This is a genomic window from Catenulispora sp. GP43, from assembly GCF_041260665.1.
GTDB lineage: Bacteria > Actinomycetota > Actinomycetes > Streptomycetales > Catenulisporaceae > Catenulispora.
On record NZ_JBGCCT010000009.1, the window covers coordinates 227,819 to 339,180 of the forward strand.

The following is a 111,362-nucleotide window of genomic DNA, read 5'->3' on the forward strand; positions in this document are numbered from 1 at the left end:
ACGACGACTGGTGCGGCGACATATAAGGCGGCTGCGCGGCGCCGGACGGTGACTGGGGCGTCCCCCATGGTGTGTTGTTGTCGGGCGAGCTCATGGTCGGTCATCGTATCTTCGCCCGCACCGGGACCGGTCCCCGCCCCGGCAAAGCGCGGGTAAAACAACCCTCGCGGCACGCCGACTGGCCACGAACCTCGACAAACGTGTTGTGGCCGGGCACCGCCGGGCGGGATCATCGAGGGCATGACGCTGCCCCGCCAGCGCCCTCAGGGGCCTGCCACGCGCCCGGCTCCCGACCCCGACGGACACCCGCCGGCCTCGGCATCCGACAGGCGCACCGAGACCGACACCGCAAGCGACCCCTCGAGCGACCCCTCGAGCGATCCCGGAGACCGGCTGCCGTTCCGGGTCACCATCGACGACTCCGACACCCCGTACGACGTGGTGGACGCGCTGCTGCTGACCCCGTTCACCACCGGCGTGCAGCCGCACGCCCGGCACGCCCGCCTGGACGCGCTGCGCGAGGACGCGACCCTGGTCCCGGCCGAGGGCCGGGTCCTGCGCTCGGTCGTGGAGGACAAGCGGGAGTCCTGCCTGACCGCCGGCGCGGGCTGGACGGCGCGCTCGGTGCGCTGGTCCAGCGGCGGCGGCGAGGTCACCGTGGTCGCCGAGACCCCGGAGCTGGCGGCCAAGATCCTGGAGCAGGCCACCGACGGCGTGGCCGCCGAGGAGGAGCCGGAGGAGGAGAAGGTCTCCGTCGGCTTCTGGTACGCGGCCCCGCAGCGCGGCCCGTATCGCACGGTCCGCACCATCACGGCCGAGCCGTGGGAGGCCGTCCGCAACAACTACGCGGCCTCGGCCGCAACCGCCATGGACAAGCTGATGGCGGTCCGCCGCACCGAGGCCGCCGGCCGCATGATCCTGCTGCACGGCGCCCCCGGCACCGGCAAGACCACCGCGCTGCGCACCCTGGCCCGCGAGTGGCGCGACTGGTGCCAGGTCGACTACGTCCTGGACCCCGACGCCCTGTTCTCCTCCCCCGGCTACCTCATGGAAGTCGCGATGGGCGTGGAGTACCACGGCCACGGCGACGACGAGGAGAACCGCCGCCGCTGGCGCCTGCTGCTGCTGGAGGACTGCGACGAGCTGATCCGCGGCGAGGCCAAGGCCACCAGCGGCCAGGCCCTGTCCCGGCTGCTGAACCTCACCGACGGCCTGCTCGGCCAGGGCCGCGACGTCCTGGTCGCGATCACCACCAACGAGAACCTGGCCAGCCTGCACCCGGCGGTCATAAGGCCCGGGCGCTGCCTGGCGCAGATCGAGGTCGGCCCGCTCCCCCGCGCCGAGGCCCTGGCCTGGCTGGACCGCGAGGGCGCCGACCCGTCGCGGGTCGCGGCCGCGCGCCTCGGGCGCGGCGCCGCGGGCTCCGGCGGCCCGATCGGCGGGGTGACGCTGGCCGAGCTGATCGCGGCCCGGGACGGGAACGAGCCGGTCGCCTCGGCGGGCGACGACAGCGGGACGGGGCTGTATCTGTAGGTAGGTCTGTGGGGGGGTGGCGGCGGCCTTAGTTCCCGGCTGACTGGAAGGGGAACGTGCGCCCCACGAACACCTGGCCGTTGTAGCCGTAGTGCTGCTCCAGCAGGGGAACGACCGTGCCCGGATCCGAGGCGAAGATGGTGATCGTGCCGTTCGACTGGAGCGAGGTGGCGAACACCACGCCCTGGTTCTTCCAGTAGTCGGTGTCCTGCTCCAGCCGGTGGCCCAGGAACCACTGTTCGGAGGCGTCCAGAACCGTGTCCTGGAACACCACCTTGAACGGCGCGGCGGCGCTAATCGCGGCAGCCGCCAGCGACGAGTCGGTGTAGGGCTTGCGGTACACGACGATCGGGCTCGCGTCATAGACGGACGCGGCGTCGAACCCGCCGTTGGTGTAGTCCTGGCCGGTCAAGCCGACTCCCATGAAGGAGTTCTGGTGGCTGGACTGCAGCGCGTTCTGAACGCGGTCGACAGCCTTCTCCTTCGGTGCGTTCCACCAACTGGGGTCCGTCACCGGGGTGGCTGACCGAGACAGTGTCGCCGGCGGTGGCATCAGCGGTGTCGGCGGCGGCGTGAGGGGCGCCCCCGTCGAGGCCGAAGGCGAAGACGTCGCCGTGGGGGCCGAAGGGGCCGCGGTCGTGGACGCGGCGTAGGCACCCGGAGCGATCCTGGCGTCGGCGACCCCTGATACGTGACCGCCTCCCCACCCGGCCAGCGGCACGACGGCCAGCGCCGCGACGGCGATCACCGCCACCGCGCCGGCGCCGGCCAGCGCCCTCGCCACGGCCCGGCGCCGTGCGGCGCCGGCCATCGCGCGGTCGCCGAGCGCCGGCGTGACGGAGAAGTCGGGTATGGCCGCCATGAGGAGTTCGCGGACCCGTTCGTCGAGGCCGTCGAAGTCCTCGAGGTCGTCGAGGTCCTCGAGGTCCTCGATCTCGCCCCGCCCGTCTCTTGCGCCCGCGACACCGCGGCCGCCGTCCAAGCGCTCGTCGAAGCCGCCTTCGTGCGTCATACCGAGACCTCCTGGGCTCGCTGGGTTCGGGTGAGCCGGGTGCGCAGGGCGGCGAGCGCCTTCGAGCTCTGGCTCTTCACGGTCCCCGTGCTGCATCCCAACTGCGCCGCCGTCTCGGCCTCGGACATGTCGAGGTAGTAGCGCAGCAGCACGACCGCGCGCTGCCGCGGCGGCAGCGCGCGCAGCGCGGCGCCGAGCACCGAGCGGTCGTCCACGGCGTCGAAGGCCGATCCCCCGAGTCCCCACGCGCCGTCGCGCGGCGGCTCCCAGCCCGGCGCGTGCCCCGAGGGCACCTCGCCGTGCCACTTGCGCCGCCACCACGAGGTCGCGGTGGTGATCATCGTCCTGCGCAGGTAGGGCTCCAGCGCGCCGTCGCAGGCCAGCCGCTCCCAGCGCGGCAGCACCTTCACCAGCGCGGTCTGCAGCAGGTCCTCGGCCAGGTGCACGTCACCGGTCAGGACCCAGGCGGCGCGCAGGAGAGGAGCCTGGCGCGCCGCCAGGAACTCCCTGAAACCTTCCGGTTCTCGCACCTTGTTCCCCCGTCGCCGCCAGGCCAGGACGACGCCCGAGCGGGCGCCCTCCCTCCTGACGCGACGGGGGGCCGATGAGGTTGCCGCGGACTTTCAGGGTTCGTGCCGGACGAAGTTCGGCCGGACGTCCGCCTCGTCGTAGTACCGGTGGAACACCGCCGTGGCACCGCCGGACAGCGGCGGCACGATCCACGACCACTCCGCCGGACACACCCTTCCGGCGCGCTCCTCCTTGGCCACGTGTTTCAGGAACCTGTGCGCCTCGGTGTGGTGGTCGGCGATGGTGACGCCGGCCTGTTCGTAGGAGTGCAGGACCGCGACGTTCAGCTCGACCAGGGCCTGGTCGCGCCACAGCGTGCGGTCGGTCGTGGTGTCCAGGCCGAGGTTCGCCGCGATCGTCGGGAGCAGGTCGTAGCGGTCGGCGTCGGCGAGGTTCCGGGAGCCGATCTCGGTGCCCATGTACCAGCCGTTGAACGGCGCGCAGGGATAGTGCAGGCCGCCGACCTCCAGGCACATGTCGCTGATCACCGGGACCGCGTGCCAGCGCAGGGCCAGGTCGGCGAACCAGGGGTGCCGGGGGTGGGACAGCGGGACTTCCAGGACGCAGTCCTGCGGCAGCACATGGACATAGGGCCGGTATCCGGGGGCCTCGATGACCAGCGGGAGGACGTCGAAGGCCGTGCCGTGGCCGTACCAGCCGAGGGTGCGCACGGTGTCGGTCAGCGCGATGTTGCGCGGATCGCCCACCACCCCGCCGTCCTCGACCCGGTATCCGGCGTAGCGGACGAACTGTTCGTTGTGGATGCGCGGGCCGGGAAGCCCGGGGCGATCCGGGGCGAAGACGGTGATGGTCGGGCGGATCCGGCCTTCGTTCGTGGCCTCGCGCAGATGCCTGACACACTCCGCCGCGATCCGCACCGGCCGGTCGGTCCGGCGGTGGTCGCGCAGTTTCAGCGACTGCCAATACAGGCGGCCGATGCAGCGGGAGGAGTTGCGCCAGGCGACGCGGGCGCCGTATTCGAGTTCGGCGAAGGTGTGGTCGTAGCTGCCGTCGGCGGCGATCGCGGCGGCCACGGCGCGGCGGCGGCCGGGCAGTTCGGCGGTGCGGCCGAGCTCGGTGTAGCACTGGTGCAGGAAGCGATCCGCTTCCTCGGAGAGTTCTTCGACACTGGACAGGCTGGCGCGACTGGATAATCGTTCGGCGGGGCGCTTCTGGCGTATCGCGTGACGGAACACGGGAATCCCCTACGCTCGACGGGCGAATGCAGAGCGTCATCGTATGTCTACAACTGGTGTTCGTACTACCGATTGTGAGGATCCCGTCCCGATGTGCACTTACCAGACCTTCAAGCTGGCCGTGGCCGGCAGCGCCAAGGGCACCCCGAACTGGATCCGCGTCACCGAGGCCAGCGTCTACTACGACCATCCGGTGCACGCCACCGACGAGCACACGCTGAACATCGACCTGCGCAATCCCGAGCGCGGGCCGTCTGCGCGCATCGCCGTGGAGCTGACCGCGCAGGCGGCCTACGACCTGGCGCAAGCCATTCTCACGGCGTTGGAGAGCGTGCCGGAGGGGATGCTCCCGCCAGGACTACTCATCGGCACATCGCGGGTCTAACGTCGTAGACATGGCCACCGACGACGCACAGACCGATACCGGGAGTGTCTACGACTATGTCGTCGTCGGAGCCGGCTCAGCCGGATCCGCGGTGGCCGCGCGCCTGTCGGAGGACCCGGGCTGCCGGGTGGCGCTGCTGGAGGCGGGACCGGCGGACCGCAACCCGCTGATCCACATCCCGGCCGCGTTCTCCGAGCTCTTCGAGAGCAAGGTCGACTGGGCCTACCGCACCGTCAACCAGCCCAAGCTCGGCGGGCGCCGGATCTACTGGCCGCGCGGCCGGATGCTCGGCGGGTCCTCGTCGATCAACGCCATGATGTGGGTGCCCGGCCACCCGGCGGACTACGAGGAGTGGGCCGCGGCCGCGGGCCCGGCCTGGGGCCCGGACGAGTTCGGGGCCGCGCTGCGCCGCGTCGAGGCCTTCACCGCCGCCCCGGACGGCGCCGAGCACGGCGCGACGGGCCCGGTGCGCGTCGAGGACCTGCGCTCGCCGCATCCGCTGACGGCCCGCTTCCTGGAGGCGTGCGCGGCCTTGGGCGTCCCGGGCACGCAGACCGCCGTGACCCAGCACGAGGGCCGCCGCTGGTCGGCCGCCGACGCCTACCTCAAGCCCGCGCGCTCGCGCCCCAACCTGGTCGTGCACACCGGCGCGCTGGCCACCCGGGTGCTGTTCCACGACCGCCGCGCGACCGGCGTGCGCTACCTGGACGGCCGCCGCATCGCCTCGGTGGCGGCCCGCCGGGAGGTGATCCTGTGCGGCGGCACGGTGAACACCCCGCAGTTGCTGATGCTCTCCGGCGTCGGCCCCGCCGACCACCTGAAGCGGCGCGGCGTCAAGATCGTGGCCGACCTCCCGGAGGTCGGCCGCAACCTTCGCGACCACCTGGCCGCCGGCATAGTGGTAAAGGCGAAGAACACCAAGACCCTGATCAGCGGCCGCACCCCGGCCGGCTTCGCGCGCTACCTGGCCAAGCACGAGGGTCTGCTGTCGTCGAACGTCGGCGAGGCGTACCTGTACACCACCAGCGCCGAGGACCTGGACCTGCCGGACATCGAGGTGGTCTTCGCCCCGGTGGCCTTCCTCGACGAGGGTCTCACCCGCCCGAAGGAACACGGCTTCACGATCAGCGCGGTCCTGCAGAAACCCGCCTCGCACGGCACGATCACCCTGTCCACCCTGGATCCCACCGCCGCCCCCACCATCGACCCGGCCTATCTGACCGACCCGGAGGGTCTGGACTACGCGACGCTGACCCGCGGCGTCGCCCTCTGCGAGAAGATCGCGGCCGCGCCGCAACTGGCGCGCTACAACGACGGCTACATGCTGCTGCCCGACCTGTCCGGCGAGGAACTGTACGAGGCCTCGATCCGCCGCTACGCCCAGACGCTGTACCACCCGGTCGGCACCTGCCGCATGGGCTCCGACCCCGACTCGGTGGTGGACCCGGAACTGCGGGTCCGCGGCACCGAGGGGCTGCGGGTGGCCGACGCCTCGGTGATGCCGGCGATCATCCGGGGTCACACGAACGCGCCGGCGATCGTGATCGGGGAGAAGGCCGCGGAGTTGGTGAAGGACGCGGAGCGGACGGCGCGGAGGGGGTGACGGCCGTCCCGACCTGCGACGGTCGGGGCCGGAACCGTCCTCGGGTGGCGGCCTCAACCGACCTGCCCGAGGCTGGGACGTGGGCCGCGGCGGCGCGTGACCGCCGGGCGGGCGCGGCCCGAGTGTCAGGAGCTCGCGACATGGCCGGTTTCGACATCACCGCGCTGCTGAACCAGCTCATGGGCAAGCAGCAGCAACAGCAGGCGCAGCCTACGCAGCAGGGCCAGACAGGTGAGCAGGCCCCGGTGCCGGCGAACGCCATGGGCGCGGCGCCCAGCGGCGGCGGGGCCGGCGGGCTCGGGAACCTGCTCAGCAGCGGCATGATCCAGAAGCTCGCGCCGATGATCGGCGGACTGCTCGCCGGCGGTGGTCTGTCGAAGCTCATGGAGGGCCTCAAGGGGGCCGGGGCCGGTTCGCAGGCGAGGTCGTGGGTCAGCGCCGACCAGCCGAACCAGCCGGTCAGCGGGGAGCAGATCACGCAGGCGCTCGGGCCGGAGCAGATCTCGCAGGTCGCCAACACCCTCGGCATGACCAACGAGCAGGCCGCGCAGACCATGGCGACCGCGCTTCCCCAGGTCGTCGACGCGATGACGCCCGAAGGCCACCTGCCGGAGGGTGCCGTGGCCGGCGCTTCCGGCGCCGCGGGCCCGGCCTCGTCACCAGCCCAGAACACGCAGGCCCAGAACCGCCCGGAGGCCGGTGGGACCTCTGGCGGAATGCCGCAAGGGGGTTGATCGGCCCCGGTGGGTGATCGCTACCATGCAGGCATGCGCGACATCGCAGTGTTCAGCGGAAGCGCCCATCCGACCCTGGCCGCGGAGATCTGCGCGCACCTGGAGACGCCGCTGAGCCCGGTGCGGGTCAGCCGCTTCGCCAACGACTGCCTGGAGGTCCAGCTCCAGGCCAACTGCCGCGAGCGTGACGTGTTCCTGGTCCAGCCGCTGGTCGCGCCGGTCCAGGAACACCTCGTCGAGCTGCTGCTCATGTGCGACGCGGCGCGCGGCGCCTCGGCGGCCAGGATCACCGCCGTGGTGCCGCACTATTCGTACGCGCGCAGCGACAAGAAGGACGCCCCGCGGATCTCGATAGGCGGCCGGCTGGTGGCCGACCTGATGGTGGCCGCCGGCGCCGACCGGGTGCTGGCGATGACGCTGCACTCCCCGCAGGTGCACGGCTTCTTCTCGGTCCCGGTCGACCACCTCAACGCGTTGCGCGAGCTGGCCAAGCACTTCCGCGGCTCGGACCTGTCCAACACCACCGTGGTCTCCCCCGACCTGGGCAACGCCAAGGAGGCCGCGGCCTTCGCGCGCCTGCTCGGCGTCCCGGTCGCGGCCGGCGCCAAGCAGCGCTTCGCCGGCGATACCGTGGCGATCAGCTCGGTGATCGGCGACGTGGGCGGACGCGACGTGATCGTGCTCGACGACGAGATCGCCAAGGGCAGCACCGTCATGGAGCTGCTGGAGCGCCTGCGCGAACTCGGCGCCCGCGGCGTGCGCGTGGCGTGCACGCACGGCCTGTTCGCCGCCGGCGCCCTCAAGCGCCTGTCGGACCAGCCGGAGGTCGAGGAGATCGTGTGCACCAACACGGTCCCGATCCCGCCGACCGAGCTGACCGACTCCGGCAAGCTCACCGTGCTCTCCATCGCCCCGGCGCTGGCCGAGGCGATGCGGCGGATCCACAACGGCGAGTCGGTGAGCGCCCTGTTCGAAGGGCTCTGATTCATTCATAGAGCCCTGAGGAAGCCGGACCCGCGCTTCAGCCCGGGCGTTCCTCGGCCGGGGTGCTCCTCAGCCCAGGTGCTCCTGGTAGAACTCGAAGATCCGGTCCCAGGCGTCCATCGCCGCCTCCGGCCGGTAGGCGACCCGGTTCACGTTGAAGAACGCGTGCCCGGCCCCCTCGTAGGTCTTGAAGTCGTACGTCTTCCCGAGCTTGTCCAGCGCCGCCGCCAGACGCTCTGTCTCCTCCGGCGAGGGATGCGTGTCGTCGGCGCCGAAGTTGCCGAGCAGCGGGCACGACAGGTCCGGCAGCCGGTCCCCGACCGAGGTGGCGCGCAGGCCGACCGAGGCCGGGCTGTCCGACATCACGAACGCGCCGTAGTTGTCGACCGCCGCCTGCAGGTCCAGGCCGCACGCCGCGAGCAGGGCCTGACGGCCGCCCGAGCAGTACCCGATGACACCGACCTTGCCGTTGGCCGTGTCCAGCGCCCGCAGGTACTCCGCCGCCGTGCCGATGTCGGCGATCAGCCGCTCGTCCGGGACGCCGCCGTCGGCGCGGACCGCGGCCGCCGCGTCCTCGTGCGAGATGCCCGGGCCGCCCTCGCGGCTGTACAGGTTCGGGACGACCGCGTTGTAGCCGTGGACGGCGAAGGTGCGCGCGAACTCGCGCGTGGCCTCGTCATAGCCCGGCAGGTGGTGGATCAGCACCACGCCGCCGCGCGGCCCGCCGTCCTGCGGCACCGCCAGGTAGGCCTCGATCTCGGCACCGTCGGACGCGGGGTAGTGGACGGTCCCGGCCTGGATGGCATTGGTCATCGCGATCTGCATGCCGGACATGCTGCCACGCTCACCTCGGGGACAGGACGTAGGCGCGGACCGAAACCGTTGCCGCACCGCCCGATCGGACCTCCTCGGCCCGCTCGTGCCAGGCGTTCGGGCCCATGCCGATGAGACGCGACACCTCATCGGCGGACAGGGACAGCACCGTCTTGCAAGGATGCTCCGACTCGACCTCGAACCGGTCCGCGAACTGCTCGCGCAACCGCTGCGGCTTGCGGTCGTCGACGGCCATCAGACCGTACTCGGCGATCAGCTCCCTGAGATGGTCCGGCTCGGGCACGACGACAATCGCCCGGCCGCTGGGGCGCAGCACACGCCGCATCTCGCGCGGATTGCGCGGCGCGAAGACGTTGAGGAGCACCGAGGCGGCACGGCCGCGGACCGGAAGCCCGGCCCACGCGTCGGCGACGACGGCCCCGATGCGGGGATGGGCCTTGGCAGCCAACCGCGCGGCGTGCTTGGAGACGTCCAGCGCGATGCCGGGCCGATCGACCCGGTCCAGGACGCGCGCCAGGTAGTAACCGGTGCCCGCGCCGAGGTCGAGCACGCAGCTGTCGTCGTCAGCCGCACCGTCGGCGGCGTCGGCAGCCAGATCGGCGATCAGATCCGCGATCCCGTCATAGTGCCCCGCCCCGAGGAACGCGGCGCGCTCGGCCACCATCTCCGCGGTGTCGGCGGTACCCGGCACCCCGCCCCCGGCCAGCAGCGAGACGTAGCCGGGCCGCGCCACGTCGAAAGCGTGCCCTTCCTCACACAACAACCGCACGCCCGAAGACTCCTCGACGATCAAGGCGGTGGCACAATGCGGGCAGGACAACCAGTCGACGATGTCGGAGATCACTCTAGAATTCTGCCAGCGGCGCGTAGCGCCTCCTTAACGGGCGGCGGTGGGCGACGGGTGGGCGTGACGTAATCGCGGCCTGGAAAGGGAACAAGCGGAGGCGCCCTCCTCGTTGATACACTTTAACGCGATACAACGCGTCTTCGGGCCGCAGCCGAGAGGGATGAGCCATGGCCATGAGAACGACGATCAGCCACGACGGTGACCGCGCACCGTCGGCCAAGCCGTTGATCCTGCTCACCACGATCGCGGTACTGCTCCTGGTAGCCGTGCCGATCTCGATCCTGGTCGCGCTGTTCATGATCGTGTTCGGGCACGTGACCGGCGGCTTCGCCGTGATCGGCGTCACGGTCGTGGCCGCGGTCGTCGCGGTGGTGGCGGCCGGGGCCAGCGGCGTCCGGCACCTGCAGAAGGTGGTCGAGCGCAAGTCGTTCCGGGTGGTGCAGCTGGGACAGCGCGACTACCACTACGAGGGCGACAGCTGCGGGCACGACCACTCGAACGACGAGATCCGCATCATCTGAGCCCCCGGCGGGGGCCCGCCGCAGCGAAGCGCCTGGACGCGCCGTTCCCTCAGGCGGTCCAGGTCTCGCGCACCCAGGCGTGCCGCGGATCGTCGCTGAACGCCATCGAGCGCGCCGGCCCGCGGTCCCGGCCGGCCAGCACGTTCAGGTAGTACAGGTCGTAGCCGGGCATGGCCATCGACGGGCCGTGGTAGCCGTGCGGGATGAGCACCACGTCCCCGGCCCCGACCTCGCGCAGCACATCGATCTCGCCGGCCGCCGAGGAGTACACCCGCTGGTATCCCGGCCCGCCCTCGTAGTAGTAGATCTCCTCTTTGGCGCGCTCCCCGTCCTCGACGTCCTCGTCGTGCTTGTGCGGCGGCCAGGACGACCAGTTCCCGCCCGGGGTGATCACCTCCACGGCCAGCAGCCGGTCGGTCTCGAAGGCCTCCGGCGCGCAGAAGTTGTGCAGCGTGCGCGCGGCCGATCCGGCCCCCCGCTGCTCCACCGGCACCGCCTCGCGCGGACCGTACCGGAACGGCAGGTCGGCCTCGGCCCGCGCGGTCGGGATCGCCACCCGGCACGGTCCGCCCACCGCGGTCAGGCGGACCATGCTGGTGCGCGGGACGTAGGCGAAGTCGCTGGGGCCGGCGAAGACGTCCTCGCGCCCGCGCAGCAGGAACTCCTCCGATCCGCACCGCACACTGCACGAACCGGACAGCGGCAGGACTAACGCCTCGTCTCCTGAGGAAAAGAACTGATATGAACCGACGAACTCCGCGGTCTTCAGTCCCGCGAAGCTCCAACCTGCCGATTCGGGTGTGATGTCGACCTGTGCCATACCGCCTCCCGCTTGCTGCATAGCAGTACGGTGTTCGCCGGTCAACCTGTTGTCCGGACAAAGTGACCGCAGCATACTGACCCCCATGGGGATCCGACCGCGGATCGAGGTGGACCGCTCCTCCCCGATCCCGCTCTACTTCCAGGTCGCCGAACAGATCGCCGAGGCGATCCGCACCGGCGAGCTGGCTCCGGGCGACCAGCTGGACTCCGAGGTGCAGATCGCCGAGTCGCTGGGGCTGTCCCGGCCCACGATCCGGCAGGCGATCGGGCACCTCGTGGACCGCGGCATGATCGTGCGGCGGCGCGGCGTGGGCACGCAGATCCTGCCGATGCCGGTGCGCCGCGAGATGGAGCTCACCAGCCTGCACGACGACCTGGCCCGCAGCGGCCGGACACCGGCCACCGACGTGCTGCTGCTGGCCCACGTCCCGGCCGAGCCGGAGGCCGCCGCGGCGCTCGGGCTGGCCGCCGGCACGCCGGTGACCAAGGTGGTGCGGCTGCGCCGCTCGCTGGGCGAGCCGCTGGCGGTGATGCGCAACTGGCTGCCCGAGCCGGTGCCGCCGCTGACCGCGGAGCTGCTGGAGAACCGGGGCCTGTACGAAGTGCTGCGCAAGGCGGGCATCCGCATCTGCGTGGCCCGGCAGCGGATCGGGGCCTGCACGGCCGACGCCGAACAGGCGGCCCTGCTCGAGGAACGGCGCGGCGCGGCCCTGCTGACCATGGAGCGCACGGCGTTCGACGACAGCGGGCGGGCGGTCGAGTTCGGCAGCCACATCTACCGCGCGTCCCGGTACAGCCTGGAAGTCACAGTCACCGAGCACTGACGCACACCCGCGGAGGCACCGATGGGAGCACAATCCGCACACTCCAGACAACTCCGAGCCCTGATCGCGATCGGCGCCGCGGCGGCCTTGGCGGCCGGCTGCTCCAGTTCGTCGTCGAGCCCCAGACCGGCGGACGTCAACTCCTCGAACCAGCCGAAGAACCCCACCCTCGTGATCACCGCCAACGACATCGCCGGCGGCAAGAACAGCAACGAGGCCAAGTGGATCCAGGGCACCCTGATCCCGGACTTCGTGAAGGCCGAGGCGGCCAAGGGGATCACCGCGCACGTCACCTTCCGGCCCAACGGCGTCGACGACGACGCCTACAAGTCCAAGCTCGCCCTGGACCTGCAGTCCGGCACCGGCGACGACGTCTTCTCGCTGGACGGCATCTGGGTCGGCGAGTTCGCCGACGCCGGGTATCTCAAGCCCCTGAACCAGGTGGCCGGAACCCAGGTCGACAGCTGGGACGGCTGGTCCCAGATCTCGCAGTCGGTCCAGGCCCTCGGCGAGTACCAGGGCCAGCGCTACGGCGTCCCGAACGGCACCGACGCGCGCGTCATCTTCTACAACAAGAAGCTCTTCGCGCAGGCCGGACTGCCCACCGACTGGCAGCCCGCCGGCTGGCAGGACATCTACGACGCGGCCGCCAAGCTCAAGGCCCTGCCCGGGGTCACCCCGGTGCAGTGGGACGGCGGCGTCCCGATGGGCGAGGCCACCACGATGCAGGGCTTCCTGCCGCTGCTGGCCGGAGCCGGCGGCACGCTGTGGACCAACGGGAAGTGGATGAAGGCGGGCACGGCCTTCACCACCGCGCTCGGCTTCTACCAGAAGATCTACGGCGGCGGCTTCGGCGACCCGGTGCTGCAGGAGGACGCCAAGGGCCGCGACAAGTCGTTCACCGAGTTCGCGGCCGACAAGATCGGCATCTACGCCGAGTCCGACTACATGTGGCGCTCGGTACTGAATCCCACCGGCGGCACCGCGCCGATGGCGGATCGCGACACCGACGTCGGCTACGCGCTGATCCCGTCGGAGAACGCCGGCTCGGGCGTCAAGGGCCAGAGCTTCGTGTCCTACTCCGGCGGCTCCGACTGGTCGATCAACCCCAAGACCAAGTATCCGCAGGCGGCCTGGGACTTCCTGGCGTTCCTGAACTCCAAGGCCGAGACCATCTCCCGGATCGGCGGGGCGCCGCTGCTCACCGCGCGCGATGACGTCAACCAGCAGGTGCTGGCCAACGACCCGATGCTCCAGTTCGCCACCAGCAAGGTGCTGCCGGTGACCAGCTTCCGGCCCTCGCAGGCGGCGTACAACGACGTTTCGAGCCTGGTCCAGAAGGCGGTCGCGGACGTGGTCGGCGGCAAGAGCCCGGCGGAGGCCGCGGCGGCCTACGAGAAGGCGTTGGAGGGCCTCGTTGGCGCGAGCAGCGTCGCGGCCGGGAGCTGAGGATCCGGCGGGGCTCGGCAGGGCCGGCGCGGCGGCGATCGCCGCACCCGCCCTGCTCGTCGTCGCCGCGTTCCTGGTCTTCCCCGCCCTGTGGACCCTGTATCTGGGCACGACCGACTACCGGCTCACCGGCTTCGCCGCGCGGCATCCGCGCAGCGTGGGCCTGCAGAACTACACGAACGTCGTCCAGGACCCGGACTTCCGCCACTCGCTGTGGCTGACCTTCCAGTACGTCCTGTTCTCGGCCGTGATCGGCCAGGCGCTGCTGGGCTTCGCCATCGCCTGGATGCTGCGCGACGCCAGGGGCCGGCTCAAGCGGCTCATCGAGGCGCTGGTGCTGCTGGCCTGGATCCTGCCGAGCTCGGTGGTGGCGTTCCTGTGGGTGGCGATGCTGGACCGCGACGCCGGGACGCTGAACGCCCTCCTGCACACCCCGGGCACGGCGTGGGCCATCGAGCACCCGATGGCCGTCATCATCGTGTTCAACATCTGGCGCGGCACCGCGTTCTCGATGCTGCTGTACAGCGCGGCGCTCACCGGCGTCCCGCCCTCGCAGCTGGCGACGGCCCGGATGTTCGGCGCGAACTCCTGGCAGCAGCTGCGCGACGTGGTCTTCCCGCACATCCGCGGCCACATCCTGACCAACCTGCTGCTGATCTCGCTGTGGACGTTCAACGACTTCACGCCGTACCAGATCACCGCCGGCGGCCCGAACGGCAAGTCGGAGATCCTGCCGGTGTACATCTACCAGACCGCCCTGTTCGACGGGCAGATGGGCCTGGGGGCCGCGATCTCGCTGCTGATGCTCGTCATCAACCTCGTCGTGGCGCTGGTGTACCTGCGACTGCTGCGCGAGCGGCGCCGGGAGCGTGCCGTATGAGGGAGCGCACCCCTGGCGAGGTGGTGGCGAAAATCGCCCGCTACACGTTCTTGTCGGTGCTGCTGGGCTTCTTCGCGCTGCCCATGCTGTGGTTGGCCTCGGCGCCCTTCAACGCGCACCCCACATTGGACGTGAGCATAAGCTCGTTTACTCTTCACAACTTCTCGGTCCTGCTGAAGGATCCCTATGCGCTGCCGTCGCTGTGGAACTCTCTACTGCTGGCAGGGGGTACGGCTCTGCTGACAGTGGGGTTCGCAGCGGCGGCGGCGTACGCCCTGAGCCGGGTGCGAGTCCCGGGCCGCGACGGCATCCTCTACGCCCTGCTCCTGCTGTCCTCGATCGTGACCGGCACGGCCGCGATGGTGCCGCTGTTCCAGCTGGCGTTCAAACTGCACCTGATCGACTCCCGCCTCGGGGTGATCCTGGTGTTCACCGGCGGCCTGCTCCCGGCGGCGATCTTCATCCTGAAGGACTTCACCGACAACACGCCGAAGTCGTACGAGGAGTCGGCGCGGGTGTTCGGGGCGTCGCCGTTCCAGATCATGCGGCACATCGTGCTCCCGATGATCCGCCCCGGGCTGGCCACGGTGACGGTCTGGGCCGTGGTGAACGTCTGGAGCAGCTTCCTGATCCCGTACATCCTGGTCCGGAACCCGGACAAGTACCCGGCCTCGGTGGTGCTCTACACGTTCTACACCGAGGGCGGCCAGCCGGACCTGGCGCTGATCTCGGCCTTCTCTCTGCTTTACTCGATCCCGGTGATCCTTTTGTACCTGTTCGTCAGTCATCGCTACGGGTTCCGCTTCCACGGCGGGATCAAGCGGTAGAGGAGCGCTTCGTGGCAGGGGTTTCATAAATGGCACAGCTTCGCACCATCGACCTGACGAAGACCTTCGCCGACGCCGGCGGCGGCGTCACCGCGCTGGACGCGCTGAACCTGACGATCCAGGACGGAGAGTTCTTCGCGCTGCTGGGCCCCTCCGGCTGCGGGAAGACCACCCTGCTGCGGACCCTGGCCGGGCTGGAGACGCCGGACAGCGGCGCGGTGCACATCGGCGAGGCCGACGTGACCCGCACGCCGCCGGGCAAACGCGGGGTGGCCATGGTGTTCCAGGACTACGCGCTCTTCCCGCACATGACCGTCACGGAGAACATCGCCTATCCGCTGCGCGTCCGCGGCGTCCCGAAAGCCCGGCAACGCGAGGCCGTGCTGGCCGCCGCCTCCGAACTGGGCCTCACCGGCACCGAGACCACCGCCGGTCTGCTGGAGCGCCGACCGGGTGCTCTGTCCGGCGGACAGCAGCAGAGAGTGGCCCTGGCCCGCGCCACGGCGGCTGAGCCGTCCGTTTTTCTCTTTGACGAACCCTTGTCGAACCTTGATGCTCGTCTCAGGCTGGAGGCGCGGACGTTCCTCAAGCGACTGCAACGCGAGCTCGCCACCACCACGGTCTTCGTCACCCACGACCAGGCCGAGGCGCTGGCGCTCGCGGACCGCATCGCAGTCATGCAGTCCGGCCGTATCCGCCAACTCGGGACTCCTCGCGAGGTGTACCGCAGGCCGGCGAACACGTTTGTGGCTTCTTTCATCGGCTCCACGCCGATGAACCTGCTGGAGGGGGTTGTCCGTGACGGACGCGTTCTGGTCGCAGATTCCGAGATCGCGATGCCTGACGGGGCCGGGGAGCGCCTGGCCGAACGCACCGCGGTGGTCCTTGGCGCGCGCCCGGAGTACTTCCGCGTATCGGCGGATCCGCGCGACGGGGCGTTTCGGGGCACGGTAGAGGTCGCCGAGAACCTCGGCAGCTCGCTGCTGCTCACGCTGGACGTCGCCGGGACCGCGGTGCAGGTCGTGGTGGCCGAGGAGGACGAGCCGGAACCCCAAGCCACTGTGTGGGCGTTGCCCCGCAGAGACCGGACCCTGCTGTACGCGGATGGGGAGTTGGTGGGCTGATGCGGCTGGACGGCGTGTGGTGGCTGGAGGACCGGCTGCGGCAGCAGCTGCGGCCGGTCCCGTTCGAGGTGCCGCCGGGCGTCTCGCGGATCGGGGTCCGGCTGGACTACGACCGGTCCGCCGGCGCCGTCCTGGATCTCGGCTGTGCCGGCCCGGAGGGCTTCCGCGGCTGGTCCGGCGGGGCGCGGCAGGAGTTCGCGGTCGGGGCCCGGCATTCGACGCCGGGCTATCTGGCCGGCGAGATCCTGCCCGGGGTGTGGCACGTGTGGCTGGGGCTGCACCGGGTCCCGCCGGAAGGCGTCCGGTACTCGCTGGAGATCACGTTCTCCGACAAGGCGGAGCAGGCCGACCGGCAGCTCGGCCACCACCATGTCAGGGCCCTGCAACGGCCGCCGGCCCGGGAACTGCCGGCCGTCGACGGCATGCACTGGTATGCCGGGGACCTGCACGCGCACACCGAGCACAGCGACGGCACGCTGACCATCGACGCGCTGGCCCGGCTCGCGGCCGAGACCGGTCTGGAGTTCCTGGCCGTCACCGACCACAACACGATCAGCCATTACCCGTTCCTGGAGAAGGCTTCCGGGGCTGCCGGCGTCACGCTGATCCCGGGGCAGGAGGTCACGACCGATCTGGGCCACGCGAACGTGTGGGGCTCCGAGGAGTGGATCGACTTCCGGCGCCCGGCCTCGCAGTGGATGAAGCAGGCCGAGAAGGCCGGCGCGCTGTTCTCGGTGAACCATCCGCTGGCCGGGGACTGCGCGTGGCGGCACCAGCTGACCACGCAGCCCTCGATCGCGGAGATCTGGCACTGGTCCTGGTTCGACCGGACCTGGGGCTGGCCGCTGGCCTGGATGAAGCGGCATCCGGCGGCGATCATCCCGGTCGGCGGCAGCGACTTCCACGAGCCCGGCGGCACGCCGGCCTCGCTCGGCGCGCCGATCACCTGGGTGCTGGCCGAGGAGTGCTCGAGCCCCGCGATCCTGGCCGGCATCGCCGCGGGCCGCACCGCCCTGTCCGCCGACCGCACCGGACCGCTGGTGCTGCGCTGCGGCGACGAGATCACGACGCTGGACGCCGACGGCCTGATCCTGGTGCGCCCGGACGAGACCCGGGTCGTGGTGCGCGCCGACGCCTCGGGCCGGCAGTCGTTCCCGGCGCGGCAGTCGGGCATGTACCGGCTGGAGACCTGGCGCAACGAGGTGGTGGCATTGTGCGCGTGACCGAAGCCGGGCCGCGGCCGCGGACCTGGCCGGTGAAGGTGGCGACCGCGCCGGTGAACTTCGGGATCTACTCCGCCGCCGACCCGGTCATCAGCGCGCGCGAGTACGCCCGAATAGCGGCAGACTGCGGATACGAGGGCACCGATCTGGGACCGCACGGCTACCTGGACGAAGTCCTGGCCGGCCCCGACTCCGCCCCGGCGCTGGCCGGAGGCTGGCACGACCTGAGGTTCGGGCAGCACGAGGGCTTCGCGGACGACCTGTCAGCCCTCGAAGACACCGCACGGCTGCTGCGCGCCCGCAACCGGTACCCGGACATGAGCAGCTTCGCGCCGAAGCCGACGCTGGCCTGCCCGCCGTCCGGTCCGCTGGACGCCGCCGGCTGGGGCCTGCTGGTCCGGCAGGCTTACCGCGCCGCCTCCCGCTGCCGCGAGCACGGTCTGGAGCCGGTGTTCCACCACCACCTGGACACCAGCATCGAGACCCCGGACGACATCGACCGGCTGCTGGAGCTGACGGAGCTGGAGCTGTGCCTGGACACCGGGCACCTGCTGGCCGCCGGCGGCGATCCGCTGGCGACCCTGGCCCGGTGGGGGCATCGCGTGCGGCACGTCCACGTGAAGGACGCACTGGCCGACGGCACCTTCTGCCGCCTCGGCGAGGGGCGTCTGGACCTGGCGGCGTTCCTGGACGCGCTGCGGGCGCTGGCGTACGAGGGGTGGATCGTGGTCGAGCAGGACGTGCCGGACAGCGGGCAGGACCTGGGGCGGATCATCGGGGACATGCGGCACAACCGGGCGGTGCTGGCGGGGTTGGGGGTGTGATGGCGGACGACTCCGACACCCCGGCCGTCCGGGTCGCCGTCGTCGGCCTCGGACACGTGGCGCGGCACGTCCATCTGCCGCTGCTGGCGAAGCTGGACCGGCATTTCACCGTCACCGCCGTCTGCGACTCCCAGCCCGGCTACGCGGCCGACATCGCCCGACAGCTGCGCGTCCCGGGTTCCGGCGTCTTCGCCGACACCCGCAGCTTGTTCGGCTGCGGCGAGTTCGACGCGGTGCTGCTGCTGACCTCCGGCTCGCACGCGGCGCTGGCCGTCGAGGCGCTCAAGCGCGGCTATCCCGTCTTCTGCGAGAAGCCCCTCGCGCACTCCCTCGACGAGGCCGCCCTCGTCGCCTCGGCCGGCGACCGGCTGATGCTCGGCTACATGAAGCAGTACGACCCCGCCGTGACCGCGGCACTCGGTGCGCTCGACGCCTCGACGGTCCGGCACATCGATGTCAGCGTCCTGCATCCGCCCGAGCGCTTCCCGGCGACGGACTGGGCTCCGGTTCCCGCGCCGGCGCCGAAGCACACCGGGGCCCGCGCGCATTGGGAGTACCGCGCGGTGCTCGACAGCGCGTGCCACGACGTGGCGCTGATCCGGCTGCTGGCCGGGGTCGGCGAACTCGAGGTCGACACGGCCGCCTCCTGGGGCGCCCGGGACGGCGAGCCGGGCTCGCTGGAGTTCTCCGGCCCGCTCCCCCACGGCCGCTACACGGTCCGCTGGCACTTCCTGCCCGACTATCCCGAATACGAGGAACACGTCCGCGTGCACACCGAAGCCGGCACCCACGACCTGTCCTTCACCAACCCCTACTTCTTCGGCGCCGACTCGGGTTTCGAGCGCGAACTGATGGCGTTCCACGAACTGGTCACCGCCGGCGCTCCGGCGCTGAGCGGGGCCGCGGAGGGCGCGGCGGACATCCGCACAGCGCTGAACGTGCTGCACGCCCTGGGCAAGACCGCATGAACGAGCTGGTCGTCGTCCCGCACACGCACTGGGACCGCGAGTGGTACCAGCCCTTCCAGCGCTTCCGCCTCCGTCTGGTGACGGTCCTGGACCGGGTGCTGGCCCAGCTCGCCGCCGACCCGCGCGCCCGCTTCACCCTCGACGGCCAGACCGCCGCGATCGACGACTACCTGGAGATCCGCCCCGATCAGGAAGCGCTGGTGCTCGACCTGGCCGGCCGCGGGCAGCTGGCGCTGGGACCCTGGCGCGTGCTGGCGGACTCGTTCCTGTGCTCGGGCGAGAACCTGATCCGCAACCTGGAGATCGGATCGCGGCGTGCCGACGAGCTCGGCGGCGCGATGCTCGTCGGGTACCTGCCGGACCAGTTCGGGCACGCGGCGCAGCTGCCCCAGATCTTGCGCCTGGCTGGGATCGGGCACGCGTGTGTGTGGCGCGGGGTCCCCGAAGCGGTGCACACGACGGAATTCTGGTGGGAGGCGCCGGACGGCACCGCGCTGCGCACCCGCTACCTCCCGGAGGGCGGGTACGGCGGCGCGGCCGGGGTCTTCGGCGAGCCCGACGCGGCGGTGGTGCGGCGGCGGGCCGAGGAGCATGTACGGGCGCTGCGACGCTGGCAGCCCGACGGGCCGATGCTCGGCATGTACGGGACGGACCACTCGGCGCCGGTGGACGGTCTCGCCGATCTGGTCGAAGGCGCGTCCGGGGAGCCGCTCCGGGTCCGGCTCGACACCCTCGCAGGGTTCTTCGACGCCCTGGATCCCCCGGCCCCCGGTGCCGTCACCGTCCACGGCGAGCTCCGCTCCCACTCCCGGGCCAACATCCTGCCCGGCGTCCTGTCCTCCCGCGTCGGCCTCAAGCAGGCCCTGAGTCGCGCCGAGCGCCTCGTCGAGCGGTACGCCGAGCCGGTCGCCGCGCTCTACGGCACGCGCTCGGCGTACCAGCCCTTCCTGGATCTGGCCTGGCGGCGCCTGGTCGACTCCTCCTGCCACGACAGCGTCACCGGATGCGGCGTCGACGCCACCGCCGACCAGGTCGCCGCGCGCATCGCCGAGGCCGGCGATCTCGGGCACGGCGTCGTCGACCTCGTCCTGGGACCGATCGCGGAAACCGTTCCGGACGGCGGGCACCTGCTGTTCAACCCGTCCCCGCAGCGTCGCCGGGAGGTCGTGACCCTCGACCTGCCGGCCGGCCACGCCCCGCGCACCGCCTCGGGCAAAGTGGTCCCGCACCAGATCCTCGACACCGTCGAGGAGACCATCGCCGACGAGCTCGTCCCGGCCGCCGCCCTCGACCTCTTCCTGCGCAAGATCCACGGCCGCGAGCTCTATGGCCGCCAGATCGCCGCCTGGTACGTCGATCCCGGCACGGCGACGATCGGCTTCGAGCTGGCCCCGACCTCCCGGCTGGTCTTCGACGTCGCCGAGGTGCGCGCGGCTGCGGCGGGCGTGGCGGGCACGGCCGTCGAGGCGTGGCGGGTCGAGGTCCGGGTACGGCCGCGCGCCACGGTCGCCGCCCTCGTCGAGGTCGGCCCGCTCGCGCTCGCGGCGGTCACCGCGGTCGCCGCCGAGAGCCCGCCGGCCCCGGCGCTGAAGAACATAGCGGCCGGCCGCCGTGCCCTGTCCGATCTCGACAACGGCCTGATGCACGTCGCGCTGCGCTCCGACGGCCTCCTGGACATCCTCGCCGCCGACGGCTCGCACGCCGCGGGCCTCGGCGTGATCGTGGACGGCGGCGACCTCGGCGACGAGTACAACTACGCGCCGCCGGAACACGACCGGCTCGTGAGCTCGCCGGACGAGATCTGGAACCGGGTGCGCTGGAGCGGTCCTTTCACGGGGTCGCTGGAATCAGTGCGCTGGTTCAACTGGCCGACCCACGGCGTTCCGATGTCGGCGCCCGAGGCCGGGGTGAGCGGCATCCGCGCCGCGACCGTCCGCACCACCGAGGTCAGCACCCGCATCGAGCTGCGGCACGGCGAACCCTTCGTCCGGCTGGCCATCGCCTTCGACAACCAATGCGACGACCACCGTGTCCGCCTGCACCTGCCGCTCCCCCGCCCGGCCACGCGCTCCCACGCGGAGGGCCAGTTCGCGGTCGTGGAACGGCCGCCGCACGCCGAGGGCGGCTTCGGCGAGCGGCCCGTGCCGACCTTCCCGGCGTACGGCTGGGTCGCGGCCGGTGGCCTGGCCGTGCTGCTGGACCACGTCAGCGAATACGAGCTCGTGGACGACGGCCGCACCCTGGCGCTCACCCTGCTGCGGTCGGTCGGCCTGCTCTCGCGCGACGACAACGCCTGGCGGGCGGAGCCGGCCGGCCCGCACCTGGCCACGCCCGGCGCGCAGTGCCGCGGGCCGCGCACGGTGGAGCTGGGCCTGTACCTCTACGCCGGGGAGTGGCACGAATCAGGGCTCCTCGACGCCGCCGAGCGCTATCGCCACCCGCTGACCACAGTCGCCGGCCGGAGCCCGGACCCCTGCGGCGTCCCGGTGGTCCCGGCCGGCGGCGTCGAGGTCGGCGGGCACGGCGTGGTGCTGAGCAGCTGCCGTGACGTCGGCGGCGAGGGGCCCGAGCTGCGCCTGACGGCCCTCACTCCGGAACCCACCACGGCGACCGTCCGCACCGCGTACGCGGACACAGCCCACAGCATGGAAATGCGCCCCTGGCAGGTCGCTACGACCGTCGCCAGGGGCGCATCAGGGGATCGGGAGGAACGTTCGCCCTAGAGGACTATCGGCTGGCCGCCCAGTGGCCGTTCGACTGCCGGTACTCGGGTTGTTTGCGGTACTTGCGGAACAGCTGTTCCTTGGAGTGGCGGATCGCGTGGGCGACACGGGTGTGGAAGTAGAGGAGCTTCCCCTGCCCGCGTGCACCGAGTCCGTGCTGCCCCTTGGCCGGGCTGTTCTTCGCCATGCGTTTTCAACTCCTTGCCTGCCGGAGCCGCAGGAGACGGCCTCCGTGACCTCACGCTAAGCCGGGGCACCACGCAGGGCCACCGGAGCGCGCGCCAGCAGGCCCGGCGGGCGGAGGGGGTGTCGCACAACGCGAGCGCGCCGCCGGCCCGGCAGCGGCGCGCGAGGCGGTCCGGTCCACAGCGGCCCACAGCGGCCCACAAGGGGCCACGGCGGTCCACACAGCGGTTTACGGCGGTCCGGCCGGCCGCCTGGCACCTGCCCGACGGGCAGGCGGCGGCCGGACCGCCGTGGCATCAGCAGTCGGCGCGCAGCAGCATCGCCTCGTCCGGGTAGCACCAGGCCCAGACCTCGCCGGGCTCCAGGGAGCGGATCAGCGGATGTCCGGTGGCACGCCAATGCGCGGTGGCGTGCCGGTTCTGGGAGTTGTCGCAGCAACCCACATGGCCGCAGACGAGGCATTCGCGCAGGTGCAGCCAGCGGCCGCCGGTCGCACGGCACTCCCGGCACTCGTCCGCGGAGTCCGGTTCGGCCTCGCGGAGCTGGTGCAGGTGGTCGCAGCGCCCGCCGTTCGCGGGGACATACACGGGGATGGGCATGAGGTGGCTCCTCGCGTGTCTGATTCGTCACGCCGCGCCCCTTGTGACCGGGTGCACAGACGCTTGGCGCGGAGCGTAACGGCTGGAGATGACCTGCCATAGGACGCGCGGGAAACAGTGGATCCGGTTAGGCTGGCGTACTCCGCCGGGGCGACCCTTACGGCGGGACCGCCGCAGACCTCCGCCAAAGCTCTACCATGGAGTGATGCGGAATGTGGACCCGGGGTATGACGCGTACGCGACCCGTACCCTGGCAGACTTGCCTGTCATGGGGGTGAACTCGTGACGACGACACAGCCGCTGGAAAGTACCACCGAGGCTACGGAACGCACCGGGGACGTCGGATCGACGGCGACGGCGTCAGCGCCCGGCGCCCGGCGCCGCAGCTGGATCCCCGGGCCGCTCCTGCCGCAGAAGTACCGCCCGACCAACCGGCCGAAGCTGTGGCTGGAGATCGCGTTCATCGCGCTGGGCTACTACCTCTACACGCTGACCCGGCTGGCCGCCCCGTCCCACGCGAGCGCGGCCCAACAGCGCGGCCACGACATCCTGCACCTGGAGCACTACCTCGGCCTGAACTTCGAGCACACCTTCAACCACTGGGTGTACAGCGTGCGCTGGCTGGCGTTCTCGATGAACGTCTACTACGCCACCCTGCACTTCATCATGCCGATCGTGGTACTGGTCTGGGTGTACTTCAAGTTCCCCGACCGCTACCGCGCGGTCCGGACCGTGATGATCGCCATGACGCTGATCGCGTTGTTCGGCTTCTACTTCTACTCCCTCGCCCCGCCGCGCCTCCTGCACGGCGGCGACTTCGTCGACACGTTCAAGCTCCTGAACCCCTGGGGCCAGACGGCGACGACCTCCGACGGCGTCGCGGGCCTGGGCTCCTCGACGAACGAGTACGCGGCCATGCCCAGCCTGCACATCGGCTGGTCGACGTGGTGCGCTCTGGTCATCGCGCACCTGGCCCGCCGCAGGTGGGTCAAGGCCCTCGGCATCGCCTACCCCTTCTGCACCTTCGCCGTCATCATCGGCACAGCCAACCACTACGTCATGGACGCGGTCTTCGGCCTGGTGACCCTGGCCCTGGGCTTCCTGGTCCAGCGCCTCATCCAGGGCCGCAAGGTCTTCGCCCCGGCACCGGTGCCGGCCGGCGGGGCACCGCTGCCCCGCCAGCCCGACGGCTCGGCGGGCGCCCCGGAACCGGACGATGGCGTGTCGGCGGAACTGGTGCGGCCATCGATACACCTCAAGACGTGAACCGCATGACCGCATGACCGCATGACCGCGTGACCACCGACGGGCCCCCTTCGAGGGGCCCGTTTTCGTGCGGTCAGGCCTGCGCGCCCAACCGCGCCGCGAAGCCGTCCAGCATCGCCGCGAGGCCGAACTCGAAGCTCTCCTCCGGCGTCCCCGCATAAGAAGCCGCCGGACTGTCGATCCTCTCCCGCAGCTTCGGAAACGTCCGCGCGATCGCCACGGAGTTCTCCTTCGCCTCCGCGAATGCCCGCGCCGCGTCCTCGCCCCCCAGCGCCAACCGCCGGTTCAGCGCGACCATGGCGGCCGGCGCCAGCGCGTTGCCCAGCACGTATGTGAAGACCGCCGCCGCGGCCCGGTCGGCGTCGGCGGGCGCGAAGCCGGCAGCCTCGTAGACGGCGAGCAGGTGGTCGTCGTGCCGGGACTTGCCCGGGCCGTAGAGCAGGTAGCCGCCGAACGCCTGGCCCATCCACGGGTGCCGGGTGAACATCGCGTGTGTGCTGACCGCGGTGCGCGCCGCCGCCTCGCGCCAGCCGACCGCCGCCGGATCCGGCAGCTCGACCTCGGCCCAGGCCGCGTCGGTGGCCAGCCGGACCAGCTCGTCCTTGGTCTTGATGTGCCAGTAGACGGCCGTCGCGGCGACCTCCAGGCGCTTGCCGAGGGCGCGCATGTTCAGGCCGTCCAGGCCCTCCTCGTCGAGCTGGGCGATGGCCGCCTGGACGATCTGGTCCGCGGTGAGCGTGTTCCTCGGCATGGCGCCAGTGTACTTGCACTTAGTTCAAGTAGGGGCTACGGTTCCACTTGAACTAAGTGCAAGTGACGGGCGAGCGACTCGCCAAGGGGAGATCGAGATGACTGTGCAGGAGACCGCCGAGAACCTGGCCGGGTTCGTCGCCGAGGCGGCGAAGGCCTACGACGTCCCCGGCGTCAGCGTCGGCGTACTGGTCGACGGCCACGAGTTCTTCGCCTCGGCCGGGGTGGACGAACGAACCCTCTTCCACATCGCCTCCACGACGAAGTCCTTCACCGCTACCGCGCTGATGCGCCTGGAAGCCGAGGGCCGCGTCGACCTGGAGGCCCCCGTACGGACCTACGTGCCGGAGCTGAAGCTGGCCGACGAGTCACACGCCGCGCACATCACCGTCCGCAACCTCCTGGACCACACCGGCGGCCTGGAGTGGAACCTGATCGACACCGATCACGGAGATGGGTCGTTGGCGACCTTCGTCGCGAAGCTGGAGGCGCTGCCGCTGATCGGCGAGCCCGGCGCCCGCGCCTCGTACAGCCAGGCCGGGTACAACCTGCTGGGCCGGGTGATCGAGAAGATCACCGGGCAGCCCTACGAGCAGGCCGTCGCCGAGTTGGTCCTGACCCCGCTCGGCCTGGCCGACACGGTCTTCGACCTCGACGACGTCATGACCCGCAAGCACACCGTCGGCCACAACCGCGACGCCGACGGCATCCTGCACCCCGCCACGCCGTGGAAGTCCTACCCGGCCGGCACCCACGGCAACAACCCCGGAGGCGGCGCCGTGTCCTGCGCCGCGGACCTGCTGCGCTGGGCGCGCTTCCATCTCGGGGAGCAGATCGGCGCCTCCGACGAGGTGCTCTCGGTCCAGGCCCGCAGCTCGATGCGCGAGCCGAAGTCCGAGCTGCGCGGCTCCACCCTCGGCGACGCCTTCGGATTCGGCTGGTTCCTCAACGAGATCGGCGGCGTCCGCACCTTCGGCCACGGCGGCAGCGGCAACGGCCAGTTCTCCGAACTGCTCGTGGTCCCCGAGCACGGCTTCGCGGTGGTGGCGCTGAGCAACTGCGCGCCCGAGGGCTACCAGCTGAACCAGGAGATCGTGAAGTGGGCGCTGGAGCACTTCCTGTCAGTGGTCGAGCAGACCCCGGAGCCGGTGGCGTACGACGCCGCGCGCAACCGCGCCGTCGTCGGCCGCTACGAGATCGACGCGATGAATCTGGACGTCGCCGACGACGGCGGGCGCCTGACCCTCGCGGTCGGCATCAAGCCGGAGATCCGCGCCGCCTCGGACACCGAGATGCCGCAGGATTACCCCGCAGCAGCAATGGGCTTCCTCGCCGAGCAGGGCGACGACTACATCATCACCGAGGGCGGCCTGAAGGGGCAGCGCGGGCTGTTCACCCGGGACGCGAGCGGGGCGGTCGTCGGGATCGACATCGCGGGGCGGCTGTTCGGCCGGGTGGGCTGAACACCGCCGGCGCGGGGAACAATCGCCCCATGGGGCGGGCGATGCATCCCATCGAGCTGATACGGACCGAGGGCGCCGTCCAGTTCGCGTTCCTGGTCGCCGACGAGGGTTATACGGGGCCTGAGTCGACGGAGCGCGGAATCGTCTACCGCCGCGCCGATCTGGCGGTCGAGGTCGAGTTCTTCGACTACTGCGGCCGTGATCTGTGCGTGGGGACGAACCTGGTGGCGTACGACGCCGAGGCCGAGCGGCCACGCAGATCGATCCACCTGGAGAACGCGTACGTCGCGCACGGGCTCGGGCCGCCCCAGGACGTCCCCGGCTCCGCGCAGATCCTTCGGGCGGCGGGCAAGAGCCTCGTTCTCCAGGCTCAAGCTCTCCGACGTCTGATCGCGTTTCTGAAGCAGCGGGACCCGGGCCGGACTCAAGCCCCAGGCCGGGCTCAGGCCCCGGCCCCGGCCCGCCCCGTCTCGTGGTTCCAGTCGTAGAAGACCCGCTCGACCACCGCGCGCGCCCGCCGGGCACTGCGCCGGTACTCCTCGACAAACTCCTCGCTGTTCTCAGAGCCCAGATACATCGCGATCCCGGCGCGCTCCTTGATGTCGTTCGGGATCGAGTCGCCGGCGCGGCCGCGGACCAGCATGATGCCGTTGCGGACGCGGGTGGCCTCGATCCAGGCCTCGTCGAGGATCTCGCCGTCGTCGGGCTCCAGCAGGCCGGCGTCGACGGCGGCGGACAGGGCCAGGCGCGTGCGGGTCGTCTGGAGAGTGGGGATCTCGTGCGCGTAGCAGAGCTGGAGCAGCTGCACGGTCCACTCGACGTCGGACAGGCCGCCGGGGCCGAGCTTGGTGTGCAGGGCCTTGTCCGCGCCGCGCGGCAGACGCTCGGCCTCCACCCGGGCCTTGATGCGCCGGATCTCGCGCACCGAGGTCTCGTCGAGCCCTGATGACGGGCGGCGCAGCGGGTCGATCAGGTCCGTGAACTCCCGGCCCAGATCGGGGTCGCCGGCGACCGGTTCGGCGCGCAGCAGGGCCTGCGACTCCCACACTTCCGACCAGCGGCGGTAGTACTCGGCGTAGGAACTCAGGGTACGGACCAGCGGGCCCTGGCGGCCTTCCGGACGCAGGTCGGCGTCGATGATCAGCGGTGGGTCCGGGGTCGGGATCTGGAGCAGCCGGCGCAGTTCGTTGGCCACGGCGTGCGCGGCGTCGGTCGCGGCGCGTTCGCGCTGCGCGGAGACGCCGCGCGAGGCGTTCGTGGGCCCGGCACCGTTGGGGGACGGCTTGTCCGGCTGCGCTTCCGCGTCCCCGTCGGGGAGCGGATCGTGCACGAACAACACGTCCGCGTCGCTGCCGTAGCCGAGTTCCCGCCCGCCGAACCGGCCGGCGGCGATGATCGCGAAGCGGGTCGGCAGCGGCGTGCCCAGACGGTTCTCGATCGCGGTGGTGGCGGCCTGCAACGCGCCGCTCAGGGTGGCCGCGGTGACCGCGCTGAGGCCGTCACCGATCTGCTCGACGGTCAGCAGGCCCAGCAAGTCGGCCGCGGAGATGCGGAAGAGCTCGCGCCGACGCACCGCGCGCGCCGCGGCGACAGCCGCCTCAGGCGTGGAGGCGCGTCCGACCGCGGCCAGGATCTCCGCTTCCAGCACCGGACGGGCCCGCGGCACCAGGTTCGCCGGGTCGCCGAGGATCGCCACCGCCTCCGGCGCCCGCAGCAGCAAGTCCGGTGCGTAGCGGCCGGAGGCCAGAACGCGCGCCAGGTGTTCGGCGGCGGCGCCTTCGTCCCGCAGCAGCCGCAGGTACCAGTGAGTGTCCCCGAGCGCCTCGGACGCCTTGCGGAACGCCAACAATCCGCCGTCCGGATCCGCGGCGTCGGCGAACCAGTCGAGCATCACCGGCAGCAGGGTCCGCTGGATCGCGGCCCGCCGGCTCACCCCTGAGGTGAGCGCCGTCAGATGACGCAGCGCTCCTGCGGGATCCGTATAGCCGAGTGCTTCCAACCGTGACTGCGCAGCCTCCGGCGACAAGTGAACAGCACCACCCAATGCGGCTTGACCCGGCGTCAAGCGGGCCACCGCGTCTAACAACGGTCGGTAAAAGAGCTTTTCGTGCAGCCGCCTTACTTCCCGCTTGTGCCGTTTCCATTCACCGTTCAGCTGATCCACTGGATCGGTTCGGAACCCCATGGACCGCCCGAGGCGCCGCCGCTCCGGCTTCTCCTCGGGCAGCGTGTGCGTGCGCCGGAGCCGGTGGATCTGCAGGCGGTGCTCCAAAGTGCGCAGGAAGCGATAGGCGTCGGCCAGCGCGCTCGCGTCGGTGCGGCCCACGTATCCACCTGCGGAAAGAGCCGCCAGCGACTCCAGCGTCCCGCGCTTGCGCAGGGCCTCGTCGGTGGGCCCGTGCACCAGCTGCAGCAGCTGCACGGCGAACTCGATGTCGCGCAGTCCGCCGGATCCGAGCTTCAGTTCCCGCTCGGCCTCCTTGGCCGGGATGTGGGCGATCACACGCCGCCGCATCGCCTGGACGTCCGCGACGAACCCGTCGCGCCGCGAGGCCGCCCACACCATCGGCGTGACGGCCTCGACGTACTCGGCGCCGAGGTCCGGATCGCCGGCGGCGGCGCGCGCCTTGAGCAGCGCCTGGAACTCCCAGGTCTTGGCCCAGCGCTCGTAGTAGGCGATGTGGCTGGCCAGCGAGCGCACCAGCGGGCCGTTCTTGCCCTCGGGGCGCAGGTTCGCGTCGACCTGCCAGATCGCGCCCTCGGAGGTGGTGTCGGAGCAGACCCGCATCATCGTCGCGGCCAGCTGCGTGGCGGTGCGCAGGGCCAGGTGCTCCTCGTCGGGGTCGGTCCCGTCGGGAGCGGCGGCGACGAACACCACGTCGACGTCGCTGACGTAGTTGAGCTCCCGGGCGCCGCACTTGCCCATCGCGATGACCGCCAGGCGCGCCGGCGGGGAATCCTCGGGAAGTTCCGCTCGGGCCACCGCCAGGGCCGCCTCCAGGGTGGCGGTGGCGAGGTCCGACAAGTCGGCGGCCGTTTGGTCGTACGTCGCGGTGGCGTCGTCCTTCCGGGAGGCGCCGATGTCCCGCGCGGCGATGCCCAGCAGGGCGTCCCGGTAGGCGACGCGCAGGGCGTCGCGCGCGGGGATCCCGGCCAGGGCGGCCACCGGGTCGGCCGCCGCGGCGTCGGCCCCGACAGACTCCAGCATCAGCGCGCGGAACGCCGGAGCCAGGTCCTCGACGTCGAACTCGACGAGCCCGTGCCAGGCCTCCGGGTGCCGCTCCAGGTGCTCCCCGAGCGCCACACTGACCCCGAGAACGCCGAGCAGCCGGTCCTGGAAGGGTTTGGCCGAGGCCAGGGTGGCGGCCAGCTTCTCGGCGTCGCCGGCGGCCGCCAGCAGCCGTCCGGTGGCGGCCAGGGCCTGGTCGGGGTCGGCGGTGCGACCCAGCGCCTCCAGGAACAGCGGGTCGCCGCGCAGCTCGCCCAGCGGCGCCTCGGCGAGGGTCTCGAGGGCGGATTCGGGATCGGTGAAGCCGAGCCTGACCAGTCGCGAGCGTGCCGACTCCGGTTCCCGGCCTAGTGCCGCCGTCTGTGCCACCCGGCCCAATCTAGCCGACCGCGATCGCGACCGGCGCGCGGCGTCCGGCGGCCGGTCGCGTCATCGCCCGGCGGGGCTGTTCAGGGCACGATCACGCCGCGGTCAGTCGGCCTCGCGGCGCAGCCTGCGGTAGAAGAACAAGCTGTCCGGACAGAATTCGTTCTGCTCGATGCTCTCGGCGAGCTCGGCCTCGGTGAGGAAGCCGAACCACTCGACCTCCTCGGCCTGCGGGACCACCGGGCCGGTGACGGTCGCGGTGTAGACCGAGCCCCACTGCGGCACCTTGTCGTGGTCGAAACGCCACTTGCCCACCGGCCGCAGCACGATGTTGCGCTGCCCGACCTCCTCGCCGGCCTCCCGGCGCGCGGCCTGGTCGTAGGACTCGCCGGCGGGGACCATGCCGGCCACGAACATGTCGTAGTACTGGGGGAAGACGCGCTTGGCGGCGGCCCGCCGGTGCACCAGGATCCGGCCGGCGTTGTCCCGGAACAGGATCTCGACACTGCGGTGGCGCAGGTTCTTGTCGGTGAGTTCGCCGCGGCGCACGATCCGCAGGATCCGGTCGCTCTCGTCCACTTCGTAGACGAGTTCTTCGTCGGGGTTCACCCGGCCATCAAAGCATGGACGACCGGGATGAATCCTTCCCGGGGGCACGCGCCTCTTATCGGGCAGCCGGCCTTGAGCCGGCCACCGGAAAGGGAGAGGACACCGAGGATGATGTGGGCAGCGGTGGGAGTCGTGGCGGCGGTGCTGGTGTGCGCGTGCACCATGTCGCTGATGCGGAAGCGGGGTCGGACACGTGGGTGACACGGCGGCGGCCTGGCCGGGCGAACAGCTGGTGCGGGCGGCGCAGGACGGCGACGCGGAGGCGGTCCGGGCCCTGGTGTCGGGGTCGTACCCGCACGTCCTGAGGTTCGCCAAGACCCTGTGCGCGACCCCCCAGGACGCGGAGGACGCGGCGCAGGAGGCACTGATCATCCTGTACAGCCGCATCGGGATGCTGCGGGCCACGGCGGCGCTGGGGTCGTGGATGTTCCGGATCGTGCGCAACGAGTGCCTGCGCCGGGCCCGGGGTGCCTGGCGCACCGGGCCGTGGGCCGGCGAGCCGGTCTGCGCGCCGACCGAGGACGACGTGCTGGCCCGGCTGGAGGCCGAGGCGGTGGTCGGGGCGATCGTGGCGCTGCCGGAGGACCTGCGCAGGGTGCTGATCATGCGGGACGTGCAGGGGTGGTCGGGACGCGCGGTCGCGCTGGAGCTGGGGCTGAGCGTGGCGGCGATGAAGTCGCGGCTGCACCGGGCGCGGGCTCAGGTGCGGGCGGCGCTGGTGGCGGGGGGGAGCGGAGCATGAGTAGCCAGTTCGCCGGTTCCTCCCTCCCCCGCCACTTGGCCCGCGGCCTGATCGGCTTCGGCTCGATGGCCGCCGGCCCGGCGCTGCTCCCGGTCCTGGGCCTGGCCGCGCTGCTCCTGGTCCCGGCCGGGCTGGTGGCACTGCGGGGCTGCCCGATGTGCTGGACCATGGGCCTGCTCCAGACCCTGTCGGCGGGCCGGGTGCGCCGTGAGTGCGTCGACGGACGCTGCGAGCTGCGGGGGCCGGGCCGTGCGGATCAGGGGTGAGCGAACAGGCGTGCGATCACCGGCCCGAGCCACGGTTTGCGGCCCAGGGAGATCATGCGGCCGGCGGCGATCTGGCGGGCCAGGGAGGTGCGGCCGCTCGCGGTGAGGACGAAGGCCGCCGGCTCGACCCAGATGTGGCAGTCCGTGCGGCCCGGCGGCGGGTCGCGGTGCGTCCGGACCAGGGGGCCGTCCACGTCGATGCCGATGGTCACGCCGCCGCGCACGTGGACGCGCACCGCCGCGTGCAGGTTCGCGGCGCGGGAGGGGTCGACGGTGCGCGGGATGGTCTCCGGGTACGTCAGCGAGACGATCAGCCGCGCGATCCTCGGCGGCACCGTCCACGCCTGTCCGGACGTGCGGGCCAGGTCCAGGGCGTGCAGCACGGTCTCGCTCAGGAACAGGCCGGCGACCGCCGCCACCGGCAGCGGCGCGTCGGCCCCGAACCAGGGGATGGGGCACGGCTCGTCGGGCCCGCGCTCGGCCAGCGCCGCGACCAGGGCGGCCGCGCCGGCGCGGATCTGGCCGGGGACCGCCAGGTAGGCGTCGGGCGCGGCCTGGGCGAGGGTGGTGGCGTTCACCACGGCGACGCGCTGCGCGAGGTCGGGGTGCTCGGGCACCATCGCGTCCCAGTCCTTGGCCTCGAGCTCCCCGGCCGCCGCGGCGGCGTAGGCGGTGCAGGCCAGCCCGAGGTGCACCGCGATGTCCGCCGCCCGCCACCCGGGCAGCGGCGACACCGCCTTCGGATCGCCCATCCGCTCCACCACCCGCGCGGCCCGCTCCGCGAGGTCCGGCACCGCCGCCCGCGCGGCGGCGAGGTCTTCGGCGAGGGTGGTGCGGCTCCGCGACATCGGCTGCTCCCGGCGGCGTATCGGAACGCGTTGGACAGGGCGTCTGATACGACAGCAGCCGGAAGCGGCCTGGTCAAGGGGTGGAAAGCTCTGCGAGGTGGTCCCCGCCGGCCACAAGCAGGGTTTTCCCCACCGTCCGCCGCTCCTGGATCGCGGCGTGCGCCTCGTCAGCGCGCTCCAGCGGGAACCGCTGCCCGATCACCGGACGCAGCCTCCCGTCGGCGGCGGCACGCAGCGCCGACTCCGTCAGCCGCCGCATGTCCCCGGGCCCCGCAGTGGGACGGACGACCCGCACCCCGCGACGCTCCGCCTCGTCCTCGGGGATCTCAGCCCACTGCCCGCTGGCCAGCCCGTAGGTGAGGATCCGGCCGCCGCGTCGCAGCTGCCCGAAAGCGGTGCGGCCGGTATCGCCGCCGACCCCGTCGAAGACGACGTCCACCGGCTCCGCCAGCCGCCCGGGCCAAGCCGGGTCGCGGTAGTCGATCGCCTGGTCGGCCCCCAGCTCGACGGCCAGCCCGGTCTTCCGCGGGCCGCCGGCCAGGGCGATCACCACCGCCCCCGCCGCCTTCGCGAGCTGGATCAGCAGCGTGCCGACGCCGCCGGCCGCCGCCTCGATCAGCACCCGCTCCCCGGCCGGACCGCCGCCGCCTCGACGAGCAGCGAGGCGGTGCGGCCGTCGGCGAGGACCGCGACGGCCGCGTCGAGGGCGAGGCCCTCGGGCACCGGGTACAGCACCTCCTCGGACACCAGGGCCACCCCGGCGTAGCCGCCCGACCCGCCGGTCGACCCGACCACGCGCACACCGACCAGCGCCGGATCCATGCCCTCGCCGACCGCGCGCACCACTCCCCCGACGCCGTTGCCGGGGATGGTCGGCAGCTCCGGATGGAACGGGCCGGTGCCCGCGCGGGCCTGGGTCTCGACGAACGTGATGTTGGCGTACGCGACGTCGACCAGGGCCGTGCCGGGCGCCGGCGCCGGCTCCGGGGTCTGCTCCACGCGCAACTCCGTCGGGGCGCCGAACTCTCGCAGCCACACCGCGCGCATGTCGTTCCTCCTGCTTTGGGGCCTGGTCACCCCCGATCCTGGCCGGGAGCAGGCGCCGGGCGCCTCGGGCCGCGGTCGGCACCCGGCTGAGACCTTGGTCCTCAGACCGTGACAGCACCTGCTAGCGGCGCTAGCATGCTGTCATGGGCAATCAGCAGTTGAACGCGCGCGTCCCCGACGCGATCGCCGAAGCGGCCCGCGCCGCCGCGGCGGACGCGGGAGTGAACCTGGGCGAATACCTGACCCGGCTGATCGACGCCGACACCCGGGGCCGCCGGGCCGTCTTCGACTCGGTCTTCGACCAGTTCGTGCAGGACGCCAAGGCCTCCGGCGCCTTCGACGACGACCTGCAGCCGGCCGCGTGAGCCCTGAGGACGCACCCGGTCATCCGATCGACATCGCCTGGCTGCTCGACGCCGCGCAACGGCTCCCGGGGGACCCCGCCGTCCTGGACTACGGCGCGCTGTTCGCCGCCCTGGCCCGCACCGAGGCCGTGGTCCTCGGCCGCCGGGTCTACGAGCAGCCGCACCACCGCGCCGCCGCCCTGCTGCACCAGCTGGCCCGCGTCCCGGCACTGGAGAACGCCAACCGGCTGTTCGCCGCGGCGACCGCGGTGGCGTACCTGTCCGCCTGCGGCCTGCGCGTGCTGCCGGACCTGCGCGAGGCGGCCCAGCTCGCGGGCGACGCGGCCGAGGGGAAGGTGGACGTGCGGGCCATCTCCTGGGTCCTGCGGAACTGGACCAGGGCGGCGTAGCGCCGCAGTAGCCGCGCTCTAAAGCACCGGCAGGTACCGGTTCAGCTCGAACGGCGTCACCTGGTGCCGGTAATCCAGCCACTCGGCGCGCTTGTTCCGCAGGAAGAAGTCGAAGACGTGCTCGCCGAGCGTCTCGGCGACCAGTTCGCTCTCCTCCATCCGCGAGATGGCCTCCGACAGCGACGAGGGCAGCGTCTCGATGCCCAGCGCGCGCCGCTCGCCGTCGGTGAGGGTCCAGATGTTGTCCTCGGCGCCGGCGGGCAGCTCGTACCCCTCCTCGACGCCCTTCAGGCCGGCCGCCAGCATCACGGCGAAGGCCAGGTAGGGGTTGCACGCCGAGTCCAGCGAGCGCACCTCGACGCGGCTGGACTGCGACTTGGAGGGCTTGTACATCGGCACCCGGACCAGCGCCGAGCGGTTGTTGTGGCCCCAGCTGATGTAGCTGGGGGCCTCGCCGCCGCTGAACAGGCGCTTGTAGCTGTTCACGAACTGGTTGGTGACCGCGGTGAACTCGCTGGCGTGGTGCAGCAGGCCGGCGATGAAGCTGCGGCCGGTCTTGGACAGGCTGTACTCCGCGCCGGGCTCGTGGAAGGCGTTGCGGTCGCCCTCGAACAGCGACAGGTGGGTGTGCATGCCGCTGCCGGGGTGCTCGGCCAGCGGCTTGGGCATGAACGAGGCGTACACGTCCTGCTCCAGCGCCACCTCCTTCATGACGTGGCGGAACGTCATGATGTTGTCGGCCGTGGACAGCGCGTCGGCGTAGCGCAGGTCGATCTCCTGCTGGCCCGGGCCGCCCTCGTGGTGGCTGAACTCCACCGAGATCCCCATCGACTCCAGATGGGTGATGGCCTGGCGGCGGAAGTCGTGGCCGATGCCGTGCGGGGTGAGGTCGAAGTAGCCGGAGTGGTCCACGGGCTCGGGGGCCTTGCCCGGCTTGGGCTGGCCCTCGAACAGGTAGAACTCGATCTCCGGGTGGGTGTAGAAGGTGAACCCGCGCTCGGCGGCCTTGGCCAGCGTGCGCTTGAGCACCCAGCGGGGGTCGGCGTAGCTGGGGGCTCCGTCCGGCATCAGGATGTCGCAGAACATGCGCGCCGTGCCGGGGGACTCCGCGCGCCACGGCAGGATCTGGAATGTCGCGGGGTCGGGCTTGGCCAGCATGTCGGACTCGGCCACCCGGGCGAAGCCCTCGATCGACGACCCGTCGAAGCCGATGCCCTCGCTGAACGCCTGTTCAAGCTCCGCCGGGGCGATCGCGACGGACTTCAGGAAGCCCAGGACGTCGGTGAACCAGAGGCGCACGAAGCGGATGTCCCGCTCTTCGAGGGTGCGGAGTACGAACTCCTGCTGACGTTCCATGAGCACAGTATGAACGAGGTGCGTTTCCGTGTGATTACGGCACCAGGAAGTCGCGTGCGCGCGGACGGCTCGTGGCCATGCGGTAACGGTAGGAGCGCAGTGGCCAGTTGTTGACGACCCGGCCGCCGGCGGTCATGTACCAGGAGGTACAGCCGCCCTCCCACGCGGTGCGGCTCAGCAGCCGGCGCATGGTCGCGTCGTACCGCGCGAGCGCCCCCTCGGCCACCTCGACCTGGCCGTTCCGGGCCGCTCGGAGCCAGCTCATGATGTACCGGACCTGCGACTCGATCATGTAGACCACCGAATTGTGGCCGAGGTTCGTGGTCGGACCGTAGAGCAGGAACATGTTGGGGAACTCGGGGACCGCTATGCCAAGGTACGCGGTGGCGCCTTCCCGCCACCGGTCCTGGAGCCGTACCCCGTCCCGACCAACGATGTCGATCGGCGCCAGGAACTCTGTGGCCCGGAAGCCGGTCCCGTAGACGAGCACCGAGACGTCGCGTTCGCGGCCGTCCGCTGTGCGGACCCCGCCTGTGGTCACCTCGGTGACCGGTTCGGTGACCACCTCCACGTTGTCCCGCGCGAGCGCCGGGTACCAGTCGTCCGAGATCAGGATGCGCTTGCAGCCGATCGGGAAGTCCGGGGTGAGCTTGGCTCGCAGGTCGGCGTCGTCGGGGATCTGCTTGTTCAGGTGACGTGTGGAGAACTTCTGTACGACGCGTCCCAGTGGGCTTCCCGCTATGGCGGAGTACAACAGCGTCTCCCCCACCACGGCGTACATGAACCCGCGCATCGCCAGGCGGAGGCCCGGGACGGTGCGGAAGGCGCGGCGGGCCAGCGGACCGAAGGCGTAGTCGTACTTGGGGATCACCCAGTTCGCGGACCGCTGGAACACATAGAGCGTGCGCGCATAGCGGGCGATCTCAGGGACGAACTGCACGGCCGACGGACCGGTCCCGATGACGGCGACGTCCTTCCCGGCGAACGCCTCCGGCGGCCACGCGGCGTCCCACCGCGCCGAGTGGAACGCGGCCCCCGCGAACGTCTCGCGTCCGGCCACAGAGGGGTACCGCGGCCTGTTGAGCTGTCCCACGCCGCACACCAGTACCCGGGCGGTGTATTCGGACCCGGCGGCATCCCGGAGCCGCCACAGGCGCTCCTGCGGCTCCCAGTGCGCGGCGACGATCTCCGTACCGAGCCGCAGATGTGGTCCGAGTTTCCAACGCCTCACACAGCGGTGCAGGTAGTCGAGGATCTCCCGCTGCTTGGGATAGGCGCGTGACCATCCCGCATAGCGTGCGAACGAGTATGAGTAGAGGTGCGAGGGCACATCGCATCCGCACCCGGGATACACGTTGTCGCGCCAGACCCCGCCGATGTCCGCGCCCTTGTCGAACACGACGAAATCCCGGACGCCGTCGCGCTTCAACTGGATCGCCATACACAGCCCGGAAAACCCGGCACCGACGATTGCGACTTGATGTGCAACCTGATGCCCGGGACCGGTCGTCATGTACTGAGTAGACCGCCATACCGACGCCGCGTCGACATGGCGGCCGGTGCCGTACTCCGACACCTCGGGAGCAAACCGGTCCATACCCGAACAGAAGGGGACGGGAATCGGTCACACCGGGTATTCGCGAGGAAACTCTGAAGATCTTTGCCGAAAATCTCTCCGGAACCCCTCGCCAAGCGTTGTTGAACGGAGAATAATCCTGCAACGAGACCTCATCGTCCCCCCGTGCGATGGGGTCTCCCATCCCGAGGCCTCACCGTCCCCCCGTGCGGTGAGGCCTCGGACCTTTTCTGGGTAGGGGACACCGGAGGAGGTCGTCATGATCCTGGTGACCGGAGCGAGCGGGACATTGGGCCGTCTGCTCGTCCCGACGCTGACCCGGCGCGGCGCGGACGTGCGCGCCCTGAGCCGGCGGACGCGCGGCGGCGCGGGGCCCGGCGGGACCGGCTCGTTCGAGTGGGCCGTCGGCGACCTGGGCACCGGCGCCGGACTGGACGAGGCCGTGGACGGGGCCGACGTGATCGTCCACGCCGCCTCCAACACCCGCGGGCAGGGCCGGGGCGACGCCGACGCCGTGTGGCGCCTGGTCGAGGCCGCCAAGCGCGGCGGGCGCCGGCCGCACCTGGTCTACATCTCGATCGTCGGCGTGGACCGGCACCACTTCGGCTATTACCAGGCCAAGTACCAGGCCGAGCAGACCATCGAGGCCAGCGGGCTGCCGCACACCGTCCAGCGGACCACGCAGTGGTTCCAGCTGCTCGACACCTTCCTGACGCTGGCGACGAAGTCGCCGCTGGTCCCGGTGCCCTCGGCGCCGTTCCAGCCGCTGGACGCCCACGAGACCGCCGGCCGCCTGGCCGACCTGGCCGGCGGCGAGCCGCTGGGCCGCGCCGAGGACATGGGCGGGCCGGAGCTGCTGGACGGTGCTGAGATCGCGCAGGCGTACCTGCGCGCGACCGGCAAGCGCCGGCTGCTCCTGCCGTTCCGGGTGCCGGGCAAGGCCGGACGGGCGTTCCGGGCCGGGGTGCACACCAGCCCGGAGAACCGGCAGGGCAAGACGACGTGGGCGGAGTACCTGGCGGCCAAGTACGGGGGCTGATCCGTCGATCAGCGCGCGGCGATGCCCTCCAACAGGGTGTCGACCACACCCTCCACGAACTCCGGAGTCACGGCCGTGCCGGGGTGTTCGGACTTCATCGTGTGCACGATAGGCCCGGCGAACATCCGCACTGCGAGCTCCACGTTCAGGTCCGCGCGCAGCTCCCCGGCGGCGACGCCGTGCCGCAGGATCATCCGCAGCTGCTCGCGCCGGGGCTCGATCGCGACCTGCTGGTAGCGCCGCACCAGCTCCGGATGCGCCGTCGCGGCGGCCATCACCGAGGCGAACACCAGGCCGGCCATGTCCTCGTGCATGAGGCCCACCATGGTGTTCAGGTACTCCAGGATCCGCTCGCGGGTCGAGCGGTCGTCGCTCAGATCCGGCGGCGGGCACTCCTGCCACAGCGTGGCCATCGAGTCGACGACCAGGCTCTCCTTGTTCGGCCAGCGGCGGTAGACGGTCGCCTTGCCGACGCCGGCCCGGGTCGCGACCTGCTCCATGGACAGCGAGCCGTAGGGCACGCCCTCGCTGAGCAGGCCCAGCACCGCGTCGAGGATGGCCCGCTCGGCGGCCTCGCTGCGCGGCCGGCCGGGCCGGCGGCGGCCTTCCCCGGCCCCGGATCCAGACCCGGACCCGGACCCGGCGCAGGCCGGGTCGGCGCGGACGCCGTCCACGTGCCCGGGATGGCGCTCGTCGGGGCGGCGGCCGTCATGGATCATCGTCATAACGCTCCATCATCTCGTCGATGCCGGGCCGAGGGGGGACAACACGGGGGAAACCGCGTGCCGTCCCCCGTGTCGGCCCCTGTGTCCGGCCACGGCGCCCCGCTAGGCCACTCCCGCGGCCTCGGCCGCGGCGGCGGCGTCGCTGCCGGTCTGGCGCTGCGGCCCCGGCGCGCCGGAGGCCTTGCGCGGCAGCCAGGTCAGCGACACGAGCGCGGCGAGGAAGGCCACGATCGCCGAGATCGTCACCGTCATGTGCATCGCGTGGATGAACGCGGCGTCGGCCTGCGGGTAGAAGCGGGCCAGCACCGGGAAGTGCTCCCCGGCGCCCTTGGTCGCCTGGATCGAGCCGTCGATGTCGTGCAGCGCCGAGGAGTTCGGGACCACCGTCTTCAGCGGGCCCTCCATCCGGCTGCGGTAGGCGGTGGTGAGCAGCGTGCCCAGCACCGCGACGCCGAGCGCGCCGCCGACCTGCCGGACGGTGTTGCTCACCGAGGAGCCGACGCCGGCCTTCTCGCGCGGCAGCGAGGTCATGATCGTCGTGGTCGCCGGCGGCATCACGTTCGCCATGCCCATGCCCTGCAGGAAGAAGATCAGCAGCAGCAGCCAGGCCGCCGAGGTCTGGTTCACGAACTGGTACATCAGGAACGTGACACCGATGGTGACCATGCCGAAGGTGGACACCGCCCGGGCCCCGAAGCGCTGCACCAGGCGGGCCGACAGCGGCGAGAAGATCAGCTGCGCCAGCGCGAACGGCGTCAGGAACAGACCGGCCTTCAGCGGAGTGTAGTTCAGCACCGACTGCAGGTAGAAGGACAGGAAGAACAGCACGCCCATCATCGCGAAGAAGGACAGGCCGACCAGCATCACCGAGGCGGAGAACGGCCGCGAGCTGCGGAACAGCCGCACGTCCAGCGCGGGGTGGTCGGTGCGCAGTTCCCAGTACACGAACCCGGCGGACAGCAGCACCCCGGCGGCCAGCGAGCCCCAGATCTGCGGGTTGCCCCAGCCGACGTCCGCGCCGCGGATGATGCCGTAGACGAACACCACGATCCCGGCCATCGACAGGAACACGCCCAGCGGGTCCAGCTTGCCGGGCTTGGGGTTCTTCGAGTCCGGCACCAGGATCGTCATCGCGATCAGCGCGATGACGATGATCGGCACGTTGATCAGGAAGACCGAGCCCCACCAGAAGTGGTCCAGCAGCAGACCGCCGAGAACCGGGCCGATGGCCACGCCCAGGCCCACGCCGCCGGCCCAGATGCCGATCGCCTTGGGCTGCTCCTTGGGCTCGAAGACGTTGGCGATGATGGCCAGCGTGGCCGGCATGATCGCGGCGCCGAAGAAGCCCATCGCGGCCCGGGTGGCGATCAGCGCGCCGGGACTGCCGGCGTAGGCGCACAGCACCGAGGCGATCCCGAACCCGACCATGCCGGCCATCAGGATCTTCTTACGGCCGAACCGGTCCCCGACGATGCCGAAGGTGAACAACAGGCCGGCGAACACCAGCGTGTAGGAGTTGATCGCCCATTCCAGATCGGACTGCGAAGCCCCCAGACCCGGCTGGTGCGGGTCGGTCTTGGGCTGCGAGATGATCTTGAGCGCGACGTTCAGGATCGTGTTGTCCAACACGACGACGAGCAAGCTGAAGATGAGCACACCGAGGATCGCCCACCGGCGCCTCTGCAAGGTCTCCCGATCCACTGCCTTTGAAGACAACACCGTCCCCTATCCCCTCGATCGGTACGGGTTTGATCCGATACGAAACGGGGCCGTATCGATTTCCCACGGCGACTGTACGCCCGCGAGTATCGAGACGCAACCGTTTCGTATTGAACTCCGGGGGAAGCCCGCGGGACCGGTCAGGGCTGGGAACGAACGCCCATTCCGCCGGAGACGACCAGGTTGTCGCCGGTGACGTAGCCGGCAGCGGCCGAGGCGAGGAAGGCGACCGCCTCCGCGACGTCGGCGGCGGCGCCGACCCGGCCGAGGGGCACCTGTTCGCCCCAGGCTTCGATCATGTCCCGAGTGACGCCCAGCTTGCTGTAGGCCGGGGTGTCGATCAGGCCGGGACTGACGGCGTTGACGCGGATGCCGCGCGGCGCGAGTTCGAGCGCCAGGGCCCGCATCATCGGGAGCAGCGCGCCCTTGGCGGCGGTCATGGCGGCGCCGAGTCCTTCGCCGGCACCGATGGTGAACACGACCGAGGCGCCGTCGTTCAGCAGCGGGAGCGCCTTCTGCAGCGTGAAGAAGGCGCCCTTGACGTTCACCTCGAACAGGGCGTCGAAGGCCGCTTCGTCCGTCGACTCGATCGGCCCGGGACGGGATATGCCCGCGTTGAGGAAGAGCACGTCGAGGGAGCCGAACTCGCGGCGGGCGACGTCGATCGCGTGGTCGAGGTCGGGCAGGGAGCGGGCGTCGGCGCGCACGACCAGGACGTCCGCGGGGAGCCCGGCGTCGGCGACCCCGTCCAGGCCGGTGACCAGCACGCGGTGACCGCGGGAGTGGAGCAGTTCAGCGGTCGCCTTGCCGATGCCGCTGGTTCCGCCGGTGATGAGAGCTGTCCGCGTCTGCATGATTGTCAGCCTACGCCAATCTGGCAGTCACTGCCAGGATGGCAGCGGTTCGCTAGCCTGGGGGCATGACGACCTTGTGGGACCGGACCCGCCGACTGGCTTCCCAGGAGATCCTCGACAACGCCCTGCGCCTGTTCACCGAACAGGGCTACGACGAGACCTCCATCGCCCAGATCGCCCGCGAGTCCGGGGTCTCCCAGCGCACCCTGTTCCGCTACTTCGGCACCAAGGAAGACCTCCTCGGCGGCGACCAGCAGCGCTTCGGCCAGGTTCTGACGGCCACCGTCAGCGAACAGCCCGCCGAGGCCGATGCCTGGGAAGTTCTGCGCGCGGGCATCGTCGCGGTCCTGGCCCTGCACGAGAGCCACGAACAAGCGCTGAAACGGTTCCGCCTGCTGCACAACACCGCGTCGCTGCGCGCCGGCTGGCTCGAGAAGCGGCTCCGTTTCCAGGACGAGTTGCTGCCGCTCATCACGCCGCGCATGGACGGCACGGAACTGGCCGCACGCGCGGTGATCGCGACCGCGTTCGCGTGTCTGGACGCCGCGACCATCGCCTGGGTCGCCAACGACGGCGAGGACGACGTCATGGACCTCTACGACGCGTGCCTGGCCGCGGTCCGCGGTCGATGATCTCGACGGCAGAAATACCCTCCCCCTGACTCCATGCCCTTATGAAGGCTGTCCGCGCAAGCTCTTGGGAGACGTGCCGTTCGACCAGATCGCGACTTAACCCTGACAGAGCCCTGACAGCCCCTACCGATAGGTGTCGGCGGAACCGCCGGCGACCTGATCGATCAACGCGGTCAGCCGGTCGCGGAAGCCCATCCGCCGCCCGCTCCCCCGCCCGGTGCCGCCCTCGCCCTCCCCGGCGGTCGAGGCGAGCAGGTGCTGCGCGGCGTCGAAACCGGGCACGATCCCGTTCTCCGGCACCAGAAGCGCGTCGTGCGAGATGGTCAGCAGCTCGCCGGAGGTCTCCTCGTCCTCCGCAAGGGTGAGGATCGCCGCGCCGCGCTTGCGGGCGTCGTCGACGCGCTCCAGCAGCGGCGCACCGGGGTCGTCGGGCGCCACGATGAACACCGCCTCGCCCTTGCGGGCCTGTTCCAGCCGGGCCAGCGGCACCGCCAGGTGCGGGGGCGCGCCGTCGGGGATCCGGTGGCGCACCAGGGTCGGCGCGAGCTGCGGCAGGTTCGCCAGGCCGGCTTCGGTGTCCAGATGCGCGGCGAGGTGCCAGGGCTCCTCTTCCGGCGTGCCGACCAGAAGCAGGCCGCCGGGGCTGCGCGGGGCGCGCCGAAGGGTGCGGGCGAAGCCGCGACATTCGCCGAACCACGGGGTGCCGCTGACGAGTTCGCGGAGGAAGGTGGTCTGCTCGGCATCCATGGCATTCATACTGCCGGTCCGGACGCCGCCAGGACACCCGGACCGGGATATTCAGTGTGGATCAGGGCTCAGTGGTACGAGTGCGACTCGTCCGGGTACACCCCGTGCACCACGTCGGCGGCGAAGGCGCGCGCCGCGTCGCCCAGCAGGGCACGCATGTCCGCGTACTGCTTGACGAACTTCGGCACACCGCCGGGGGTCAGGCCCGCCATGTCGGTCCAGACCAGGACCTGCGCGTCGGTGCCGGCCCCGGCCCCGATGCCCACGGTGGGGATGTCGATCTCGGCGGAGACCCGGGCGGCCAGCTCGGCCGGGACCAGCTCCAGCACGATCGCGAAGGCGCCGGCGTGCTGCAGCGCCTTGGCGTCCGAGATCAGCTTCTCGGCCTCCTCGTCGCCCCGTCCCGCTATCCGGTAGCCGCCCAGGACGTTCACCGACTGCGGGGTGAGCCCGATGTGCGCCATCACCGGGACGCCGGCCTGCACCAGCGCCTCGACCTGAGGCAGCACCCGGCGGCCGCCCTCGAGCTTGACCGCGCCGACGCCGGCCTCCTTCATGAACCGGGCCGCGGTCTCCAGCGCCTGCGCCGGCGAGGACTGGTAGGAGCCGAACGGCAGGTCGCCGACGACCATGGCGCGCTTGGTGCCGCGCACCACGGCGCCGGAGAGCATGACCAGCTGGTCGACGGTCACCGGCACGGTGTTCTCGTACCCGAGGTGGTTGTTGCCCGCCGAGTCCCCGACGAGCAGGACCGGGATCCCGGCCTCGTCGAAGACGCCGGCCGTGAGGGCGTCGTAGGCGGTGAGCATGGCCCACTTCTCGCCCTCGCGCTTGGCCTTGGCCAGGTCCCGGACGGTGACCCGGCGGCCGGTCCCGGTGCCGCCGTACAGCGAGAGCTTGGGCTGGGCGGATGCCGCGGATGACGCGGACGATGGTGATACTGCGGATTCCTGCGTGGCGCTGCTTTCAGCGGACATGCTGGTTTCTCCTTGAAGAGACGACTCGAGGCGCCGAAGCGGCGTACCCGGACGAGGCTGATCGTCTCACGCTCCGGACCCCTTGTTAAGAGGCCGCGACCTCGCTCCCGCCCCATCCGTGACTCTGCTCACACCGGTCCTAAAGTCGTTTGCGGGGCGTGGGCGCGGACCCGAACAATGCGGCGCGTGACTGCACACCCTGCGGCGCCCGGCGACGCGTCGCAGCAGGGCCCCGCGCCCCGTCGCCGATGGCGCGATCTGAGCGTCGACGTGACACCGCTGAAGGTCTCGCGCGACTACCGGTTCCTGACCGCCTCCTCGGTGATCTCCGGCTTCGGCTCGTTCCTGACCTATGTCGCGGTCCCCTTCCAGATCAAGGAGCTCACCGGCTCCGCGCTGGCCGTCGGCCTGCTCGGGGCGACCGAGCTGGTGCCGCTGGTGGTGTGCGGGCTGTGGGGCGGCGCGCTGGCCGACGCGATGGACCGGCGCAAGCTCGTGGTGTCGACCGAGGCGGCCTCGGCGCTGCTGTCCGCGCTGCTCCTGGTGAACGCGCTGCTGCCGCATCCGGCGCTGTGGCCGATCTACGCCCTGACGGCCGCGTTCGCGGCGGTGAACGGCCTGCAGCGGCCCTCGCGGGAGGCGATCGTGCCGCGCATCGTGCCGCCGGACCTGGTGGTGCCGGCCGGGGCGTTGCAGTGGCTGCTGGGGTCGTTCACCCAGATCGCGGGTCCGGCGCTGGGCGGTGTGCTGGTCGCCACCACGGGGCCGACGGCCTCCTATGTGGTGGACGCGACGACCTTCGTGATCTCGGTCGGCTTCCTGCTGCGGCTCAGGCCGTCGCCGCAGGGCGAGGACGCCGAGGAGGCCAGCCTGCGCGGGATAGCCGCCGGCTGGCGGTACGCGCGCAGCCGACAGGAGCTGATCGGGACGTATGTGGTGGACATCGCGGCGATGACGTTCGCGATGCCGACCGCGCTGTTCCCGTTCCTCGCCGACCATCTGCACGCCTCGTGGTCCCTGGGCCTGCTGTACGCCGCGCCGGCGGTCGGATCCGCGCTGGTCTCCCTCACCAGCGGCTGGACCAAGCACGTCCACCGGCACGGCCTGGCGGTGATCTGGGCCGCCGGGGCCTGGGGCGCCGCGATCGCGCTGGTGGCCGCCACGCAGCAGGTCTGGACCGTCCTGGCCTGCCTGGCCGCCGCCGGCGCCGCGGACGCGGTCAGCGGGGTGTTCCGGATGTCGATCTGGAACCAGACCATCCCCGACGCGCTGCGCGGCCGGCTGGCCGGGATCGAGATGCTGTCGTTCTCGACCGGACCGATTCTGGGACAGGTGCGCGCCGGGTCGATGGCGGCGCTGCGGGGGCCGGTGTTCTCGGTCGGGTTCGGCGGCGTGGCCTGCGTCGGGGCGGTGGTGGGGCTCGCCGCGTGGCTGCCCGGGTTCCGGCGCTACGACGCGCGGAGCGACGTCCACGCGGTCGCGGTCCGCGCCGAAAGGCTGGCGGCGCACGCTGAGCCGTCCCTATGATCGAAGGCCGTTGACTGTCCTAACGAGGGGTTTGACATGGACAACGGGGACCGGAACGGGCCGCCGTGGGGCGCGCCGCCAGAGGAGACGGGGGACTCGGGCGGGCCGCCGCCGGGAGGATTCCCCTGGCAGGGGAACGGTGGACCGCAGAGCGGGCCCCAGTACGGACCTCAGGGTGAGCCGCAGAACTGGACTCAGGGCGGGCCCCAGAACTGGCCTCAGGGTGGACCCGGGAACGGGCCCCAGGGCGGGCCACAGAACGGTCCCCAAGGCGGCCCGCAAGGTGGTCCCCCAGGCGGCCCCCAGGGCGGACCGCCCGGAGGATCGCAGCGTTCGATGACGTCCTTCCCGCTCGCGGCGACCGGCGCGTACGCGGCCGTCCGTCCGCCGGAGCCGTCGCCGGTCCAGGCCCCGCCGCAGGGCCCGCCGCCGATGACCTCGTTCCCGCTCGCCGCCACCGGCGCGTACCGGGCGGTCGGGCAGCAGCAGGGCAGCGCGGACCTGTCGGCCAGCGGGTTCCGGGCGGTTCCGGGATCCGAGCCCGGGCCGCAGTTCAACGGGCCGATGGGCCCGCCCGGACAGTTCGGCCCGCCGGGACCTCCCGGGCCGCCGCCCGGAGGGGGCACCGCCAAGCGTCGCAAGGCCCTGCTGATCGGGGCGTCGGCGGTCGTGGTGGCCGGTGTCGCCGCCGGAGCCGTCGCTTTCGCGACGAGCGGAAGCAGCAAGAAGCAGCCCAATCCCAGCCCGACGTCCTCGGGCTCGTCGCACGCGGCCCTGTCCGGGACGTCCACCCCGAGCGGCGGCTCGCAGCCGCCGTCATCCGCGAGCGCGCCCTCGACGTCGAAGGCCGCGCCGCCGGCCGCGCCACCGGTCGCCGACGTGCTGTTCTGGCACCTGAGCGACAAGGCCGGCGGCAAGACCGCCGCCGACGCCTCCGGCAAGAACCACGTCGGCGCCCTGTCCGGAGCGGCCGGTTTCTCGACCGCGCACGGCGGCTCCGCGGAGTTCAGCGGCGCGCCGAACCAGATCAAGGGCGGCCAGATCCAGACCAAGGGCCCGGCGATCGACACCACGAAGAGCTTCACGGTCTCCATGTGGGTCGACCAGACCGGCCTCACCACGCCCACGAAGTACGCCGCCGCCTTCAGCCAGGACGGCCCGCAGTGCTTCGCGTTCACCTTCAGCTACTCGGAGGCGAGCAAGACCTGGTCGTTCGTCCGCGCCAACGCCGACGGCGCCAACCCGGCGATGACCAACGCCGGCGCGAGCGCGCCGACGCCGATGAACACCTGGGTCAGGCTGACCGGGGTCTACGACGCGCAGGCCGGGACGATCGAGCTGTTCGTCGACGGGGCGCCGCAGGGCGGGCCGGTCAAGACCGGGTCCAAGCCGTACGCCGCGACGGGGCCGTTCGCGATCGGCCGGAGCTGGTACGGGAAGTACCCGACGAATCCCTTTAAGGGCTACATCTCGGATGTGCAGGTGTTCGGGCGCGCGCTGACCGCCGACGAGGTGAAGGCGCTGGGCTGAGCCCGGCGGCGCCGGCGGCTGTGGTTTTCGGCCACTGCCTCCGGCGCCGGGGCCCGGGCTCGCGCTAGCTGTCGGCGTCCGCGGCCTCGTCGGCCCGCCGCCACGCCTCGTTGCGCTCCTGCACCCGCTGCAGGGCGTGCTCGGCCTCCTCCGGGGTGTCGTACGGCCCCAGGCGGTCCTTGGCGGCACAGGCGCCCGCCGGCTCGACCGTCCCGTGCTTCACGCAGTAATAGAAGCCGTCGTCCGCCGGCGGCTCGCCCTTCTTGGTCCAGCGCATCGCACTCTCCCTGCTGTCACCGGGTGCCTAGACTGTCTGACTATGGCGACACTCGTACCCGGCACCGTCTCTCCCACTCTGCCCGTCCCCGCGGGGATCAAGCGACCGGAGTACGTGGGACGCAAGGGGCCCAGGCCGTACACCGGCGGCGAGGTGCAGGACGCCGAGACGATCGAGAAGATGCGGGTGGCCTCCCGGATCGCCGCCGACGCGCTGGTGGAGACCGGAAAGGCGGCCAAGCCGGGCATCACCACGGACGAGTTGGACCGGATCGGGCACGAGTACCTGCTGGACCACCGGGCCTACCCCTCCACGCTGGGCTACAAGGGCTACCCGAAGTCGATGTGCACCTCGGTGAACGAGGTGATCTGCCACGGCATCCCGGACACCACGGTGCTCCAGGACGGCGACATCGTGAACGTGGACATCACGGCCTACATCGGCGGCGTCCACGGCGACACCAACGCCACCTTCGAGGTCGGCACCGTCGACGAGGAGTCGCACCTGCTGGTCGAGCGCACCCGCGAGGCCCTGGACCGCGCCATCAAGGCGGTCCGCCCCGGCCGGCAGATCAACGTCATCGGCCGGGTGATCGAGAGCTACGCCAAGCGCTTCGGCTACGGCGTGGTCCGCGACTTCACCGGCCACGGCATCTCCACGGCCTTCCACACCGGCCTGATCATCCCGCACTACGACGACCCGTACGCGACCCTGGTGATGCAGCCCGGCATGACGTTCACCATCGAGCCGATGCTGACGCTCGGGACGGCCGACTACGAGATGTGGGCCGACAAGTGGACGGCCGTGACGCGGGACCGGAAGCGGACCGCGCAGTTCGAGCACACGATGGTGGTGACGAACGACGGGGTCGAGGTGCTGACGCTGCCCAGCCAGGCGTGAGGTTCGACCTCCGGCGGTGGTGAAGCACCGGGGCAGCTTCCGCCGTCAGTCAGCCGCCTCCACCGCGACCACCTCCACGACTGTGACCGGCTCTATCAGACTCCTGCGAAGCTCCTCGATCTGCTCCGCCGTCAGCCCGTGCGCCAGCAGATACCCCTCGATCGACCCGTGCGAGGCGCGCATCCGCGCCAGCGTCGCCAAAATCAGCTCCGGCGGGCACGCCAGCGCCTGGCCGTGGAGCTTCTGCCCCAGGCCCGTGGAGGCCTGCAGCTGCTCGACCGCCTGCGTGAACTCGTCGGCGAGGTAGGCGCTGGTGAGGTGGTAGTCCTCGGCTATCACCTCGTCGGCCACGCCGAGCAACGCCAGCACCAGAGCCACCACCACGCCGGTGCGGTCCTTGCCGGCCGAGCAGTGCACCAGGACCGGATGCGTGGTGCTGGTCGCGACGTGCGCGACGGCCTCGGCCAGGACCGTGCCGCAGGCGTCCACCATGTGCTCGTAGACCGTCGTGAGGTCCTCGGGGGACTTGCCGAACGAGTCCCCGGTGACGCGGAAGACCGGCAGCCGCAAAACCGCGATGCCGGTGCCGTCCAGGGCGTCCGGGGACAGCCGGACTTCGAAGTCCTCACGGAGGTCCACCACGGTGCGGACCGGCAGGCCCGCCAGGGCCGCGCGGGCCGTGTCGTCGAGGCGGTGCAGGGCGTCGCCGCGCAGCAGCCGGCCGGCGCGCACCGTGCCGCCGGCGGCCGGGTAGCCGCCGACGTCGCGGACGTTGAAGGTGCCGGCCAGCGGGATGCGGCGGTCGGCGGCGGCGGGCCGGGACCCCTGCTCAGGTGTGGTCACGCGCACACGCTACCCGCGCCACGCTTCGCCCCACCGGCACCCCCTGACGAAGACCGGGTTACCAGGGGGTATCCTGACCCTTACCGCGTTAGGCCTTCGACCACGTCAGGGGGCTTGGGTGCCGAGGAGTTGGCGACCTGCCAAAAACAGGAAGCGCGACCACGCCGCTTCCCCCGATGGGCTGCGCTCCGAAGGCCTTCTCGATCCGCTCGACCGCCTGGTCGCCGCCGGTTTCGCGGTGGTCCCGGCGGCCGCCCCGCTCGAGGGCTCGTGCAGCTGCGACCGTCTGGGCTGTCCCACCCCGGCCGCGCATCCGCTGTCGCGCGCCTGGCAGGTCGAGGCCAGCGCCGATCCCGACCGGCTGGCCCAGTGGCGCGCCCGCCACCCCGGCGCCAACTACGCCACCCCGACCGGTAAGACCCACTCGGTCCTCGACGTGCCCGAACAGGCCGGCGCCGACGCCCTGCGCCGGATCCTGGTCTCCGGCACCGCCCCCGGCCCGGTCGCCGAAGCGGACGGCCGCTACCTGTTCTTCACCGCCCCGCGGACGAACCCCGACACCGAGGACGTCGACGAGGACGAGTGGTGGTCCAGCTCCCTGGACTGCCGGCCGGAGACGCTGCAGGAACACCCCGGACTGCGCTGGCACGACCGGGGCAGCTACGTCTTCGTCCCGCCGTCGGTGAGCATGGACGGCAGCACCGCGCGCTGGGTGTACTGGCCCGCGGACGGCACCCCGCTGCCGGACGCGGTGGTGGTGCTGGAGGTGCTGGCCGATGTGCTCGCGGAGTTCTCCGCGGCTTGACGGCCTTCCCTACCCTGAACCGCGTGACCGCGAACAGGAATCTCGCCTGGGAAGGCTGCGTCAACGTCCGGGACCTCGGCGGCCTCGGCCGGATCAAGCCCGGTGCGGTGGTGCGGATGGAAGCCCCGACCCGGCTGACCGCGGCCGGCTGGGCTGCCGCGTGGGACTATGGCGTCCGCACGGTGCTCGATCTGCGCGCCGCGGACGAGGACTGGCCGGACGAGGCACCCCGGCCCGCCGGCATCACGACCGTCCGCGCACCGCTCGACCCCGAGCCCGGCACGCCGTTCGCCCAGCACTGGACGCCGATCGACAACATGGCGACGCCGTTGTACCTCCCGGCGCTGCTGGCCGAGTACCCGGAGCGCGTGATCGCCGCCGTCAGGGCGATCGCCACCGCGGCACCGGGCTGCGTCGTCGTCCACTGCGCCGGCGGCAAGGACCGCACCGGCCTGATCGCGCTGGTCCTGCTGGTCCTGGCCGGCGCGGAACCCGGCGAGATCGTCGCCGACTACCTGCTCACCTTCGACCGCATGAAGGAGCGCTACGCCGCCCTGGGCGCCCGCGACCAGCTCGTCGCGGCCGGCGAGCGCCTCGCGGAGCACGGGACCACCATCGAGGCCTCGCTGAGCTCGACGATCGCCGGGCTGAAGATGCCGGATTACCTCCTGGCGAACGGCTTTTCCGAAGCGGAGCTCGCAGCCCTGGACGCCCGCCTGTGCACACGCGAGTGACAGAACTCACACACCGGCGAGCGGCGCCCTGCAGCGCCGGCCGCCGCACCGCCGACGGGCCCGCAACTCGCTGACTGCCGCACCGCCGACCGGCCCCGCAACTCGCTGACTGCCGCACCGCCCGGCAAGCCCTACAGCGCCGGCCGCCGCACCGCCGACTGAATCGTCCCGACCACCTCGCCGAACCCGATCCGCGCCCCGTTCGGGCCCGGCGCGACGCCGCCGATGGCGACCGTGTCGCCGTCCACCAGGAAGGTGCGCGTCGATCCGTCGGCCAGGGCCAGCGGCTCGGTGCCGTTCCAGGTCAGCTCGATGAACGAGCCGCGCTGCTCGGGCAGCGGGCCGGAGACGGTGCCGGAGGCGTAGAAGTCGCCGGTGCGCAGGCTCGCGCCGTTCACCGTCATGTGCGCCAGCTGCTGCGCCGGCGTCCAGTACAGGCCCGCGAACGGCGGCGTGGAGACCGTGTTCCCGTTCAGCTTGACCTCCAGGTGGATGTTGTAGCCCCAGGTCTCGCCCTGCAGGTACGGCAGCGGGACCGGGTCCTGGTACGGCGGCGCGACCCGCGCGTCCTGCAGCGCGGCCAGCGGGACCACCCACGGGGAGATCGAGGTCGCGAAGGACTTGCCGAGGAACGGGCCCAGCGGCACGTACTCCCAGGCCTGGATGTCGCGCGCGGACCAGTCGTTGACCAGCACCACGCCGAAGACGTGGTCCTGGAACTCCTCCACGCGCACCCCGCCGCCCAGCGGCGAGGGCGTGCCGACCACGAAGCCCACCTCGGCCTCGATGTCCAGGCGCACGCTGGGCCCGAAGCGCGGCTCCTCGTCGGTCGGTGCCTTGCGCTGGCCCGACGGCCGGACGATCGGGGTGCCGGAGGGCACGATCGTGCCGGAGCGGCCGTGGTAGCCGATCGGCAGGTGCTTCCAGTTCGGCATCAGGGCCTCGCCGTCCGGCCGGAAGATGCGGCCGAGGTTGGTGGCGTGGTCCTCGGAGGAGTAGAAGTCCACGTAGTCCGCCACCTGGAACGGCAGATACAGCACCACGTCGGTCAGCGGCACCAGCAGCGGCTCGACGGCCTTGCGGTGCTCGGGGTCGGTGAACAGCTCGGTGAGCCGGGCCCGCACCGCCGCCCAGGCCGGCGCGCCGAGGGCCATGAACGGGTTCAGCGTGCCGATCGCGAAGTACGCCGCCGGCTCCTCGATCGTGCCGTCCAGCAGGCCGCCGCCGGCCAGCGCGCCGAGGCTGACGACGAAGTCGCCGATCCGGGTGACCACGTGCGCCGGCCGCTCACCGTGGGTCGCGACGCCGTAGGGCAGGTTCTCGACCGGGAAGTCGGTCTGGGGCGGGAGCGGGACCCAGGTGGGCTGTGTCATAACCGTCCTTCGTTCGGTGGCACGGGGCCGTCGGCGCGTCAGTCGGCCGGGCCCTTCAGTAGGTCGGCAGGTCCGGCAGCAGGCCCAGGCCCGCCAGATCGTCGATCGGCTCCTGGAAACTACAGGAGCCGAAGCCGTGGAACAGATCGCGGGTCCGGGCCGCGTCCTCGACCGTCAGAGCTTTGACACGTTCCGCCAGTTCAGCGCCGTCCGCCAGCTCCAGGACCGCCGCGACGTCCTCGATCTCCGCGCCGTCGCTCGCGCGCTCGGCGGCCAGCAGCACGTTGAGGAAGCCGTGGTGCGTGAACCCGGTCTCGGCGTCGGTGTGCCGCACCGCGTTGTGCAGGCCGGCCGTGCACTTCACGCCGACCTCCAGGTCCGCGCAGCCAACCATGAACTCGGCCACGGCCAGCGGCGTCGGGAACGCTTCGGCGGTCAGCCCACCGGTGCGCAGCTTGGCGTACAGCAGCTCGCGGCCGGTGAGCGTGGGGAGCAGGGACCGCATGTCGGCCGGGGCGATCTCGATGTAGGCCTCGACGCCGTACGGAAGCTTCTGCTCCAGATCCTCCAGACGCTCGCCCGGATGGCGGATCTCGACGGCCTCCAGGATCACCCGGTCGTCGTCCGCCAGCTCGGCGAACGCGGCCAGCAGGCCGTCCACACCGGTGTCGCCGATCAGGCCCAGCCGCAGGCCCTCGTCCGGGCTCAAGAGCGGTTTCAGGGCGGCGAGCTTGGAGACGGGGCACAGGAAACGGCCGAGCAGGCCGCTGTGGACGCCGGAGTCGTGGGCCAGGTGCGCGGGCACCGCTTCGGCGATGGGGGCGTCGCCGGGCGGGAACAGCGCCGCGTCGTCGATCAGCTCTGCGAACAGGACGCCGAGGGCGCCGGGGTCGGCGGTTGACATGACCGCCACGGTAGCCCATGGTCGAAGAGAGCGGACAGCGACGTCCGATTATCGAACAGGAACAGACCGAACGAAGGGGACGGCGGCGATGGCCTACTACCGCGCAGTGGGCGAGATCCCGCACAAGCGCCACACCCAGTTCCGCCGCCCGGACGGCGAGCTGTACTCCGAGGAGCTGATGGGCGTCGAGGGCTTCTCCTCCGACTCCGCGCTGCTCTACCACGTCGGGCTTCCGACGGCGATCGTGGACTCGGTGGAATGGGAGCCGCCGGGGCCGCTGTCCGGGGCGGTCGCGAACCGTCCGCTCAAGCCGCGGCACTTCCTGACGCACAAGCTGGACGCCTCGGGCCTGGACGCCGTCACCGGCCGGCATCTGTTGCTGGGCAACGGAGACGTGCGCCTTTCCTACGTCGCGGCGACCGCGGCCTCTCCCCTGTACCGGAACGCCATAGGCGACGAGTGCGTGTACGTGGAGTCCGGGTCGGGAGTCGTGGAGACCTCCTTCGGCGCGCTGGAAGTCGGGCAGGGCGACTACGTGATCCTGCCGACCTCGACCATCCACCGCTGGGTGCCGGCGGGCGGCGAGGGCGAGCCGCTGCGGCTGTTCGTGATCGAGGCCACCGGGCACATCGGCCCGCCGAAACGCTACCTGTCCGCGAAGGGCCAGTTCCTGGAGTCCTCGCCGTACTGCGAGCGGGACCTGCGCGGACCGTCCGAGCCGCTGCTGGCCGAGGGCTCCGACGTCGAGGTGCTGGTGCGCCACCGCGCCGGCGGGACCAAGCTCACCTATGCGCACCACCCCTTCGACGTCCTGGGCTGGGACGGCTGCCTGTACCCGTACGCCTTCAACATCGCCGACTTCGAGCCGATCACCGGCCGCGTGCACCAGCCGCCGCCGGTGCACCAGACCTTCGAGGGCCCGAACTTCGTGATCTGCTCGTTCGTGCCGCGCAAGGTGGACTACAACCCGCTGTCGATCCCGGTGCCGTACAACCACCACAACGTCGACTCCGACGAGGTGCTGTTCTACACCGGCGGCAACTACGAGGCGCGGCGCGGCTCGGGCATCGGTCAGGGTTCGATCTCGCTGCATCCCTCGGGCCTGACCCACGGTCCGCAGCCGGGTGCCGCGGAGCGCTCCATCGGCGCGGACTTCTTCGACGAGCTCGCGGTCATGGTGGACACGTTCCGGCCGCTGGAGATCGGCGACGGCGGCGTGGCCTCGGAGGACCCGGGGTACGCGTGGACGTGGTCGGGCCGGCACAACGGGAGCTGACAGCACCGAGGCGCGGGCGGTCACCGTTGAGACCGCCCGGCTTCGGGTAGCGTCACCATGTGCTGAGAAGGACTCTGGCCGCCATCGGATGCGCGGCCCTGCTGGCCGGCTTCGGGACGGCCGCCGCGCCGGCCCGCGCCGCCGCCTCTTCGTGCCCTGATTCGCAGGGTGCGATGCTGGCGTTCAACGCCACCCGCGCCTGGACCGTCGCCGGCACCAAGGGCGGCGGCGTCACCATCGGCGTGGTCGGCGCCCCGGACCGGGTCGCCGAGGCCGCCTGCGCGATCAGTGCCCTGGCACCGGACGCGACCGTGGCGACCGGATCGGCCGACGGGGCGATCGTGGTCGTCGCCGACACCTCGGTCGATCCGGCCTCGATCGGCGGCCAGGCGCTGGTGATCGCGGCGGCCGGGGACACCGGGGAGGCGATGTCGCCGCGTCCGCAGGGTGTGGTGAACGTGGCCTCCGCGGACGATTCCGGCGCGCCCCAGCAGTCGTCCTCCTCCGGTCCGGCGGTGACGCTGGCCGCCTACGGCAACGACACCTCGACCGCCTCCGGCTACGTCGCCGCCCTGGCGGCGATCCTGCGGGCCGGCCACGCGAACTGGCCCGCGCGGCAGGTGGTGGCGCAGATGGCCGGCTCGATCAACCCGGCCTCGGGGAACCTGCACACCGACCGGCTCGGGTTCGGCATCATCGCGCCGGTGCAGGCGGTGAGCCTGGACCCGGTGGATCCCGGGACGCTGCCGGGGTTCGACGCGATGTTCCCGGCGAACCAGCCGCCCCGGACCGCGCCGAGCACGCGGTCCGCGCCGACGAGCGCGGGTACGTCCTCTGCTTCGGGCGCCCCGTCATCGGCCGCCTCGGGTTCGCCATCCGGTGCCCAGACACCTCAAGCCTCGGCTCCCGGCACCACCGACACCGCCAACGCCTGGCCGACCAACCCGGTTTTCTCAACGGGTCCCTCGAACGGGTCACGCGCGGCGGCCGGCAGCGGCGGCGGATCAAGCGCTTTCAGCCCCGTCCTGCTGATCGGGTTCATCGTCGTCCTCGCAGGTGGCGGGTACGTCTTCTGGCAACGGCGGCGAGGGCCCAAACCCGCCGCGACAACGCCGGAATCGGAATGGGAGGCCCCAAGCGGTCCCCGGCATTCGGGATACAGCCCACCCGAAGAATGACCGTCCGCTACGGTTTCGGGCATGTCGCAAAACCACGGGGTCCCGCCGGAATCTGAGGCCCCGACGGAGTACATCCCGCGGATCACCGACGCACCCTCCCCCGCGGATGCACAGACGGAGATGATCCCGAAGATCGTCTACACGCCGCCGCCGTCCCAGGCCCCTGACGGGGACGGCTACCAGGCGCCCCCGCCCGGCGAACGGTCGGCCCGGACCGCCGACCGCGCCAGGAAGTCGGCGCAGCGCCGGCTGGCGGTGCTCTCCGGCGTCGGCGAGGTGCTGATCACGCTCGGCGCGGTCATGGCGCTGTACGTCGTCTACACCCTGTGGTGGACGAACGTGGAGGCGAACAAGGCCGCCAACTCCGAGGCCAACTCGATCCAGCAGCAGTTCCAGCACCAGCTGACGCCGAACGCGCCGGCCGGCACACAGCCCAAGTCGGCGTTCGCCCCGAGCGAGGGCTTCGCCCTGATGACCATCCCGGCCATCGGGAAGACCAACATCCCGGTGATGCAGGGTGTGGACAAGGAGAAGGTGCTCGACAAGGGCGCCGTCGGGCACTACACGACGCCGGACACGGCCATGCCGTGGGACCCGACCGGGAACTTCGCGGTCGCGGCGCACCGGCGCACGTACGGGGAGCCGTTCCGGTACATCAACCAGCTGCGGGTCGGCGACCACGTGGTGGTGGAGACCACCCACGGCTGGTACGTCTACGCGCTGGACAAGGAGCTGCCGCAGACCGACCCGACCAACATCGGGACGATCGCGCCGATCCCCAAGGGCGGGCCGTTCACCAAGCCCGGCCGGTACATCACGCTGACGACGTGCACCCCGGAGTGGGCCTCGACGTACCGGCTCATCTGGTGGGGTCATCTGGTACGCGTGGACCCGCTGAACGGGCCCCCGCCGGCGGAGCTGAAGGATCCCAACCGGCACACCTGACCTGCGCGATTCTTGGATTCGCCCCGGTGGCCGCTACGATGGATCGAATCCAAGCGAACGCTGCGCGGGACAGGTCACCTAGAAGCCGGTCGGAAACCGGCTTCCTTCATGTGACGCAGAACGCAGTGGGGTCCGGAACCTGCCATTCCCCGGTCCGCCACTTCAGGCGCGGCTATCGCCTACCTGGTCGTCCAACAATGGGACCAGGCCGCCTTAGTGACCGTTCTGTAACCCGCTGCGGCGCAATCCATGCGCTCGTGTGCCCCTGAGGACGTGTCCGCCTTCAGAAGGGCTATATCAGCCATGTCTGCAATCACCCCTGAGAACGAGATCGCGGCCGAGGAGTTCGCTCCCGCCGCCGAGCTCGACACCGAATTCACCGACGCCGACGATCTTGCCGACGAGCTTGAGCTCGACGACGAGCTCGACGCTCTGGACGAGGACGAGGACGAGGACGTCGACACCGACATCGAATCGGCCGACACCGAGCCCGTCGCGTTCACCGACCTGGGCCTGCCCGAGGAGCTGGTGAAGAAGCTCGCCGACAGCGGCGTGCACAACACCTTCCCGATCCAGGCCGCGACCATCCCGGACGCCCTGGCCGGCCGGCACGTGCTGGGCAAGGCCCGCACCGGCTCCGGCAAGACCCTGGCCTTCGGCCTGGCCGCACTGGCGAACCTGAAGGGCAAGCGGGCCCGCAAGGGCAAGCCGCTGGCCCTGGTCCTGGTGCCGACCCGGGAGCTGGCCATGCAGGTCAGCGACGCCCTGCAGCCGTACGGCTTCGCCGTGGGCGCGGACATCGCCGCGGTCTACGGCGGCGCGCCGATGTACAAGCAGGTCTTCTCGCTGCGCCGCGGCGTGGAGCTGCTGGTGGCCACCCCCGGCCGGCTGACCGACCTGATCGAGCAGGAAGAGTGCGACCTGTCCGAGGTCGAGATCGCCATCCTGGACGAGGCCGACCAGATGGCCGACATGGGCTTCATGCCGATCGTCTCGGAGCTGCTGTCGCAGACCGACCCGGCCGGCCAGCGCCTGCTGTTCAGCGCCACCCTCGACGGCGCCGTGGACGAGCTGGTCAAGAAGTACATGACCGACCCGGTCCTGCACTCGGTGACCCCCGACGACGACGACCGGGCGCAGATGGACCACCACCTGCTGATCGTCGAGCCGGCGGACAAGGCGCTGGTCACCGCCGAGATCGCGGCCCGGCACACGCCCGGCGGCGACGACGGCCGCCGCACCATCCTGTTCGCCCGCACCAAGCTCGGCGCGGACCGCATCGCCGAGAAGATCCGCGAGTCCGGCGTCTCGGCCCTGGCCCTGCACGGCGGCATGACCCAGCGCGCCCGCACCAAGACCCTCGCGGACTTCAAGGACGGCCGCGTCCCGGTCCTGGTCGCCACCGACGTCGCCGCCCGCGGCATCCACGTCGACGGCATCGACCTGGTCCTGCACGTCGACCCGGCCGGCGACCCGAAGGACTACCTGCACCGCGCCGGCCGCACGGCCCGCGCCGGCGAGAGCGGCACCGTGGTCACGCTGGTCCTGCCCAAGCAGCGCAAGAGCACAGTGCGCCTGCTGGAGTCGGCCGGCGTCGAGGCGGAGCTGACCCGGGTCACGCCGAGCTCGGAGGCCCTGCGCGAGCTGACCGGCGGCCGCCCGGTGGCGGAGTACGTCGCCGAGGCCGACGCCTACCACTCGGCCCGCCGCGCGGCGCGCGAGGCCCGCATGTCCGACGACCGGCGCGAGGGCCGCGACGGCTTCCGCGGCAACCGCGAGGGCGGCAACTACCGCGGCGGACGCGACGGCTTCCGCCAGGACCGCGACCGCTTCGACCGCGGCCACCGCGGCGGCGGCCGTTTCGAGGAGCGCGACGGGCGGGGCGGCTTCGGCCGCGACCGCGGCGAGCGCAGCGGATTCGGCGGCGAGCGGACGGGTTCGGGTCCGGGGGCCGGTTCGGCTTCGGGTTCGGGTTCGGGTTCGGGCTTCGGCGGTGAGCGTCGTTCGTTCGACCGGAACGGCTCCGGGCGCTCGTTCGACCGCGACAACCGTGGCGACCGCGGCGAGGGCCGTTCGTTCGACCGCAACGGCTCGGGGCGCAGCTTCGACCGCGACCGCGACAACCGCGGTGACCGGGGCGGCTTCGGCGGCGAGAGCCGCTCGTTCGACCGCAACGGTTCCGGGCGCAGCTTCGACCGCAGCCGCGACAACCGCGGCGGTTCCGAGGGCCGCAGCGGCGGCTTCAGCGGCGAGCGTCGCCCGTACGGCGACCGCGACAACCGCGGCGGTTCCGAGGGCCGCAGCGGCGGCTTCAGCGGCGAGCGTCGTTCGTTCGGCGACCGCGACAACCGCGGCGGTTCCGAGGGCCGCAGCGGCGGCTTCAGCGGCGAGCGTCGTTCGTTCGGCGACCGGGACAACCGCGGCGGCTTCGACCGCGACAAGCGCGGTGGCTCCGAGGGCCGCTCGTTCGACCGCGGCAGCAGCCAGGGCCGCAGCTTCGGCGACCGCGACAACCGAGGCGGCGAGCGTCGCTCCTTCGGCGACCGCGACAACCGCGGTGGCTCGCAGAGCCGCAGCTTCGGCGACCGCAACGGCGGCGGCCAGGCCCGCAGCTTCGACCGCGACAACCGGGGCGGCACGCAGAACCGCGGCGGCTTCGGCCAGCGCAGCGGCTTCGACGGCCAGCGCAGCGACACCCGCAGCACGCCCTCCGACCGCGACCGCGACCGCACCACTGAGCGCCGCACCTTCGGCGAGCGCACCGCCTTCGGCCGCCCCCGCGGCGGCTACAGCAACGACCAGCGCGACAACCGCCCGACTCGCGACCGCCGCTGGTAATCACTGAGTGCTGAAAGGGGACCGCGCATCATGCGCGGTCCCCTTTCGGTTTCTCGCCGGGAGCCTTCAGCCCCCACCCGCGCCTGGTCAGCCGTCCTCGCCGGCCCCGGCCGCTCACTGCCCAGCCAGCAGGGCCCAGGTCAACCGACAACAGCTCGACCCGACAAGCACCCGGCAGTCGCCGACCCAGCCCGCTCGCGATGATGCCCGTCAGGCACCGCGCAGCTCGGCCCAGCGCAGCCCGCCGAATCCCGCCCGCTCGCGCCACTGCGTGAGCCGCGCCGGAGCCCCCCACTCCAAAAGCCACAGGGGCCCCGCCCGAAGGCGAGACCCCTGCGACGTGCGACAGCTACTACATCACCGAACAACAGCCCACTCAGTGGTGCCCGTGCCCGGCCTCGATCTCCTTGTACTCCTCGACCGTGGTCTCCACGTTGTCGGAGAACATCGCCTTGGAGGCCTTGGCCCGCAGCTTCAGCGCGCGGTTGCCCGGGCGCTCGACGCCGTTCTCGTCCGTGGCGGGGCCGAGTTCCAGCGGCTTCTGCACCTCGTGCGCGGTCAGGCGGTAGCGCTCGCCGGCCGACAGCGGTTCGTGGACCTCGGTGAACTCGCCGTCCAGCGAGACCTTGATGATGCCGGTCTCGCGGCCGTGCAGGACCTTGTCCTTGTCGCGCCGCTGCAGGCCCAGGGCGATGCGCTTGGTGCACCAGAAGGCGATCACCGGGCCGAGGAAGACCAGGACGCGGAAGGTCCAGGTCAGGGCCTCCACCGAGAGGTGGAAGTGGGTCGCGATCAGGTCGTTGCCGCCGGCCAGCCACAGGACGCCGTAGAACGTTATCCCGGCGACGCCCAGGCCCGTGCGGGTCGGGCGGTTGCGCGGGCGGTCCAGGATGTGGTGCTCGCGCTTGTCGCCGGTGATCCACTGCTCCAGGAACGGCCACACGGCCAGGGCGGTGAACAGGATGCCCGGGACGACCAGCGAGGGGATCAGCACGTTGAAGGACAGCGTGTGGCCCCAGATGTTCCACTCCCAGTTCGGCATCATGCGAAGGGAGCCTTCGAGGAAGCCGATGTACCAGTCTGGTTGGGAACCCGCGCTGATCTGGTCGGGTACGTACGGCCCGTACGCCCAGATCGGGTTGATCTGCACCAGGCCCGCCAGCAGGAAGCAGACACCGAAGATCACGAACATGAACCCGCCGGCCTTGGCGGTGTACACCGGCAGCAGCGGCAGGCCGACCACGTTCTCGTTGGTCTTGCCCGGCCCGGCCCACTGCGTGTGCTTCTGCACGAACACCAGGATCAGGTGCGCCGTCACCAGGCCGACGATCAGCGCCGGGATCAGGAGCACGTGGATGGTGAACAGGCGCGGGATGAAGTCGTGCCCGGGGAAGTTGCCGCCGAACAGGAAGTACGAGACGTACGTGCCCACGATCGGGATCGACAGGATGACGCCGGAGGCGATGCGCAGACCGGTACCGGACAGCAGGTCGTCCGGCAGCGAGTAGCCCGCGAAGCCCTCCAGCAGGCCCAGCACCATCAGCGTGAAGCCGATCAGCCAGTTGATCTCACGGGGCTTGCGGAACGCACCGGTGAAGAAGATGCGCAGCATGTGGACCATGATCGCCATGATGAAGATCAGGGCCGCCCAGTGGTGCACCTGGCGCATCAGCAGTCCGGCGCGGACGTCGAAGCTGATGTGCAGGGTCGAGGCGAAGGCCTCGGACATCGAGACGCCGTCGAGCGGGTGGTACGAGCCGTTGTACTGGACCTCGCCCATGCTCGGGTTGAACCACAGCGTCAGGAAGACGCCCGAGAGCAGGATCAGGATGAACGAGAACAGCGCGATCTCGCCGAGCAGGAAGCTCCAGTGGTCCGGGAAGACCTTCCGGATCAGGTTCTTCGAGCCCTTGTAGATCCCGAGCCGCTCGTCGGCCCAGGTGGAGACCGGGTCGGTCTTCACGGGTTCGTTGTCGGCAGCGGCCCCGCCGACCGGGGCAGTCGTGGCGCTCATCCGCGCTCCCAGAAGCTCGGGCCGACCGGCTCCCGGAAGTCGCTCACGGCGACCAGGTTGCCGTCGGCGTCGACCGTGATCGGCAGCTGCGGCAGCGACCGCGCGGCCGGGCCGAAGATGACCTTACCGTCGTCGGACAGGTCGAATGTCGACTGGTGGCACGGGCACAGCATGTGGTGCGTCTGCTGCTCGTACAGCGCCACCGGGCAACCGACGTGGGTGCAGATCTTGGAGAACGCCATGACGCCGTCCACCGACCAGTCCCACTGCTTCTTCTTCTGCGCCTCGGAGCCCTTCAGCGCCTCCTGGGGCAGCCGGACGACCAGCACCGCGGACTTGGCGAGGTTGTCGATCCGCTCCTCGGGGACGTCGTTCAGGCTGGCCGGGTTGGCCAGCGCGAGCGTGCCCACCGTGACGTCGGAGACCTTCAGCGGCTGGCCGGTGTTCGGGTTGACCAGCTTCTCGCCCGGGGCCCACAGGGTGTGCCGCAGGCTGTCACCCGGCAGCGGGCCGAGGTCGCGCAGCAGCCAAATCGCCGGCAGCGGAAGCACCAGCATCGCAGTCAGCAGGGAGCGCCGGATGAGCGGGTACTTGGTGATGCCGGAGTCCGCGACGCCCTGCTTGAACTCCGAGACCGCGAACGCGGTGGACTCGGGGTCCGACTTCATCAGGTGCCGCTCCTGGACCAGGTCCACGTCGGTCATCAGGGTACGGGCCCAGTGGATGGCCCCGCCGCCCAGCGCCAGGAACGCGAAGCCCAGGCACAGGCCCAGAGCCAGGTTGTTCATGTTCACGGTGCCCAGGCCCGTGAAGGTGTGCACCCTCGTGTTCGGCACGAAGGTGTAGCACACCATCGACCCGATGATGCCCACGATCGAGATCAGGAACAGCAGGGCGACCTGGCGCTCGGCGCGCTTGGCGGCCTTGGGGTCGAGGTCGGTGACCCGGGGCCGGTGCGCCGGCAGACCCGGGTCCTGGAAGGGGTCGTCCGCCACGGCGTCCTTGGTCAGGGTGCCGTTGCCCGACCCACCGGTGTTCTCTGGCAGGTGGTCCGTTTCCATGTCCCGATCAGTCATTGTCGGTCGCGTCCTTCCCGGTGGTCGCCTCGAAGTGCGCGACACGGGCGCGGGACGCCTTGGTGGTGTGCGCGCCGATCCAGCAGGCGAACACGATCAGCAGGCCCAGCACGATCGTCCAGACGAACAGACCCTCGGAGACCGGGCCGATCGCGCCCAGGTCCAGGCCGCCGGGGTTCGGGCCGTAACGGGTGTTCAGCAGGTACGCGATGATGTCCTTCTTGTCCTGCGGGGTCATCACGTGGTCGTTGAAGATCGGCATGTTCTGCGGGCCGGTGAGCATGGCCTCGTAGATGTGCTTGGGCGAGGTCTCCTTCAGCGACGGCGCGTACTTGCCGTCGGTCAGGGCACCGCCGGCGCCGGAGACGTTGTGGCACTGCGAGCAGTTGCTGCGGAACAGCACACCGCCGTTGGAGACACTGGCGGCGTCGTTCGGGTCGGCGGCGTACGCCGACTCGTCCGGGACGGCCGGGCCGGCCCCGAGCGAGCTGATGTACGCGGCCATGTCGTCGATCTCGTCCTGCGTGAAGACCGGCGGCTTGCTGGGGGCCTGCGGGCCGATCTGCTGCGCGGGCATGCGGCCGGTGCCGACCTGGAAGTCGACGGCGGCGGCGCCGACTCCGATCAGCGACGGGCCCGAGCCCTGCACGCCCTGACCGTTCAGGTTGTGGCAGGAGGAGCACGAGGACTGGAAGAGCTTCTGGCCTGAGGCGATCTGGTCCGCGGTGTAGGCCGACGAACCAGCCGCCGACGCCGTGGATGAGCCCAGGGTGGCGTAGGCCGCGCCGATCATGGCCAGCGCGAAGAAGAGGACGACGAACGCGGCCAGCGGATGGCGCCGTCGTGCCGAAAGCGTGTTCACGACAGAGGATTCCTTACCGATTCCACTGGTCCGGACTACTTCATGATGTAGATGACGAAGAACAGGCCGATCCACACCACGTCGACGAAGTGCCAGTAGTAGGACACGACGATCGCGGAGGTGGCCTGATCATGGGTGAATCGCTTGGCGAGGTAGGTCCGGCCCAGCACCAACAGGAACGCGAGCAGCCCGCCGGTGACGTGCATGCCGTGGAACCCGGTCGTGAGGTAGAACACCGACGTCCACGCGTTGTGGCCGATCGTGTAGTTCTCCTTCACCAGGGCCGAGTACTCCCAGACCTGACCGGCCACGAAGACCGCGCCCATGATGAACGTGAGGATGAACCAGCTCCGCAGCTTCCGCACGTCCCCACGCTCGGCCGCGAACACGCCCATCTGGCAGGTGACCGAGGACAGCACCAGGATGGTGGTGTTCGGTACGGCCAGGGACATGTTCAGGTGCTTGGCCTGCTGAACGAAGTAGGCCGACCCGTGCACCGATCGGATCGTGAAGTACATCGCGAACAGCGCCGCGAAGAACATCAGTTCCGAGCTCAGCCAGACGATCGTTCCGACGCTGACCAGGTTCGGCCGGTTGGGCAGGCGGTGGGCCTGCCCCGCTTGAGTAGTTGCAGTTGCTGTCGCCACGGCCGCCATTATGTCGTCACCCCATGGCGGCTCCGCGCCGGGGGTGGGTGTTAAGGAACCAGTGTCCTGTGTGTATGGGGCCGATCGAGTTAACGAAGGCCCGGATCCAGGGGTTCCCGGGCCGTTTCGGACACGCTCGGTATGCCGCCTCTACCAGCTGAGCGACGGTTGCCGGGCTCGCCGCGCCGACATGTCCGATCTGCGTAAAAGCGACCGGAGGCCGGGCTCTGGTCCGGACGGGTGAGGCCGGCCGGGCCCGGCGGGATCCCGGAGTTCGGCGGGCCCGGCCGAACCCGCCGGATCGGCGCCCTGACCGTCTGGAAGCCGAGCTTGTACGCCGAGTAAGCTCGGCCCCATGAACAACCAGCACGGCAACGCTGGTAGTGCCAGCGAGACCGCCATCAAAGTCCTCATCTACAGCGACGACTCCACCACCCGGGAGAAGGTCGTGCTGGCGCTCGGGCGCCGGGTGGCGGCCGACCTGCCGCCGATCAAGACGCACGAGTTCGCGACGCCGGCCGCCGTGGTCAACGCCGTGGACAAGGGCGGCTTCGACATCCTGATCCTGGACGGCGAGGCCACCCCGGCCGGCGGCATGGGCGTGTGCCGGCAGCTCAAGGACGAGATCTACCAGTGCCCGCCGATCCTGGTGCTCACCGGGCGCCCGCAGGACGGCTGGCTGGCCACCTGGTCGCGGGCCGAGGCGTGGACGCCGCACCCGATCGACCCGGTCGCCCTGGCAGACTCGGTCGCGGAGTTGGTCCGGGCCCGGCTCGCCAAGCGCGTCGCCGCGTAGGGTTCCGCTGCGGAGGAGCCCTGGGCCGCCCAGGCCCCGGGCCGCTTCTCCATCTGAGATTCACCCCTTTGAGCGTTCCGCTGAGCGGATCACGCCCGGGGTTATCGGATCATGCACTGGGTTGACCGGATCATGCACAGAGACGGAGGCGAACCGCCGATGACCGAGCAGCGCACCTGGCCCGAGCTCCTGTCGGCGGTTCTGCGCCGCGAGGACCTGTCCGTCCAGGACGCGGCCTGGGCCATGGACCGGGTCATGACCGGCGAGGCCACCCCGAGCCAGGTCGCGGGCCTGGCGGTGGCGCTGCGCGCCAAGGGCGAGGCGGTCGACGAGATCGAGGGCTTCGTCCGCTCGATGTACAAGCACGCGCTGCTCATCGACGTCCCCGGGGCCACCGTGGACATCGTCGGCACCGGCGGCGACCGCGCGCACACCGTGAACATCTCCACGATGTCGGCCATCGTCGCGGCCGGCGCGGGCGCCACGGTGGTCAAGCACGGCAATCGGGCCTCGTCCTCCTCCTCCGGCGCCGCGGACGTGCTGGAGCGGCTCGGCGTCCGCCTGGACCTGGCACCGGAGGCGGTGGCCCAGGTCGCCAAGGAGGTGGGCATCACCTTCTGCTTCGCCCCGGTCTTCCACGCCTCCCTGCGCCACGCGGGCGTCCCCCGCAAGGAACTGGCGATCCCGACCTTCTTCAACTTCCTGGGCCCGCTGACCAACCCGGCGCGGCCCAAGGCCGGCGCGGTCGGCGTCTTCGACGAGCGCATGGCCCCGGTCGTGGCCGGCGTGTTCGCCCGCCGCGGCGTGGAGGCCCTGGTCTTCCGCGGCGACGACGGCCTGGACGAGATCTCGGTGGCCACCACCACCACGGTCTGGACCGCCACCGGCGGCCAGGTCCGCCGCGAGGTCTTCGACCCCCGCGACGTCGGCATCGAGTACTCCCCGGTCACCGCCCTGCGCGGCGCCGACCCGGAGTTCAACGCCGGAGTCGCCCGCCGCATGCTGGCCGGCGAGCAGGGCGCGGTACGCGACGCGGTGCTGCTGTCCTCGGCCGCGGCACTGGCGGCGCTGGAGCCCTCCGGCGAGCCGGTGACGGCACGGCTGGGCGCGGGCCTGTCCAAGGCCGCGGAGGCGATCGATTCGGGGGCCGCCGAGCGGGTGCTGGCGAAGTGGGTCGAGGTGTCGGAGCGGTTGGTGCGGGAGCGGTAGAGGCGGTTTCGGGTGCCCGCTGATTGTGGGTGCCCGCCGGTCGCCTGGGCGGACACCTGCGAGGTCAGAACTCCAGGTCGGACCAGCTGATGGCGATGGGGAACGGCTCGTCGGTCAGGACCGCGTCACGGCTGAGCCCGGATTCCCAGTACGCGACCTGTGCGTACCGGCCGTGGTACTCCCCCAGACGCCACTGCTCGATCGACTCGACAGCCGAGTCATCGGGCTTCAGCCGCACGATCCAGTAGTGCTTGATCCCGGAACGCGCGTATTGAGTCATCTTCGACTCGAAGCCGGTATCCGGATTGTCCTGCCCGGTGTCGGTCGCCTGGCTGGACTTCGACACGATCTCGACCACGAGCAGCACATCCTTCGCCCACAGCTTTTCCTCGGACTCCACGCAGCGGTAGGCGAGGACATCGGGGCGGCGCACTGTGGAACGTGGGACCTCCCACAGCCGGGTGTCCACGTCGTAAGAGACCGTCAAGCACGGATGCGCTCCGGCGCGCACCGCCTTCTTGGCCGCGTCCTCGATCGCGTTCGCCAGCCGGCGTGAAGCAAGCTGGTGGCCCCGGCTGCCGGACTCGCGCCGGATCAGGCGGCCGTTGTCAAGCTCGTGATCCCGGCAGAAGTCCTCGGGGATGTGCTCCCACATCTCCAGGGTGACGCCGTCGAGCAGGCCGGCCCACTCCACCAGGCTGAAGGCGGCCCAGAGCTCTGCCGACTTCTCCAGGTCTGCGACCTGAGGCGGAGGCGGTTCGTAGTTCATAGCGACTGTCATACCCCAAAAGGCTAGCCACGCCCTCTGACAGGACGTGGCCAACCGATTGCGGACTGCGACCGAGCGCTGAGGCCTACTGCCCCTGCACCCCCGCCCCCGAACCCTTCAACCACTGGCTCCAGCTCAGGTTCCAGTCGTCGAACCCCGGGTTCGGGTTCGTGGTCACGTTCGACTTGGTGTTCGCCGACTGCAGCACGTCCACCACGTCGCCGATCTTCACCGTGTTGAAGAACCACGCCGCGTCGTCCAGGCTCATGCCGATGCAGCCGTGGCTGCTGTTCACGCGGCCGAACTTGCCGTCGTTCCACGGGGCGGCGTGCACGAAGGTGCCGGACGAGGTGAGCTTCACCGCGTCCTGGACCTTCAGGTCGTAGAAGTCCGAGGCGTCGGTGAAGTTCACCGAGGCCGAGGTCATCTGCAGCGAGGCGTCCTTCTCCAGGACCACCATCTTGCCGCTCCAGGTCGGGTGCTTGGGGACCTCGCCGGCGCTGACCGGGATGGTGCGCAGGACCTGGCCGTTCTTGGTGACGGTCATCTTGTCCTTCACCAGGTCCACGGTGCTTATCACCGAGTCGCCGATGGTGAAGGAGAAGTCCTTGGTGAACGAGCCGTAGGTGGTCTCGCCGGCCTTCACGCCGTTCAGGCCCAGGTGCACCTGCACCTTGGTGCCCGGCTGCCAGTAGCTCTGCGGGCGCCAGTCCGCCTCGGTGTCGCTGCGCCAGTTCCAGGCGCCGTCCACGTGCGGGGTGGTGGTGACGGTCATCGCCTTCTCGACGGCCGCGCGGTCCTTCTCGTTCGGCGCGTTGGTGAAGAAGACCGCGACCGGCTGGCCGACGCCGACCGTGGTGCCGTTGTCCGGGACGTAGTGGTCCAGACCGAGGCGCTTGCCCGGGGTCAGGGTGGTGAACTTCGAGGTGGTGGTCTTCTCGCCCCCGGAGCCGTCCTGCGCCTTCACCACGACCGTGTAGGTGCTGGAGATCGCCAGGTTGCCCGTGGAGGCCCAGGAGGAGCCGTCGGCGGCCAGGGCCCCGGCCACGGTCTTGCCGGAGGCGTCGGCGGCCGTGACACTCTCCAGCTTGCCGTTGACGGCGGCCACCTGGATGCCCTTGCCGGGGTCGGCGCCCTGGGTGCCGTCCGCGGGACTGGCCGAGAGCGTCATCGGCTGCGCGGCGGAGGACGAGGGGGCAGCGGCGCCGTTCGCACCGCCGGAGGACCCGGACGAGGCGGTCTGCCCGTCCCCCACCGGCGCCGCCGCGGTCTTGCCGCCCGACGAGCCGCCGCACGCGCCCGCCAGCAGCGCCACCGCCGCCGCGGACGCCGTCCACTGCGCGGCGCGCCGCCACCGGCGTCCTCCGCCCGCGGTGCCACCGTGCCCGATCTGGTGTGCCACGAGTCCCTCCCGTTCCACGTGAGCTGTCATACCTTCAAGCCCTTGATGATCCTTACGTCTTACACCGGGATAGACGCCGCGGGGGCGTTGTGCGTTGCGCCTGATCTCGAAAGAAGGTCGTCTCGTGACATTCCTGGGACACAAAAAAGAGCCGGGCCCCGGATCGCTCCGAGGCCCGGCCCCTTTTCTACAGCTTCAGCGGACTGCCCTTCGGCAGCCGCGCCGGTTCAGTGCTCCGCACCGACCTCGCCGTACCGGTTGTTCTCGCGCCGGTAGTACTCGAACACCAGCCCGATCACCGAGTAGGCGCCGAACGGCACCGCGATCAGCAGCAGCCACCATCCGAAGATGATGCCCATGAAGGCGATCGCCGCGGACCCCGCGGTGTACAGCGGCCACCAGGAGTGCGGGGAGAAGAAGCCGAGTTCGCCGGCCATCTCCGCGATCTCCGCGTCGTCGCGGTCCTCCGGGCGCGGTCCGATGCGGATCGCGGTGAAGTACAGGTAGAACCACACCAGCGCGCACAGGCCGAAGGCCATCGACAGGGCGGTGGTGCCGACCGTGTCCTTGGACAGGAACCAGTACACCGGGATGTCGATGATCAGGAAGATCGCGACGAACCCGAAGAGTTTGGCTTCGACCTTCACTTGGCACCGTCCTCCGTGTCAGTCCCGGTCGTGTCCTGGGTCTCCTGCCGCGCGGACGCCGGCTTGGCGGCGGCCACCGCGGGCTTCTTGCCGTGCCCGTGGCCCAGGTCCAGGGCCGCGACCTCGGGGTGGTGCAGGTCGAAGGCCGGGGATTCGGAGCGGATGCGCGGCAGCGAGGTGAAGTTGTGCCGCGGCGGCGGGCAGGACGTGGCCCACTCCAGGGAGCGGCCGTAGCCCCACGGGTCGTCGACCGTGACCTTCTTGCCGCGCTTGGCGGTGATGTACACGTTGTACAGGAAGGGCAGGGTCGAGGCGCCCAGGACGAACGAGCCGATCGAGGAGATCGTGTTCAGCGTGGTGAACCCGTCGCTGGCCAGGTAGTCCGCGTAGCGGCGGGGCATGCCCTCGGCGCCGAGCCAGTGCTGCACCAGGAAGGTGGTGTGGAAGCCGACGAACAGGATCCAGAAGTGGATCTTGCCCAGCCGCTCGTCCAGCATCTTGCCCGTGAACTTCGGCCACCAGAAGTAGAAGCCGGCGTTCATCGCGAACACCACGGTGCCGAACAGCACGTAGTGGAAGTGCGCGACCACGAAGTACGAGTCCTGCACGTGGAAGTCGATCGGCGGGGAGGCCAGCAGCACGCCGGTCAGACCGCCGAACAGGAAGGTGACCAGGAAGCCCACCGACCACAGCATCGGCGTGTCGAAGCTCAGCGAGCCGCGCCACATGGTGCCGATCCAGTCGAAGAACTTGATGCCGGTGGGCACCGCGATCAGGTACGACATGAAGGCGAAGAACGGCAGCATCACCGCGCCGGTGGTGAACATGTGGTGCGCCCACACCGTCACCGACAGGCCGGCGATCGACATCGTCGCCATCACCAGGGTGTTGTACCCGAAGATCGGCTTGCGGCTGAAGACCGGGATGATCTCGGAGATGATGCCGAAGAACGGCAGCGCGACGATGTACACCTCGGGGTGTCCGAAGAACCAGAAGAGGTGTTGCCACAGCAGCGCCCCGCCGTTGTCGGCCTCGAAGATCTGCGCCCCGAGCCGGCGGTCGGCCTCCAGCGCGAACAGCGCGGCGGCCAGCACCGGGAACGCCATCAGGACCAGCACCGCGGTCAGCAGGATGTTCCAGGTGAAGATCGGCATGCGGAACATCGTCATGCCGGGCGCGCGCATGCACACGATGGTGGTGATGAAGTTGACGCCACCGAGGATGGTGCCGAAGCCGGACAGCGCCAGACCCATGATCCACATGTCCGCGCCGATGCCCGGGGAGTGGATCGCGTCGGTCAGCGGCGAGTAGGCGAACCACCCGAAGTCCGCGGCGCCCTGCGGGGTGAGGAAGCCGCCGACGGCGATCAGCGAGCCGAACAGGAACAGCCAGTAGGCGAACATGTTCAGCCGCGGGAAGGCCACGTCAGGGGCGCCGATCTGCAGCGGCACGATGACGTTCGCGAACCCGATGAACAGCGGGGTGGCGAACATCAGCAGCATGATCGTGCCGTGCATGGTGAACGCCTGGTTGAACTGCTCGGTGGTCAGGAACTGCAGACCCGGCCGGGCGAGCTCGGCGCGCATCAGCAGGGCCAGCAGGCCCCCGATGCCGAAGAAGCAGAACGACGTGATGAGGTACATGTACCCGATCACCTTGTGGTCGGTGGACGTCAGCCACTTGACCACGATGTTGCCGGGGACACGGCGCTCGTACGGCGCGCTGACAGCGCGCGGTTCACTGATGGCCGTCACTTTTCTTTCCCTGTGGTGTCGTTGCCGATACCGGTCAGCGGGCCGACGCGCAGCGGGACGCCGTTCGGGTTGTAGCCCACGGGCATCTGACCGGTCTGGCCCTTGCCGGTCACCGGGTCGATCTTGTTCGCCAGGTCCTTCAGGTGCTGCTGGTAGTCGGCCGCGGAGACGACCTTGACGTAGAACAGCATCCGGGAGTGGTCGACGCCGCACAGCTCAGCACAGCGGCCGATGAACTCGCCCTCCTTGTTCGGGGTGAGCTCGAACTCGTTGACCCGGCCGGGCACCACGTCCAGCTTGAACAGGAAGTTGGGGACCCAGAAGGAGTGGATGACGTCGGTGGAGGTCAGGGTGAAGCGCACCCGCTCGTTCACCGGCAGCCACAGCACCGGCAGGTCCGCCGGCGTGCCGGCGTCGTACACGGCCAGCTGGCCGGGGGTGGCCTGCTGCGTGGTCGCGTCGTAGTTGTAGTTCCAGGACCAGGACCACTGCCGCCCCACGACGTTCACCTTCACGTCGGGGTCCTTGTGCAGCGCCAGGAGCTTGGACTCGTCCTTGGCCGTGAAGAAGAACAGCACCGCGATCATGATGAACGGCACGACCGTGAACAGCACTTCGATCGGCACGTTGTAGCGGGTCTGCGCGGGGATCTCCACACCGGTGCGCTTGCGCCGGTAGAAGATGACGCACCACAGGATCAGGCCCCACACCAGGGCGCCGACGGCGAGCGCGGCGATCCACGAGCCCTGCCACAGGTGCAGGATGATCGGCGCTTCCTTGGTGGCCGGCGCGGGCAGCCCGAGCCGTTTGAACTGGCCGCTGTCGCAGCCGGTGGCGGTCGTGGCGACCAGCCCGGCCACGGCAAGAACGCCGAGCTTCGCGCGCCGCGATCGCCGCGCCGGGGTGGTGCGCTGCGGCGACGGGTCGGAGCCGTGTGGACTCAAGGTTGCCTTCCCGAGGTTCAAGCCTTGGCGGCAGGCACGCGGCGGACCCGCCGGGATCGCACCCGGTGTGCCCGCACGTCACGGCCCTGCCAGGGGCGGTGTCTTCTCTCTCGCGGCCAAACCCTACTCCAGCCCCAATTGCCTCCCGCGTGCAGGTCCCGGTTAACGCTTGTGGCGGGGTGCGGCGGTCACACTTCCGGCCGAACTGACGGACGTCCATCCGATGATCGGGGTGCTGGAACGCGCCGTATCGTCAAGGGTGTGACTCATTTCGACGCCGCCTCCGCCGAGCCCCCGCATCCGGCCGCCCGCGCCGCGCTGCTGGCGGCCTTCGACGAGGGGTGGGCCGACCCGGCCCGGCTGTACCGGGCCGGACGGCAGGCGCGCATGCTGCTGGACCAGGCCCGGGCGGCGGTCGCCGAGGTGCTCGGGTGCCGGGCCCGGGAGGTGTACTTCACTCCTTCGGGGACCGCCGCCATCCACTACGGGGTCGCCGGGGTGCTGGCCGGACGGCGGCGGACGGGGCAGCGGCTGGTGGTCTCAGCGGTCGAGCACTCGGCGGTGCTGCACGCGGCGGAGCTGCACGTCGCGACGGTCGGCGGCGCTGATCGGGGCGGCGGGAGCGAAGGCGGCGGGAGCATTGCCAGCAGTGGCACCGGCAGCGGCGGCACCGGCACCGAACCAACGATCGCCGAGGTCCTGGCCGCTTCCGGCGTGGTGTCGGTGGTCGGCGTGGACCGGCTCGGCCGCGTGGACCCCGAGGCCTTCGCGCGCGAGCTGCGGGTGCCGGGAACCGCCCTGGCGTGCCTGCAGGCCGCCAACCACGAGGTCGGCACCGTCCAGCCGCTGGCTCCGGTCTTCGACGCCGCCGTCGGCGCCGGGGTGCCGTTGCTGGTGGACGCCGCGCAGGTGGTCGGCCGGCTGCCGGTGCCCCGGGAGTGGTCGGTGCTGTGTGCTTCGTCTCACAAGTGGGGCGGGCCCGCGGGCGTCGGGGTCCTCGCCGTCCGCAAGGGGACGCGGTTCGCCCCGGCGTGGGCCGTCGACGAGCACGAGGACGGCCGGGTGCCCGGGGCGGTGAACCTGCCGGGGATCGTGGCGGCCGCCGCGGCGCTGCTGGCCCGGGAGCAGGAACGGGAGGCCGAGGCGGTACGGCTGCGCGCCATGACCGAGCGGCTGCGCCGGGCGCTGCCGGGCGTGGCCGAGGACATCGAGGTCTTCGGCGACCCGGCGGACCGGCTGCCGAACCTGGTCGCCTTCTCCTGCCCGGCGGTCAACGCCGAGGCCCTGGTCCTGGACCTGGACGAGGCCGGGTTCGAGGTGTCCTCGGGCTCGGCGTGCACGTCCGACACCGTCACCCCGAGCCACGTGCTGGTCGCCATGGGCGCCGCCGACCGGGGCAACGTGCGGGTCTCGCTGCCGTTCGGCACGGCGGAGGAAGACGTGGACCGCTTCCTCGCCGTGCTTCCGCGCGTACTGGAGAAGCTGCGCTGAGCCGGACGGGTGAACGCGCCCGTTCGGCTCAGGCCGCCAGGTACCGGACCACCTCGCCGGCGGCGGCGCTGCCGTAGGCCACCGCGAAGCGCTCCAGGAAGCGGCCGCGGCTCAGGTCGTACTCCTGGGTGCCGATCGTCTCGATCACCAGGGTCGCCAGCATGCAGCCGACCTGGGCCGCCAGTTCCTCGCCGGCGCCCCAGGACAGGCCGGCGATGAAGCCGGCGCGGAAGGCGTCGCCGACGCCGGTCGGGTCGGCCTTGGCCTCCTCCTTGGGGGTGGCGACCTCCAGCACCTCGATCTCGCCGTCCGCGGTCCGGCGGGTGATCCGGACGCCGTTCGCGCCGAGCGTGACCACCCGGGCGCCGACGCGGCGCAGGATCTCGTCGGCGTCCCAGCCGGTCTTCTGCTCGATCAGCGCGGCCTCGTACTCGTTCGTGAACAGGTACCGCGCGCCGTCCACGAGCCGCTTGATGTCCTCGGCGGGCATGCGCGCCAGCTGCTGGGAGGGGTCGGCGGCGAACGGGATGCCGCGCTCGCGGCACTCCTCGGTGTGCCGGAGCATCGCCTCGGGGTCGTCGGCGCCGATCAGCACCAGGTCCAGGCCGCCGACCCGGGCGGCGACCGGGCCGATCTCGATCAGCCGGGCCTCGGCCATCGCCCCGGTGTAGAAGGAGGCGATCTGGTTGTGGTCGGCGTCGGTGGTGCACACGAAGCGGGCGGTGTGCAGCAGCTCGCTGATCCGGACCGACTCGCAGTCGACGTTGTTCCGCTCCAGCCAGGACCGGTACTCGCCGAAGTCCTCGCCGGCGCTGCCGACCAGGATCGGGCGCATGCCCAGCTTGCCCATGCCGAAGCAGATGTTCGGGGCCACGCCGCCGCGGCGGATCTCCAGGGAGTCGACCAGGAACGACAGCGAGACGGTGTGGAGCTGGTCGGCCACCAGCTGCTCGGCGAAACGGCCGGGGAAGCTCATCAGGTGGTCGGTCGCGATGGAACCGGCGACGGCAACGCGCACGGGGGACTCGATTCTGTTCGGCGGGGAGGTCGGCTCGGCGGGGAGGTCGGCTCGGCGGGTCTATGAGGCATCTCGCGGGCACGGCAAATGGGTGGGCCCGCGAACGGGCCCACCCACCGTATTAACCGACGCCGGGGCCTTCACACACCTTCGAGGGTGCCGTGCGGGCCCGGGCGGGTCGTCTCGTGTTTAGCTGAAGCTGTCGCCGCAGGCACACGACGAACCCGCGTTCGGGTTGTCGATCGTGAAGCCCTGCTTCTCGATGGTGTCGACGAAGTCCACCGTCGCCCCGGCCAGGTACGGCGCGGACATGCGGTCGGTGACGACGTTCACACCGTCGAAGCCGGCGACGATGTCGCCGTCGAGGGTGCGGTCGTCGAAGTAGAGCTGGTAGCGCAGACCCGAGCAGCCACCGGGCTGCACTGCGACGCGCAGCGACAGGTCGTCGCGGCCCTCCTGCTCCAGCAGGGACTTCACCTTGGAGGCCGCCTCGGCGGTCAAGACGATGCCCTGCGCGACAGTCGCCTCCTGCGAGGTCTCCGTCTGCACGGTCATATGCGTACTCCTTCTTCTGGACACCGGCGCCCCGTGGAGCGCGCCTGCACAACAAGGGGAACCACGCGCCGCCGGAAGCTATTCCGTCCCCATCGTCGCACAGGTCCCGGATCGGTGGTGCTGGACAGTGCGCGGCTGTGCGGGGGCTCATACCCGGTCGGGGCGGTTCTACCGCCTTCTACTGCCGTCTACCGCCGGCAGGCGGCCTTGTAGACGGCGAAGGCGGGCTTCGGCGTGTAGTCGGTATGGAGTAGCCCGAAGCCGTAGAAGATGGATTCGGTGGCAGCGGAATCGGCGTCGCGCAGACAGAAGTGGCTGTAACCAGTGATGTTCAAGCGCTCCCTGAGGCCGAGGACCGTCGCCAGGACGGTCTCGACCACCTCGGCCTGGCGCTGCTCGGAGCGGCCGCCGCCGGTGGACCAGCCGTTCTCGGCGATGCGCACGGGGACGTCGGCGCCGATCCCGGCGGTCGGCAGGACGCGCTCCCGGAAGTCGGTGAGGACCAGGCCGACGGCCCGGGCGAGGTCGGGCCCGGGGATCGGGTGGAAGACGTCGGGGAAGAAGTCGAAGCCGACGTAGCCGAGGGCGTCGTGGAAGTCCGGGGCTTCTTTGGCGGCGGTCGCCGCGAGATCGTGCCAGAAGGACAGGTCGGGACCGAACGCCGGAGTCGCGTTGAAGCCCACGGCGAGGTCGGCGAGGCCCAGGTCGCGAGCGTGGTCACGGGCCGCGACGACGCCGCGGACGAGGGCGCTGAGGACGTTGGGCGTGGAGCCGTCGAGGTACGGGGCGTCGACGGTGGGTTCCTCGCAGATCTGCAGGAGCGCTATCCGGTCGCCGTAGGTGTCGATGGCTGCGCGGACGAAGGCGAGCCAGCTCTCGACATCGCCGGCCGGGTCGCGGAAGCCGAGGACGAGTTCGAGGCGGCGGGCACCGGCTCCCAGCAGCTGCTCGGGCTCGGCCGGGGTGGGCCGCTCGCCGGAGGCGGCCGGCGAGCGGAAGTTGAGGTAGGCGCGGACGAGGAAGCCGGGGCGGGTGCCCTGCAGCTCGTCGAGGGCGCGGTTGATCAGGGCGGGGTCGTCGGCGCGGGCCGGTTCGACGACGCCGAGGTCGCCGCCGACGGCGCCGCCGGGATAGATGCCGAAGGTGAAGGACATGCCGCGACCCTATCCCGAATATTGGTGTCGCTTAAAGTTTTCTGTGACACCAAGTTTGGTGCCGCACTACAATCACCCCCGTGGGACTCCGCGAGCAGAAGAAGCAGCAAACCCGGACCGCCCTGGCCGACGCCGCCCTGGCCCTGTTCACCGCGCACGGCTTCGAACAGGTGACGGTCGCGGAAGTGGCGGCGGCGGCAGGCGTGTCGGTGAACACGGCCTTCAACTACTTCCCGACCAAGGAGGACCTGTTCTTCGACCGCCAGTCCGAGATCGAGACCCGCCTGGCCACCTGGGTCCGCACCCGCCCGCACGGCACCACCCCGACAGCCGCGATCCGCGACGGCGTCCTGCGCGCCCTCGCCGAGGGCGACCCCACCTTCGGCCTGAACAAGGAGGCGGAGGGCTTCTGGCGCATCGTCGACGAGAGCGCTTCGCTGCGGGCCCGCTCCCGCGAGATCGCCGAGCGCTCGGAAGCCGCGCTCGCCGCCGCGCTGGCCGAGGAGGCACCGCCGAGCGATCCGCTACCGCGGCTGCTGGCCGGGGCGCTGGCCGGCACGTTCCGTGCCGTGGTCGCCGAGATCCGGCGGAAGATCGGCGCCGGGGAGCAGGTCGAGGCGGTGCGGGACGAGGTGGCGGCTGCCGCGCGGGGGATGTTCGCGGCGTTGGAGCCTGAAAACCAATGAGGCCGGGCTCACCCTCAAGAGCCCGGCCCCACGCTTGTTCCCCCGTTCCCCCCGTTCCCCGCCCTACGGCAGCGCGAGCATCTGCTCCAGCGCCACGCGCGCGTAGTGCGCCGTGTCCTCGTCGACCTCGATCACGTTCGGGACGCGGCCGTCGGCCAGCGCCTCGAGGGCCCACACCAGGTGCGGGAGGTCGATGCGGTTCATCGTCGAGCAGTAGCAGACGCTCTTGTCCAGGAACACGATCTGCTTGTCCGGGTGTTCGGCGGCGAGGCGCTTCACCAGGTTCAGCTCCGTGCCGATGGCCCAGGCGCTGCCGGGCTCGGCCTCGTTCAGCAGGGTGATGATGCGCTCGGTGCTGCCGACGTAGTCGGCCTTCTCGACCACTTCGTGGCGGCACTCCGGGTGCACCAGCACGTTCACGCCGGGGACGCGCTCGCGGACCTCGTCCACGCACTCCGGGGTGAAGCGGCCGTGGACCGAGCAGTGGCCGCGCCACAGGATCATCTTCGCCGCGCGGAGTTGGTCGTCCGTCAGGCCGCCGTCAGGGCGGTGCGGGTTGTAGACCACGCAGTCGTCCAGGGAGAAGCCCATGTCGCGCACCGCGGTGTTGCGGCCCAGGTGCTGGTCCGGGAGGAAGAGGACCTGGGTGCCCTTGGCGAAGGCCCATTCCAGGGCCCGCTGGGCGTTCGAGGAGGTGCAGATCGTGCCGCCGTGGCGGCCGGTGAAGGCCTTGATGTCGGCGGAGGAGTTCATGTACGAGACCGGCACGACGTTCTCGGCTATGCCCAGGTCCTGGAGACGCTCCCAGCAGCGCTCGACCTGTTCGGCGGTCGCCATGTCGGCCATCGAGCAGCCGGCGGCCAGGTCGGGCAGGATCACCTGCTGGTCGGCGCTGGTGAGGATGTCCGCCGATTCGGCCATGAAGTGCACGCCGCAGAAGACGATGTACTCCGCCTCGGGGCGGGCCGCGGCCTGCTGGGCCAGCTTGAAGGAGTCGCCGGTGACGTCGGCGAACCGGATGACCTCGTCGCGCTGGTAGTGGTGGCCCAGGACGAACAGCCGCTCGCCGAGCTTGGCCTTCGCCGCCTCGGCGCGGGCCACCAGGTCGGGGTCGGAGGCCGGGGGCAGGTCGCCCGGGCACTCCACGCCGCGCTCGCTGCGCGGGTCGGCGGAGCGGCCCAGCAGGAGCAGGCTGACCGGCGTCGGAGCCGGCTCCTGGAAGGCCGGCGCCGGTGCCTCGGTGGACGCTGTGGACATCCCGTCACCCCTTTTCGTCTATCTGACGTTAAGAGATCATACCCTAGTGTCAGTGTGACGAGAAGCGAGGACCGGGCGCCGTGGCGGACGTCACAACTCCGGCCGGGGGAAAGCGATTACCATCCGGTGCGTGCACATCGTCATCGCCATGGACAAGTTCGCCGGGACGCTCACCGCGCCGGAGGCCGTGCAGGCCGTCGCCGCCGGGTGGCTCCGGACCTCGCCGGAGGACACCGTGACCGGCGTCCCCATGTCGGACGGCGGGCCCGGCTTCCTGGACTCGCTGGCCGACGCCTTCGAGGGCCGGCGGCGCTTCGGGGAGCGGCTGGCCACGGTCAGCGGGCCGCTGGGCGCCGAGGTCACCGCGCGCTACCTGATCGAGCTGCGGGACGGCCCGGCCGGCGAGGCGGACGTCCCGGGCCATCCGACCGCGTACATCGAGGTCGCCGAGGCTTGCGGGCTGCACCTGGTGCCGGCCGACGAGCGCGACGCCAAGGCGGCAACCACCTACGGCGTCGGCGAGCTCATCGCCGCGGCTCTCGAGGACGGCGCGAAGCGCCTGGTCATCGGGCTCGGCGGCACCTGCACCACGGACGGCGGCGCCGGGCTGCTGGCGGCCCTGGGCGCCGAGCCGGCCGAGGTGCTGCGGGCCGGCGGCGGGGCCCTGAAGAGCCTGCACTCGCTGGACCTCGCCGCGCCCCGGCGCCGGCTGGCCGGCGTCGAGATCGTCATCGCCAGCGACGTCGACAACCCGCTGCTGGGCCTGCGCGGCGCGGCGGCCGTCTTCGGGCCGCAGAAGGGCGCGACCGACGACGACGTCCAGCGCCTGGACGCCGCGCTCACGACCTTCGCCGAGCTCGCCGGCGCCATCGGCCAGGAGCCCGGCGCGGTCCGCCGCACCCTCGACGCCCCCGGCGCCGGCGCGGGCGGGGGCCTGGGCTACGGACTGATGCTCCTGGGCGGCCGCCGCGTCGCCGGGATCGGCACCGTCATCGCCGAGACCGGGCTGGCCGACCTGATCGCGCGGGCGGACCTGGTGATCACCGGCGAGGGCCGCTTCGACCACAGCTCGCTGGGCGGCAAGGTCCCCACCGGGGTCGCCGAGGCCGCGCTGAAGTCCGGACGGCCCTGTCTGGTCCTGGCCGGGCTCGTCGAGGTGGGCAAGCGGGAACTGGCCGCCGCCGGGTTCGCGGCCGCGTACGAGGTCGCCGAGCAGGCCGGGTCGGCGCAGGAGGCCATGGCCCATGCCGAGTTCCACCTGACGGCCCTGGCCGAGCGGGTCGCGAAAAGCTGGTCGCACCGCTAGGAGCTGGGCCTGCCGGCGTGCTCGACCACCACGCCGCAGCCGAGCTTCCGGCCGGCACACCCCGCCGACGAAGGCCCCGCTGCCGTAGCAGCGGGGCCCGTGGTCGGACAGGTCACTTGACGGTGATCCACCCGGCGTAGAACACGCCCAGGCCCAGGCCGACGAACAGCCCGCAGATGATCCAGAACCGCACCACCACCGTCACCTCGGCCCAGCCGACGAGCTCGAAGTGGTGGTGCAGCGGGGCCATCTTGAACACCCGTTTGCCGCCGCTGATCTTGAAGTAGCCGACCTGGATCACCACCGACAGGGTGATGATCACGAACAGCCCGCCGAGCAGCGCCAGCAGCAGCTCGGTCTGCGAGCAGATCGCCAGGCCGGCCAGGGCGCCGCCGAGGGCCAGGGAGCCGGTGTCGCCCATGTAGATCTTGGCCGGCGAGGTGTTCCACCACAGGAAGCCGAAACAGGCCCCCATGACGGCCGCGGCCACGATCGCCAGGTCGAGTGGATCTCGGACCGGGTAGCAGCCCTGCACGCCGGTGCCGAGCGTCGCGCACGACTCGCCGTGCTGCCACACGCCGATCAGCACGTACGAGGCGAACACCATCACGCACGAGCCGGTGGCCAGGCCGTCCAGACCGTCGGTCAGGTTCACGCCGTTGGACGTGCCGGCGATGAGCAGGCCGGCCCAGATCACGAACAGCACCGCGCCGAGGTCGACCGCCGAGATGTTCCGCACGAACGACAGGTGCGTGTTGCCCGGGGTGTAGCCCAGCGCGTTGGGGAAGTGGATGGCCATCACCGCGAACGCGATCGCGACGATCCACTGCCCGACCATCTTCGCCTTGGCCCGCAGGCCCAGCGAGCGCTGCCGGAACACCTTCAGGAAGTCGTCGGTGAAGCCCACCACGCCCATGCCGGCCATCAGGAACAGCACCAGCAGCCCGGAGGCGGTGGGCACCTTCATCGTGGCCAGCTTGGTGAAGCCGTAGCCGAGCAGGGTGGCCAGCACGATCACCACGCCGCCCATGGTCGGCGTGCCGCGCTTGGCCTGGTGCGTGGTCGGGCCGTCCTCACGGATCGGCTGGCCGAAGCCGTAGCGCGCCAGGGTCTTGATCGCCATCGGCGTGCCGATCAGCGAGAAGAACAGCGCGATCCCCGCCGCGTACAGCACCCCGCGCATCTGCAGGCCGCCTTCGGAACCGGCGTGCGGAACCACCGCGCCCACCCCGGCCCAGGCCGCCGCGAAGTCGCTCACCGGACGTCACCTCCCGCACCGCGCGCCTGCGGCGCGTCGCCGTCCCCGGAACCTTGTCTGAAGTCCCCGTCCCCGTCCCCGTCCCCGCCGACCGCGCGTTCCAGCAGGGCCGCGGCCAGCCCTTCGAGCCCGACCGCCCGCGAGGCCTTGACCAGCACCACGTCGCCGGGCCGGACCCCGGCCCGGACGAACGCCAGCGCGGCGTCCGCGTCGGGCACCGCCACCGACTCCCCGTCGTAGGACCCTTCCATCGAGGCCCCGCTGTGGATCGCGGCCGCGCCGGCCCCGACCGCCACGGTCTGGGCGATGTTCAGGCGCACGGCCAGGCGCCCGACGGCGTCGTGCTCGACCGCGGAGTTCTCGCCGAGTTCGGCCATCGTGCCCAGCACCGCCCAGGAGCGCGCGCCGGGGCGCGCGCGGGCCATGGTGGCCAGCGTCTTCAGCGCCGCGCGCATCGACTCCGGGTTGGCGTTGTAGGCGTCGTTGACGATGGTGACGCCGTCGGCGGACTCCCCGATCGCCATCCGCCACTTGCTGTCCGGCTCGGCGGCCGAGAGCACCTCGGCCACCTTCTCACCGTTCAGGCCCAGTTCCAGGCCGGTCGCCGCGGCGGCCAGCGCGTTGGACACCTGGTGCTCGCCGACCAGCCGCAGCGCGACCGGGAACCGGTGCGGCCCGGCGGCGTCGCGGTACAGCAGCGTGAAGCTCGCGCGGCCGTCCGGGCCGATGCGCACGTCCTCGGCCCGCACGTCGGCGTCCGGCGCCTCGCCGAACAGCACCACGCGGCCCTTGGTGCGCGCGGCCATGGCCCGCACCCGGGTGTCGTCGGCGTTGAGGATCGCCACGCCGTCCCGGTCGGGGTTGCAGTTCCCGGCCTCCGGCACGGCGGCGGCCAGCTCGCCCTTCGCCTCGGCGATGGCCTCGACGCTGCCGAACTCGCCGAGGTGCGCGCTGCCGACGTTGAGCACGACGCCGATGCGCGGCGGCGCGATGGTCGTCAGGTGCTTGATGTGCCCGATGCCGCGCGCGCCCATCTCGGCGACCAGGTACCGGGTGTCCTCGTCCGTGCGCAGCACGGTGATGGGGAATCCGAGCTCGTTGTTGAAGCTCCCCTTCGGCGCCACGGTCGGGCCCAGTTCGCGGGCCAGCCGGCCGATCAGGTCCTTGGTGGTGGTCTTGCCGGCCGAGCCGGTCAGGCCCACGACGGTGGTCCGGGGCAGCCCCGCCAGGTGCGCGGTGGCCAGCGCGGACAGCGCGCGCAGCAGGTCGCCGTCCTGGACGGTGACGGTCGGGACGCTCCCCCGGCCGGTCCACGGCTTGCGGTAGGCCTCGTCGGGGGCGGCGAGGACGGCGACGGCGCCCCGGTCCACGGCCGCCTGGACGAAATCGTGCCCGTCGGCGGCTTCGCCGGGGAAGGCTGCGAACAGTGCTCCGGGCGCGGCGTCCCGTGAGTCGAACACCACGGGCCCGGTGACGTCGAGCTCTGCGAGCTCCTCCTGAGCGGTACCGGGGGGACCGCTCAGGGTCCCTCCCACGGTGTCCGCGATCCAGCCGAGATTATGGGGGCTCACTGCTCGCTGCGGTCCTTTCCGGCCGCTTCCAAAGCGGCGCGCAGCACCACCCGGTCGTCGAACGGCTTCTTCACTCCTGCGATCTCCTGCCCCTGCTCATGTCCCTTGCCGGCGACGATCAGCACGTCGCCGGGGCCGCTGGCGGCGACCGCGTACGCGATCGCCTCGGCCCGGTCGGCGACCACGCGGTAATTCTGGACGGCACCGGCCAGTTCGGCGTCGGCGCCGGCGGTGACGGCCGCGAGAATGTCCGCTGAACTTTCCGTACGCGGGTTGTCATCGGTGAATACGGCCTCGTCGGCGAGCCGCACGGCGGCGGCGCCCATCAGCGGCCGTTTGGTCTTGTCGCGGTCCCCGCCGCAGCCCACCACCACGCGCAGCCGGCCGTGGCGGCTCTCGGCCACCGGCCGCAGCGCGGACAGCGCGGTCTGCACCGCGTCCGGGGTGTGGGCGTAGTCGACGACCGCCAGGAACTCCTGGCCCGGTACCTGGACCCGCTCCATGCGGCCCGGGACGCCGTGCACGTCGCCGACCCCGGCGATGGCGGTCTCCAGGTCGATCCCGGTCACCGCCAGCAGCACGATCGCGGCCAGCGCGTTGGCGACGTTGAAGTCGCCGGGCAGCCCGGCCGAGGCCTTGTGGCGCGCGCCGTCCGGGCCGACCAGGGTGAACGCCGAGTCGTCGGCGCCGAGCACGATGTCCTCGGCGCTCCAGTCGGCGGCGTTGCCCTTGATGCTGAAGGTGTGCACCTCGACGCCGTTGTCCCGGCAGCGCTCGACGATCCGCCGGCCGTGCTCGTCGTCGACGTCGACGACGGCCCGCTCGGTGTACCCGGGCGTGAACAGCTTGGCCTTGGCCTCGAAGTAGTCCTCGAAGTCGGCGTGGAAGTCCAGGTGGTCCTGCGTCAGGTTCAGGAACGCGGCCGCCCTGAACCGGATCCCGGCGGTGCGGCCGTAGGCCAGCGCGTGGCTGGAGACCTCCATCGCGACCGCGTCGACGTGCTTCTCCACGGCGGTGGCCAGGATCGCCTGCAGATCCGGGGCTTCCGGAGTGGTGCGCACGGAGGGCACCACCTCGTCGCCGATGAGGATCTGCACGGTCCCGATGACGCCGGTCTTCAAACCGGCGCGGCGCAGGCCGCCGTCGATCAGGTAGCTGGTGGTGGTCTTGCCGTTGGTGCCGGTGACGCCGTACATCGCCAGCCGCGCGGCGGGTTCGCCGTAGACGAACGCCGACAGCCGGCCGGCCAGGCCCCGCACGTCCTCGGCCACCAGGACCGGGACTGCCAGGCCGTCGGCATCGAGCACACTGGCGCCGGCAGCGTCGGTCACGACCGCGACCGCCCCGGCGGCCACGGCGCCGGCGGCGAACTCGGCCCCGTGCCGGGCCGCGCCCGGCCAGGCGACGTACAGGTCGCCGGGCCGGATGCCCTGCGAGTCGTGCGAGAGCCCGGTGACCGCCGTGTCCAGGGCCTCCGTGGTCGCGGCCGCAGTGGCGGCGACTGAAGCGCCGACGTGTTCCGCACAGGCGCGAACGCTGTGCTGCGGAAGGTGATGCGGGCGCGGTGTGGAGGTCATGGGGTCCCGATACATCGTCGGATCGGCGGAGACGGTCAGTTGGGGCACGTGCGGAAGGCTACCGGTTCGCAGAGCGCGGTCGTGCGTTCAGCTCCTCGCTGATATTCGCGTCCGCCGCGCCCGCGGACCAAACCGGCTGGTCAGTTGCCCGAGCCGTACGTCGTCGGCAGATCCGCCAGCGGTGTGCCGGTCGGCGCGACGCCGCGGCTCTGCAACGCGAACGACATGACCTGCGTGAACACCGGCGCGGCGATCTCGGCGCCGAAGTGCGCGCCGACCGGGGCTTGCAGCGACACCGCGACGACGATCTGCGGCTTGTCGGTCGGCGCGAAACCGATGAACGACGCTGTGTAACCGTTGTAGGTGCCGCGTTTCTCGTCGTAGCGGTTCGCGGTACCGGTCTTGCCGGCGACGCGGTAGCCGGGGATCTGGGCCGTGGTGCCGGTGCCGCGCTGGGAGGTGGTGACCGCCTCCAGCATGTCGGCGACCTTCGTCGCGGTCGCGGCGCTGACCACCGGCGTGCGCTGCGGCGCCGGCGCCGGGGTGTACTTGCCGGAGGCGTCGGTGTAGCCCCGGATCAGGGACGGCGCGATGCGCACGCCGCCGTTGGCGATGGTCTGGTAGACCGAGGCGTCCTGGACGGCGGTGGCGGCCAGGCCCTGGCCGTAGAGCACCGTGTTGCGCTCGGTGTCGCTCCACTTGTTCGGCGGGTCCAGGATGCCGGCGCTCTCACCGGGGAAGCCGATGCCGGTCTTCTGGCCGAAGCCGAACAGCCGCTGGTACTTGGCGATGGTCTGGTCGCGGTCCACGCCGTGCTGCTGGAACAGGTCCGAGACCTCGATGGTGCCGACGTTGGAGGACGCGGCCAGGACGCCGGTCATGGTCAGGCTCCATGGGCCGTGGTCCACGTCGTCGTGGTAGAAGACGCCGCCCACGGACTTCGGCGAGGTGAAGGACGGCAGCGGGGTGTCCGGCTCGCCGACGCCGGTCTCGATGGCCGCGGACATGGTGATGACCTTGGCCACCGACCCGGGCTCGAAGGGGTCGGTGAACGCACGGTTGCCCAGGTTGGGCGTATCGGCCTGGGTGAGGTGGCGCGGGTCGAAGGTCGGGTAGTTCGACAGCGCCAGGATCTGGCCGGACTTCACGTCCTGCACCACGACGGTGCCCGACAGCGAGCCGGTCTTCTGCACCTCCTGGGCCAGCGCCTGGTCGGCGGCCCACTGGATGTCCGGGTCGATGGTGGTCTTCACACTCTGCCCGTCCACCGCCGGCTTCAGGTTGACGCCGGTGGTGGGGATCTCGACCCCGGAGGCGGCCTGGTAGGACTCCTGGCCGTCCTTGCCGGCCAGCCGGTCGTTCAGCATCTGCTCGATCCCGGCCTTGCCGGCCCCGTCGGAGTCGGTGAAGCCGATGACGTTCGCCGCCAGCCTGCCGCCGGGATAGGTGCGGCGGTCGTCGCGGGAGTTGGTGTAGACCCCGACGATGCTGGCCGGGTTGCTGGTGTTGGACACCGCCAGCGCCCGGATCTTGGCGCAGGTGGCCGGCGAGGCCTTGTGCGCCAGCACGACGTAGCGGGTGTTCTGCTTGGTCAGCGCGGCCTGCAGGTCCGCGACGCTGGGCGCGCCGCCCTGCGCGTACTCCGGCGCGGCCGAGAACAACCCGGCCAGCTTGCCGGCGAGCTCGTCGACGTCCTCGTGGTAGCGCGCGACCAGGGTCGGATCGGCGGTGACGTCGTAGGCCTCGACGGACTCGGCCAGCGGCGTCCCGTCGGCGGCCAGTATCGCGCCCCGCGAGGCGTGCAGGACGGCGGTGGCCTCGCGCCCGGTCGAGGCGGCCTGCGCGTAGCCGCCGGCATCGACGGCCTGGAGCTGGAAGAGACGGCCGGCGAACAGGGAGAACGCGAACAGCAGGCCGAACATGGTGACGCGCAGCCGCCGCCGCGGCGAGCCCATCCGCAGGGTCGGCGTGCGCGGGCCCGGCGGACGCGGGCGCGCCGGCGCGGAGGCCGCGCCGGCGGCGGAGCGGCGCGGGGGGAGTTGGCGGACCGCGGTTTTGCGGGGGCGGGGGCGCGTGCCGGGGCCGGGGCCGGGGGTGGCCGGGGCCGGGTCGCCGGGGCGGCCGGGCTCGCTCGATCGGCCGGGCTCGGTGGTTCGGCTGGACTCGCCGGAGCCGCTGGATCGATTGGCCTCGCCAGGGCGGCCGGGCTCACCGGCTCGCTTGCCCTCACCGGCTCGCTTGCCCTCGCCGGATCGGTTGGCCTCGCCAGGGCGGCGCGGCTTGAGGCGGTCGCGGCGCTCGGCGGACTGGCGCGGACGTCCGGGGCGGGGGTCTTCGGGGCGGTCGCGGTCACTCATGAGTGCTCCCCGTTGCTGCTCGGGAGGTTGCTGGCTGGAGGATCATCGGCCGGCCCCGGTCGGAGTGGGGATCGGTGTCGGCGCCGGGATGGCCTGCTGGGCCGGTGCCGGAACCGCTCCGGGCTTGGCAGCCGGGCCGCTCGGGGTCGGCGTAGTCGGCGTAGTCGGCGTGCTCGGCGTGCTCGGCGCGGCAGGCGTTGGTGTGGTCGCGGCAGGCGTCGTCGGCAGGACCGCGGCACCGGGAGCCGCCCCATTCGCGGTCGGGGCGGCGGAGGTCGGCGTGGGTGCGGGCGTGGGCGAGCCGAGGACCGAACCGTTCGGCGCCAGGAAGGCCGGATTCGGGTTCGGCACCATGCCCATCCGCGAGGCCTGCGAGGCCAGTGCGCCGGGATCGTCCAGGCCGTTCAGCGACTGCTGGATCTGCTCGGACCGCTGCTCGAGCTTGGTCGCGGTGGCCTTCTGCTGCTTGATGGTGAACGCGCCCTTGTTCAGCTCGGTGTTCAGGAGCAGCAGCGCCAGCATCCCGACCGCGCCGAGCACCAACAGCACGGCCACGAACGGCAGCAGCGACGGGGTGCCTTTGCGCCCGGCCAGGACCACCAGGCGCGGCGAGATGGTGCGGCCGGGGCCTCCGGGCCCGCCGGATCCGTCAGAACCGCCAGGTCCGCCAGAACCGCCAGAACCGCCACCAGGTCCTTCGCCGCGAAGCCCGCCTAAGCGGCCGGCGGCACCGCCACCCGCGCGCTCGCCGGAGGCGTTCTCGCTCCCCGGGCCGCTCGCCCCAGCCCCGGCCCCCGTGTCACCGCCGGCCCGACCCGCCCGGCCGCCGTCCCCGCCGCCCGAAGACCCCATCGCTACCCCTCCCTCACGCGCTCGGCGGCCCGCAGCTTCGCCGAGGCGGCCCGCGGGTTCTCCGCGATCTCGGCCTCGGTCGGCGGCTCGGCGCCCCGCGTCAGCAGCCTGAACTTCGGCTGGTACTGCTCCGGCACCACCGGCAGCCCGGGCGGGGCCGCCGACTCCGAGGCCTTCGCGAACACCCGCTTGACCAGCCGGTCCTCCAGCGAGTGGTACGACAGCACCGCGATCCGCCCGCCGAGTCCGGTGGCCGCGACCGCCGCCGGCAGCGCCCGCTCCAGCACCGGCAGTTCGTCGTTCACCGCGATGCGCAGAGCCTGGAAGGTGCGCTTGGCCGGGTGGCCTCCGGTGCGCCGGGTGGCCGCCGGGATCGAGTCCCGTACCAGATCGGACAGACGCGCCGTGGTCGTGAACGGTTCCCGTTCGCGCTCGGCCACGATGTTGTCGGCGATGCGGCGCGCGAAGCGCTCCTCGCCGTAGTCGCGCAGGATGCGGGCGATGTCAGCGGCCGGATACGTGTTCACGATCTCCGCCGCCGTGATGCCGCGCGAGGAGTCCATGCGCATGTCCAGCGGCGCGTCGTAGCTGTACGCGAACCCGCGCTCGCGCATGTCCAGCTGGAGCGAGGAGACTCCGAGGTCGAACAACGTCCCGGACAACTCGTCGACGCCGAGCCGCTCGAGCACCTCCGGGATCTCGTCGTACACCGCGTGCACCAGCATGGCGCGCTCGCCGAAGGGCGCCAGGCGCCGGCCGGAGGCCTCCAGGGCCTGCGGGTCGCGGTCCAGGCCGATCAGCCGCGCCTGCGGGAAGCGCTGGAGGAACGCCTCGCTGTGCCCGCCGAGGCCCAAAGTGGCGTCGAGCACGACCGCCCCGGGCCGCTCAAGGGCCGGGCCGAGGATCTCGACACAGCGTTCGAGCATGACCGGGATGTGCGTCGCGCTTGTCATCGGTGGTGGTTCCGCCTTCGGAGTCTGCCTTGTGGTTCGGGCCCACGGTATCGAGCGGACCGCAGAACCGGAGCACGCCGCGCGCCTTCTGGTCCCCGCCCGTCAAGGCCGGGTGCCGCCGGGCTGGCACCGGGGAAGGTGTGCCAGCCTGGCGGCCCGGTCGAGCGGGAGGAGGCCACAGGGCACGCGGCGTGCGCCGTGCTCCGGCGACCACCGGAACGTCTCCGGCTGCCGCGCGGGTTCAGAACTGGTCCGGGGGCGCCTCCGATCCGGACGCGGAGAACGCGGACTCGGCCCCGGCCAGATAGTCGGCCCACGCCGCGGCGTCCCAGATCTCCAGCCGGGTGTCGGCGCCGATCACCACGCACTCCCGGCTCAGCCCCGCGTAGGCGCGCAGCGGAGGCGGGATCACGATCCGCCCCTGCGCGTCCGGCTGGCAGTCGTAGGCGCTGGCGAAGAACACCCGGTGGTAGTCCCGGGACGAGCGGCCTATCGCCGCGTCCGGCGCGCCGGGACGGGCGGCGCTGCGCATCTGCGCGGTCAGCTCGGCGAAGCCCTCGGCGGTCCACACCGCCAGACAGCGCTCCTGCCCCTTGGTCACCACCAGACCCGCGGCCAGTTCCTCGCGGAAGCGCGCGGGCAGGATCAGCCGGCCCTTGTCGTCCAGGGAGGGCGTGTAGGTGCCGAGGAACACGCGCGCCTCCTCCCGGCCGGTCGGCGTCCAGGTCGGTACCGAACAGATAGGCCGGGTCCGTAAAAAATCTGCGCATTGCGCGGTAGTCCGAATCCGGCCCCGGTCCCGCTCCACTTCCCCCCACTGTACTCCACCAAACGTCGCGGGCAACCCTCGAACATCGGATCAGGGCAGGTCACAGTGGCCTCGGACCCCGGATGAGTGATTGCCCCGAACGGGTTCTGCAACGCAGATGGTCCAGAAGACGTCTTGCCTTCAACGGGAGCGTGAAGGCGGTGGTCCAGACCACTGGGTCAAAGTTTTGGCCTCATCTATTGCCCTAGGCGCCCCGCAGTGAGCGAAGATCTGAGGAGTACATGTTTTCGCTGGGCGCGCCGTGCGATCAGCGGGAAGAGTGGACGCCCCGAGCGTGAAGAGGCACGCGGCGGGGGCCTGGCGACCGTGCCCGCCGGATCCGGCGGATCCGACACGGCCCGGGACGCAGGCGGGGCGGCCGCGCGGAACACCGCGCGGCCGATCGGACAGTGGTGGGAGGATCCTGTGACGGTCGGCAACAGCGAGCTGGGATACACCGGGGGCGGCGGCCTGGACGCCGTCGCGGCTCCCGCGGCGCCCCCGCCCGGTCCGGTCGGCGGGGCCGGCCTGGAGCGCGTGGCCGCCGTGACCGCCCGGATCCGCAGCGCCGTCGAGACGGTCATCGAGGGCAAGCCCGAGGTGGTGAAGCTGGCCGTCACCGTGCTGCTGGCCGAGGGCCACCTGCTGCTGGAGGACGTGCCCGGGGTCGGCAAGACCATGCTGGCCAAGGCGCTGGCCAGGACTGTCGACTGCACGGTGCGCCGCATCCAGTTCACCCCGGACCTGCTGCCCTCGGACATCACCGGCGTCTCGATCTTCGACCAGCAGCGCAAGGAGTTCGAGTTCAAGCCCGGCGCCATCTTCGCCAACTTCGTGGTCGGCGACGAGATCAACCGCGCCTCCCCCAAGACCCAGTCGGCGCTGCTGGAGTCCATGGAGGAGCGGCAGGTGACCGTGGACGGCACCACGTTCCACCTGGAGTCCCCGTTCATGGTGGTGGCCACCCAGAACCCGATCGAGATGGAGGGCACCTACCCGCTGCCCGAGGCCCAGCGCGACCGGTTCATGGCCCGCATCTCGGTGGGCTACCCGGCGCCGGCCGCCGAGCTGCGGATGCTGGACACCCACGGCCAGATCTCGCCGCTGGACCAGCTGCGGCCGGTCACCGACGCGCGCGAGGTGGCCGCGCTGATCGAGGCGGTCCGGCACATCCACGTCTCCGACGAGGTCCGGCGCTACGCCGTGGACCTGGTGAACGCCTCGCGCACCTCCCCCGAGCTGCGGCTGGGCGCCTCGCCCCGGGCCACCTTGCAGCTGGTCCGGGCGGCCCGGGCGGCCGCGGCGATGGAGGGCCGGGACTTCGTGCTGCCCGACGACATCCAGCACCTGGCGGTCTCGGTCCTGGCGCACCGGCTGCTGCCGACCGCGGAGACCCAGATCAGCCGCCGGACCACCGAGCAGGTGGTGGCCGGCCTGGTGGCGGCGGTGCCGGTGCCCTCGCTGGGCGGCGGCGCGCACCACGCCCGACGCTGACGCCTTCGCCGCTCACAGAAAAGGGCAACCATGTCCGCCCAACAGAATCAGAACACGGAGAACACCGAGGGCCGCGGCGGGCGGCTGGCCGGCCTGACCACCCGCGGCCGGTCCTTCCTGGCCGCCGGCCTGGCCGCGATGGCCTGCGGGATGCTCTTCGACTACAAGGTGCTGCTGCGGGTCGGCGCGATGCTGGCGATGCTGCCGCTGATCGCGATCATGGTGCTGGCCCGGACCCGCTACCGGGTGTCGTGCCGGCGCGCGCTGGAGCCGGCCCGGGTCGGGGTCGGGCAGGAGGCGCGCGTGCACCTGCGGCTGGAGAACGTCTCCCGGCTGCCCTCCGGCACGCTGCTGGTCGAGGACCGGGTGCCGTACGTGCTCGGCTCCCGGCCGCGCTTCGTGCTGAACAAGGTCGAGCCCAACGGCCGGCGCCGGGTGGTCTACCGCGTGCGCTCCGACGTGCGCGGCCGCTACCTGCTGGGCCCGCTTGCGCTGCGGCTGGCCGACCCGTTCGGGCTGGTGGAGCTGTCGCGCTCGTTCTCGGCGCAGCACGCGCTGACGGTGACGCCGCAGGTCCACGCGCTGCCGAACGCCCCGGTCGGGCAGGCCTGGAGCGGGCGCGGCGAGGGCCACGCGACCTCGGTGGCCGCGGCCGGCGAGGACGACATCGGCACCCGCGAGTACCGCCACGGCGACGACCTGCGCCGGGTGCACTGGCGCTCCACGGCCCGCACCGGCGAGCTGATGGTGCGCCGCGAGGAGCAGGTGTGGCAGAGCCGGGCGACGATCCTGCTGGACACCCGCGCGATCGCGCACCGCGGCGACGGCCCGGCCTCCTCCTTCGAGTGGGCGGTCTCCTCCGCGGCCTCGATCGCCATCCACATGGCCCGGCACGGCTACGCGGTGCGGCTGCTGACCGAGACCGGCCAGGCGGTGACCGCGGCGGCGCACGACTCCTCGGCGGCGGTCGGCCTGGACTTCGAGGGCATGCTGCTGGACGCGCTGGCCGTGGTGGAGATGAGCAACGCCGCGACGCTGTCCGGCGCGAACGCGATGCTGCGCCAGGGCGGCGGGGACAGCCTGGTGATCGCCGTGCTCGGCGACCTGTCCGGCGACGACGCCTCGGAGCTGGCCCGAGTCCGGCACTCCACGACCTCCGGCGTGGCCTTCGCCATGGACACCGCGTCCTGGCTCGGCGGCAAGCCGATGGCCCAGGCGCAGGCCCGGTTCACCGGGTCGGCGCAGGTGCTGCGGGTCGGGGGCTGGCGTGTGGTGGAGGTGGAGCCGGGCGACCGGCTGCCGGAGCTGTGGGAGCTGGCGGCGCGCCGCGGCACCGGCGGCGGCAGCGGCAGCGGCGGCTCCCGGGCGGCCGGGATGACCGGGATGACCGGGGCGGCCGGGATGACCGGGACGGAACTGGGGGCGGCGCGATGACCGACGGGGACGACGGGGGTATGGAGCGATGACCGGCAGATTGCGCATAGGCATAGCCGCGGCCGTCGCGCTGCTGCTCACCTCTTCGGGGCTGCTGCGGCTGCTCGCGCCGGGCTCCTGGGTCTGGCCGATCGTGCTGGCGGTGATCGTGGCCACCGCCTCCGGCGAGCTGTTCCGGCGGCTGATCCGGCCCCGGCCGCTGGTGGTGCTGGCCCAGGCCGCCGTCGTCTTCTGGTACGACATGGTGCTGCTGGCGCACGACGTGGCGTTCGCCGGCGTGCTGCCGACCTGGGCGGTGTTCAGCAAGCTCGGGAACCTGTACTCCACCGGCGCGACCGACATCCGCGACACCTTCGTCGGCGGCCAGGCCACCTCCGGCATCGCCGCGATCCTGGTGCTCTCGCTGAGCGCGCTGGCGGTGCTGGTGGACGCGCTGGCCGCGACCTACGCCGCGGCCCCGCTGGCCGGCCTGCCGCTGCTGGCGCTCTACCTGGTCCCGGCCACCCGCAGCGGCGGCGGCTACGACTGGCTGGCGTTCGCGCTGGCCGCGGCCGGCTACACCGCGCTGCTGTCGGCCGAGGGCCGCGACCGGCTGGGCCGCTGGGGCCGCCCGCTGGTGCACGCCGGACGGCAGCGGACCGGCGCGGACGGCAAGCCGGTCCCGGCGCCCAAGGCCCGCGTGGACACCGGACCCATCGCCGCCACCGGGCACCAGATCACCATGTACGCGCTGATCGTCGCGGTGCTGGCGCCGGTGCTGCTGCCCACCGTCTCCGGCGGCCTGTTCGGGATCGGCCCGGACAGCGGCAACGGGAACGGCAGCGGCCACAAGGCCAAGGGCTCCTTCAGCCAGGTCCTGGACCTGAAGGCGAACCTGGGCTCGCTGACCGACGACCCGGTGCTCAAGTACACCGGCTCGCCCCAGTACATCCGGCTGCAGACGCTGGACCTGTTCGACGGCAAGAGCACCACGCCCTGGACGCCGAACCCGTCGGCGGCGCTGAAGCCGATCCCGGACGACCAGATGATCTCCGGCACCGTCCCCGGGTTCACGGTGAACCCGACCCAGCCGAAGACGAACCAGGTGACCATCACCTACCTGACGAACGAGAGCACCAAGGTGCCGGGCAGCAACCTCAGCTCGCTGCCGCTGCCCTACCCGACCAAGCAGGTCGCCAGGCTGACGCCGGGCTTCTCGATCGACGTGGACTCGCTGGCGGTCCTGGGATCCACCTCGGTCTACCCGCAGATGAGCTACCAGGCCACGGTCTTCGACACGACCTCGCTGACCCCGGCCGAGCTGGCCGCGGCCGCCCCGGCCGGCAACGACGACAAGACGTTCTTCAACCTGGGCCAGGACCTGGCCACCGGCAACATCCCGGCCGATGTGAGCGCGCTGGCCAAGCAGATCACCAAGGGCCTGACCAACCCGGTCGACCAGGCGCAGGCGATCCAGGACTACTTCCAGAACCCCGCCAACGGCTTCTCGTACTCGATGAACGTCCCGAAGCAGCAGCAGACCGGCGACAGCGCGATGGACTGGCTGCTGCAGAACAAGCGGGGCTTCTGCCAGTACTACGCCGACACCATGGCCGCCATGGCGCGCTCGATCGGCATCCCGGCCCGCGTCGCGGTGGGCTTCACCCCGGGCCAGTCCCAGGGCGACGGCAGCTACCTGGTCAAGATGCACGACTACCACTCCTGGCCGGAGCTGTTCTTCCACGGCGTCGGCTGGCTGCGGTTCGAGCCGACGGTGGGCATCGACAACTCCACGCTCAGCCCGGGCCACGGCCGGGTCCCGCACTACAGCACCAACGCCTCCGGCAGCACCACGACCTCGCCGTCGCAGAGCCCGACCACGACGGCTCCGTCCGGCGCCGGGGCCTCCTCGGCGAGCAACTGCCCGGTGAACATCCGCAAGGCCGGCGGCTGCGGCGCCAACTCCGACACCGGTACCGCGCTGACCGCCCCGAAGGCGAAGTTCAGCTGGCTGGGCTGGTTCGGGGCCGTGCCGCGGTTCCTGCAGTACTGGCTGTTCGGCGGCTCCGGATACGCCATCGCCCTGCGCTTCATCCTGCTGGCGCTGCTGCTCATCGCCTGCGTCCCGATGGCGGTGCGCATCGCGCGGCGCCGGGCCCGCTGGAAGCTGGCGGCGGGCCGGCGCGGACGACGCGCGAAGGCCGGCGCGGACGACGCCGACGGGCTCGACTGGGAGTCCGCGGACATCCCCTCCGCGCGCCGGCCCGAGGAGGACCCGGAGCGCCTACGGATCCTGGCGGCCTGGGACGAGGTCCGGGACAGCGCCACCGACCTGGGCTACTCCTGGCCGCGTTCGGAGACCCCGCGGCGCAGCGCCGAGCGGATCATCAAGCAGGCGCACCTGTCGCGTCCGGCGCAGGACGCCATGGGCCGGGTCACCGTGCTGGCCGAGCGGGCCAACTACGCGCGGACCCTGCACCGTCCGACGGCCTCCGGGGCGGCGCCGACGCCGAACCTGCTGGAGGACCTCAAGGAGATCCGGGCCGGCCTGGCCGAACCGGTCTCCCGCCGGACCCGGATCCGGGCCACGGTGCTGCCGCCGTCGGCGCTGACCGCGCTGCGGGAGCGCCGGGAGGACTTCACCGGCCGGATGTACGAGCGGGTGCAGAGCGCCGGTTCGCAACTGCGGTCCAGGACGCCGGGCGCGCGGCGGGGCGGTTCGGGGCCGGCCGGGCGGGACGAGCGGACGCGGCAGTAGCGGCGGACGAGCGGTAGACGAGCGGTTGACAAGCGGCAGACGAAAGGCCGGGCCCCGGGATCTGATCCCGGGGCCCGGCCTTTGAGCTTTGTCAGAGGTTGCCCTCGTCGCGCCGCCGCTGCCAGCGCTCCTCGAACCGCCGCATCGTCGGCTGCCGGTTCTGGCGTCCCGAGCCGCGGCCCGACTTCCCGGCCACCGCGCGGGCCTTGCGGCGCGCCACCGGCACGATCTCGCCGGGGGCGGGGATCCGGCGCCAGCTGGCGTAGGCCAGCCACGCGCAGCCCAGCATCACCACGAAGCCGCCCACGCTCAGCGCGATCTGGTTGATCACCAGGCCGGCCACCAGCATGCCGATGCCGAGGACGAAACCGATCACTGCCAGCAGGGCGCGGCGCCGGAAGAGTGCGCGCAGATCCGCCCCCTGGAGCGCGGAGGCGAACTTGGGGTCCTCCGCGTGCAGCGCGCGCTCCATCTGCTCCAGCAGGCGCTGCTCATGATCAGACAGCGGCACTTGGCCTATCCTCCCAGCATCCACAGCCACACATAGGCGGTGACTGTCTTAAGAATAAGCAGACCCTGGGGTCTACGAAAGCTCCCACCAGAACGGATCGGCGAGACCCCTTCATCGGAACGATGCCCTGGTATGCGCTGTGCTACGCATGGTCGATCCCGACGGCGAGGACGGTGCCGGGTCCGCCCCTTACACCTGCACTTGCACCTTCAATGACAAGAACGTTTCCGGGGCCGAAAAGGTTCGCTGGAAACAGCCGGGAGTTCCCCCGTAAGCAGGTATCAAGAAGCGATCTTGCGGGCCAGCAGGTGCAGGCGGCCGGCCACGGCGCGGAACTCCGGGCGGTCGGCGACCGCCGCCTCCAGCGCCGCGAGGTCGGAGGCGGCCTGCGGGTCGGTGTCGATCAGGGCGCCGGGGACGAGGTCGGTGAACACGCGCACGCCGTGCACCGACTGCACCGTAAGCCCCGCCTCGCGCAGCAGCCGGCCCAGCTGCTCCTCGTCGAAGCGCGCGGCCAGCGGGTCCTGGGCGCCGAAGCGGCCGCTGGGGTCGGCCAGCGCGCGCCGGGCCTCGGCGAAGTGGCCGCCGAGCGCCCGGGCCACCACCGCCGCGGTGCGGTTGGCCGCCAGCAGGCTCACCACGCCGCCGGGCCGCAGCACGTCGGCGACCGCGGCCAGGCCGGCCGCCGGGTCCTCGGCCATCTCCAGGACGCCGTGGCACAGGACCAGGTCCACGCTGCCCGGCTCCACGTACTCAAGCAGGCCGGCCAGGTCGCCCTGGACGGCGCGCAGGGCGTCCTTGGGCACACCGGCCTCGCGGGCCCGGCGCTCCAGGGCGGCCAGCGCGTCGGGGCTGGGGTCCACGACGGTGACCCGGTGGCCGAGCTCGGCGATCGGGACGGCGAAGCCGCCGGTGCCGCCGCCGACGTCGAGGACGTCGCGCGCGCCGGAGGCGTCCAGGACGGTGCGCAGGGCCTGCCACAGGACGGCGGTGCGGGCCTGGGCGCGGCGGGCCGCGGCCGGGCCTGCGGACCCACCCGGCCCCGCGGCGCCTTCGGCGGGTCCTGGGGCGGCGGGGGTGGCGGTCGCGCTGGCGGCGCTGTCGGCCATGAGGGGTGCACTCCTGCGGTCGGCTCGGGCTCCGGACCGGGCCGGACCAGGGTCCGGCTCGGCCGTGGAGAGGCTTCAGGGCCAGCGTAGTGGACCGGGCCGGTCCCGGACCGGGGTGTCTCGCGGGGTGTCTCGCGGGGCGTCGCGGCGTCTCGCGGGGCGTCGTGGCCGGTCGCGGCGCCCGGGTCACCCGAGCGGCGGTGTGGCGGGCGGTCCCGGGCCCTCCCAGCCGCCACTCCTGTCACTGCCAGCAGATGTCAGTGGCCCGGTGCACGATGGAGGCGTGCGCCGGCTGCCCTCGATCTTCCACGTCGACCTGGACGCGTTCTACGCGTCGGTCGAGCAGCTGCACAAGCCGAGCCTGCGCGGGAAGCCGGTGGTGGTCGGCGGGATCGGGAACCGGGGCGTGGTGTCCACGGCGTCCTACGAGGCGCGGGCCTTCGGCGTGCACTCGGCGCTGGCGACCGGCATCGCCCGGCGGCGGGCGCCGAACGCGGCCTACCTGATCCCGCGCTTCGGCGCGTACCAGGCGTACAGCGAGCGGGTCATGGCCCTGATGCACGAGCTGTCGCCGCTGGTGGAACCGCTCAGCCTCGACGAGGCCTTCATCGACATATCACACTTATTCAGATCGCTTGACACCGAAAGTACGCACAATGCGACACTTGAGGCACGGCGCATCGCCGACACGTTGAGAACCCGCATCAAAGACGAGACCGGCCTGACCGCCTCCATCGGCGCCGGGACCAGCAAGCTCATCGCCAAGATCGCCTCCGACGCCGAGAAGCCCGACGGTCTGGTCGTCATCGAACCGGGCACGGAGCAGACCTGGCTGGACCCGCTCCCCGTCCGCGCGCTGTGGGGGGTCGGCCCGGCCACGGCCGAGCGCCTGCGCAAGATCGGCGCCACCACCGTCGCCGACCTGAGAACCCTGAGCCTGACCGAACTGACCGCCATCGTCGGCGCCTCCTACGGGACCACCTTGTACGCCATAGCCCGCGGCCGGGACGACCGCGACGTGAGCACCGACCGCGAGATGAAGTCGGTGAGCGTCGAGGACACCTACGCCGAGGACCTGTTGGACCCCGCCACCATCACCGCCCATATGGACGACCTGGTGACCCGCCTGAGCAGCCGCATCCGCAAGGCGGGCCGCTCGGGCCGCACCATCACCATCAAGGTCCGCGGCCACGACTTCACGACCGTCTCCCGCAGCGAGACCACCGCCAACCCGACCGACGACCCGACCGCCATCCGCGCGGCCACGCACCGCATGCTCCCCGGCGCCGTGGCCGCCGCCACCCAGCTGGTCCCCGGCATCCGCCTGCTCGGCGTGGGCCTGTCGGGCCTGGCCGAGTGGGCCCAGCTCGACCTGTTCACCGCCGCCGAGGACCCCGAGGTCGCCCTGGAGCTGTGGGAGCAGGCCTCGGAACCGGCGGCGCCGGCACCGGTCGGCGACGCCGACTTCGACATGCCGCGGGGCACGGTCACCACCCCCGCGCCCGCCCCCGACCAGCAACCGGAGCCGGAGCCGGAACCCGAAGCGGCGCCGGACCCGGCCGACATCACGACCCCGGTCACCACGGTCGAGGGCGAACGCTCCCCCCGCCAGTTCGGCCCGCTGCCGCCCGGAACGCGCGGCGCGGTGGAGACGGCGGTGGCCGAGCGCCGCTTCCTGCCCGGCCAGGACGTGGCCCACGACGAGTTCGGCAGCGGCTGGGTCCAGGGCAGCGGCCTGGGCCGGGTCACGGTGCGCTTCGAGACGCCGTGGTCGGGGCCGGGGCGCATCAAGACGGTGCGCGCCGACGACCCGGCGCTGCACCTGGTCGACGCGGCGGCCGTCGCCCGCGAGGCGCTGGCGCTGCTGGCCGGGACGCCCATGGACGAACTCGCCGACGAGTCCGACGCCGATGCCGACACCGAGTCCGACGCCGATGCCGACACCGAGGCCGACACCGAGGCCGACACCGAGGCCGACGTTGAGTCCGACACCGAGGCCCGCACCGAGGCGGACACCGACACCGGCTGAGCGCCGCCGACCGCCCCGGTTCGCACCCCACCGCAGCTCACACGCTCGCCGAGCACGCCACCGACCCCGGCACTAGCATCGGCAGCATGACTGATGAGCCCACCAAGACCGAGGTCGTCGACAACGAACTCGAAGACCGCTTCGAGCTCTTCTACGGCGACCAGCTCGCGGGCTTCGCCGCCTACCGGCGCCGCGCCGGGGGCACGGTCTTCGTGCACACCGAGATCGAGCCGGCGTTCGAGGGCAAGGGGCTGGGGTCGGTGCTGGCCCGGCACGCGCTGGACGCGACCGTGGCGCGCGGGGAGGAGATCATCCCGGTGTGCCCCTTCATCTCCGCCTACCTGCGCAAGCACCCTGAGTACGACGAGCACGTCCAGTGGCCGGCGTCGTGAGCAACCTCGACGCGAATCCCGCCGAGCAGGACTGCCGGGCCAAGGCCGACCCGGGCCCGGTCGTCGAGTTCTACGAAGCACGGGACGTACCGCTCGGCGGCGTGCGCGGCGTCCACGTGATGCGCGCCCTGCCGCAACGGGTGCTGCCGACCGTCGGCGCCTGGTGCTTCCTGGACCACTTCGGCCCGCAGGCCGCCCCGATGAACGTCAACCCGCACCCGCACATCGGCCTGCAGACCGTCACCTGGCCGTTCCGGGGCGACGTCCGGCACCGCGACAGCGTCGGCTCCGACGTCGTGGTGCGCCCCCGCCAGCTGAACATCATGACCGCCGGCCGCGGCATCGCGCACTCGGAGATCTCCGTTGACGCGGAGGCCGGGACAGTGGGCCACGGCCTGCAACTCTGGACCGCCCTGCCCGCCGAGCACCGGAACACCGCGCCGCACTTCGAACAGCACCGGGACCTTCCCGTCTACGAGCTGCCGGGACTGCGCGCACTGGTCTTCCTGGGAACGCTGGACACCGTCACATCCCCGGCGACCACCTACTCCCCGATCGTCGGCGCGGACATCACCGTCAACCCCGGCGCGGCGGCGACGATCCCGCTGACCCACTACCACGAGCACGCCTTGATGGTCATCGACGGCGACCTCACCGCCGCCGAGACCGACGTCCCGTCCGGCCCCCTGCTCTACCTCGGCACCGGCCGCGACGAACTGACTCTCAGCAGCCGCACTGGCGCACATGTGATCCTGCTGGGCGGCGAACCGTTCCGCGAGGACATCGTCATGTGGTGGAACTTCGTCGGGCGCACCCACGAGGACATCGAAGAGGCCCGCGACGACTGGGAGAAGCGCAATGTGGAGCGCTTCCCGGACATCGCCGGGCACACGGTCGAGGAACGCATCCCCGCACCGCCGCTACCAGGGATCCGCCTTAAGCCGCGCGGCCGCGCACCCCGCTAGAGAACGCCTAAGGAAAACGCTAAGGGCGCCCACAGCTGTGGGCGCCCTTAGCGTTCATGCGTCCTTACATCACGCCCAACCGGGCATCGGGTACTGCGCCATCAGCTCGCGCACCTGCCCGGCGATCGCCGCGTACTGCTCGGTGTCGCCCTTGGCTGCGGCCTGCACCGTCTCGTCCATCCACTGCGCGATCTGCCCCATCTGCTCAGGCTTCAGCCCGCGCGTGGTGATCGCGGCCGCGCCGAGGCGGATGCCGGAGGGGTCGAACGGCTTGCGCGGGTCGAAGGGCACCGAGTTGTAGTTCAGCTCGATGCCGGCCGCGTCCAGCGCCTTGGCCGCCACCTTGCCGGTGACGCCCTTGGGGGTCAGGTCGGCCAGGATCAGGTGGTTGTCCGTGCCGCCGGACACCAGGTCCCAGCCGCGCTCGGTGAGGCCGGCGGCCAGCGCCTTGGCGTTGGCCACGACGGTCGCCGCGTAGGTCTTGAACTCCGGCTGCGCGGCCTCCTTCAGCGCCACCGCGATGCCGGCGGTGGTGTGGTTGTGCGGGCCGCCCTGCAGGCCGGGGAAGACGGCCTTGTCGATCGGCGTCGCGTACTCCTCGGTCGTCATGATCATCGCGCCGCGCGGACCGCGCAGGGTCTTGTGCGTGGTGGTGGTGATGACGTCCGCGTAGCCCACCGGGGAGGGGTGGGCGCCGCCGGCGACCAGGCCGGCGATGTGCGCGATGTCGGAGACCAGGATGGCGCCGATCTCCTTGGCGATCTCGGCGAAGGCCGGGAAGTCGATGGTGCGCGGGATCGCGGTGCCGCCGCAGAAGATGACCTTCGGGCGCTCCTTCAGGGCCAGGTCGCGGACCTCGTTCATGTCCACGATGCCGGTCTCGCGGGAGACGCCGTAGGCGACCGGGTTGAACCACTTGCCGGTCACCGACACCGGGGAGCCGTGGGTGAGGTGGCCGCCGGCGGCCAGGCCCGCGCCCATGAAGGTGTCGCCCGGCTTCAGGAACGCCAGGTACACCGCGAGGTTCGCCGGGGAGCCGGAGTAGGGCTGCACGTTGGCGTGGTCCACGCCGAACAGCGACTTGGCGCGGTCGATCGCGATGGTCTCGATCGGGTCGATGAACTGCTGGCCCTCGTAGTATCGGCGGCCGGCGTACCCCTCGGAGTACTTGTTCGTCAGGACCGTGCCGGAGGCCTCCAGGACCGCCGCGGAGACATAGTTCTCCGAGGCGATCATGCGGATCTTCTCGTACTGGCGGCGGGCCTCGTCCTCGATCAGGCCTGCGATCTGCGGGTCTTCCTGTGCGAGCTCGGGAATGGCGGGCGAGTGCATGTGATGCCTCCTCGGGCGTCATCGTCCGGAAGGACACCCAGGCGCGCGGTGCCCGCTACGTCGATCGCTTCCTGGTGGTCGGTTCCACCTCCGCGTGGTTTCACGCGGTCTGCGCCAGTCGCGATGGACAAATGCTATCGCTGCGCGGGTCGCAGCAACGCCACGCATTCCACATGCCGGGTCATCGGGAACAGGTCGAAGGCCCGCAGGTCGGTCAGCTCGTAGCCGGCCTCCGCGAAGTACGCGACGTCCCGGGCCAGCGAAGCCGGGTCGCACGCGACGTACGCCACGGCGCGCGGCCCGAGCGCGGCGATGCGGTCGCACACGTCCCGGCCCGCTCCGGCCCGCGGAGGGTCGAGCACGACGATGTCCGCGCGGTCCGGGACGTAGCCCTCGTCCGCCAGGACCTCGTCCACGGAGCCCTCGACGAGGTCCAGCCACGGGAACTCGGCGCTCTCCTCCTGGTCCTCCACGAACCCGAGGTTGTGCGCGGCGTCCCGGACGGCCTGTCGGTCCAGTTCGACCGCCAGCACCGCACCGCTCTCGCCGACGCCCTCGGCCAACGGAGCGGCGAACAGGCCGACTCCGCAATAGAGGTCGAGCGCCACATCCCCTTCCCGGGGATTCAGGTAGTCCAGGACCGCTTCGGTCAGCACGTCCGGCGCCGCCGGGTGCACCTGCCAGAAGCCGCTACCGCTGACCCGCCAAGTGCGTCCCTCGGCGACCTCGCGTACGTAAGGACGCCCATGGATGCGCTGCACACCGGAGATGTGGGTGTTCCTGGAGACGCCCCGCAGAACGGACACCTTTACGTCGGCGTCCACATAGGGCATCTGCTCCCCGCGCTTCGGGGTGACCACCAGAGCCCGGTCCGCAGAGCCGGTCGCGGCGATCACCTCGACCGTCTCCATCCCCGGCCAGTTCCGCTGGAGAGCGCCGACCTCGTCGACCCCGGAGGACGCGATGGCGCATTCCTCAACGGGGACCACTTCGTGGGAACGGTGCTTCCGGAACCCCAGGCTCCCGTCGGGATCCACCGCGAACTGCACGCGCGTGCGCCAGCCGAACGGCGAGGCGACCTCCTCGACGACCACCTCGCGGTCCAGCTTCGCCAGCCGCCGCAGCTGCTCGGCGACGACCTCGCCCTTGATCCGGAGCTGCGCCTCGTAGCTCGCGTGCTGCCAGTCGCAGCCGCCGCACAGGCCGGGCCCGGCGTACTCGCAGGGGGCCTCCACGCGGTCTTCGGAGGCCTGGAGGACCTCCACCGCGTCGGCCCGCCAGAACGAGTCCTTGGCGTCGCCGTCCGTCACTTCCGCGATGACCCGCTCCCCGGGCAACGCGTGCCGCACGAACACCGCGCGCCCCTCGTGCCGCGCGACGCAGAAACCCCCGTGTCCGGGCGGGCCGACCTCGACCTCGATCCTGGTGCCCACCGCGTCGCCGGAACGGCGCTCCGGCGCGGGCGAGCGGTGGTCGGAGGCTGCGGCTTCGGCGGGACGGCGGCGGTCGGCAGGTCGTTTCACATCGCAAGCCTAGGGGTAGTCGGGTCCGCCCACCGCCGGGCACGGAAACAGGGGCTCACGCCCCGTAGTACCGTCGAGTTACGAACATCGAAAGTCCGTCGTCCTAAGTCTCCCGAGAGGGTCGAACGTGCACGTCGTCATCATGGGGTGTGGCCGGGTGGGCTCCACCCTGGCGCACAGCCTGGAGGATCTCGGCCACACGGTCGCGGTCATCGATCAGGACCCCGGGGCCTTCCGCAGGCTCAGCCCGCACTTCGCCGGCCGCCGGGTGACCGGGGCCGGATTCGACCGCGACACCCTCGCCGAGGCGGGGATCGGCGACGCCGGCGCTTTCGCGGCGGTGTCCAGCGGCGACAACTCGAACATCATCGCCGCGCGGGTGGCCCGCGAGAACTTCGGTGTGGAGAACGTCTGCGCGCGCATCTACGACCCGCGGCGCGCGGAGATATACCAGCGCCTGGGCATCCCGACCGTGGCCACCGTGCGGTGGACCGCCGACCAGATGCTGCGGCGCCTGCTGCCCACCGGCTCCACCGAGATCTGGCGGGACCCCAGCGGCCAGGTGAGCCTGATCGAGGTGCACACCGCGCCGGCGTGGATGGGCCACCGGGTGGCCAAGCTGGAGGACGCCACCGGCGTGCGTGTGGCGTTCCTGACCCGGCTCGGCGAGGGCCTGCTCCCCTCCTCCGACACCGTCCTGCAGGACGGCGACCTGGTGCAGGTCATGGTGGACCCGGCGGACGTCGCCCGGGTCGAGGCCGCTTTCGCGAAGGGACCGGGCGCCTGATGCGTGTCGCAATCGCCGGAGCCGGCAACGTCGGCAACTCCATCGCCAAGGAGCTGCTGGAGAACGGCCACGAAGTCCTGCTGATCGACCGCGACCCGTCGCGGATCGCCGTCGAGGGCCTGCCGACGGCCGAGTGGCTGCTGGCCGACGCCTGCGAGATCTCCTCGCTGGACGAGGCGGCGCTGCAGCGCTGCAACGTGGTGGTCGCGGCCACCGGCGACGACAAGGCCAACCTGGTCGTGTCGCTGCTGGCCAAGACCGAGTACGGGGTGCCCCGCGTGGTGGCCCGCATCAACCACCCGAAGAACGAGTGGATGTTCGACGAGAAGTGGGGCGTGGACGTCGCCGTCTCCACCCCCCGCCTGCTCTCGGCCCTGGTCGAGGAGGCCGTCTCGGTCGGCGACCTGGTCCGCCTGCTCCGCTTCAGCCAGGGCGACGCGAACCTGGTCGAGCTGACCCTGCCGAAGGACACCGCCCTGGTCGGCATCACCGTCGGCGAGGTCGACTGGCCGGAGGACACCGCCCTGGTGACCATCATCCGCGGCGGCCGGGTGCTGATCCCGACCCCGGAGGAGCCGCTGGCGGCCCTGGACGAACTGCTGTTCGTGGCGCACGTGGACCGCGAGGAGGAGCTCGAGGAGCTGCTTTCGCCGGCCCCGGTGGAGAGCTGAGCGGGAACGCTATAGGGATTCACGACACAGGCCCGCACGAGACATCTCCTGCGGGCCTGTGTCGTTGCGCCTTATATCGGCTTCAGGAGGCCGGTATGGCCGAGGGATCCGTCAGCACTCTGCGGATCAGGCGGCCCAGACGCAGGCTGTTCACCGCGGTCTCCCAGCCGAGGGGAGCGGAATGGGCGCGCGCCTAACTGAGACACCACTGCATCAAGTGAGATGGAGCTGTATCAATTGAGCACGGGCACCCCCGCTGAGCAGCCCGCCCCGGACCTCCGCTCCGACGCCCGGCGCAACCAGCGGCGGATCCTCCTGGCCGCGGCCCGCGTGCTGGCCGACGACCCGGCGGCGAGCATGCAGCGGGTCGCCGACGAGGCGCAGGTGGCCCGACCGACCGTCTATCGCCGCTATCCGACCAGGGAGGCACTGGTCGAGGCCATCGGGCAGGAGGCGGCGTTGGAGTTCGCCGCGGCCCTGGAGCACGCCCGGGCGGCCGGCGACGGGGCGGCGGCGACGCTGGCGCGCCTGATCCGCGAGCTGGCCAGGATCGGTGCCGACTACCCGATCGTGTTGCAGAGCCCGCACGCGCACGACACCGGCGAACTCGTCGCGCGCGTCGACGAGCTGATCGTGGGCGGACAGGCCGCCGGAGAGCTGCGGGCCGACGTGGACTCCGACGTCCTGCGCCACGCGCTGTTCGGCGCGCTGTCGGCCGGCCTGCGCCTGGCCCGCGACCCGGCGCTGCCGCAGGTGGATTCGGACGCGATCGGGATGCAGATCGCCGCGCTCGTCGTGGACGGGATGCGCGCTTAGGCGGTCTCCGCCACATTGGCATTGGCATTGGCATTGGCGTTGGCATTGGCGTTGGCATTGGTGTCGCCGTCGGCGTCGGCGTCGGCGTTCTCGTCCTCGTCCGTCACCGGCATCACCGGCGGCGGCGCGTTCTTGATCCACTGCCACGCGACGTACAGGCACGCGAGATAGGGCGGATAGCCCAGCGCGAGCCTGGCCACGCCGAGCGCCGTCGTGTGGTGCGTCAGGTACAGCGGCACCTGCACCGCCAGCTTCACCGCGAACAGGCCGGCCAGCAGCCAGGTGGCCTTGGTGAAGGCCCGCAGCCGGCCGGGGACCTGGCGCCAGGTGGTCATCTCGCCGGTGATCGGGCCGATCATCAGGCCGGCGACCGGCCACCGGACCGCCGCCGAGATGGCGAACAGCAGGAAGGAGCCGAGGTTGATCAGGATGCCCGGCAGGTAGTAGTTCTGCGCGTGGCCGGAGAACTTCGCGAACGCCGCGCAGACCACGACGCCGAACAGCCCGGACAGCGCGTGCTGGAGGGTCTCCTTGCGCAGCAGCCGGATGACGAACATGACCACCGCGACCGCCACCGAGCCGATCACGGCCGGGTTGAGGTTGTTCGTCGCGGTGTAGACGATCAGGAAGCAGATCGCCGGCAGGCCCGCGTCGGCCATCCCCATCTTGCCGCCGAACGCCTTCTTGACGGCGTCCTCGTAGGCCTTGGTCTCGGCCTGCTTCGCCAGCGCGTCACGGTCTGCCTGGGCGAGGGCTTCGCCGTGGCTCATCGGTTCGGCGCGCTGGCCGCTCTCCAAGGACATACTGCGAACTGTAGCGGGCCGAGCAGTCCGGAACAGGACTGCTCGGCCCACTAGTCACTCCTTGGCGCGGATTACCCGGCTGTCACACGGCGGGGGTCCGGTGGCCTGACGACGCTTGGTCAGCTCTGCGCCGCTCAGTCAGCTCTGCGCCGCTCAGTCAGCTCAGCGCCGCTCAGTGAGCTCAGCGCCGCTCAGTAATCTCTGGCCCGCGCTCGAACGGGTTCAGGTCGCCCTGCGCGTACTGGCCGCCCTCGCCCTCGGCCGGCTCGGCCTGCTGCTGCATGGCCTGCTGCGCCTCGGCGGGCATCCGCAGCGGGATCGGGTCGCGCGGGGCCATCGGGGAGTTGCCGCGGCTGACCACGGTGTCGCGGAACACGTGCTCTATGTCCAGGGCCTCCTTGGGCTGCACCGCGCCCTGCCCGGACACCACGCCGCGCAGGAACCACCGCGGGCCGTCCACGCCGATGAAGCGGACCAGCTGGACGCCGCGGCTGCCGTCCGGGGCCTGCACCGGCACCTGGGCCCGCAGCTCGATGCCGAAGGGCCCCTCGCGCTCGTCGACCGTGCCGCCCTGCTTGGAGATCTCCAGGGAGATCTCGGCGCGGACCTCGGCCCAGATGCCCTCGCTGCGGGGCGCGGCGAAGGCCTGCAGCTGCACCGCAGACTGACGGGCCACCACGGTGGCCGCGATGACCTGCTCGGCGTCGGCCATCTCCAGCCGCAGTTCCATGCCCTCCACGGCCGGCACCAGCAGCGCGCCGAGGTCGACACGGCCGGCCTTGGGGTCCTCGACCTCGTTGAAGTCCCAGGGTCCCGCGGCCCGCGAGACGTCGGCGAGGCTGATCTTGCGCTCCTCGTCCTTAACCTCGCTCAGGTCGCCGTAGGCGTCGGCCTCGCTCACCCGGTCGCGCCGGTCCGAGTCACCCTTCTGTCCGCGTCGGAAAACCACGGCTTCCCACTCTCTCTATCTCTGCGTCCTCAAGACGCAGCGCTCTACTCCACGGGGCGCCACCCGCCCCGGCCGCCAGGGCCGGTAGGCCACGCCGACGGACACGGTTCTACCCCGGCCCGGTGGGGCCGGTTGGTGCACGGTCGTCACGCGAGACCTCGGTGAGAGTACCGTCACTGGGCCTCTCTCAGGGAAACGCGCGGGATCTACGCAGGTGTTCCCGCAGCCGTCCCGGTCGAACCGAAACCACCGTCACCGCGGTGCGAACCGGGGAGCTCGGCGACCTCGTGGAAGACCGCCCTCTCCACCCTCTGTACTACCAGCTGCGCCACCCGGTCGCCCCGCTTGAGCGTCACCGGGTGCACCGGGTCGAGGTTGACCAGGATGATCTTGATCTCGCCGCGGTACCCGGCGTCGACCGTGCCCGGCGCGTTGACCAGCGCGACCCCGCAGCGCGCGGCCAGGCCCGAACGCGGGTGCACGAAGGCCGCGTAGCCGTCCGGCAGCGCGATGGCCACGCCGGTGGGCAGCACGGCCCGCTCGCCGGGGGCCAGGGTGGCGTCCACGGTCGTCAGCAGATCGGCCCCGGCATCCCCCGGATGGGCGTACGACGGGAGCGGCACGGTCTCGTCGAGCCGCCGGATGAGGACGTCGACCCCGGACACTACGGGTTGACCTCGAAGGCGCGCGCCGCCCGGAGCTGCTCGGGGTCGTGCATCGCTTCCTGCACGTCCTCGAGGCGCCCGTTCTCCAGGAAGTGGTCTACGCCCACCTGGATGAAGATCGCGGTCGCCCGGACGGCGACCTCGCCCTCGGGCCCGTCCAGACGGCCCACCGCGGAGGTGTAGATCTTGCGGCCGGAGATGCCGTCGCACTGCGCGGTGATGTGCAGCGTGGTGCCGACCGGGACCGGCAGCAGGTAGTCGGTCTCCAGGCGGCCGGTGACGGCGATCGCGCCGATCAGCCAGTTCACGGCGCCCAGCGCCTCGTCGAAGGCCAGGGCGAGCAGGCCGCCGTGGGCCAGGCCGGGCGCACCCTGGTGGTTGTCGGTGACGGTGAACTCGGTGGTGACGCTCAGTCCCTCGCCGACCGTCGAGGACACCCGCAGGCCGCCCAGCGCGTCGTCACCGCAGCCGAAGCAGCGCGAGTAGTGCGACCCGAGCTTCGTCCCGGGCTGGGGGGCGTTCGGGTGCTTGTCCGGCATCACGGCGTCGGCCGGCGGAGTCGTAGAGGCAGGTCTCACGGTGAGGAATCTACCGGCACAGCCCTGGCGCATCTGACGGGGCGTGGCCCGCCTCACACCTGCCCCCACCCGACGTCACCCGGCCGGGCTCCTGCGGAGCTTTGGCCGGGATATGCGTAGGGGCTCACGGAGTTAGCGGACACTCTTTGTATTCGTCTCGTATCACCACCACTGATATCCATGACGCGCCCCCGTCCTACGTTCCACGGTATGAAGTCCATGAAGAGCCCTGAAACGGACGGCCTCCCCCAAGTCGGCGCACTCGTCCGGGACGCCAGCGGCCGGATCGGCCGGCTGATGGCCTACACCCGGGCCCGGGCCTGGCTCCGCCCGCCCGGCGGCGGTCGCGAGTGGGACGTGGAGCCCGACACCATCACCGAGATCCCCGGATGGGACTCGGCAGGCGCCGGAAGGGAGGGGGCGGCGATGGACCGTTAGGTGCCCACGGAGGGGACCGCTGCCGACCTCCTAGGAGGATGTGGGAGATTGTCGGCATGGCAGGCAAGGACAGCACATACGACGAACGCCTCACCGCGCCGGCCGGCTGGTGGGCCGTCACCGCGATGGCCGGCGTGATGGGCGGGCTCATCTTTCTGCGCGTGAGCCCGGCCGCGGCCCTGGCGGCGGCGCTCGTCACGGCAGTACTGTGCGGGGCCCTCGTGGTCGCCTACGGACGCGTCGGAGTACGCGTCCAGGACGGGTACCTCGAAGCCGGCCCCGCCCGTCTCCCCCTCACGGCGCTCGGGGCAGCCACCGCCCTGGACGCCGAGGCCGCGCGGCGCCTGCGGACCACGGAGGCCGACGCGCGCGCGTTCATGCTGTTGCGGGGCTATGTCAGCACCGCGGTACGGGTCGACGTCCTGGACCCCGAGGACCCCACGCCGTACCTGTACCTGTCGACGCGGCGCCCGGACAAGCTGGTCAAGGTGCTCTCCGCCCGCTGAGGCGCGCGGAGCCCCCACCGTCGTTACTCGCCCGTTCGCAGCAACTTCCGCCGGCATTCCTTGACCCGCCCCGGGGCCGGCACGGATGCTGGGTCGGGTACAGATGCTGTGTCGGGTAAAGCCACAAACGCAAAGGCCCCGCGCACGCGGGGCCCAAGGGGCGCAGAGACTACCTACCGACGACGCGGTCAGGCGCAGTCCTTGCAGATCATCTCGTTGCCCTTCTCACGCGCCAGCTGACTGCGGTGGTGCACCAGGAAACAGCTGGTGCACGTGAACTCGTCCGCCTGGCGTGGCAACACGCGCACCGACAGTTCCTCGTTGGACAGATCGGCGCCGGGGAGCTCGAGCGACTCGTTGTCGCCCTCCTCCAGGTCTGCCAGGCCCCCGGCCTTGTCGGTGCGGCGGGCCTTCAGCTCCTCCAGGCTGTCCTCGTTGAGGTCGTCGTCGGTCTTGCGCGGTGTGTCGTAGTCGGTAGCCATTCTTGATCCCTCTCCCCTGACGGCTTTTCGTCGTCGTGTTGGTGCTTTTCAGTGCGGCGACGGCGGTGGCGCCCCGACGCGGCCGGCACAAGCGGTGCGCTACCGTCTGCGCTCGGGCGCCGTCGGCGTTTCGCCGTCAGCGCAGTAACGCGGAAAGGAGCGCAATTGTGCCCGCTGAAGCGCAGATTGTGCCGTACTTCAAGACCCGTTACGCAATCGACACCCCGGAACAGACCCGAACAGGTGATCCGAGTGCCTGATCCAGGGTCCCACGCGTCCCACCTCGCCCCGTTTCGTTCCGGACATCACGTCAGCCACACGAAGGAAGGATGACCAACCATGGCCGTCTACGCAATCGGCGACGCAGTACCGGAAATCCACCCCGAGGCCTACATCCACCCGGACGCGACGGTGATCGGCCAGGTCAGCGTGGGCGCCGGCAGCACGGTGTGGCCCGGCGCGGTCCTGCGAGGCGATTACGGCCGGATCACGGTGGGCGACCGAACGTCGATCCAGGACGGCACGGTGGTGCACGCCACTGAGACCTTGCCCACAGTGATCGGTTCCGACTGTGTCGTTGGTCACATCGCGCACCTGGAGGGGTGTGTGGTGGAGGACGGGTGCCTGATCGGTTCGGGTTCCGTGGTGCTCCACCGGGCGGTGGTGCGCACGGGGGCCCTGGTGGGCGCGAACGCGGTCGTGAGCAACGGCACGGAGGTCCCCTCCCGCGCGATGGCGCTCGGCGTCCCGGCGAAGATCCGCGAGAACGCGGTCCCGGAGGGCAGCTTCGACGACGCCGTCGCGCGCTACGTGGCCAACGGCAAGCGGTACCGCGAGGAGCTGCGGCGCGTGGACTGACGCCCGGCGGGACCGGCACAGCAGGGCCCTGCCCAGGGCCCTCCGCAGTGCCGTCCACACCGCCCTCCGCAGGGCCCTGGCGCCCCTTACACGGCACGGCGGACGGCGGCGGCAGGTCCATACATACGACGACCGCCTGAAGGCCGCCTGCGCCGCCCTGTCGTCTTTTCAGTTCTCCAAGCCTCCTCGCCCGCGGCGGCAGCGCGCCGCCGGGCACCGATCCGGACCCCGGCCCTGGCCTCAAGCCCCGGAAGCCGGCGGATGACCATCCCGCACTCCTGAAACGCTCCCCCTGCGCACCTTCTCCCTCGGCGCGCTCCGGAGCGCGCCTCAGGCGATGTGCATCCGCCCCGCCATGCGCCGCAGCCGCTCCCGCTGGCTGCGCCGCTCGTGGCTCAGCAGCGAACGCACGGCGGCCTTGGCGACCGGGTTGTTCCGGACCCGCAGCGGCGCGAGCCGCTCAGCCCGCTCCATCTCGTCCAGCGCCTGGTCATAGCCGCCGTAGTAGATCCAACCGCGCGCCGCGTCCAGGTGGTGGCGGCCGCGCCGGGAGGCCGGGACACTCGGCGGGATCCGGATCTGCGAGGCCAGCTCGACGGCCCGCGCCCCGTCGCGGATCTCCACGGCCACGGCGAGCCGGTGGATCTCGACGTTCGCCGAGTAGAACTCGAGCCGGTACGGGTCGTACCCCGCGGGGACACGGGCCGCGGTCTCGGCGGCCAGGCGGATCCGCTCCCAGGCTTCGTCCTCCTTGGAGGACAGCGCCGCGGTGATCGCCGCGCGCAGTTGGAGCGAGCCCCAGATGGACGCCTGCTGCTGGTCGCGCGGCTCGCCCACCGCTTCGATCGCGCCGTCGAGCATCTGCAGCGCGTCGGGCCACAGGTCCGCTGCCCACAAGTCGCGCACCCGGAGAAAGTCGAACACCATCGGCAGGTAGGGGTCGCCGGCGCGGGACGCGGCGGCGCGGAAGCGTTCCGTGGTGAGGGTGGACAGGTCGTCGTAGCCGAGTTCGTGGGCGACCGTGTCCGCTTCTTTATACGCGCGCGCGAGCAGGCTGTGCATCCGCTCCGACTCCTCGCCCGGACTCGCCTGGTACGCCGCCGCGTGGAGCTCGCGGATGACGTTCGGCGCGGCTTCCCCGAGATCGGCGTAGCGCGCCGCCTGGCGCAGGAACGTCAGCTGCGTCACCGCGGTCTCCAGTTCCCGGCGCGACCGCGGTTCCACCGGCCAGTCCGGCGGGAGGCCGTGCCGGGCGACCACGCGCCGCAGGGCCGGGATGGCGCGGTGGCCGCGGTCCTCGGCGGGGGTGCCCGGATCGTAGGGACGTCCGGTTATTTCGTTGGGATAGACCTTCAGGACGCTCGCGGCGCGTACGATCAGCGTCACCGAGTCGAGCTCCAGGTCCCCGTTCTCGATACCCGACACCCAGCCCTGGGAGCGGCCCATCAGCTGTCCGAACTCGGCCTGGGTGAGGCCGGCGCGCCTGCGCAGACGGCGGATGCGCCCGCCGTCGGGTTCCTGATCGTAGGTGACCATGCCAAGCCCTCACAATGCGGTCATTGAGGAACATCCCGAATGCGAGTCCCATGGTCCGCCCCGGCGCGGTGGCGTTCGGGCCCGGACGGCAAAATGTCCCAGACCAGCCGGGAGGTTACCTGTGCCAGTGCTCTACCTCATCGCCTGCGGCGCCCCGCCGGCCGCTGAACTGCTGTCCCACCCCGAGGCGGTACCGGGCCTGCAGGCCGACGGCTGGACCGTGTGCGTGCTGTGCTCCCCGTCCGGGGAGCACTTCCTGGACAGCGCCGCCGTGTCGATCGCGACGGGCTACCCGGTGCGCGTGGAACCGCGTCTGCCGGGCGAACCGGACGTCCTGCCGTCCCCGGACGCGATCATGGTCGCCCCGGCGACGTTCAACACCCTCAACAAGTGGGCCCTGGGCATCTCCGACACCCTGATCCTGGGGATCCTCAACGAGTATCTGGGCGCGGGCCTGCCGATCGCGGCATCGGTGTGGGCCAAGGACGAGCTCCAGCGGCACCCGGCGTTCGACGGGCACGCGCAGCTGCTCTTCGAGAGCGGCGTCCGTTTCATCCAGCCGGACGAGGATGTCCGGCAATTCCCGTGGCGGCACCTGCGCTCGGCGATGGCAGAACTCCTGACGGAGTGAGTTCTACCGCACGGAACGCGTCCTACTGCTCGGCGAGCTTCGCCTCGACCGCGGCCACCTTCGCGGTGAGCCCGTCGGTGACACCGGCGCGGATGTCAGCCTTCAACGTCACGCTGACCCGCGGCGCCTTGGCGGCCACCGCGTCCACGGCCGCCTTCACGACCGCCATCACCTCGTCCCACTCCCCCTCGATGCTGGTGAACATCGCGTCGGTGGAGTTGGGCAGGCCGCTTTCGCGCACGACGCGCACCGCGTCCGCGACGTACTCGCTGACGCCTTCGCCGACGCCGATGGGGGTCACTGAGAACGCGACAATCATGGTTCGATCTTAGTGCCGTGAGTCACGCCCCCACCGGCAGCCACACACCGCTACCGTTCGACAGGTGACTC

Annotated in this window: 107 protein-coding genes, 1 pseudogene and 1 riboswitch (2 of these 109 running past the window's edge); of the genes and pseudogenes, 52 read left to right on the forward strand and 56 right to left on the reverse strand. The window is 71.4% G+C overall.

Annotated features, from left to right (window positions below; translation table 11 throughout):
* Positions 1 to 94 carry the 5' portion of a peptidoglycan-binding protein gene (locus ABH926_RS20395; protein ID WP_370367265.1) on the reverse strand. Its footprint begins 1,004 nt before the window's first position, so the window shows 94 of its 1,098 coding nt (coding positions 1-94); the start codon lies at positions 92 to 94; the stop codon falls past the left edge of the window.
* Between the two features lie 146 nt (positions 95 to 240).
* On the opposite strand from ABH926_RS20395, the gene ABH926_RS20400 reads away from it, so the two are divergent.
* Complete coding sequence (locus ABH926_RS20400) at positions 241 to 1,533, forward strand: DUF5925 domain-containing protein (protein ID WP_370367266.1); 1,293 nt, start codon at positions 241 to 243, stop codon at positions 1,531 to 1,533.
* A gap of 28 nt (positions 1,534 to 1,561) precedes the next feature.
* Here ABH926_RS20400 and ABH926_RS20405 read toward each other — a convergent pair whose 3' ends face one another.
* From ABH926_RS20405 to ABH926_RS20415, 3 genes are all read right to left on the reverse strand, one after another.
* Positions 1,562 to 2,545 carry a hypothetical protein gene (locus ABH926_RS20405; RefSeq protein ID WP_370367267.1) on the reverse strand — a complete coding sequence of 328 codons (984 nt, stop codon included), beginning with the start codon at positions 2,543 to 2,545 and terminating at the stop codon, positions 1,562 to 1,564.
* Positions 2,542 to 3,075 carry a SigE family RNA polymerase sigma factor gene (locus tag ABH926_RS20410; RefSeq protein ID WP_370367268.1) on the reverse strand — a complete coding sequence of 178 codons (534 nt, stop codon included), beginning with the start codon at positions 3,073 to 3,075 and terminating at the stop codon, positions 2,542 to 2,544. Before ABH926_RS20410 ends, ABH926_RS20405 begins: the two co-directional genes overlap by 4 nt.
* A 93-nt stretch (positions 3,076 to 3,168) precedes the next feature.
* Positions 3,169 to 4,251 (reverse strand): nitric oxide synthase oxygenase, encoded by a 1,083-nt coding sequence (locus tag ABH926_RS20415; RefSeq protein ID WP_370367400.1) that lies wholly within the window; start codon positions 4,249 to 4,251, stop codon positions 3,169 to 3,171.
* 151 nt (positions 4,252 to 4,402) lie between these two features.
* Between ABH926_RS20415 and ABH926_RS20420 the strand changes: the two genes are divergently transcribed.
* The 4 genes from ABH926_RS20420 (at position 4,403) to ABH926_RS20435 (ending at position 8,017) form a co-directional block, all read left to right on the forward strand.
* Positions 4,403 to 4,696, forward strand: coding sequence for a DUF6295 family protein (locus ABH926_RS20420; RefSeq protein WP_370367269.1), 294 nt, complete (start codon positions 4,403 to 4,405; stop codon positions 4,694 to 4,696).
* Positions 4,697 to 4,706: 10 nt separating this feature from the next.
* Entirely contained in the window at positions 4,707 to 6,299 is a 1,593-nt protein-coding gene (locus ABH926_RS20425; RefSeq protein ID WP_370367270.1) for a GMC family oxidoreductase, read from the forward strand.
* Between the two features lie 140 nt (positions 6,300 to 6,439).
* Positions 6,440 to 7,033, forward strand: a complete 594-nt coding sequence (locus ABH926_RS20430) for a YidB family protein (RefSeq protein WP_370367271.1) — start codon at positions 6,440 to 6,442, stop codon at positions 7,031 to 7,033.
* 33 nt (positions 7,034 to 7,066) lie between these two features.
* On the forward strand, positions 7,067 to 8,017 hold the full coding sequence (locus ABH926_RS20435; protein ID WP_370367272.1) for a ribose-phosphate diphosphokinase: 951 nt from the start codon (positions 7,067 to 7,069) through the stop codon (positions 8,015 to 8,017).
* Between the two features lie 69 nt (positions 8,018 to 8,086).
* Here the strand turns inward: ABH926_RS20435 and ABH926_RS20440 are convergent, their stop codons facing one another.
* Both ABH926_RS20440 and ABH926_RS20445 read right to left on the reverse strand, forming a co-directional pair.
* A complete protein-coding gene (locus tag ABH926_RS20440) occupies positions 8,087 to 8,851 on the reverse strand; it encodes a dienelactone hydrolase family protein (protein ID WP_370367273.1) in 765 nt (254 codons plus the stop codon).
* A 10-nt stretch (positions 8,852 to 8,861) separates the two neighbouring features.
* Positions 8,862 to 9,695 (reverse strand): putative RNA methyltransferase, encoded by an 834-nt coding sequence (locus tag ABH926_RS20445; RefSeq protein WP_370367274.1) that lies wholly within the window; start codon positions 9,693 to 9,695, stop codon positions 8,862 to 8,864.
* Between the two features lie 176 nt (positions 9,696 to 9,871).
* On the opposite strand from ABH926_RS20445, the gene ABH926_RS20450 reads away from it, so the two are divergent.
* Complete coding sequence (locus ABH926_RS20450; protein ID WP_370367275.1) at positions 9,872 to 10,219, forward strand: hypothetical protein; 348 nt, start codon at positions 9,872 to 9,874, stop codon at positions 10,217 to 10,219.
* A 49-nt stretch (positions 10,220 to 10,268) separates the two neighbouring features.
* Here ABH926_RS20450 and iolB read toward each other — a convergent pair whose 3' ends face one another.
* Positions 10,269 to 11,039 (reverse strand): 5-deoxy-glucuronate isomerase, encoded by a 771-nt coding sequence (gene iolB, locus ABH926_RS20455; protein ID WP_370367276.1) that lies wholly within the window; start codon positions 11,037 to 11,039, stop codon positions 10,269 to 10,271.
* 85 nt (positions 11,040 to 11,124) lie between these two features.
* Between iolB and ABH926_RS20460 the strand changes: the two genes are divergently transcribed.
* From ABH926_RS20460 to ABH926_RS20500, 9 genes are read left to right on the forward strand one after another with little or no spacing between them, the layout of a single operon-like run.
* Entirely contained in the window at positions 11,125 to 11,865 is a 741-nt protein-coding gene (locus ABH926_RS20460; protein ID WP_370367277.1) for a GntR family transcriptional regulator, read from the forward strand.
* A gap of 21 nt (positions 11,866 to 11,886) precedes the next feature.
* A complete protein-coding gene (locus ABH926_RS20465; RefSeq protein ID WP_370367278.1) occupies positions 11,887 to 13,314 on the forward strand; it encodes an extracellular solute-binding protein in 1,428 nt (475 codons plus the stop codon).
* Positions 13,283 to 14,194 (forward strand): carbohydrate ABC transporter permease, encoded by a 912-nt coding sequence (locus tag ABH926_RS20470; protein ID WP_370367279.1) that lies wholly within the window; start codon positions 13,283 to 13,285, stop codon positions 14,192 to 14,194. Before ABH926_RS20465 ends, ABH926_RS20470 begins: the two co-directional genes overlap by 32 nt.
* Entirely contained in the window at positions 14,191 to 15,021 is an 831-nt protein-coding gene (locus ABH926_RS20475; RefSeq protein WP_370367280.1) for a carbohydrate ABC transporter permease, read from the forward strand. The genes ABH926_RS20470 and ABH926_RS20475 overlap by 4 nt, the downstream gene beginning before the upstream one ends.
* A gap of 29 nt (positions 15,022 to 15,050) precedes the next feature.
* Positions 15,051 to 16,145, forward strand: coding sequence for an ABC transporter ATP-binding protein (locus ABH926_RS20480; RefSeq protein WP_370367281.1), 1,095 nt, complete (start codon positions 15,051 to 15,053; stop codon positions 16,143 to 16,145).
* Complete coding sequence (locus ABH926_RS20485) at positions 16,145 to 17,368, forward strand: CehA/McbA family metallohydrolase (RefSeq protein WP_370367282.1); 1,224 nt, start codon at positions 16,145 to 16,147, stop codon at positions 17,366 to 17,368. The genes ABH926_RS20480 and ABH926_RS20485 overlap by 1 nt, the downstream gene beginning before the upstream one ends.
* Positions 17,359 to 18,192, forward strand: coding sequence for a TIM barrel protein (locus ABH926_RS20490; protein WP_370367283.1), 834 nt, complete (start codon positions 17,359 to 17,361; stop codon positions 18,190 to 18,192). Before ABH926_RS20485 ends, ABH926_RS20490 begins: the two co-directional genes overlap by 10 nt.
* Positions 18,192 to 19,160, forward strand: coding sequence for a Gfo/Idh/MocA family protein (locus ABH926_RS20495; RefSeq protein ID WP_370367284.1), 969 nt, complete (start codon positions 18,192 to 18,194; stop codon positions 19,158 to 19,160). The genes ABH926_RS20490 and ABH926_RS20495 overlap by 1 nt, the downstream gene beginning before the upstream one ends.
* Complete coding sequence (locus tag ABH926_RS20500) at positions 19,157 to 21,883, forward strand: alpha-mannosidase (RefSeq protein WP_370367285.1); 2,727 nt, start codon at positions 19,157 to 19,159, stop codon at positions 21,881 to 21,883. The genes ABH926_RS20495 and ABH926_RS20500 overlap by 4 nt, the downstream gene beginning before the upstream one ends.
* A 4-nt stretch (positions 21,884 to 21,887) precedes the next feature.
* Here ABH926_RS20500 and ABH926_RS20505 read toward each other — a convergent pair whose 3' ends face one another.
* Both ABH926_RS20505 and ABH926_RS20510 read right to left on the reverse strand, forming a co-directional pair.
* Positions 21,888 to 22,070, reverse strand: coding sequence for a hypothetical protein (locus tag ABH926_RS20505; RefSeq protein WP_370367286.1), 183 nt, complete (start codon positions 22,068 to 22,070; stop codon positions 21,888 to 21,890).
* A 295-nt stretch (positions 22,071 to 22,365) separates the two neighbouring features.
* The gene (locus ABH926_RS20510; RefSeq protein WP_370367287.1) at positions 22,366 to 22,668 is read right to left on the reverse strand and encodes a UBP-type zinc finger domain-containing protein; all 303 of its coding nucleotides are present in this window, start codon (positions 22,666 to 22,668) and stop codon (positions 22,366 to 22,368) included.
* A gap of 282 nt (positions 22,669 to 22,950) precedes the next feature.
* On the opposite strand from ABH926_RS20510, the gene ABH926_RS20515 reads away from it, so the two are divergent.
* Positions 22,951 to 23,934, forward strand: a complete 984-nt coding sequence (locus ABH926_RS20515; RefSeq protein WP_370367288.1) for a phosphatase PAP2 family protein — start codon at positions 22,951 to 22,953, stop codon at positions 23,932 to 23,934.
* Between the two features lie 73 nt (positions 23,935 to 24,007).
* On the opposite strand, the gene ABH926_RS20520 is transcribed toward ABH926_RS20515, so the two are convergent.
* A complete protein-coding gene (locus ABH926_RS20520; RefSeq protein WP_370367289.1) occupies positions 24,008 to 24,685 on the reverse strand; it encodes a TetR/AcrR family transcriptional regulator in 678 nt (225 codons plus the stop codon).
* Between the two features lie 97 nt (positions 24,686 to 24,782).
* Between ABH926_RS20520 and ABH926_RS20525 the strand changes: the two genes are divergently transcribed.
* Together ABH926_RS20525 and ABH926_RS20530 are read left to right on the forward strand one after the other, a co-directional pair.
* Entirely contained in the window at positions 24,783 to 26,147 is a 1,365-nt protein-coding gene (locus ABH926_RS20525; RefSeq protein ID WP_370367290.1) for a serine hydrolase domain-containing protein, read from the forward strand.
* 41 nt (positions 26,148 to 26,188) lie between these two features.
* Complete coding sequence (locus tag ABH926_RS20530; RefSeq protein WP_370367291.1) at positions 26,189 to 26,635, forward strand: hypothetical protein; 447 nt, start codon at positions 26,189 to 26,191, stop codon at positions 26,633 to 26,635.
* Here ABH926_RS20530 and ABH926_RS20535 read toward each other — a convergent pair.
* Complete coding sequence (locus tag ABH926_RS20535) at positions 26,590 to 29,745, reverse strand: bifunctional [glutamine synthetase] adenylyltransferase/[glutamine synthetase]-adenylyl-L-tyrosine phosphorylase (RefSeq protein ID WP_370367292.1); 3,156 nt, start codon at positions 29,743 to 29,745, stop codon at positions 26,590 to 26,592. The genes ABH926_RS20530 and ABH926_RS20535 overlap by 46 nt on opposite strands.
* A 102-nt stretch (positions 29,746 to 29,847) precedes the next feature.
* Positions 29,848 to 30,351, reverse strand: a complete 504-nt coding sequence (locus tag ABH926_RS20540; protein ID WP_370367293.1) for an NUDIX domain-containing protein — start codon at positions 30,349 to 30,351, stop codon at positions 29,848 to 29,850.
* 193 nt (positions 30,352 to 30,544) lie between these two features.
* Between ABH926_RS20540 and ABH926_RS20545 the strand changes: the two genes are divergently transcribed.
* Together ABH926_RS20545 and ABH926_RS20550 are read left to right on the forward strand one after the other, a co-directional pair.
* Positions 30,545 to 31,093 carry an RNA polymerase sigma factor gene (locus tag ABH926_RS20545; RefSeq protein ID WP_370367294.1) on the forward strand — a complete coding sequence of 183 codons (549 nt, stop codon included), beginning with the start codon at positions 30,545 to 30,547 and terminating at the stop codon, positions 31,091 to 31,093.
* Positions 31,090 to 31,359 (forward strand): hypothetical protein, encoded by a 270-nt coding sequence (locus ABH926_RS20550; protein WP_370367296.1) that lies wholly within the window; start codon positions 31,090 to 31,092, stop codon positions 31,357 to 31,359. The genes ABH926_RS20545 and ABH926_RS20550 overlap by 4 nt, the downstream gene beginning before the upstream one ends.
* Here the strand turns inward: ABH926_RS20550 and ABH926_RS20555 are convergent.
* Together ABH926_RS20555 and ABH926_RS20560 are read right to left on the reverse strand one after the other, a co-directional pair.
* The gene (locus ABH926_RS20555; RefSeq protein WP_370367297.1) at positions 31,350 to 32,207 is read right to left on the reverse strand and encodes a maleylpyruvate isomerase family mycothiol-dependent enzyme; all 858 of its coding nucleotides are present in this window, start codon (positions 32,205 to 32,207) and stop codon (positions 31,350 to 31,352) included. The two genes, ABH926_RS20550 and ABH926_RS20555, sit on opposite strands and share 10 nt — an antisense overlap.
* A 73-nt stretch (positions 32,208 to 32,280) precedes the next feature.
* A pseudogene (locus ABH926_RS20560) lies at positions 32,281 to 33,254 on the reverse strand (zinc-binding dehydrogenase).
* 143 nt (positions 33,255 to 33,397) lie between these two features.
* Here ABH926_RS20560 and ABH926_RS20565 point away from each other — a divergent pair.
* Together ABH926_RS20565 and ABH926_RS20570 are read left to right on the forward strand one after the other, a co-directional pair.
* Positions 33,398 to 33,619, forward strand: a complete 222-nt coding sequence (locus ABH926_RS20565; protein ID WP_370367298.1) for a hypothetical protein — start codon at positions 33,398 to 33,400, stop codon at positions 33,617 to 33,619.
* The gene (locus tag ABH926_RS20570; protein ID WP_370367299.1) at positions 33,616 to 34,008 is read left to right on the forward strand and encodes a fic family toxin-antitoxin system, toxin component; all 393 of its coding nucleotides are present in this window, start codon (positions 33,616 to 33,618) and stop codon (positions 34,006 to 34,008) included. The genes ABH926_RS20565 and ABH926_RS20570 overlap by 4 nt, the downstream gene beginning before the upstream one ends.
* 18 nt (positions 34,009 to 34,026) lie before the next feature.
* Here the strand turns inward: ABH926_RS20570 and ABH926_RS20575 are convergent, their stop codons facing one another.
* On the reverse strand, positions 34,027 to 35,364 hold the full coding sequence (locus ABH926_RS20575) for a glutamine synthetase family protein (RefSeq protein WP_212020760.1): 1,338 nt from the start codon (positions 35,362 to 35,364) through the stop codon (positions 34,027 to 34,029).
* Positions 35,365 to 35,398: 34 nt separating this feature from the next.
* Positions 35,399 to 36,877: a flavin-containing monooxygenase gene (locus ABH926_RS20580; protein ID WP_370367300.1), complete on the reverse strand. Its 1,479-nt coding sequence runs from the start codon at positions 36,875 to 36,877 to the stop codon at positions 35,399 to 35,401.
* 322 nt (positions 36,878 to 37,199) lie between these two features.
* Here ABH926_RS20580 and ABH926_RS20585 point away from each other — a divergent pair, with 322 nt between their 5' ends.
* Entirely contained in the window at positions 37,200 to 37,979 is a 780-nt protein-coding gene (locus tag ABH926_RS20585; protein WP_370367301.1) for an SDR family oxidoreductase, read from the forward strand.
* Between the two features lie 8 nt (positions 37,980 to 37,987).
* On the opposite strand, the gene ABH926_RS20590 is transcribed toward ABH926_RS20585, so the two are convergent.
* The 3 genes from ABH926_RS20590 to ABH926_RS20600 form a co-directional block, all read right to left on the reverse strand.
* On the reverse strand, positions 37,988 to 38,704 hold the full coding sequence (locus ABH926_RS20590) for a TetR/AcrR family transcriptional regulator (RefSeq protein WP_370367302.1): 717 nt from the start codon (positions 38,702 to 38,704) through the stop codon (positions 37,988 to 37,990).
* Between the two features lie 102 nt (positions 38,705 to 38,806).
* The gene (locus tag ABH926_RS20595; protein ID WP_370367303.1) at positions 38,807 to 40,360 is read right to left on the reverse strand and encodes an MFS transporter; all 1,554 of its coding nucleotides are present in this window, start codon (positions 40,358 to 40,360) and stop codon (positions 38,807 to 38,809) included.
* A gap of 203 nt (positions 40,361 to 40,563) precedes the next feature.
* Positions 40,564 to 41,277 (reverse strand): SDR family oxidoreductase, encoded by a 714-nt coding sequence (locus ABH926_RS20600; protein WP_370367304.1) that lies wholly within the window; start codon positions 41,275 to 41,277, stop codon positions 40,564 to 40,566.
* 65 nt (positions 41,278 to 41,342) lie between these two features.
* Here ABH926_RS20600 and ABH926_RS20605 point away from each other — a divergent pair, with 65 nt between their 5' ends.
* The gene (locus tag ABH926_RS20605) at positions 41,343 to 41,909 is read left to right on the forward strand and encodes a TetR/AcrR family transcriptional regulator (RefSeq protein ID WP_370367305.1); all 567 of its coding nucleotides are present in this window, start codon (positions 41,343 to 41,345) and stop codon (positions 41,907 to 41,909) included.
* A gap of 123 nt (positions 41,910 to 42,032) precedes the next feature.
* On the opposite strand, the gene ABH926_RS20610 is transcribed toward ABH926_RS20605, so the two are convergent.
* Together ABH926_RS20610 and panB are read right to left on the reverse strand one after the other, a co-directional pair.
* A complete protein-coding gene (locus ABH926_RS20610) occupies positions 42,033 to 42,656 on the reverse strand; it encodes a hypothetical protein (RefSeq protein WP_370367306.1) in 624 nt (207 codons plus the stop codon).
* Positions 42,657 to 42,724: 68 nt separating this feature from the next.
* Positions 42,725 to 43,633, reverse strand: coding sequence for a 3-methyl-2-oxobutanoate hydroxymethyltransferase (panB, locus tag ABH926_RS20615; RefSeq protein ID WP_370367307.1), 909 nt, complete (start codon positions 43,631 to 43,633; stop codon positions 42,725 to 42,727).
* Between the two features lie 177 nt (positions 43,634 to 43,810).
* On the opposite strand from panB, the gene ABH926_RS20620 reads away from it, so the two are divergent.
* Positions 43,811 to 45,160, forward strand: a complete 1,350-nt coding sequence (locus tag ABH926_RS20620) for an MFS transporter (protein ID WP_370367308.1) — start codon at positions 43,811 to 43,813, stop codon at positions 45,158 to 45,160.
* A gap of 336 nt (positions 45,161 to 45,496) precedes the next feature.
* Positions 45,497 to 46,690, forward strand: a complete 1,194-nt coding sequence (locus ABH926_RS20625) for a LamG domain-containing protein (RefSeq protein WP_370367309.1) — start codon at positions 45,497 to 45,499, stop codon at positions 46,688 to 46,690.
* A 64-nt stretch (positions 46,691 to 46,754) separates the two neighbouring features.
* On the opposite strand, the gene ABH926_RS20630 is transcribed toward ABH926_RS20625, so the two are convergent.
* Entirely contained in the window at positions 46,755 to 46,967 is a 213-nt protein-coding gene (locus tag ABH926_RS20630) for a hypothetical protein (RefSeq protein WP_370367310.1), read from the reverse strand.
* Between the two features lie 42 nt (positions 46,968 to 47,009).
* Here ABH926_RS20630 and map point away from each other — a divergent pair, with 42 nt between their 5' ends.
* Positions 47,010 to 47,867 (forward strand): type I methionyl aminopeptidase, encoded by an 858-nt coding sequence (gene map, locus ABH926_RS20635; RefSeq protein ID WP_370367311.1) that lies wholly within the window; start codon positions 47,010 to 47,012, stop codon positions 47,865 to 47,867.
* A gap of 45 nt (positions 47,868 to 47,912) precedes the next feature.
* Here map and ABH926_RS20640 read toward each other — a convergent pair whose 3' ends face one another.
* On the reverse strand, positions 47,913 to 48,710 hold the full coding sequence (locus ABH926_RS20640; protein WP_370367312.1) for a tyrosine-protein phosphatase: 798 nt from the start codon (positions 48,708 to 48,710) through the stop codon (positions 47,913 to 47,915).
* Between the two features lie 118 nt (positions 48,711 to 48,828).
* Between ABH926_RS20640 and ABH926_RS20645 the strand changes: the two genes are divergently transcribed.
* Positions 48,829 to 49,515 (forward strand): bifunctional DNA primase/polymerase, encoded by a 687-nt coding sequence (locus tag ABH926_RS20645; protein ID WP_370367313.1) that lies wholly within the window; start codon positions 48,829 to 48,831, stop codon positions 49,513 to 49,515.
* Positions 49,516 to 49,538: 23 nt separating this feature from the next.
* A complete protein-coding gene (locus ABH926_RS20650; RefSeq protein WP_370367314.1) occupies positions 49,539 to 50,249 on the forward strand; it encodes a tyrosine-protein phosphatase in 711 nt (236 codons plus the stop codon).
* Positions 50,250 to 50,380: 131 nt separating this feature from the next.
* Here the strand turns inward: ABH926_RS20650 and fahA are convergent, their stop codons facing one another.
* Positions 50,381 to 51,622: a fumarylacetoacetase gene (gene fahA / locus ABH926_RS20655; protein WP_370367315.1), complete on the reverse strand. Its 1,242-nt coding sequence runs from the start codon at positions 51,620 to 51,622 to the stop codon at positions 50,381 to 50,383.
* A 55-nt stretch (positions 51,623 to 51,677) separates the two neighbouring features.
* On the reverse strand, positions 51,678 to 52,526 hold the full coding sequence (locus ABH926_RS20660) for a hypothetical protein (RefSeq protein WP_370367316.1): 849 nt from the start codon (positions 52,524 to 52,526) through the stop codon (positions 51,678 to 51,680).
* Positions 52,527 to 52,614: 88 nt separating this feature from the next.
* Here ABH926_RS20660 and ABH926_RS20665 point away from each other — a divergent pair, with 88 nt between their 5' ends.
* From ABH926_RS20665 to ABH926_RS20680, 4 genes are all read left to right on the forward strand, one after another.
* Positions 52,615 to 53,802, forward strand: a complete 1,188-nt coding sequence (locus ABH926_RS20665; RefSeq protein ID WP_370367317.1) for a homogentisate 1,2-dioxygenase — start codon at positions 52,615 to 52,617, stop codon at positions 53,800 to 53,802.
* 59 nt (positions 53,803 to 53,861) lie between these two features.
* Positions 53,862 to 54,980 (forward strand): hypothetical protein, encoded by a 1,119-nt coding sequence (locus ABH926_RS20670; RefSeq protein ID WP_370367318.1) that lies wholly within the window; start codon positions 53,862 to 53,864, stop codon positions 54,978 to 54,980.
* 21 nt (positions 54,981 to 55,001) lie between these two features.
* On the forward strand, positions 55,002 to 55,925 hold the full coding sequence (locus ABH926_RS20675; protein ID WP_370367319.1) for a class E sortase: 924 nt from the start codon (positions 55,002 to 55,004) through the stop codon (positions 55,923 to 55,925).
* 303 nt (positions 55,926 to 56,228) lie between these two features.
* Positions 56,229 to 58,763, forward strand: coding sequence for a DEAD/DEAH box helicase (locus ABH926_RS20680; RefSeq protein ID WP_370367320.1), 2,535 nt, complete (start codon positions 56,229 to 56,231; stop codon positions 58,761 to 58,763).
* Positions 58,764 to 59,139: 376 nt separating this feature from the next.
* Here ABH926_RS20680 and ABH926_RS20685 read toward each other — a convergent pair whose 3' ends face one another.
* The 4 genes from ABH926_RS20685 to ABH926_RS20700 are packed head-to-tail and all read right to left on the reverse strand — an operon-like array spanning position 59,140 to position 63,371.
* Positions 59,140 to 60,777 (reverse strand): cytochrome bc complex cytochrome b subunit, encoded by a 1,638-nt coding sequence (locus ABH926_RS20685; RefSeq protein ID WP_370367321.1) that lies wholly within the window; start codon positions 60,775 to 60,777, stop codon positions 59,140 to 59,142.
* On the reverse strand, positions 60,774 to 61,853 hold the full coding sequence (locus ABH926_RS20690; protein ID WP_370367322.1) for a Rieske 2Fe-2S domain-containing protein: 1,080 nt from the start codon (positions 61,851 to 61,853) through the stop codon (positions 60,774 to 60,776). Before ABH926_RS20690 ends, ABH926_RS20685 begins: the two co-directional genes overlap by 4 nt.
* Entirely contained in the window at positions 61,846 to 62,715 is an 870-nt protein-coding gene (locus tag ABH926_RS20695; protein WP_370367323.1) for a c-type cytochrome, read from the reverse strand. The genes ABH926_RS20690 and ABH926_RS20695 overlap by 8 nt, the downstream gene beginning before the upstream one ends.
* A 35-nt stretch (positions 62,716 to 62,750) precedes the next feature.
* Positions 62,751 to 63,371 (reverse strand): heme-copper oxidase subunit III, encoded by a 621-nt coding sequence (locus ABH926_RS20700; RefSeq protein WP_370367324.1) that lies wholly within the window; start codon positions 63,369 to 63,371, stop codon positions 62,751 to 62,753.
* 346 nt (positions 63,372 to 63,717) lie between these two features.
* Between ABH926_RS20700 and ABH926_RS20705 the strand changes: the two genes are divergently transcribed.
* Both ABH926_RS20705 and trpD read left to right on the forward strand, forming a co-directional pair.
* Entirely contained in the window at positions 63,718 to 64,158 is a 441-nt protein-coding gene (locus tag ABH926_RS20705; RefSeq protein ID WP_370367325.1) for a hypothetical protein, read from the forward strand.
* A 159-nt stretch (positions 64,159 to 64,317) separates the two neighbouring features.
* A complete protein-coding gene (gene trpD / locus ABH926_RS20710; RefSeq protein WP_370367326.1) occupies positions 64,318 to 65,367 on the forward strand; it encodes an anthranilate phosphoribosyltransferase in 1,050 nt (349 codons plus the stop codon).
* 64 nt (positions 65,368 to 65,431) lie between these two features.
* On the opposite strand, the gene ABH926_RS20715 is transcribed toward trpD, so the two are convergent.
* The 5 genes from ABH926_RS20715 to coxB all read right to left on the reverse strand — a co-directional run bounded on the left by ABH926_RS20715 (position 65,432) and on the right by coxB (position 70,883).
* Positions 65,432 to 66,148 (reverse strand): Uma2 family endonuclease, encoded by a 717-nt coding sequence (locus ABH926_RS20715; RefSeq protein ID WP_370367327.1) that lies wholly within the window; start codon positions 66,146 to 66,148, stop codon positions 65,432 to 65,434.
* 73 nt (positions 66,149 to 66,221) lie between these two features.
* Positions 66,222 to 67,538 (reverse strand): Ig-like domain-containing protein, encoded by a 1,317-nt coding sequence (locus tag ABH926_RS20720; protein WP_370367328.1) that lies wholly within the window; start codon positions 67,536 to 67,538, stop codon positions 66,222 to 66,224.
* 227 nt (positions 67,539 to 67,765) lie between these two features.
* Complete coding sequence (locus ABH926_RS20725) at positions 67,766 to 68,185, reverse strand: cytochrome c oxidase subunit 4 (protein ID WP_370367329.1); 420 nt, start codon at positions 68,183 to 68,185, stop codon at positions 67,766 to 67,768.
* The gene (ctaD, locus tag ABH926_RS20730) at positions 68,182 to 69,939 is read right to left on the reverse strand and encodes a cytochrome c oxidase subunit I (protein WP_370367330.1); all 1,758 of its coding nucleotides are present in this window, start codon (positions 69,937 to 69,939) and stop codon (positions 68,182 to 68,184) included. The genes ABH926_RS20725 and ctaD overlap by 4 nt, the downstream gene beginning before the upstream one ends.
* A complete protein-coding gene (gene coxB / locus ABH926_RS20735) occupies positions 69,936 to 70,883 on the reverse strand; it encodes a cytochrome c oxidase subunit II (RefSeq protein WP_370367331.1) in 948 nt (315 codons plus the stop codon). Before coxB ends, ctaD begins: the two co-directional genes overlap by 4 nt.
* Before the next feature lie 261 nt (positions 70,884 to 71,144).
* Between coxB and ABH926_RS20740 the strand changes: the two genes are divergently transcribed.
* Entirely contained in the window at positions 71,145 to 72,374 is a 1,230-nt protein-coding gene (locus ABH926_RS20740) for a cysteine desulfurase family protein (protein ID WP_370367332.1), read from the forward strand.
* A 28-nt stretch (positions 72,375 to 72,402) separates the two neighbouring features.
* Here the strand turns inward: ABH926_RS20740 and ABH926_RS20745 are convergent, their stop codons facing one another.
* The 3 genes from ABH926_RS20745 to ABH926_RS20755 all read right to left on the reverse strand — a co-directional run bounded on the left by ABH926_RS20745 (position 72,403) and on the right by ABH926_RS20755 (position 75,101).
* Positions 72,403 to 73,392, reverse strand: a complete 990-nt coding sequence (locus ABH926_RS20745) for a carbohydrate kinase family protein (protein ID WP_370367333.1) — start codon at positions 73,390 to 73,392, stop codon at positions 72,403 to 72,405.
* 189 nt (positions 73,393 to 73,581) lie between these two features.
* A complete protein-coding gene (gene erpA / locus ABH926_RS20750; RefSeq protein ID WP_370367334.1) occupies positions 73,582 to 73,947 on the reverse strand; it encodes an iron-sulfur cluster insertion protein ErpA in 366 nt (121 codons plus the stop codon).
* A 188-nt stretch (positions 73,948 to 74,135) separates the two neighbouring features.
* Complete coding sequence (locus ABH926_RS20755) at positions 74,136 to 75,101, reverse strand: hypothetical protein (protein WP_370367335.1); 966 nt, start codon at positions 75,099 to 75,101, stop codon at positions 74,136 to 74,138.
* Between the two features lie 80 nt (positions 75,102 to 75,181).
* On the opposite strand from ABH926_RS20755, the gene ABH926_RS20760 reads away from it, so the two are divergent.
* Entirely contained in the window at positions 75,182 to 75,787 is a 606-nt protein-coding gene (locus ABH926_RS20760) for a TetR family transcriptional regulator (RefSeq protein ID WP_370367336.1), read from the forward strand.
* 63 nt (positions 75,788 to 75,850) lie between these two features.
* On the opposite strand, the gene nadA is transcribed toward ABH926_RS20760, so the two are convergent.
* Positions 75,851 to 77,044, reverse strand: coding sequence for a quinolinate synthase NadA (nadA, locus tag ABH926_RS20765; protein WP_370367337.1), 1,194 nt, complete (start codon positions 77,042 to 77,044; stop codon positions 75,851 to 75,853).
* Positions 77,045 to 77,174: 130 nt separating this feature from the next.
* Here nadA and ABH926_RS20770 point away from each other — a divergent pair, with 130 nt between their 5' ends.
* On the forward strand, positions 77,175 to 78,350 hold the full coding sequence (locus ABH926_RS20770; RefSeq protein WP_370367338.1) for a glycerate kinase: 1,176 nt from the start codon (positions 77,175 to 77,177) through the stop codon (positions 78,348 to 78,350).
* A 112-nt stretch (positions 78,351 to 78,462) separates the two neighbouring features.
* Here the strand turns inward: ABH926_RS20770 and mraY are convergent, their stop codons facing one another.
* The 7 genes from mraY to mraZ all read right to left on the reverse strand — a co-directional run bounded on the left by mraY (position 78,463) and on the right by mraZ (position 87,612).
* On the reverse strand, positions 78,463 to 79,533 hold the full coding sequence (gene mraY, locus ABH926_RS20775; protein ID WP_370367401.1) for a phospho-N-acetylmuramoyl-pentapeptide-transferase: 1,071 nt from the start codon (positions 79,531 to 79,533) through the stop codon (positions 78,463 to 78,465).
* Positions 79,534 to 79,604: 71 nt separating this feature from the next.
* Positions 79,605 to 81,179, reverse strand: a complete 1,575-nt coding sequence (gene murF, locus ABH926_RS20780; protein WP_370367339.1) for a UDP-N-acetylmuramoyl-tripeptide--D-alanyl-D-alanine ligase — start codon at positions 81,177 to 81,179, stop codon at positions 79,605 to 79,607.
* Entirely contained in the window at positions 81,176 to 82,804 is a 1,629-nt protein-coding gene (locus ABH926_RS20785; protein WP_370367340.1) for a UDP-N-acetylmuramoyl-L-alanyl-D-glutamate--2,6-diaminopimelate ligase, read from the reverse strand. Before ABH926_RS20785 ends, murF begins: the two co-directional genes overlap by 4 nt.
* A gap of 92 nt (positions 82,805 to 82,896) precedes the next feature.
* Positions 82,897 to 85,113, reverse strand: coding sequence for a peptidoglycan D,D-transpeptidase FtsI family protein (locus tag ABH926_RS20790; RefSeq protein ID WP_370367341.1), 2,217 nt, complete (start codon positions 85,111 to 85,113; stop codon positions 82,897 to 82,899).
* A 42-nt stretch (positions 85,114 to 85,155) separates the two neighbouring features.
* Positions 85,156 to 85,965, reverse strand: coding sequence for a hypothetical protein (locus tag ABH926_RS20795; RefSeq protein WP_370367342.1), 810 nt, complete (start codon positions 85,963 to 85,965; stop codon positions 85,156 to 85,158).
* Positions 85,966 to 85,967: 2 nt separating this feature from the next.
* The gene (rsmH, locus tag ABH926_RS20800; RefSeq protein ID WP_370367343.1) at positions 85,968 to 86,918 is read right to left on the reverse strand and encodes a 16S rRNA (cytosine(1402)-N(4))-methyltransferase RsmH; all 951 of its coding nucleotides are present in this window, start codon (positions 86,916 to 86,918) and stop codon (positions 85,968 to 85,970) included.
* 241 nt (positions 86,919 to 87,159) lie between these two features.
* A complete protein-coding gene (mraZ, locus tag ABH926_RS20805; protein ID WP_370367344.1) occupies positions 87,160 to 87,612 on the reverse strand; it encodes a division/cell wall cluster transcriptional repressor MraZ in 453 nt (150 codons plus the stop codon).
* A 642-nt stretch (positions 87,613 to 88,254) separates the two neighbouring features.
* Here mraZ and ABH926_RS20810 point away from each other — a divergent pair.
* Genes ABH926_RS20810 through ABH926_RS20820 form a run of 3 tightly spaced genes read left to right on the forward strand, consistent with a single transcriptional unit; the run spans position 88,255 to position 93,391 of the window.
* Positions 88,255 to 89,220 (forward strand): AAA family ATPase, encoded by a 966-nt coding sequence (locus tag ABH926_RS20810; RefSeq protein ID WP_370367402.1) that lies wholly within the window; start codon positions 88,255 to 88,257, stop codon positions 89,218 to 89,220.
* A gap of 30 nt (positions 89,221 to 89,250) precedes the next feature.
* Positions 89,251 to 90,654 carry a DUF58 domain-containing protein gene (locus tag ABH926_RS20815; protein WP_370367345.1) on the forward strand — a complete coding sequence of 468 codons (1,404 nt, stop codon included), beginning with the start codon at positions 89,251 to 89,253 and terminating at the stop codon, positions 90,652 to 90,654.
* A gap of 28 nt (positions 90,655 to 90,682) precedes the next feature.
* Positions 90,683 to 93,391 (forward strand): transglutaminaseTgpA domain-containing protein, encoded by a 2,709-nt coding sequence (locus ABH926_RS20820; protein ID WP_370367346.1) that lies wholly within the window; start codon positions 90,683 to 90,685, stop codon positions 93,389 to 93,391.
* Between the two features lie 91 nt (positions 93,392 to 93,482).
* Here ABH926_RS20820 and ABH926_RS20825 read toward each other — a convergent pair whose 3' ends face one another.
* Together ABH926_RS20825 and ABH926_RS20830 are read right to left on the reverse strand one after the other, a co-directional pair.
* On the reverse strand, positions 93,483 to 93,902 hold the full coding sequence (locus ABH926_RS20825; protein ID WP_370367347.1) for a DUF3040 domain-containing protein: 420 nt from the start codon (positions 93,900 to 93,902) through the stop codon (positions 93,483 to 93,485).
* Positions 93,903 to 94,183: 281 nt separating this feature from the next.
* A complete protein-coding gene (locus tag ABH926_RS20830; protein ID WP_370367348.1) occupies positions 94,184 to 95,011 on the reverse strand; it encodes a methyltransferase in 828 nt (275 codons plus the stop codon).
* A 283-nt stretch (positions 95,012 to 95,294) separates the two neighbouring features.
* Here ABH926_RS20830 and ABH926_RS20835 point away from each other — a divergent pair, with 283 nt between their 5' ends.
* The 3 genes from ABH926_RS20835 (at position 95,295) to ABH926_RS20845 (ending at position 98,397) form a co-directional block, all read left to right on the forward strand.
* Positions 95,295 to 97,040: a DNA polymerase IV gene (locus ABH926_RS20835; protein WP_370367349.1), complete on the forward strand. Its 1,746-nt coding sequence runs from the start codon at positions 95,295 to 95,297 to the stop codon at positions 97,038 to 97,040.
* Between the two features lie 86 nt (positions 97,041 to 97,126).
* A complete protein-coding gene (locus tag ABH926_RS20840) occupies positions 97,127 to 97,432 on the forward strand; it encodes a GNAT family N-acetyltransferase (RefSeq protein ID WP_370367350.1) in 306 nt (101 codons plus the stop codon).
* Positions 97,429 to 98,397, forward strand: a complete 969-nt coding sequence (locus ABH926_RS20845) for a pirin family protein (protein ID WP_370367351.1) — start codon at positions 97,429 to 97,431, stop codon at positions 98,395 to 98,397. Before ABH926_RS20840 ends, ABH926_RS20845 begins: the two co-directional genes overlap by 4 nt.
* A 69-nt stretch (positions 98,398 to 98,466) precedes the next feature.
* Here ABH926_RS20845 and glyA read toward each other — a convergent pair whose 3' ends face one another.
* Positions 98,467 to 99,729 carry a serine hydroxymethyltransferase gene (gene glyA / locus ABH926_RS20850; RefSeq protein ID WP_370367352.1) on the reverse strand — a complete coding sequence of 421 codons (1,263 nt, stop codon included), beginning with the start codon at positions 99,727 to 99,729 and terminating at the stop codon, positions 98,467 to 98,469.
* Between the two features lie 28 nt (positions 99,730 to 99,757).
* A riboswitch (ZMP/ZTP riboswitch) is annotated at positions 99,758 to 99,861 on the reverse strand.
* A 2-nt stretch (positions 99,862 to 99,863) separates the two neighbouring features.
* Positions 99,864 to 101,252: a class I SAM-dependent RNA methyltransferase gene (locus ABH926_RS20855; protein WP_370367353.1), complete on the reverse strand. Its 1,389-nt coding sequence runs from the start codon at positions 101,250 to 101,252 to the stop codon at positions 99,864 to 99,866.
* A gap of 127 nt (positions 101,253 to 101,379) precedes the next feature.
* Between ABH926_RS20855 and ABH926_RS20860 the strand changes: the two genes are divergently transcribed.
* The 3 genes from ABH926_RS20860 to ABH926_RS20870 all read left to right on the forward strand — a co-directional run bounded on the left by ABH926_RS20860 (position 101,380) and on the right by ABH926_RS20870 (position 103,526).
* Positions 101,380 to 102,039: a TrkA family potassium uptake protein gene (locus ABH926_RS20860; RefSeq protein WP_370367354.1), complete on the forward strand. Its 660-nt coding sequence runs from the start codon at positions 101,380 to 101,382 to the stop codon at positions 102,037 to 102,039.
* On the forward strand, positions 102,039 to 102,710 hold the full coding sequence (locus tag ABH926_RS20865) for a TrkA family potassium uptake protein (protein WP_370367355.1): 672 nt from the start codon (positions 102,039 to 102,041) through the stop codon (positions 102,708 to 102,710). Before ABH926_RS20860 ends, ABH926_RS20865 begins: the two co-directional genes overlap by 1 nt.
* A 237-nt stretch (positions 102,711 to 102,947) precedes the next feature.
* Positions 102,948 to 103,526 carry a TetR/AcrR family transcriptional regulator gene (locus ABH926_RS20870; protein WP_370367356.1) on the forward strand — a complete coding sequence of 193 codons (579 nt, stop codon included), beginning with the start codon at positions 102,948 to 102,950 and terminating at the stop codon, positions 103,524 to 103,526.
* Here the strand turns inward: ABH926_RS20870 and ABH926_RS20875 are convergent.
* The 4 genes from ABH926_RS20875 to ABH926_RS20890 all read right to left on the reverse strand — a co-directional run bounded on the left by ABH926_RS20875 (position 103,523) and on the right by ABH926_RS20890 (position 106,482).
* Positions 103,523 to 104,329, reverse strand: coding sequence for a DUF3159 domain-containing protein (locus ABH926_RS20875; protein ID WP_370367357.1), 807 nt, complete (start codon positions 104,327 to 104,329; stop codon positions 103,523 to 103,525). The genes ABH926_RS20870 and ABH926_RS20875 overlap by 4 nt on opposite strands.
* Before the next feature lie 181 nt (positions 104,330 to 104,510).
* On the reverse strand, positions 104,511 to 105,278 hold the full coding sequence (locus ABH926_RS20880) for a DUF3710 domain-containing protein (RefSeq protein ID WP_370367358.1): 768 nt from the start codon (positions 105,276 to 105,278) through the stop codon (positions 104,511 to 104,513).
* 206 nt (positions 105,279 to 105,484) lie between these two features.
* Positions 105,485 to 105,943, reverse strand: a complete 459-nt coding sequence (gene dut / locus ABH926_RS20885; protein WP_370367359.1) for a dUTP diphosphatase — start codon at positions 105,941 to 105,943, stop codon at positions 105,485 to 105,487.
* Positions 105,943 to 106,482 (reverse strand): PaaI family thioesterase, encoded by a 540-nt coding sequence (locus ABH926_RS20890; protein WP_370367403.1) that lies wholly within the window; start codon positions 106,480 to 106,482, stop codon positions 105,943 to 105,945. The genes dut and ABH926_RS20890 overlap by 1 nt, the downstream gene beginning before the upstream one ends.
* A 249-nt stretch (positions 106,483 to 106,731) precedes the next feature.
* Here ABH926_RS20890 and ABH926_RS20895 point away from each other — a divergent pair, with 249 nt between their 5' ends.
* Both ABH926_RS20895 and ABH926_RS20900 read left to right on the forward strand, forming a co-directional pair.
* Positions 106,732 to 106,959 (forward strand): hypothetical protein, encoded by a 228-nt coding sequence (locus ABH926_RS20895; protein WP_370339807.1) that lies wholly within the window; start codon positions 106,732 to 106,734, stop codon positions 106,957 to 106,959.
* 56 nt (positions 106,960 to 107,015) lie between these two features.
* Complete coding sequence (locus tag ABH926_RS20900) at positions 107,016 to 107,465, forward strand: DUF3093 domain-containing protein (protein WP_370367360.1); 450 nt, start codon at positions 107,016 to 107,018, stop codon at positions 107,463 to 107,465.
* Between the two features lie 188 nt (positions 107,466 to 107,653).
* On the opposite strand, the gene ABH926_RS20905 is transcribed toward ABH926_RS20900, so the two are convergent.
* Complete coding sequence (locus ABH926_RS20905; RefSeq protein ID WP_370367361.1) at positions 107,654 to 107,947, reverse strand: DUF4193 domain-containing protein; 294 nt, start codon at positions 107,945 to 107,947, stop codon at positions 107,654 to 107,656.
* Positions 107,948 to 108,286: 339 nt separating this feature from the next.
* Here ABH926_RS20905 and ABH926_RS20910 point away from each other — a divergent pair, with 339 nt between their 5' ends.
* Entirely contained in the window at positions 108,287 to 108,805 is a 519-nt protein-coding gene (locus ABH926_RS20910) for a gamma carbonic anhydrase family protein (protein WP_370367362.1), read from the forward strand.
* A 330-nt stretch (positions 108,806 to 109,135) separates the two neighbouring features.
* On the opposite strand, the gene ABH926_RS20915 is transcribed toward ABH926_RS20910, so the two are convergent.
* A complete protein-coding gene (locus ABH926_RS20915; protein WP_370367363.1) occupies positions 109,136 to 110,341 on the reverse strand; it encodes a helix-turn-helix domain-containing protein in 1,206 nt (401 codons plus the stop codon).
* A 121-nt stretch (positions 110,342 to 110,462) separates the two neighbouring features.
* On the opposite strand from ABH926_RS20915, the gene ABH926_RS20920 reads away from it, so the two are divergent.
* A complete protein-coding gene (locus ABH926_RS20920; RefSeq protein ID WP_370367364.1) occupies positions 110,463 to 110,972 on the forward strand; it encodes a flavoprotein in 510 nt (169 codons plus the stop codon).
* A 22-nt stretch (positions 110,973 to 110,994) separates the two neighbouring features.
* On the opposite strand, the gene ABH926_RS20925 is transcribed toward ABH926_RS20920, so the two are convergent.
* Positions 110,995 to 111,291 carry an MTH1187 family thiamine-binding protein gene (locus tag ABH926_RS20925; protein ID WP_370367365.1) on the reverse strand — a complete coding sequence of 99 codons (297 nt, stop codon included), beginning with the start codon at positions 111,289 to 111,291 and terminating at the stop codon, positions 110,995 to 110,997.
* Between the two features lie 64 nt (positions 111,292 to 111,355).
* On the opposite strand from ABH926_RS20925, the gene ABH926_RS20930 reads away from it, so the two are divergent.
* Positions 111,356 to 111,362 carry the 5' portion of a hypothetical protein gene (locus ABH926_RS20930; RefSeq protein WP_370367366.1) on the forward strand. Its footprint extends 209 nt past the window's final position, so only the first 7 of its 216 coding nucleotides appear in the window; the start codon lies at positions 111,356 to 111,358; its stop codon lies off the right edge, out of view.

Excerpts from the sequence above, each read along its gene's own strand:
- ABH926_RS20610 (WP_370367306.1), bottom strand. The coding sequence starts at position 42,656 with ATGGATGCCGAGCAGACCACCTTCCTCCGCGAACTCGTCAGCGGCACC.
- ABH926_RS20915 (WP_370367363.1), bottom strand. The coding sequence starts at position 110,341 with ATGGTCACCTACGATCAGGAACCCGACGGCGGGCGCATCCGCCGTCTG.
- iolB (WP_370367276.1), bottom strand. The coding sequence starts at position 11,039 with ATGGCACAGGTCGACATCACACCCGAATCGGCAGGTTGGAGCTTCGCG.
- ABH926_RS20830 (WP_370367348.1), bottom strand. The coding sequence starts at position 95,011 with ATGGCCGACAGCGCCGCCAGCGCGACCGCCACCCCCGCCGCCCCAGGA.
- rsmH (WP_370367343.1), bottom strand. The coding sequence starts at position 86,918 with ATGACAAGCGCGACGCACATCCCGGTCATGCTCGAACGCTGTGTCGAG.
- ABH926_RS20510 (WP_370367287.1), bottom strand. The coding sequence starts at position 22,668 with ATGCCCATCCCCGTGTATGTCCCCGCGAACGGCGGGCGCTGCGACCAC.
- ABH926_RS20525 (WP_370367290.1), top strand. The coding sequence starts at position 24,783 with ATGACTGTGCAGGAGACCGCCGAGAACCTGGCCGGGTTCGTCGCCGAG.
- ABH926_RS20905 (WP_370367361.1), bottom strand. The coding sequence starts at position 107,947 with ATGGCTACCGACTACGACACACCGCGCAAGACCGACGACGACCTCAAC.
- ABH926_RS20465 (WP_370367278.1), top strand. The coding sequence starts at position 11,887 with ATGGGAGCACAATCCGCACACTCCAGACAACTCCGAGCCCTGATCGCG.
- ABH926_RS20715 (WP_370367327.1), bottom strand. The coding sequence starts at position 66,148 with ATGACAGTCGCTATGAACTACGAACCGCCTCCGCCTCAGGTCGCAGAC.
- ABH926_RS20675 (WP_370367319.1), top strand. The coding sequence starts at position 55,002 with ATGTCGCAAAACCACGGGGTCCCGCCGGAATCTGAGGCCCCGACGGAG.
- ABH926_RS20840 (WP_370367350.1), top strand. The coding sequence starts at position 97,127 with ATGACTGATGAGCCCACCAAGACCGAGGTCGTCGACAACGAACTCGAA.
- ABH926_RS20565 (WP_370367298.1), top strand. The coding sequence starts at position 33,398 with ATGGGCAATCAGCAGTTGAACGCGCGCGTCCCCGACGCGATCGCCGAA.
- ABH926_RS20925 (WP_370367365.1), bottom strand. The coding sequence starts at position 111,291 with ATGATTGTCGCGTTCTCAGTGACCCCCATCGGCGTCGGCGAAGGCGTC.
- ABH926_RS20450 (WP_370367275.1), top strand. The coding sequence starts at position 9,872 with ATGAGAACGACGATCAGCCACGACGGTGACCGCGCACCGTCGGCCAAG.
- ABH926_RS20505 (WP_370367286.1), bottom strand. The coding sequence starts at position 22,070 with ATGGCGAAGAACAGCCCGGCCAAGGGGCAGCACGGACTCGGTGCACGC.
- ABH926_RS20790 (WP_370367341.1), bottom strand. The coding sequence starts at position 85,113 with ATGAGTGACCGCGACCGCCCCGAAGACCCCCGCCCCGGACGTCCGCGC.
- ABH926_RS20895 (WP_370339807.1), top strand. The coding sequence starts at position 106,732 with ATGAAGTCCATGAAGAGCCCTGAAACGGACGGCCTCCCCCAAGTCGGC.
- erpA (WP_370367334.1), bottom strand. The coding sequence starts at position 73,947 with ATGACCGTGCAGACGGAGACCTCGCAGGAGGCGACTGTCGCGCAGGGC.
- ABH926_RS20620 (WP_370367308.1), top strand. The coding sequence starts at position 43,811 with ATGCGGCGCGTGACTGCACACCCTGCGGCGCCCGGCGACGCGTCGCAG.
- ABH926_RS20795 (WP_370367342.1), bottom strand. The coding sequence starts at position 85,965 with ATGGGGTCTTCGGGCGGCGGGGACGGCGGCCGGGCGGGTCGGGCCGGC.
- ABH926_RS20585 (WP_370367301.1), top strand. The coding sequence starts at position 37,200 with ATGATCCTGGTGACCGGAGCGAGCGGGACATTGGGCCGTCTGCTCGTC.
- ABH926_RS20815 (WP_370367345.1), top strand. The coding sequence starts at position 89,251 with ATGTCCGCCCAACAGAATCAGAACACGGAGAACACCGAGGGCCGCGGC.
- ABH926_RS20405 (WP_370367267.1), bottom strand. The coding sequence starts at position 2,545 with ATGACGCACGAAGGCGGCTTCGACGAGCGCTTGGACGGCGGCCGCGGT.
- ABH926_RS20400 (WP_370367266.1), top strand. The coding sequence starts at position 241 with ATGACGCTGCCCCGCCAGCGCCCTCAGGGGCCTGCCACGCGCCCGGCT.
- glyA (WP_370367352.1), bottom strand. The coding sequence starts at position 99,729 with ATGCACTCGCCCGCCATTCCCGAGCTCGCACAGGAAGACCCGCAGATC.
- ABH926_RS20900 (WP_370367360.1), top strand. The coding sequence starts at position 107,016 with ATGGCAGGCAAGGACAGCACATACGACGAACGCCTCACCGCGCCGGCC.
- ABH926_RS20685 (WP_370367321.1), bottom strand. The coding sequence starts at position 60,777 with ATGAGCGCCACGACTGCCCCGGTCGGCGGGGCCGCTGCCGACAACGAA.
- ABH926_RS20705 (WP_370367325.1), top strand. The coding sequence starts at position 63,718 with ATGAACAACCAGCACGGCAACGCTGGTAGTGCCAGCGAGACCGCCATC.
- ABH926_RS20600 (WP_370367304.1), bottom strand. The coding sequence starts at position 41,277 with ATGCAGACGCGGACAGCTCTCATCACCGGCGGAACCAGCGGCATCGGC.
- ABH926_RS20575 (WP_212020760.1), bottom strand. The coding sequence starts at position 35,364 with ATGGAACGTCAGCAGGAGTTCGTACTCCGCACCCTCGAAGAGCGGGAC.
- ABH926_RS20550 (WP_370367296.1), top strand. The coding sequence starts at position 31,090 with ATGAGTAGCCAGTTCGCCGGTTCCTCCCTCCCCCGCCACTTGGCCCGC.
- ABH926_RS20530 (WP_370367291.1), top strand. The coding sequence starts at position 26,189 with ATGCATCCCATCGAGCTGATACGGACCGAGGGCGCCGTCCAGTTCGCG.
- ABH926_RS20700 (WP_370367324.1), bottom strand. The coding sequence starts at position 63,371 with ATGGCGGCCGTGGCGACAGCAACTGCAACTACTCAAGCGGGGCAGGCC.
- ABH926_RS20440 (WP_370367273.1), bottom strand. The coding sequence starts at position 8,851 with ATGTCCGGCATGCAGATCGCGATGACCAATGCCATCCAGGCCGGGACC.
- ABH926_RS20665 (WP_370367317.1), top strand. The coding sequence starts at position 52,615 with ATGGCCTACTACCGCGCAGTGGGCGAGATCCCGCACAAGCGCCACACC.
- panB (WP_370367307.1), bottom strand. The coding sequence starts at position 43,633 with ATGTCCGCTGAAAGCAGCGCCACGCAGGAATCCGCAGTATCACCATCG.
- nadA (WP_370367337.1), bottom strand. The coding sequence starts at position 77,044 with ATGTCCACAGCGTCCACCGAGGCACCGGCGCCGGCCTTCCAGGAGCCG.
- ABH926_RS20555 (WP_370367297.1), bottom strand. The coding sequence starts at position 32,207 with ATGTCGCGGAGCCGCACCACCCTCGCCGAAGACCTCGCCGCCGCGCGG.
- ABH926_RS20660 (WP_370367316.1), bottom strand. The coding sequence starts at position 52,526 with ATGTCAACCGCCGACCCCGGCGCCCTCGGCGTCCTGTTCGCAGAGCTG.
- ABH926_RS20910 (WP_370367362.1), top strand. The coding sequence starts at position 108,287 with ATGGCCGTCTACGCAATCGGCGACGCAGTACCGGAAATCCACCCCGAG.
- ABH926_RS20460 (WP_370367277.1), top strand. The coding sequence starts at position 11,125 with ATGGGGATCCGACCGCGGATCGAGGTGGACCGCTCCTCCCCGATCCCG.
- ABH926_RS20475 (WP_370367280.1), top strand. The coding sequence starts at position 14,191 with ATGAGGGAGCGCACCCCTGGCGAGGTGGTGGCGAAAATCGCCCGCTAC.
- ABH926_RS20590 (WP_370367302.1), bottom strand. The coding sequence starts at position 38,704 with ATGACGATGATCCATGACGGCCGCCGCCCCGACGAGCGCCATCCCGGG.
- ABH926_RS20630 (WP_370367310.1), bottom strand. The coding sequence starts at position 46,967 with ATGCGCTGGACCAAGAAGGGCGAGCCGCCGGCGGACGACGGCTTCTAT.
- ABH926_RS20425 (WP_370367270.1), top strand. The coding sequence starts at position 4,707 with ATGGCCACCGACGACGCACAGACCGATACCGGGAGTGTCTACGACTAT.
- ABH926_RS20500 (WP_370367285.1), top strand. The coding sequence starts at position 19,157 with ATGAACGAGCTGGTCGTCGTCCCGCACACGCACTGGGACCGCGAGTGG.
- ABH926_RS20495 (WP_370367284.1), top strand. The coding sequence starts at position 18,192 with ATGGCGGACGACTCCGACACCCCGGCCGTCCGGGTCGCCGTCGTCGGC.
- ABH926_RS20485 (WP_370367282.1), top strand. The coding sequence starts at position 16,145 with ATGCGGCTGGACGGCGTGTGGTGGCTGGAGGACCGGCTGCGGCAGCAG.
- mraY (WP_370367401.1), bottom strand. The coding sequence starts at position 79,533 with ATGCGCGGGGTGCTGTACGCGGCGGGGATCGCGCTGTTCTTCTCGCTG.
- ABH926_RS20890 (WP_370367403.1), bottom strand. The coding sequence starts at position 106,482 with ATGCCGGACAAGCACCCGAACGCCCCCCAGCCCGGGACGAAGCTCGGG.
- ABH926_RS20680 (WP_370367320.1), top strand. The coding sequence starts at position 56,229 with ATGTCTGCAATCACCCCTGAGAACGAGATCGCGGCCGAGGAGTTCGCT.
- ABH926_RS20820 (WP_370367346.1), top strand. The coding sequence starts at position 90,683 with ATGACCGGCAGATTGCGCATAGGCATAGCCGCGGCCGTCGCGCTGCTG.
- ABH926_RS20690 (WP_370367322.1), bottom strand. The coding sequence starts at position 61,853 with ATGACTGATCGGGACATGGAAACGGACCACCTGCCAGAGAACACCGGT.
- ABH926_RS20625 (WP_370367309.1), top strand. The coding sequence starts at position 45,497 with ATGACGTCCTTCCCGCTCGCGGCGACCGGCGCGTACGCGGCCGTCCGT.
- ABH926_RS20520 (WP_370367289.1), bottom strand. The coding sequence starts at position 24,685 with ATGCCGAGGAACACGCTCACCGCGGACCAGATCGTCCAGGCGGCCATC.
- ABH926_RS20480 (WP_370367281.1), top strand. The coding sequence starts at position 15,051 with ATGGCACAGCTTCGCACCATCGACCTGACGAAGACCTTCGCCGACGCC.
- trpD (WP_370367326.1), top strand. The coding sequence starts at position 64,318 with ATGACCGAGCAGCGCACCTGGCCCGAGCTCCTGTCGGCGGTTCTGCGC.
- ABH926_RS20580 (WP_370367300.1), bottom strand. The coding sequence starts at position 36,877 with ATGACGACCGGTCCCGGGCATCAGGTTGCACATCAAGTCGCAATCGTC.
- ABH926_RS20755 (WP_370367335.1), bottom strand. The coding sequence starts at position 75,101 with ATGTCCTTCACCTTCGGCATCTATCCCGGCGGCGCCGTCGGCGGCGAC.
- ABH926_RS20430 (WP_370367271.1), top strand. The coding sequence starts at position 6,440 with ATGGCCGGTTTCGACATCACCGCGCTGCTGAACCAGCTCATGGGCAAG.
- ABH926_RS20420 (WP_370367269.1), top strand. The coding sequence starts at position 4,403 with ATGTGCACTTACCAGACCTTCAAGCTGGCCGTGGCCGGCAGCGCCAAG.
- ABH926_RS20875 (WP_370367357.1), bottom strand. The coding sequence starts at position 104,329 with ATGTCCTTGGAGAGCGGCCAGCGCGCCGAACCGATGAGCCACGGCGAA.
- fahA (WP_370367315.1), bottom strand. The coding sequence starts at position 51,622 with ATGACACAGCCCACCTGGGTCCCGCTCCCGCCCCAGACCGACTTCCCG.
- ABH926_RS20605 (WP_370367305.1), top strand. The coding sequence starts at position 41,343 with ATGACGACCTTGTGGGACCGGACCCGCCGACTGGCTTCCCAGGAGATC.
- ABH926_RS20865 (WP_370367355.1), top strand. The coding sequence starts at position 102,039 with ATGCGTGTCGCAATCGCCGGAGCCGGCAACGTCGGCAACTCCATCGCC.
- map (WP_370367311.1), top strand. The coding sequence starts at position 47,010 with ATGGCGACACTCGTACCCGGCACCGTCTCTCCCACTCTGCCCGTCCCC.
- ABH926_RS20435 (WP_370367272.1), top strand. The coding sequence starts at position 7,067 with ATGCGCGACATCGCAGTGTTCAGCGGAAGCGCCCATCCGACCCTGGCC.